This window comes from Prolixibacter bellariivorans ATCC BAA-1284, assembly GCF_000621705.1.
In the GTDB taxonomy this organism is placed as follows: domain Bacteria; phylum Bacteroidota; class Bacteroidia; order Bacteroidales; family Prolixibacteraceae; genus Prolixibacter; species Prolixibacter bellariivorans.
This window is the reverse complement of the sequence record NZ_JHXO01000005.1, coordinates 173014-288356: the sequence shown is the minus strand read 5'-3', so window position 1 is coordinate 288356 and position 115343 is coordinate 173014. Positions and strand designations below refer to the sequence as shown.

The following is a 115343-nucleotide window of genomic DNA, read 5'->3' as shown; positions in this document are numbered from 1 at the left end:
AACTTTCCGGTCAGCAAACCTCCGGCTAATGTTCCGTACGAAATAATTCCCAAACCATTTTCCTGGCAATACGATACAACGTTCTTCTCGATGCTTCGCTCGAGCATGGAATACTGAGGCTGCAAACTAACAAGCGGGGTAATTTTCCTTACCTCATCCATCTGCTCCGGAGTGAAATTGGAAACGCCCAGATATCGAAATTTGCCCGCTTTCTTGATTTTCTCAATCGCCTCCAGCGTTTCCTCAATCGGGGTGTTGGGATCGGGCCAGTGCAACTGATACAGGTCGATGTAGTCGGTATTCAGGCGACGGAGGGAATCATCAATCTCTTTCATCACCGATTCCGGCTTCAGGTTCTTGATGAAATCATCTTTGGTACGCACAATTCCGCACTTGGTCGCCACCACCACTTGATCGCGGTAGCCTTTAATAGCTTTTCCAACCACCTCCTCAGCATGGCCGGCTCCATATGCCGGAGCTGTATCAATCAGATTTATCCCGGCATCGATTCCGGCCCGAAGCGCATAAATCGATTCACTGTCATCTACATGGCCGAAAAAATCATTTCCCATCGCCCATGTTCCCAGCCCAACGGCAGTAACACTCAGGTCCGTGTTATGGATTCTTCGTATGAACATAATAACAATTTAATTTTAGTAGGTCCACTGCAAAATGCACACAAACAATGAATCAGCTTAATTTGCATGCGCTGCAACGTTTTATCTATTTTCAACTTAAGCTAAACACTCAACACATAACCGAAGTTAACGGTTCAGTCGAACAGGCAAAGAGGTCAGGCTTAAAGTCCCGACAAGAAGGACATCAGGTTGTTGGCAGCTTTCGTCAGACTCGAACAGACAACTAAAGATAAAAAGTCGTCCGTCTCATCCCCAAAAGAAATCCGGTTCAAATCCGGAAAAATGGTCTTGGGATGCATTATCTTTACGATGGCATAAAGTTAATTAACCTAAAGTCATTACAAAATCGTACCATCGGGTATTTTAAGTAGTAAAACCTGATGACATGACAGACCATCTTTACACCTGAACCAGAATGACTAAACACGATAACCCATGAAAAAACTGCTTCTTGCCCTATTCCTGCTGACCGGCACTTATGTTCCGGGGCATTCCCAGAACACATCAAGTGAAATCGTGCCTTGCCTGCCCGAATTAATGGAACGTTTTCCAAATGTCCGCGACATAGCCATATCACCCGATGGCTCCCAGATTTACTTTTCAGTTTCGTCCTTCCGGAAGGAATTTTACGCCATTGTCGTCATACAAAAAGATGGAGATGATTGGAGCGATCCCGAAGTTGCGCCGTTCTCGGGTCAGTATAACGATTTGGAGCCCGCCTTCTCACCTGATGGCTTGCGGCTCTTTTTTGCATCACAACGTCCGGTAAACGATACCATCAACCAGCCAAAAGACTGGGACATTTGGTACGTTGAGCGGAAAAGTCCGGATGCCAAATGGTCGGCACCAATCAATCCCGGAGCGCCACTCAACTCCGTTGGAAACGAGTTCTATCCTTCTGTAACCAACAATGGTGATGTATATTTCACGACCACGCCGAATAAAGACAGCAAAAAGGAAGACATTTTCGTTAGTCGGTACAGCAAAAAAGGATTTTCTCAACCGGTCGCTCTTCCATCCGAAATAAATACCGACGGATATGAATTCAACGCTTTCATTGCGCCCGATGAATCATACCTGATTTTTTCATCTTTCGGGCGAAAAGATGACAACGGAGGCGGCGATCTCTATATCGCTTTCCGCGGAAGCGACGGAAAATGGCAACCGGCGAAAAACATGGGGCCGGAGATTAACAGTGAACAGCTCGATTACTGCCCGTTTGTCGATGGCAATACACAAACCTTTTACTTTACCAGCGAAAGCAGCAATATCCGGAAATATTTCGACCGACCACAAACACTGGAAGCGCTTGAAGACGAGTTTTATCAATTCGAAAACGGTCTGAGCCGGATTTACCAAATGCCATTTTCAGCAGACGATTATCAAACAAAAACCGAGTAAAACGGTATAAATGGAAACCGCGGGACTTCTATTAAAATCCCGGCAGGAATGACGCTTAGAAATGAAAAACATCAAAGTTATTGCTTTCGACGGTGACGACACCCTTTGGGTAAATGAACCGTATTACCAGGAAACAGAAACACAATTCTGCAACTTACTAACGGCTTACCTTCCGGAAGAAGAGATTAAGAAAATCCTTTTCCAAACCGAAATGGCAAACCTCCCGCTTTACGGTTACGGAGCCAAAGGTTTTATGCTTTCGATGATGGAAACAGCGTTGAAAATATCGGAAAACCGTGTGGAACCATCTGTTTTGCAGCAAATCATTAGCTTAGGAAAAGCGTTGCTCGAAAAGCCCATTGACTTGCTCGACGGCGTTCAGTCGGTTCTTGCCGTTCTTCAAAACCGATACAAACTCGTATTGGCCACCAAAGGAGATTTGCTTGATCAGGAACGAAAACTGCTCAAATCCGGCTTAAACCCGTTTTTTCATCACATCGAGATTATGAGCAACAAAAAGGAAAGTGACTATGAAAAGCTGCTCCATCATCTCGATATTGCACCGGAAGAATTTCTCATGGTAGGCAATTCGCTGCCTTCCGATATCATTCCGGTAATAGAACTCGGTGGATTCGGCATCCACGTACCCTATCACACCACCTGGCAACACGAACAGGTCAATCAACATAACCTCGATAATTCACGCTACCGCGAAGTCAAAAAACTCAGTGAAATTCCCGAACTTTTGCTTCATGAAAAAAATTGATTTGAATAGCTGGAATCGGCGCGAACATTTCGCTTTCTTCAGCCAGTTTGACGAACCTTTCTTTAGTATCGTTGCTGAAGTTGATTGCACCGTAGCATACCGAAAAGCGAAGGAACAAGACATTCCTTTCTTTATTTGGTATCTCTATCAATCGCTTCTGGCAGCCAATCAGGTGGAACCTTTTCGCTATCGTATCATCGACAATGAAGTGGTTGTGCTTGACGAAATCCATGCATCCTCAACCGTCGCCCGCGAAGACCACACATTTGGTTTCACGTTCATGCCCTACCGGGAAGATATTAAGGCCTTTGTTGCAGAAGCCTTACCCGAAATCGAACGGGTTCAACAACTGGAAGGACTTTGCTTTGACGAAAAAACCAGTCGTACCGATGTCATTCATTACTCATCGATACCTTGGATCAACTTTACTGCATTAACGCATGCACGGCATAATGCCCGGAAGGATTCCGTTCCAAAAATTTCGTTCGGACAATACCAGGAAAAAGAAGGAAAACTCATGATGCCGGTTTCCGTCACAGTTCACCATGGATTGATGGACGGATACCATGTTGGGCTGTTTCTGACGAAGTTTCAGAAATTGCTTGAATCATAAACCAAACAGAATTCGTATCGAAAGATAGCACTGAACATATTTTTTATTTTTCGGTTTTAACCGGAAAGCATCATAGCTTGAGACTGAATGACAGAATGTAACCTAATAACGAATGACCATGCAAACCATTTTAGGAGCAGGCGGTGCCATTGGCATTGACCTCGCTAAAGAATTATTGGCATATACCGACAAAATCCGGTTGGTAAGCCGAAATCCTGTTAAGGTAAATGCCGGAGACGAACTCTTCCCGGCTGATTTGACGAACGCCGAAAGCATTGATGAGGCCGTGAAAGGCTCCGAAGTTGTTTACCTGGTGGTAGGATTTCCATACGACATCAAAGTGTGGCGTAAAGTATGGCCACAGGTAATGAACGACGTGATTGCCGCCTGTAAGAAACACAACGCCAAACTGGTTTTCTTCGACAATGTTTACATGTACGACCGCGATTCGTTGGGCTACATGACTGAAGAAACCTCTATTCGGCCAACCAGTAAAAAAGGCGAGATACGCCGCCAAATTGCACAGACGTTGCAGGAAGAAACGGCTTCCGGGGAACTCACCGCTCTCATTGCCCGCTCGGCCGATTTCCTTGGGTTAACCAACAGTGTTCCCGTAGAGATGGTCTATAAAAACCTGGCCAAAGGGAAAAAGGCTCAATGGCTTGCCAACGCCAACAAAGTGCATCAGTACACATTTGTTCCCGATGCAGCCAAAGCGACTGCGATGTTAGGAAACACTCCCGATGTATGGAACCAGGTCTGGCATTTGCCCACCGACCATTCCCGGTTAACCGGAAAAGACTGGATTACACTTTTTGCCAAAGCGATGAATGTGGAGCCAAAATTCACGGTCGTTCCCAACTGGATGTTGGGCATCATCGGCCTGTTCGTTCCCATCATGCGGGAGCTGAAAGAGATGAACTACCAAAACGATCGCGACTATGTTTTCGACAGTAGTAAGTTTGAAGAGCGCTTCGATTTTACGCCGACCCAACCCGAAGATGCCGTCAAATACGTGGTTGAAAAATTAAACGAGTCGGCAAGCTAAATTGTGTTACAGGTTATATTTATCTAAAACTATCGCGATGAATGGCGGTACCTACAGGGCACAACAACGCTTACTTGAAAAATTTCCTAAATTTGCTCAGCTAAAAATTAAAAACAAACACACATGATTTACCTGGCATCTGACCACGCGGGATACGAACTGAAAAATCAAATCGGTGAGTTCCTGAAAGAGATGAACCTTGATTTTGAAGATGTGGGTCCACACACCTATGACGCACAGGATGATTATCCTGATTTCATTATCCCCGCAGCCGAGAAAGTAGCTGAAAAGCCGTTGGAGAACAAAGCCATTGTACTGGGGGGGTCCGGTCAGGGCGAGGCTCTGGCTGCCAACAAAGTAAAAGGCGTGCGGGCAGCGCTTTATTACGGTGGACCGAAAGACATCATTACCCTGTCGCGCGTGCACAACAATGCCAACGTACTTTCGCTGGGTGCCCGCTTCCTGACCATGGACGAGATTAAAGAAGTCATCAAGCTCTGGCTGGCGACCGATTTTACCGAAGAAGAGCGTCATGCCCGTCGTTTGGAAAAAATACTTGCCTACGAGATGAAGAAATAAGTCGGTTCAAAAATATTTGGATATAGGCTAAAGAAGGCTTCCTGTTAACGGGAAGTTTTTTTTTTCAGCAGGAAGGCGCAAAGTCATCCGGGAATAGGACAAAAGCAGTGTGCGTTTCGCAAAAAAAGAATGTAACCAAAGCATCGTTCAAGCGGGGAGCGATACCGGGTCGTTCCGACCTCATAACGGTCAAGAAAGTAGCAGAGACAACGCACCGCACGAACACCGCAATGCAATTTACAATTTGTTGGCGGGGCGTTTTTTCTTTCTTGTTGAATTATTAATAGAGTCTACTAATTATTTAGACCTATTGATTTAACCAACTTGCCGAAAATGGTGTAACTACTATTCGTAGTGGTGGTTCTGCGAGGAGCTCAAGTATTTCGTCCCGAAGTTGGTCTGCAAGGTCGCTTTCCTCATATTTAACTTTAGCTTCTTCACTCTCAAAAAATTCAAATGTCCATAAAGTATCTGGTTCGTTTTCCACCAGACAGTGAACCCAATTACCTCCTTCATTTGCTATTCTCATTCCATCTGTGGCAAGTTTCCGTAACAATTTGCCCTTTCCTGGTTTTGCAACCATTTTCATCACATAACCTGGTTGTCTTTTAGTCGCTGTTTCCTTTTTTTGATTTTCTAATAACATAATCTTGTTATTTGCAATTAAACGCGGCAAAATTACTTTTGAGGAAAAGTCGATAATAGTATAAATCGGTCGTTCTTATGTTTGAATAATTCTTTCGGTACAACACCCGAAAATTTTTTTATCTGCTTGATGAAATGATTTTGGTCGGCAAAATCAAGTTCAGGAAAAAGTTTTCCTTTTGCAATATGTTCTAATGAAGCTCTAAATCGTAAGATATTACAATACTCCTTTAATGAAAGTCCGAATTGTTGATTGAAATAACGATTGATTTGTCTGCTACTCCAAAATACTTTTTCTGAAAGTTCATGCACAGTTAGTTCTCCTTTAGAAGCATAGATAAGCTGAGAAAGCTTTTGTTTTCTGCTGTCAATTTCTTTGGGTAATAGCTTTTTTATTTTGTGAGATACTTTGTTACAAAATAGTTCAAAATCATTCAAGTCATTCACATTTAAATTCCAAAAATCATTTGGCAAATCTTTTCCTTTGTCTAATAATTCTGCAACGGAAGAACTTAAGATAAATTCCGTGGCAAGTATTTTGAAACTAATCGCAAAAATTAAACTTCTCCGGGGAATAATAGCTTGGATCGGTTTCGTACCAATCCCTAAAAGGGAAATGCCAAAAGGTTCTGAAGTTGATTTTGATAAAAACAAATCAATTCGTCCGTCTGGTAGTGCAATGGCTTTTTTATCACAATCAGATAGATTCTCTAAATACCAAAAGCTTTCAACATAGTCAGCAATTGATTTGTCAGGTTTTTTTAGCTTATAATCCAAGCCATTGCTCATCATTTTCTCTATTTGTAGTTGAGCCATTCAAAATGACCGCCAAACGTTGGCAACAGTATTTATTTGTTTTTAATAAATACATCAATTGCTTGTGCTACAAACTCAGGATTTTCTTCTGGACCAAAATGGGCACTATCAGGAATAGACTTTCCTATTATATTATTTATTCCACTTTCCTTAAATCCTTGAATATAAGTAGCTATATCTCCATAATCCTCAGCGCCCTTAAGATATAATATGGGAGTGTTTACAGGATGGTTTTGAGCATTCTCTTTCTCATCAGAAAAAAATGTTCTGTACCAACCTAATCCTGTTTTAAGGCTATGTTTAGAATTATATGCATCGATATATGCGTTTTTATTTTCCTGGTTTATAGCTGTTTTATTGTAAGATATTGCGTTATAGAAATATTCAAACAATATCGAATGTTTTCCTTCAATAAGTGATTCTGGTAGTTCTGGAACAGAATAAAACGCAAAATGCCATATATAAGGATTCCTTTTAACATCTTCCCATGGATTAACTCCTGGTATTGCTGTGCAAATTATGACAGCTTTTGAAAGAAAATCTGAGAAATGTTTTACAAATGGATAAGTTATCATTCCTCCGACATCGTGTCCAACTAAAACTATATTTTTCAAATCAAGGGTAAGCAAAAGATTTTTAACAAAATCTGCAATTGATAATTTATCATATTTATCAATTGGTGCAGAAGAGCCAATCCCAGGAAGGTCTATCGCCAAAACATAGTAGTCATCCTTTAATAAGGTCATCACTTTTTCATATTCTTTCCAGTTCTCAGGATATCCATGTAAGAAAAGAATTGGTTGCTTTTCTTTATTCCCAGCTTCTATTACATGAGTTAGAATGTCATTCACATTTACTTCTCGGTGATTAAATAATTGTTGTTCCATCTTTCGTTTTTTTCTAAAACTAAACTTTCAAACTGACAACCCTATGTCATCAGTGATTTACAATATTGCTACCAACGGTCACTTGTAAGTTGTCGTTGCGGATTTCGAAGAGCGTTCCTGTCCGAAGGACACGGAACTGCAAAACAAGAATCCAGCGTACGACACCGCACGAACCCCGCAATGCAATTTACAATTTGTTGTGTATAGTACTTATTCTAATCTGTCATTTTTTCTAAACTCTCTAATCAGCTTTAATGCCATACTCTTTTCCAGAAAACGAAAAATTTTCGTTGCAAAATAGTAGTTCTTAAACGCTGTTGGAAATATGATGATTTCTTTATTCTTCAAAACATCTTTTAAGACTTTTTCTGCAGCCAAATCGGGTGATATTCCTTTATCGATAAATTCAATCGCACGCTTCTTTGCATTTTCGTTTGAATTAATATGCTCCATTTTGTCGGCGATGTTTGTCTTAATTGCTCCAGGGCAAACAGTGGTAACCTTTACATTAAAATCCATAGCTTCTAAAGCTAGTGCTTTAGAAAAGGTAACAGCACCGTGTTTTGAAACTGCGTAAGGAGTGCTTAGAGCAGTATATTCCAGCAGTCCAGAAATAGAAGTTATATTAATAATGTGTCCCTGTTTATAAGCACTCATAATTTTAAATACTTTCGAAGAGCAATTTATAATACCCAAAAGGTTCACATCAATTACTTTTTTCCAATGACGTATTTTTAAGTCTCTTATTTCTCCACCAATTGTAATGCCCGCATTATTAAAGAAGTAATCAATTTTTCCATAATTTGAATTGATGCTGTCAATAACTTCTGACACTTGCTGTTCATCCGTAACATCCATTTGAAAGGCTATAGAATCACTTTCCTTAATTTGGGATTTAATGAATGTTGTAGTATTTTTTGCTAAATTAAAATCTTTGTCTGTACAAATAACTGTAGCTCCGTATTTGGCTAAAGCAATACAGATTTCTCGACCCAGTCCATCTCCACCTCCCGTTACTATCGCATTTTTCCCTTTGTAATTTGAATTGTTCATAGTTTTAGATTTGTCTGTTTAGTATTATACACAACGTTTAGTATAAGAATTGTAGCCGACTGCGTGGCACTTTCCTGTCAAGTTACAAGAAAATTGAAGCGGGCTAAAACCCTTGAATTTACTACTGTCTCGGCTATTATTTTTATACATTGTTAGCGGTTGGTGTTTTATTATTCTCATTGAATTAGATAGAATCGTAAGGAGATGGATGTTTGCTTTTTTTCAAAATATTTAATATTCGTATTCTATTATAACGTTGAAGAAAAATAGGATATATATTAATATATAGGTTCATAGCTGGTAAAAAAGTCACGTCCATTACAGTCAACCTTAAATTACTATCAAATAAAAACCTAAATGCAATAAATAAAAAGGCCCCAATAATATGTCTCCACTCGTAATTTCTTGTTTTTCGTTCATAGCGATATAATTCTTCATACCTGTTGGAGTCTTCCAGGTTAATCTGTTTGATTTTTCTCTTACGCCTTACTATATCTCCTGTTGTTGGCAAATACTTTTTATAAATTTTAATTCCTATCAGATCATAGATCGTTTTGTCACGATAATATTCAAATTTCTTTGGTCTGAAATATTTAATAAAAATTGAATTCATATTTATATTTTTTTTCACCTACCGCTAACGGATTGGTATATGAAACGTTTGGCATTTCGAAGCACATTCCTGTCAAGTTACAAGTACGTTTGATACGAGCTGAAACGCTCAATATCCCACTGACTGCCAAATATTTTATATGCAATGTTGCCAATAGTTTTTATTTGTCAATTTTAAAAGTCAAACTTGGTGTTTTATATAGATTTGACTTTACAATCCTTTTTTTGAATCCCACAAGCTTTAGTTTCTCTTTCTCCTGTTTGAAATTATCATATTTCATCCTTGGGTCAAATACGATGTCATCAAATAAGTCATACGGGTCAATATCAAATTTATATAAGTCACCATTTGTTTTCCCATTTGAATTATAAATCAGTCTTACTTCGTTTTCATGTTTAAAAGGAGTCCTTTTAAATAGAAGAGTTTGTGCATGACCAGCTCCAGTGGAATCTAATAACCAAGAACTCATTGTATTTGAATCTGTCAATAAATTTTTTAATCCTTTTGTTGTATAATATTGTACTTTTCCTACAAAACAATGTAAATCTCGAAATTTGTCTTGTTGGTCATATAATGCTTTTAATAGTTTTCGAGGTGTTGTCGTTACTCTAACTCCGTCCTTATTTGGAGAATAAATCCGCCAAATCGCATCACTTTCTCGTGTGTAAGTCCAACATTGGGCATAAAAATTATTTCTAAAATCTATTGTAAAGTATCGCCCGTCTTTCAACTCCCCGGTTGAATTCATTATGAAGTTTTCAAATGGGTCATCCCATAATTTAGGGCGAACAAGAGTCAGTTTCTTTTCATCAAATATTTCGTGAAGTCTGTTGACAGAGAATACCCGATAAATTGGTCTATCTTTCATTTTCTCTGTCATATTTAGGAAGTTTCTTATCATTGGAAGTCTGTTTTTAAATTATTGGCAACTAGTTTATATGTCTACTAAAACTACCATATATTTCCCGTACGGGAGTGTTATGTGTACCTTTTGTATTTCATATTTCCGGTTCAGGTTGACAACGGCTACTCGTTCGATTCACGTGTTGTTGGTTCATTTGGTCTCTCAAGGTAAAAAAACTCCCCGGAATTCATTTTCAACTTCTTCAGTGAGTCCTGTTTTTGGAACTCCAAAATTTCCGTTCGCATACCAGATCGATACGTTCACCATAAAAAATCGACCGTTCATCAAAAAGATCGGGCCGTTCGTCAAAAAAATTGGGTAGGCTAAAATTTTCAAATTATATTCAATTCACGGTTTTAGGCAGACAGATTTATCAGCAAAAATTTAGTGGGGAATGAAACGAGAGATGGAGAAACCGTCACCGCGTTCATTGACCAAATCAGCTTGTTATACTCACACACTGCAGAACAATTCGCTGTGGCTGCCGATGGCATGTTAGCACATTAACTGAGGAATCTGGCTTCAGCCAGGCTATTCGTCTGCGTTAAACGGAGCATCTGGCTCCAGCTAGCCTGTCCGTCCGAATTTTTTGGTGTGTCTGGCGCGAGCCAGCCTGTTCATCAAAATTAATCGGAGTACCTGTCGCCGGCCAGCCTCTTCGTTTAAGATTTTCGGACTATCTGGCGCGGGCCAGGCTGTTCATTTGCGTCACGCGATGTAGCTGGCTCCAGCCAGGTTGTTTATCTGGATTAAACAAAGCGTCTGGCCTCAGCCAGGGAATTCATTTGAATCACACGGGGCGTCTGGGTAGCGCCATGCAGTTCAAAGCGGTCTGGCAGGGTACACCGGAAGCTGATAGCTGTTACCGCCATACCAAATGAAGACTAATTAACAAACCACTAATAAAATCAATACTTATGGAAAGACCAGCATTTTATCAACTCACCCAGGATGATGTTTATACATTTACCGATCGCTTTTTAGCCTTGCAGAAAAATGCCACTTCTGAAACATTGAATTTATCACTCATTATTAGTCCGCTGGATAGTATCTTTCAACGGTATGAATTAGTTCTCCGTAAGGAGCGAAAGAGTGAATATACCGCGAAGTTAGCTGCAGCCGACGAGGTGCGCGACCGCGCCTACCTGGCGTTGCGCCATTACCTGGTGGCCTGCTCGTATGCCAGTTTGGAGGGGTATACTGCTGCCGCCGATACCCTACTGAGCATTTTCAAACGGCTGGGCTGGTCGATGCACAGTTTAGGATACCAGAACGAATCGTCGCGGATGGGAAACCTGATTGCCGAACTGCAGACGGACGAAAACGCCGCTCTGCTGAACACGGTTCAGGCAACGGCCTGGCTGGAGCGTATGATGACGGCAGCCGATGCTTTTGAGGCAATGTTCCAGCAGAAACTGACCGCGGAGGCCGCCGATGATACCACTTCGGCGTACCGATTGCGGAAGGATCTGCAACAACAAATCGAAATGAACTTGTCGTGGATGGAAGTGCAGCAACAGTTCAACAAATCGGACGAACTGGCCACCCTCATTAAGCAAGTAAACGAGTTAACAGCAAATACCATGACCACCGCCCGGGCCAACAGCACCCGGAAGTCGTCGGCGGAAGAAGAATAATTGTTTTATTGGTTATCATTTTTGTTACTCATACTTGTAGTTACATTTTTGGTTCAGTCGCCGGGCAAATGTCCGGCGGCTTTTTTTATTCTACCCTGTCGGTGGTTGGATACCCCGACAGGAGTTTGGTTTGGAGCTGATGCGGGTCGCGAAGGATGAGGGTGTCCGAAAAGTTTCACTGCAAAATTTAAAACTTACAAATTGTAAGCGGCGTTCTGTTTTACCCCTCCAAACCTCCCCTAAAGGGGCGGCTTAAAGTCCCCTTTAGGGGATTTAGGGGTGAAATTCTGGTGGAGACTTTCAATTTGATAGTTTTGAAAATGTTTGATGTACTTTTTGTACGGCCTGAAAGGCCAGGTTACTTCAGCCCGGTGGCAACGCCCCGGGAAAACGTGATGCAATATAGAGGCGCGGTCGCGTGACAGTAATGATTGAAAAGAGGATATTGTTTCGACCGCCATGGTGCGGAGCATTTCAAAAGAGATAAATTTCATGTTAACCTGCCCTTACTGGGCGACGGTCATTTCGTGGGCTAATATCCCAAGGCGGTGCCATTGGGCTGAATTAAACGGTCCCTTCGCAATGAATATCATGATCTGCAAAAGTCGCGTGAAGGACAATATGATGGTAGAAACGGGGTACACCGGAACATCAGGAAACAATCGGGCAACCTGATTCGTTGAGAAAATAAAAAGCCGTATGAACTGGGAAGAGATAAACAATCAACTGGAGAAAGAATTTACTTTCACCAATTTTGTGGAAGCCATCGATTTTGTGAACCGCGTGAAAGAACCGGCCGAAGCAATGCAACACCATCCCGATATTTTGATTCACAGTTACAAGAAGGTCAAGATCATGCTCACCACACACAGCGAAGGACATGTTACCTTAAAAGACCACGAACTGGCTGGAAAGATAGATAAGCTGGCCTAAACTTGGAAACCGTTTAAATCTCTCTGAAGAAAAGTTGTGATGACTCAGTTTTCTCCATTTTTTGTTTTGCTCCGACCAAAACGGGAGCCAAAAATGAAGAAAACCGGAGCTTTTTCACTTCGGAATAACACCCTGAATCATTTTAAACAGTTTCTTAAGGCTTGATGACCTTTCGTAAAACGCCCGGCAAGCTAAACAGATCGTAATCGTTGTTGTAGATGATGTACTTGTTAACCCAGCGGGGCGAAAACTTATCCTTAAAGCTTTTCAAGCCCTTGTAGTGGGCAAACGAGCGAAGTTTTTCGTACGCAAAGCGGATAGACTTCTCGGGGAAATTACGCCCGGCATCGATGCCGGCCATTGGGGCAAATCCCATATTTACGGCCTTAAATCCCTCCTTTTTCAGGAAGAAGAACATTTCCACCATCAGGAACTCGATGGTGCCGTTGGGCGCGTCCTTGGTCTTCCGAATTAAATCGTAGGTGGCCTCACCTTCCGCATAATCGGGCATGATGTTGGCAAAAGCAATCACTTTTTCCTCCGGGCTTTCGATGGTCAGAATGGTCTGCTGTTTCAATTCATCAAAATCGAAAAAGCCCTGCGAGAAAACCATTTCGCCATAACCCCTGTCGTCAAGCCAATCGTTCGACACGGCATGAATTTTCTGCAATGTACCGTCCATCACCGGAGGACGATGCACTTTGAACGTATACCCGGCATCGCGCAGTTTGTTATTCGAGTTCCGAAGCGACTTTTTCTCCTTTCCATCGGTATTAAAGGTCTCCATCTCCAGGATGGCCTCCTGCCCAAAATTCAGCGATTTCAGTTCGAGCGATTCGTACACCGGCAAACTCTCTTCCGGCACCCGGTAATAAAGGCTCTTCATTCCGTTGCCTTTACAAAACCGTTCGAACGCCAGGATGATAACCGCCATATCCTCATCGTTGGCACAAACCGGATTTTCCAGCACCATGGCATAATTGCCGGCCACCCGATAGGACACAAATCCATCAGCCCCTTCCGGGAAGAACAAAAGTTTGTCGGCGTAGGTCTTGAAATAATCAAGCGGCGACCGGCCATATTTCTGTACCAGCTTTTTCGCTTTCTCCATCTCCGATTCATCAATTTCCACCTCTATCACGTAAGGACGGATGAGGGAATAGATTAGAAAGGCCATGGACAGAAAACCGGAAATATTGATGGAACGCAGAAAAGCTCTTGCATAAGCATCGGTCGGATGCAGAATATCGCTGCGATATAGAAAAAAGTTTTCGATGGTATATCTTACCGACTGCGAGAAACTGAAGTCGATATTAAACCGGGTTTTGTCGAGGAAATAGAAGCCCACTACTCCGTAAATAATCACTGCCAGCATGGTCAAAAGCGAAGCCGCCAACCCAATTCGGCCCAACCGGGCGCTGTTCTGGACATAGTACTGTTTGCGGGTAATCACCAGGGCAATCAACAAAAAGACAGAAAGCGTTGCCTCTTCGTAATCGATGGCTTTGAACAGGTTTCCCAGGATGGAAACCACGACCAGCCCCATAGCCATATACCAGGCCGTTTTCGAGCCCTTTAACAGGAAAGCGGAAACCACCAGCAGCATCAAACCCACGGCAAAAACCGCATCGTTGGAAATATGAATAGCCGACAACGGCAGAAAATCGCGCAGTAACAACACCCGGCTATGAATGGCCGGCGTCAAAGCTGAAACAATGTTGACAATTCCGACAGCAAACGTCAGAAATACCGGCAGCACACGCAATATCAGGTTATTCCTGACAAAGAGAAAACTGAACGCCCCGGCCAGCAACATCAGCCAGAACTCGAAAAAGCGGTACAGGAAAGTGGCCGCAACAGCATCGGTCAGTGAATAGCCATAGCGCACGAGGATGAAACTCAGCGAAAGCTCAATGGCCCCCAAGCCGCGTAAAAACGGCGAGGCAATGAGAAACAGCACCGATATGATGTAGCCCATCACCGCAGCTTCTATCGAAATGGGCAATCCCAGCGCCCACATCGCGATAAGCAGATGAGCAATACCGATAAATTCGATGACTACCGAGACGATAACTGTGGCCAGAAAGCCTTTCCGGTTAACGGCCACTGCCAGTATTTCGTTGATCTGAGCCTCGAATGACGGACTCAGTTTGACAATCCACTGATACAGTTTCCCTCTCCTGACAATGGAGCGGAAAGCCCAGACAAATAAAAGAATCAATAAGATGGAACCACCCAGGGCGTACACCTCGTCGGATGAGACGGTATGTTGAACGGCTGAAATGAGAATAGCCGGAACCGCCACGATTACCACCGACAGAATTCCCACGAAAGCATAAATGGAAGAGGCAAAGTGAATCTGCGATTTGGTTACCTGCTGCTCTTCGATGTCGCGGGTGAAGAAAGCCAGCGAGGAAATTCCGCCTGCCGGCAAAAAGACGCTCACGAAATTGCGTTTCAGGAATAAAATCATGGCGCTACGCAAGGTGATGCGTTGGTTTACACTTCGAAAGCTAAAGAAGTACATGAGTCCTTGTACCACTATATAGATGGCAGCCAGGACAACACCCGCCAGCACCTTTAGCCGGGAGGCGTTTTCCAATGTTTCACGAATCTGAACCAATTCCGACCGCTCATGCTTCACAAAGTAAATGGCCAGGCCAATAAACAGAAAAGCCAAAATGGCCTGAAAGACAATACGGCGGTTTTCGCGTATTAAAGTGATGGTCATTTGCGGTAATTCGCGCCGCCAGCGAGCACTCTTCAAATTTATCTGCATCAGTGATTGTGATTATACCACGGTAAACAAAGTTAACAAAATGAAGTTTCAACTTTGCGACTTTTTATGAACGGAAATATTTTGCAAATGGAAACGCTCTTTCTGTTAAATCTCCCATCGTATCTCTAAAAGAATACGTTTTGACCTGACGAAAACAAAAAATCGCTCCAGGCTCCCTCCGTTCAATTTAGCGATTCAACGATACAGCAGTAATTCTTTATTTCGATACGATTTGTTTGGGTTCATTGTTTTCGCAATCGGTAATTTCTTTCACCTGACAGGCGGCGCATCCTTCCGAACTGTCGTTGGGATCCATTGAGCAGGAATGAGCCTCAAATGTTGCTTTCGGATCGAAAAGCATTTTCACTCCCAACGCCAGCATCACGATGGCGACCAGTACAATTGATATGAGAAATATTTTTAGAAACATGGCTTCTGATTTTAGTGATTCAACTTTTCAGTGATTTACCTACCGGTGAAGCATAGTTACCAATGCCAACCGTTTTGTTCTTGATGGAGTATCAATTTCATCGTAGCCTCCTTTCACTTTATCCTCAAAGTTAAGGCCACCCAATGGTTTAGCTGTTACACAATCCGTGATATGATTTATATATTCTACAGATTATCCTCTATTTTATATTTTATTAACAAAGAACCTTGTCATCAGGGAAATGCCGGCTCATCATTTCTCTTCACAGAAATTGAGTTTTATGAATTATCTGCTAACTTTAATGGCAAATCATAGAAACAATAACCATGAATGATATAAAAGCCGTTGAAATATTTGCCGGAACCAGTTGGGAAGCCGGTCTGGTGAAAAGTCTGCTGGAAAATGCGGAGATCGAGGTATTTGTTCAGGATGAAATACAGGGAAACTTAGTGCCCTGGTACACGAGCCCCGGAGGGACAAGTTCGATCCGGTTGGTGGTTTCCAGCGAATATGAGGAAAAAGCCCGCGAAGTAGTGAACCAGTACATGACCGATATAGCCCGCCGCTAGTTGTAAATGGAAAAGTCGAACGATAACTTTTTTGTCCGGAGAAAACGGGCCTTTGGCCATGCCGGGCGGGGATTACGTCTCCTTGCAGCGAACGAAGTTCATTTCCGGATACATCTGTTTGCCTTCGTTTTGGTCATGTTAGCCGGTTGGTGGGTTGGCCTTTCTACCACCGAATGGCTCATCATCGTCATTGTGAGCGGACTGGTTTTTTCGGCCGAAGCATTTAACAGCGTAATGGAACGTCTTTGCGATTTCGTATCGCCGGAATATCATGCGCGGATAAAAGACATCAAAGATATGTCGGCGGCAGCGGTTACGTTGGCGGCCATTACGGCCTTTGTCGCCGGATTGATCATCTTCATTCCCAAAATTATTTTCCCACTGTTTTCGTAATTGAAAAATAGATGAAGATTGAACACATTGCCATCTGGACGCTCCATCTGGAGGAGATGAAAGCGTTCTATGAAAAATATTTCTCGGCAAAAGCCGGAAAACAATACCACAATTCGGCCAAACAGTTTACCTCGTATTTTCTTTCGTATGACGAAGGTCCGCGAATGGAACTAATGTACCGCCCGGGAATGAGTCAATCCTCCGGCAGTACCGACCTGACCGGAATTACGCATCTGGCTTTTTCGGTAGGCAACCGGGCAACCGTCGATCAACTCACCGAAAGACTGCGCCGCGATGGTTACGTGATTGCCGGCGAGCCGCGGGTAACCGGTGACGGATACTACGAAAGTGTCATTCTAGACCCCGATGGAAACCATATCGAAATTACCGAGTAGTCTGAAAACAGGATATTTATATCTTTATTTTTTGTGCTTTGATTGATTTGCAGTGACGAATCGTGTAATTTTACTTAGCAGGCACCAATCTATTTTCCAAACCAGGTTGTCTGACAATGCCGTACTGAACAATAAACACCGTTCCTGTGAAGACATCGATTTATAACAACCTGAATAATCCCGAAAAGTTGGAAGAACTTTATCAGACCGAGCCCAAACGGTTCGAGCAGGCCTTCCGGGAGCTTTACCCCTACATTGCAGAAAAGCCGGGTACTAAATTTTGGATGGTCCGTTTGGATTTCAAAAAGACGGAAACACCAGCTGAGCGCGAACAGAACCGAAAAAGCATTTGGCTATTAATTCTTTGCTCTGTTTTCGCCATTTTTCTGATAAAACTTCCCGACATCGCCGGACGGAAAACAGAAGACTACTATTCCGCCAACGCAGCGTTTATTGTTTTCGCCGCCATGACCATCTACATTTTTTTCGACCGAAAAATATGGAGCAAGAGTCGGTTTGGACAGGTTGCTGCTTTGTTGATTGTGCCGGTCATTTACATTAATCTTTTTCCGGGCAATTTCAGTACAGACATCAGAAATTTAACCTACATCCATTTTCCGGTACTTCTTTGGGGAATTTTTGGCTGGGTTTACATCAATTTCTACCGGAGGGATTATTCGCGTCGCGCTGATTTTATCCGGGCCAACGGAGATATCATTATTCTCACCGGATTAATTCTGATTGCAGGTGGCATCATGACCGGTTTAACCATGGGCCTCTTCAACGTCATCCACCTCGATATCGAAAAGTTTTACCTGCAAAATATTGTTCCGGCTGGCCTTGTTTCTGCTCCGCTTGTCAGTTTGTGGGTCATCCGGCACTATCCGAACATCACGAATCGACTGGCCCCAATCATTGCCCGGATTTTCACGCCGCTGGTTTTTCTGTCGCTGCTCGCCTATCTCATTGCGATTCCCTGGGCAGGAACAAATCTATTCAGCGACCGGGAATTTCTGCTGCTTTTTAATCTGATGCTGCTGGCTGTTGCGGCCATCATCGCTTTCTCGCTATCCGAAACGAAACAGCAACCAAGTCGTTTTAATCTGTTCATGTTGTTCGGGCTAACCATTATGGCCGGCCTTGCCAATCTGCTGGCACTAGCCGCCATTACATACCGCATTGGTGAATTTGGTATTACGCCCAACCGTTTTTCGGTTATCGCTATCAATTTGCTGCTTTTCGTTCATCTGATATTTATCGGGCGACGGTTGGGACAAGTAATATTTCAGGATAGGGAAACCCGGATTGTTGAGAAAGCCATTACAGCCTATATTCCGGTTTACCTGATATGGGCTGCCATTGTTATATTCTTCTTCCCGATTATTTTCTGTTCGTATTAAAATTCCAGCGTCAATTGAACCGGAGTTCCTTCTCCCGGAAGGGTCAGATTGGATAGCGTTAATCCCAGGAGGCGCACACCTTTCTGAGCTGCTTCGTAATACGGCAACAGATCAACGCCGGTACGGTAAAGTTGTTCCATTCCAATAACATTTCCACTAAATGTATGACTTCGGGTAATCTGTTCGAAATCGGCATATTTCACCTTGAGTGTTATCGTCTTTCCCATGGCCTGCTTTTTCTTCACCCGGTTCCAGACAATTTCGGCAATGATTTCCAATTCGTGCTTCAACTCCTGCGCATCATAAAGATCCTGAGAAAATGTACGCTCCCCACCAATCGATTTCCGCTCCCGGTTTGGATTTACCGGCCGGTTATCAATGCCACGGGCGATATCGTAGTAATAACTTCCGGCCTTACCAAAAGAACGAATGAGCTCAGTGCGTTCCAGTTTTTTCAGGTCACGCCCAAAATGAATACCCATTTCATGAAAACGGCTAGCCGTTACTTTACCTACGCCAAAAAATTTATCAATCTCCAGTTTCTCTACAAATGCTTCGGCCTCTTCCGGCGGAATGACAAAGATGCCATCCGGTTTACGGTAGTCAGACGCAATTTTCGCCAAAAACTTGTTACAGGAAACCCCCGCTGATGCGGTCAGGTTAACTTCGTCCTTTATCCGTTGCTTGATTTCGCGGGCAATTAGGGTTGCCGATGGTTTTCCCTTTTTATGAAAAGTAACATCCAGGAAAGCCTCGTCGAGCGAAAGCGGCTCGACCAGATCGGTATATTCGTGAAAAATGGACTGAATTTGTTCTGATACCTGGCGATATGCGTCAAATCGCGGTTTGATGAAGATAAGCCCGGGACATTTTCGGGAGGCGGTAACAGAGGGCATGGCCGACCGGACACCAAACTTACGCGCTTCGTAACTGGCAGCAGCCACTACACCACGCTGCCGGCTTCCACCCACAGCCACAGGTTTCCCCCGCAATTCGGGATTATCGCGTTGCTCTACTGATGCATAGAATGCGTCCATGTCGATATGGATAATTTTCCTGACCGGTTCCATAACAGGATTTCCTTCGTACAAATGTAACAGGGAAATCCGAAATGTAGCTTCCCCTGTTATCTCAGACTTTTAAAACCGGCATTTTTATTGGCATTGCAAACAGCAAGCACTACTTTTGTCAGCCTTTTAAATTCTGAAAACGATGCACCATTTAGCCAACAATATTAAATACCTCAGGGGAAGAAGAACCATGTCGCAACGCCAGCTGGCGGCAAAGGCAGAACTCAGCGTTTCCACCATCCGAGCCATTGAGAAAGGGACTTCCCTACCCCGCGTCAACAATCTGCGAAAGCTGGCTGAAGTCTTCAATTATTCGCTGGATGAGTTATTAGATACCGATTTGGAAAGTCAGGCGGGAAGCATTCCCGAAAATCTGAACGGCTCAAGAATAAGGGTTCTGCCCATTATGGTGAATGAAGAAAATCAACGTGAGAAGGTTTCGCTGGTTCCCGTCAAAGCAGTTGCCGGTTACGTTCGCGGTCATTCCGACACGACATTTATCGCCGGACTTTCACACTTTGCCATGCCGTTTCCCGAACTATCGGCTGAGCGTACCTACCGGGTTTTCCAGATTGAAGGAGAAAGTATGCTTCCGGTACTACCCGGATCATACATCATTTGTGAATATTTGCAGGATTGGACGCTCATTCGTCCGGGAGCACTTTATGTGGTAGCTACCCGTGACGACGGCATTGTATTCAAAAGACTTTATAAAGGGGATAAAGAGCATCTGCTCGAATTCCATTCCGATAATCCGGAATTCGAGCCTTACTCATTGGAGCTAAGTAATATTCTTGAAATCTGGCCAGCCCGCGGATATGTCAGCTTTCAATTTCCGGAGTTACCGGAAAACAAGTAAGCTATTTCTTTTGGGATGAATTGCCTGGTTTGCGTCCTTTGCCACCGGAACGATTTCCGCCACCTTTTCCGCCTTTGCGAAAGGGTTTTCCGTTCCCCCGGCCTCTGCCTCTGAACTCTTTCGGGTTATAAACCGGCGATTCGCCCAATTCGGGAGGCACTGGAATTTTGGTCACTTCCCGCTCAATCAGATCTTCAATCTTCTTGAAATCGTGCTGATCCTTCTCGGTAATGAAGGTGATGGCAACACCGGAACGTTGAGCCCGTGCCGTACGACCAATCCGGTGCACATAATCTTCCGCATCGTTAGGCACATCAAAGTTCAGCACTAAGTCAATGCCTTCGATATCAATACCGCGTGATAAAATATCGGTAGCGACCATTATCTGCGTCTTCCTGTTACGGAAGTTGCGCAGAACTTCCTCCCGCTCGCCCTGCTCCAAATCAGAACTGATACCATCGGCACGGAATTTCATCTTTTTCAGCTCCCGGACAATCTGTGTTACATTGGCCTTACGGGAAGTAAAAATGAGGATACTCTCGAAATCATCCTTATCCTTTAACAGATCACTTACCAACGGTAACTTCTGATTTTCGTAAGTCATGTACGCCACCTGCAGAATATTTTCAGCCGGCTTGGAAATAGCAATATTTACCTCATGAGGCTCTCTTAGTATGCTGTTGGCCAGTTTGCGGATTTTGGGCGGCATAGTAGCCGAAAAAAGCAGCGTTTGCCGTTCGACCGGCAATTCACGTACAATGCGCATAATGTCTTCAAAAAAGCCCATATCCAGCATCCGGTCGGCCTCATCTAAAATGAGGTGACGAACCGTGGAGAAATCGCCGTAACGCAAATTCATGTGCGCCAGCAATCGGCCCGGTGTAGCCACAATAATGTCAGCACCTTTCCGCAGTGCCACCCGCTGCCGCTCAAAAGCATTGGCCTCGCCGCCACCGTAGACGGCAATAGACGAAACAGGGCAGAAATAAGAAAAACCTTCGATCTGCTGATCGATTTGCAATACCAGCTCCCGTGTTGGGGCAATAATAAGTGTATCGATTCCTTTACTACCTCCGCGTGCAACGCGGTTGAGCACCGGAAGCAGATAGGCAGCTGTTTTTCCGGTACCCGTCTGGGCACAGGCTATCAGGTCTTCTTCCTGAAAAATAACCGGCATGGCTAACTCCTGCACGGGCGTGCATTCCTCAAATCCCATGGATTCGAGTCCATCCATTACTTCCGGTTCAAAATCAAATTCGGTGAATTTCAATGTTATTTGGTTTACTGTTTTTACTTCTATAAACTGAGTTTGGCATCTTCTCCCGGCCCTTCTTACCGGATGTTTTCATTTTCCTGCTAAGCTATAAACTATTCGACATAAAGCACTAATCCTTTCAAATATTCTCCTTCCGGATGATAAATATCGATGGGATGATCAGCCGGTTGTGTCAGTTGGTGCAGGATGCGGACCTTCCGCTGAGCAATGGCAGCACCTGAAAAAACAGCCTGCCGGAATTGATCTTTGCTAACTGCCTGTGAACAGGAAAAAGTGAATACTATTCCGCCGGGACGAATCTGTGAAAAAGCCCGCGCATTAAGTTTTTTGTATCCCTGCAAAGCTTGTCGCACCACACGCTGATGTTTGGCAAAAGCCGGTGGATCAAGGACAATCAAATCGTATTTGTCCTTTATTTCGCGCATAAAATCAAACGCATCAGCGGTAAAGGCCTCATGGCGTTGATCGCCCGGAAAGTTCAATTCCACATTCCGATTCGTCAGTTCAATCGCTTTCGCCGAAGCATCGACTGAATGAACCATGCGTGCTCCTCCATTCATGGCATAAAACGAGAAACCGCCGGAATAACAAAACATATTCAACACATCGCGGTCTTTCGCATAATCGGCCAGCAGTTTGCGATTTTCCCGCTGATCGACGAAGAATCCGGTCTTCTGTCCGGTTTCCCAGTCCACTTCAAACTTATTCCCATACTCCATCACTTCATGCGTGGTGGATTCGCCCCACAGATAACCATCTTCCGGTTCCACATCCGCTTTAAACGGAAGCGTTTTCGCGCTTTTATCGTAAATCGTCGAAACCCTCTCTCCCAGAACATTCCGGATGGCTTCCGCAATCAATGACCGATTGAGCCACATTCCCACCGAATGAGCCTGGTAAACAACGGTTCCATTGTAATAATCGACAATGAGTCCCGGCATACCATCACCTTCGCCGTGAATTAGCCTGAATACATTGGTATCTTGCCGTTCAGCCAGCCCAATATCTTGTCGCAGCTTCCAGGCCGACGCAATTTTCTCTGTCCAGAAAGCCAAATCGGGAACTTCTTCCTCAAAAGAGAAAACCCGCACCATGATGGAACCAATCTGGTAATGTCCAAATCCCAGAAAACGGCGTTCGTGATTGTAAACAGCCACCACATCGCCTTCCTCTACCGGACCTTTTATTTTTTGAATAGCACCCGAAAAAATCCAGGGATGAAACCTCAGCAGTGATTCATCCTTCCCTTTTTTCAGAATGACTTTTGAAAAACCTTGCATCTATTTGTTTGATTATTAATTAACGATACCGGGAATGAATAAGGTATCGTCCTGTCGGGATCAAATTGCCATCTGACCTTCCATTTCGAGCAGCCGAACATATATTTCGTACGAAACCCAGGCATCCGTAGCTGCATAAATTTGCTGCGGGGGAGTTAAAACCGGGGCTTCCCAGTTAGTCAGGCGTTGAGATTTGGAAATACGGAATCCCAGCACAATTCCGGCCAGTTTCTTCAGGCTGAAATTTTCGATTCCGAAATCCTTCACATATTCCTGCAATTCGACAAATCCTCCCGGACGGAAATGATTGACATTCTTCAAAATCTTAATGTCATCGCGAATTGCTGCGCCACTTTTCACAATTTTCGGATCAGCCAAAATACGAAGCAGACTTTCCGGCAAACCGATTTTATTGATTCGGAACAAAAATGCTCTATTGGCAGTAGAAAGCTGAAGAAGAGCAACCGGATTGGTTTGCCCTTTTTTGAAAGAAGGACGCGTTTCGGTATCGAAACCAAGAATTAACTGCCGTTCCAGATAGCGAACCGCTTCGTCTACCTGTTCCAGTGTCTCGACAAGCTGAATATCACCCTCGAAATGATTCAATGGCAATTCGTTCAGTTCATCTTTCGAAATACACTTATGTAAAACAGTTGTTTCCTCCTTCATAACAATAAAATCTTCCTATTCCCCTCTGAAATTCTTGAATTGTTGTTTCAAAATCCAGTCGGGACTATCAATTTGTTCCTCTTCTTTAGTCTGCACGGAATCTTTCGTCTTCGCATCTTCCGACAAATCCACATCGCCAAAAGTCAAATTGTGCAATGCCCGAAGACCGTTTACCAATCGTTGTCCCCAATAATCGGCAAAGTTACTCCGACACTCCAACAAAGCATCATTCATGACCTCGACAGTACCAATGCGATACGACAGAATGAAATCCTTCAAATCCTGGTAAATATCGGCCATATTCTCCGCCAGACTTCCTTCAACAGGATCTTCGCTGTATTGCATCGCCGGATCGAAAACTTCCAGGTAAGCATCGTGCTCCCCCAGTTTGGCTTGCAGTTTGCGATGCAGATAATTATAATCTTCCTCCGAAACAAACTTCTCCGGCTCATCCTCCAGCATATCTTCCACTTCCGGAAGCAGCGACGCTTTCAGATACAACAATGGAAAAATCTTCTGCATTTTGTGCACAAAATCCTTCCGGTTGAGTTCATCTATAATCTCCAGTGTAGCACAGTACTCGTTGGCTACAGTCACAAACTCGATAACGTTTACTGAATAGACAATATGTGAAGTATCTTCTTCCATTAACCGATGACAGATTATTTTTCTAAATCAGGCACAAAGGTAATATAAAAAAGCGAGAGAACTCAGGAGCGCGCGTTTAGCTTTTGTCAGGATTCTCTACTATGTAAACGCCCATCCGAACCATTTATTATATCGCCATTATCCAGCATCCAGCGGGTTACACCCAGCACCTGCTTTTCCTTCCCATCTAATTCTTGCACCAAATCCTGAATCGGCAATGGCTTCTCCAGTAACAAATCATTCACCTTCCGGGAAATCTGCTCAAACTCCGAACGGGTAACACCGGCCTGATGCTCCTGCCGGCAGACATCACACTCACCACAAGGTTGACCATCGGTCTGCCCAAAATAATCGAGCAGAACCACACTCCGGCATTGCTCCTCCCGGGCAGCATAGCGAATAACGGCATCTACCCTGTCGAGGAACCGTTGCTTACGAATGGCGTAATTCTCCGGACTGATTTTGATCCGTTTTTCGTCAATCCGCTCCTTGGTAAAAATAATCAGTGCACTCTTCCGTCTGGGAATGTAGCGGATCACATTCAATGCATTCAACCGGGTCAGGTATTCCTTCACCACATCAACGGTGGTTTTGGCCCGTTGTGCTAAAATCCGTTCATTTACTACCGTGAATTCGCTAAAAACGCCGGTATACGAACGAAGTATTAGCTTGATGAATGCATCGAAAGAGGCATTGGCTACCTGGAATTTATATAGCTCATCGCGGTTCACCCGGAAAAAAATGCGTGACGAATGTTCCAGTTCATCGGTGAATTCGAGGTAGCCTTCGCGTTGCAATATTTTCAGGCAATGAAAAACAGCCAGCGGCTGAAAATTGAAATTGCGCGAAAAATCGGCCAGGTTAAAATCGAGAACCCGTCCTTTGGCCGTTCCGACAGCCACGCTGAAATAGTTCCCTAACGCCTGGTAAACCCGGCGAATCATATCCATTTGTGGAAAACTATCTGTCACCTGTTTGTGCAGTCGTCGTTTATCGGTGGCATTGAACAGCAGAACAGCTGCGGCTTTTTTCCCGTCACGACCAGCCCGGCCAGCTTCCTGAAAGTAAGCCTCCAGTGAATCGGGCAAATCGACGTGAATCACAAAACGAACATCCGGCTTGTCGATTCCCATGCCAAACGCATTAGTCGCCACAATCACCCTCGATTTACCATTCATCCACTCATCCTGCTTCGTGGCCCGGATTTCCGGTGCCAGCCCGGCATGGTAAAAATCGGCAGAAACACGCTCCCGTCTTAGCAATTCGGTAATCTCCCGCGTTTTCTTTCGACTGCGGACATATATTACACCGCTGCCTTTCGCCTTTTTCACCGTTTCGACCAGGTAGCCCAGCTTATCTTCCTTCTGCCGGACCATGTACACCAGATTTTCACGGTAGAAGCTTTTTTGCAGGACATTCTTCTCGGCAAACTTCAGTTTGTCCTGAATATCGTCGACCACATCTGGAGTAGCTGTTGCTGTAAGCGCTAAAACCGGAACATCGGGGAAATGCTCACGCAAAGAAGCAATATTCAGGTACGAAGGACGGAAATCATATCCCCACTGCGAAATACAATGCGCTTCGTCAACCGTAATCAGGTTGAGTTTCATCCGGTGCAAGTAATCCTGAAAGGAACTGCTGGCCAGCCGTTCCGGAGAAACATACAGAAACTTATAATCTCCGTAAACTGCATTCTTCAGCGTAACGTCAATCTCCATGGAGGTCATTCCCGAATACACGGCCAAGGCTTTAATACGGCGCTTTTTCAGGTTTTCCACCTGGTCCTTCATGAGCGCAATCAATGGCGTTACCACCAGGCATATCCCCTCGTTGGCCATCGAGAAAACCTGGAACGTGATGGACTTTCCCCCGCCAGTGGGCATCAACCCCAGTGTATCCTTTCCGGATTCAACCGAACGGATGATCTCTTCCTGCAGTGGACGAAAATCGTCGTACCCCCAGTATTTCTTTAATATTTGATGAAAATCGCTCATATAATCAGTTGCACAAATTTAGGAAATACCCTCATCAAAAACAGTGCGATTCATTTTCTTTCGCATCACTGATAATTTCACGTCTAAACCACGGCAACAGATGAAGTACATTTCGCACATTTTTCTTATTTTAGCCCATCATTCACCTAAAAGCTTTACCCATGTCGTTTCTGTCCGATAAAGTTGTTCATGAAGGCCTGACCTTTGATGATGTACTCTTGGTACCCGCATACTCCGAAGTACTTCCCAGAGACGTGGATATTTCCTCCAAATTTACACGGAACATCCAGTTGAATACGCCAATTGTTTCCGCGGCTATGGATACGGTAACCGATGCGAAGTTAGCTATGGCCATCGCTCGCGAAGGAGGTATCGGGGTGATTCATAAAAACATGAGCATCGAAGCGCAGGCAAAGCAGGTGACCATTGTGAAGCGGGCAGAAAACGGGATGATCTACGATCCGATTACCATCTCGAAAGAGAAGAAAGTAGGTGATGCCCTTTCGATTATGGAAACGTTCAAGATTGGTGGTATTCCGGTTGTGGATGCAGCCGGCTTGCTAGTGGGGATTGTGACCAACCGTGATCTTCGCTTCGAAAGAGATTTACAGCGTCCGATTGCAGAAGTAATGACGGTGGAAAACCTGATTACGACGGATGTATCGACCAACCTGGAAAAGGCGGCCGATATCTTACAACAATACAAAATTGAAAAGTTGCCGGTCGTCGACAAGCACAATAAACTTATTGGATTGGTGACATATAAAGACATTACCAAAGCGAAAGACAAGCCCCGCGCCTGCAAAGACGAGAAAGGCCGCCTGCGGGTGGCTGCAGCCGTCGGTGTAACGCACGACACCATCGACCGGATTGATGCGCTGGTAGAAGCACAGGTCGATGCGATTGTCATTGACACGGCACACGGTCATTCGCGTGGCGTTTTAGAGATGCTCAAGAAGGCAAAAAATAAGTACCCTGAAAAGGAATTCGTTGTTGGAAACATTGGAACGGCCGAAGCCGCTTCCGAACTGGTTTTTGCCGGAGCAGATGCAGTTAAAGTCGGTATTGGTCCGGGTTCCATTTGCACAACCCGTATCGTAGCAGGAGTCGGAATTCCCCAGCTCTCCGCCATTTACAATGTAGCCAAAGCCATTAAAAACAGCGGCGTTCCGGTCATTGCTGACGGCGGTTTACGTTATTCCGGCGATATTGTGAAGGCGTTGGCGGCCGGGGCGCACAGTGTGATGGCAGGTTCCTTGTTTGCCGGTGTGGAAGAATCGCCCGGCGAAACCATCATTTACCAGGGGAGGAAATTCAAATCCTATCGTGGAATGGGCTCCATCGAGGCTATGCAACAAGGCTCGAAAGACCGCTACTTCCAGGATGTGGAAGACGATATCAAGAAGCTGGTTCCCGAAGGCATCGTAGCCCGGGTTCCTTATAAAGGCACGCTGGATGAAGTCCTCTTCCAGATGATTGGCGGCTTACGTGCCGGAATGGGTTATTGCGGTGCTCACAACATTCACAAACTGCACGAGGCAAAATTCACCCGAATCACCAACGCAGGCGTTACCGAAAGTCATCCACATGACGTTTCTATTACCCGTGAAGCCCCCAATTATTCACGGGAATAAACACTTAACTTCAATTTCAAAACCGGAGCAACCGACAGACTTATTTCATTTTTTAGCTAAATAGCCCTTAAGTTCATGTTCAAATCCATTTGCAGTGTACTGCTTCTTCTCCTGCTGACGTTAACCGGAATTTCGGCTAACGCGAAAGAGAAACAAGTCATCATGACCATTGGCGGAGATAAAATTTACAGCGACGAATTTCTCCGGATGTACCGGAAAAATAACCTGAGTCTGCCGGATTCGCTTCAAAAAACACCTCAACAGTATTTACAGCTTTTCATCGACTTTAAATTGAAAGTTCGCGCAGCGGAAGCGCTTGGAATGGATACGCTGAGTTCATTCAAAAGTGAACTTGCCCGTTACCGGGAAGAATCAGCGTCACCTTATCTCACCGATTCCACCATCGACGAGCAATTGATCCGTACGATGTACAACCGGATGATAACAGAGGTAAAAGCGTCTCATATCCTGATAAGGATTCCGCCCAATGCATCACCGGCCGATACTCTGAAAGCGTGGAAGCAAATCAACGCTTTACGACAACGCGCCGTTAATGGAGACGATTTTGCCAAATTAGCTCTTAACTACTCAGAAGATCCGTCAGCCAGAACAAACAAAGGAGAGTTGGGATATTTCAGCGGATTCATGATGGTTTATCCGTTCGAAAAGGCAGCTTATAATACACCAGTGGGACACATCTCGCCGATTGTTCGTACGCGTTTCGGTTATCATCTGATTAAAGTAGAAGACAAACGACCTTCGCCAGGCGAAATGCATGCCGCCCACATCATGTTTTTTGTGCGACCGGGAAGCAGCCCTGAAGTCGATGCACAAATTCACGCCAAAGCCGACAGCATTTATCAAATGTTGCAAAATGGAGCCGACTTCGCCCAACTGGCAAAAAAATACTCCGACGATAAAAAGAGCGGTGCCAACGGCGGTGCGCTACCGTGGTTTCGTGCCGGGCGTATGATTCCCGAAATTGCAGAAGCGGCTTTTGCACTGAAAAAAGACGGAGATTATTCAAAGCCCATTCGTTCACAATATGGATGGCACATCGTTAAAAGGCTTGCCATCAAACCGGTTCCCTCATTCGATGAGTTGCGTCCAAAAATTGTTGAGAATCTGAAAAAGTCGCCGGAAAGAAACCAGAAAGCCAAAGCAGCATTCATCAGGAAACTGAAATCGGAATATCCATTCAACGAAAATTCGGCAACCCCAGAATGGTTAGCATCACTGGAAGGTTTCAGCAAGGACTCTCTTCAGACGAAAGTCGAGTCAACAACTAACTTATTCAGCATTAACCTCAAACCGGTTAACGGCGATAAGTTCCTCAATTTCATCAAACAAAAAGACCACACACACCAGCCATTGACGCAGACTCAAATTGACAATTACTACAATCGTTTCAAGGACCAAAGTTTTCTGAATTACGAAGATTCGCAACTCGAAAAAAAATACCCGGAATTCCGGTTACTGGTGAAAGAGTATCATGATGGCCTGTTGTTATTCAACATTACCGACCAAAAAGTCTGGCAAAAAGCAGTAAAAGACACTACCGGATTAAAGGAATTTTATGCAAATCATCGTGAAAAATTCAGAACGGAAAGGTATTTTGATGGGACTGTTTATCTTTGTCCCTCGCAGAAAACGGCAACAGAGGTTGACAAAATGGTAGAAGCGGGGAAAGACAGTACAACCATCATCGAAAAATTTAAGGACCTGAAGGGATTTTCACAGCGAACGGGAAAATTTAAATTAGGAGACAACCCCATTGTCGATTTTTACATCTTCAATGATAAGGATGCTGCCACAAATGCACATTCCGAATTGGCAGTACTGCAGGGGAAACAGCAACCTGGAGGATTCAAACCGTTAAACGAAGTGCGGGGAACATGTCTGGCCGATTACCAGGATTTCCTGGAAAAACAATGGGTAAAGCAACTTCGGCAAAAATATCCGGTTAAGATAAAACATCAGGTGATGAACAAAATATTGAAGCACACGGCAGAAAAATGAGGAAGATATTTTTAGCACTAACAGGCATGATGATTCTTTTTACTGCCTGTCAAAAAGGAAATAAAGAAAACGGGAAAGATGCGATTGCCAAAGTTGGCGATAAATACCTTTACAGGAAAGATTTAGCCAGTGCAATTCCGAATGATTTGAACAGCACAGACAGCACCCGCCTGGCCAGCGATTACATCCAACGATGGATTCATCAGGAATTGATTTTGCAAAAAGCGGAAGAAAACCTGACTTCCGAACAAAAAAATGTTCAACATGAGTTGGAGGAGTACCGGGCATCGCTGTTAATTCATAAATACCAGGAAGAATGGGTACGACAACGACTCGACACCGTTGTGACAGAAAAAGATATTCGCGATTTTTATGACCACAATCCGGAGAAATTCAATCTCAATCAGGATCTGATTCAGGGAATATACATGGAGGTTCCCAAGGAGGTTGGCAGGGCTGGCGAAATAAAAAAGTGGATGCTGTCCAATAAGTCGAAAGATATGTCAGCGTTGGAAGTATTTAGTTTTCAATACGCTACCAAATACGACAATTTTTCCGATAAATGGATGGAATTCAGTCGCATTGAGTCGCGTTTACCTATGGAAATTATGAACGCGGATCGATATTTGCATCGAAACAATTTCATTGAAACGACTGATTCGACAAGCACCTATTACGTTGCTATTAAAGATTTTCGCTTAAAAGGGGAAAAAGCACCATTCAACTTTGTGAAGGATCGGATAGAAAACTTAATTTTGAACAGCCGAAAAATGGAGCTAATTAAGGAGCTCGAGAAAAAAATATACGAAAAAGGCGAAGAAGAAGATCTTTTTACCATTATGAAATGATAATCACTACGATATGCTGAAACATACATTAAAAATTTTACTGCCTGTTCTGTTTTTGTTCGCAGCTTCGGCTCAAACGTTTGGCCAGGACAAAGTCATTGACCAGATAGTTGCTGTGGTTGGAGGAAATGTTATTCTGAAATCTGACATCGAAACACAGTATCTTCAGATGCAGGCACAGGGTGCCACTTCAACCGGGGACATGAAATGCGAGATTCTGGAGAATTTACTCGAACAAAAACTGTTGCTGGCGGAAGCTGAACTCGACACGACTATTACAGTAACGGACAACCAGATCAACCAGGAGATGGACCGCCGTATGCAATATTTCATCGAACACATTGGATCGGAAAAAGAAGTGGAAGAATATTTCCACAAACCCATCATCCAAATCAAAGCCGACATGGAGGATGCCATCCGTGAACAGCTGATGACGCAGCAGATGCATTCTAAAATCACCGAAGATGTGACCGTTACACCATCAGAAGTTCGCCGTTTTTATAAAAATATGAAGCCGGATGAAATCCCGATGGTGAAAGAACAGTTGGAATACGCCGAAATTACGGTACTTCCCAAGATTAGTGAGAAAGAAGATCTTCGGGTTAAAACGCAGCTTCGTGATTTGAAAAAGAGAGTTGAAAACGGAGAAAATTTTGCCACACTGGCTGTTCTGTATTCCGAAGGTCCTTCAGCACGAAACGGTGGAGAATTGGGTTACCTGGGACGTGGTCAGCTCGATCCGGCATTCGCAGCCGTAGCTTTCAACCTGAAACCGGGAAAAGTATCGAAAGTAGTGAAGAGTGAAATGGGTTACCACATCATTCAGCTCATCGACCGGAAAGGTGAAAAAGTGAATGTTCGCCATATCATTATCAAACCCAAAGTGGAACCGGAAGAGCTGGAGCATGCCAAACAGCACATCGACAGTATTGCCGATTACATTCGTCGCGACAGTATTTCATGGGAAAAAGCTGCTTATCTCTACTCATTCGACAAAGATACCCGGAACAACAAAGGATTGGTAATTAATCCGCAAACCGGTTCTTCCAAGTTCGAAGCCAGCCAATTAGATCCGGCAGTAAGTAAGGTGATTACCAAGATGAAAATCGGTGAAATCTCCGATCCGTTCCTCATGCTCGACCCAAAACGTCAGCGTCAGGTATATACGATTGTCAAACTGCTTGATAAAACGGAACCGCACAAAGCTAACCTGGCAGAAGACTACCAGACGCTAAGTGATATGTGCCTACAAAAGAAAAAAGAAAAGGTATACGAGGACTGGATTGCTGACCGGGTGGCAAAAACATATGTCCGCATTGACGATTCGTATGTTAATTGTAACTTCAAGTTCAAGAACTGGGTTAAATAATCACCTGGAACATGATGTTTAAGAATGATACAGAAGCCGTCGACGCTTTACGTGTAAAGCACGGCGAGCTTCTTCGCGAAATACAAAAGGTTATCTATGGTCAGGACGAAATCATCAAACAAGTCCTGATTTCCATTTTCAGTAAAGGACATTGTCTGCTGATTGGAGTTCCGGGGTTAGCCAAAACACTCCTGGTGAACACCATTGCCCAGGTTCTCGGTCTCCACTACAAGCGCATTCAGTTTACTCCAGATCTGATGCCGTCCGATATTATTGGTACGGAAATTTTGGACAAAGACCGGGCATTCAAGTTTGTGAAAGGCCCGTTGTTCGCTAACATCATTCTTGCCGACGAAATCAACCGGACACCGCCCAAAACGCAGGCAGCGTTGCTCGAGGCCATGCAGGAAAAGGCGATAACTTCGGCTGGCACTAGCTATAAACTGGATGAGCCGTTTTTCGTATTGGCCACACAAAACCCGATTGAGCAGGAAGGAACCTATCCCCTGCCCGAAGCGCAGCTCGATCGTTTTATGTTTTCCATCTGGCTGGACTATCCTGCTCATGAAGATGAAATGACTATCGTGAGGAACACCACTTCCGACTATTATAACGAGGCAAAAAATATTATTTCAGCCGAAGAGATTTTGCATTTTCAGGAATTGATAAAACGTGTTCCGATTAACGACAACGTGCTGAGGTATGCCGTTACACTGGCAGCAAAAACCCGTCCGGGGACAGAGCACGCTCCGGATATAACCAACGAATACCTCAAGTGGGGAGCTGGTCCGAGAGCATCTCAGTTTCTGGTTCTGGGCGCGAAAACACATGCCGCGTTGCATGGCAAGTATTCGCCCGATATCGAAGATGTAAAAGCTGTAGCAACAGCCATCTTACGCCACCGGATTATCAAGAACTACAAGGCGGAAGCGGAAGGAATCGGAGTCGATGACATCATCGCCCAACTTATGAAATAGTCACTTCTACCATTAATTTGAAAAATCAATAATGAAGCTATTGGCAACATATCGAAATGCCTTTCTTTTTTTGATAACAGTTATTGCCCTGTTTTCACTGCAATCGTATACACCTCAACCACAGCCGCAGAAGAAAAAGAGAAGAATTGAACTGGATCATGCCGATAGTTTAATGTATAATGAGAAAATCGTTGCTGATGCGCAACGATTGATTGGTCATGTGAGGCTGCACCACCAGGGCATTGTCATGACCTGCGACAGCGCATACTCATACAACAGCAAAAATATGGTCGATGCCTTTGGCCATGTTCACATCATCCAGGGAGACACACTCCACCTTTACGGACAGTACCTGAATTACAATGGCGACACCCGGATGGCCAGGGTTCGCCGGGATGTTAAACTCATCAACAAAAATGTTACGCTGACCACCGATTCACTTGATTTTAACATGAATACCAATATCGGGTATTACAACCACGGAGGAAAAATTGTGGATACAGCCAACGTGCTGACCAGCTGGATTGGACGCTATTACGCTGATCGGGATCTTCTCTTCTTCAAAGACTCGGTGAAAGTAACCAACAAGGATTTTGTGATGCATGCCGATACACTCGAGTATTTGAGCAAAATAAAACGTGTTCGCATTGTTGGCCCTACTACCATCGTGGGAACCAAAGAAAAAGGTCAACTCTTCTCGAAAAGCGGATGGTACGATACCCAGACCAATATCTCCGAATTATATAAAGATTCACGCCTCGAACGCAATGACCAGATTCTGGAAGGCGACACATTGTACTACAACAAGAATACCGGCGATGGGAAAGCTTTTCACAAGGTAAAACTGACCGACCTAAAAAATCATACGGTTATTACCGGGAAACATGCGATATACAACGAAATCAGTGATAAAGCAATGGTCACCGATTCGGCGTTGTTTATGCAATATTCCCCAAAGGATACGTTATTCATGCATGCCGACACGTTGCGTTCCATTCCGGATACATCATTAACAAAAAAAGACCAGAAGATATTCCTCGCCTATTATGGTGTTCGCTTTTTCCGTTCCGACATACAGGGAAAGTGCGATTCGCTGGCTTATCAAATGAATGATTCGACCATCGAAATGTATCACGACCCGATATTGTGGTCACAGAACAATCAGATGACTGCTGACGTGGTAAAAATGACCACACACGAAAAATCACCGGACATCGTGAATATGGAGAATAATGCCTTCATTATTTCGGAAGAAGATTCAGCGAAGTTCAACCAAATCAGCGGAAAAGACATGCTCGGTTATATCCGTGACAATAACCTGTATAAAGTAGAAGTGAATGGCAACGGCCGTTCGATATATTTTGCCAAAGATAAAAACAGCTACATCGGGCTAAACCGGGTAGAGAGCAGCAATATCAACATTTACCTGACCGACGGCCACATTAACAACATTACCTTCATTACCCGCCCCGACGCCAAAATGCTTCCGTTGGATGACGTGAATACAAGTGAAACGATGTTGCAGGGATTTAACTGGAGACCGGAAGAGAGACCCAAAAACCGGTACGATGTTTTTCAAAAGGAGAAGAAGAAAGTGTTGCGCCCCAAAGAAAAAGCGCAGACACAAAACAAAATTGAATCTGCGCCCAAATAATTTCCTTAAGGACACGTCGCTAAATAAAAACCTATTTAATACTCATCTTCGTTGAAGAAGAAATCATCCTTACTTGGATAATCCGGCCAAATATCTTCGATGGATTCGTATATTTCGCCCTCATCCTCAATCTCCTGTAAATTCTCGATGACTTCTAAGGGTGCTCCTGATCGGATGCCATAATCGATCAACTCATCCTTGCTTGCAGGCCAGGGAGCATCCTCCAATTTTGACGCTAGTTCCAATGTCCAATACATAATATTATTTAATTATATTATACCTCGCTTTTTTTGCGATTATAAGCATTTTTTTTTAAAAGTTGATGCCTAATTTTCAATCTTTTTTACGCTTTCCAGGCGATTTCTTCCGCCCCTGTCTCATAGGATACCTTCCGGGATAAGACAAACAGGTAATCTGACAAACGGTTCAAATATTTAATTATTTCGTGTGGTATGTCGACATTTTGGGACAATTTATAAACATTTCGTTCGGCGCGGCGACAAACCGTACGTGCCAGATGGCAGTACGATACCGGGTTATTTCCTCCCGGAAGGATGAAATGTGTAAGCGCCGGAAGCCCAGACAGAATCTTGTCCATCTCATTCTCGAGTTGTTTCACATCTTCTTCGCAACACGGCAAATGATCTTTGCTGTCTACCCTGTCGGTATCGGTGGCTAACCGGGCACCAATAACAAATAATTTATTCTGAATCTGAATAAGTTCTTCTTTATCAGACTGCATGATATCCTGCGAACGAATCAAACCGATCCATGAGTTCAATTCGTCAACAGTACCATAGGCCTCCAGACGTGAATCTGACTTGGGGACGCGTGAGCCACCTATCAGGCCGGTTGTTCCGTCGTCTCCGGTGCGGGTATATACACTCATTTGAAAAAGATTTAACGTTAATAAATCGGATTACTGTTACGGTAATCAGCTTCAACTTCACCATCCTTGAGTTTGATAATGCGATGCGCGTGCAGAGCAATATCTTCCTCGTGAGTAACCAGAATAATGGTATTTCCCAGTTTATGAATCTCGGCAAAGAGTTTCATGATATCTTCCGAAATCTTTGAATCGAGATTACCAGTCGGTTCATCGGCCAATAAAATGGAAGGATGATTCACCAGAGCTCTGGCGACAGCGACCCGTTGCCGCTGACCGCCCGACAACTCATTCGGTTTGTGTTCTACCCGATCTTCAAGGCCCACCTGAATTAGTTGGTCCAAAGCTTGCTGCTCACGCTTTTTCCGGCCAATACCGGCATAAACAAGCGGCAACATCACATTCTCGAGAGCCGAATAACGGGGCAGTAAATTAAAGGTTTGAAAAACAAAACCGATTTCATCGTTGCGAATTTCCGCCAGCCGATCATCATCCAACGATCCCACATCAATGTTATTCAGGTGATAAGAACCTCCTGTCGGTGTATCAAGGCATCCGATGATGTTCATCAATGTGGACTTGCCAGAACCTGACGCCCCCATAATGGTCACATAATCTCCTTTGTCAATCGAAAGAGAAACCGAACGCAAGGCGTGCACAACTTGTGTGCCTACATAATAGTTCTTAATGACGTTGTTGAGTTGAATGACTTTTTCCATTTAACAGAATATTTCAACTTTATACAAAGTTAACGGAATTGCAACGGTTCATCCAATGCCTTGTTAATATCTTATCACAAAATTTTCTTTCTGCAAATCCGTCAGGCAGATAGCCAAACCTAAGGTAAAAAAATCAAGTGAAACACGCACTGATTCCTGTTCTGTCAATTCTTTCCAGATAGTTTCCATTTGCGAACTATGATGGATTCCGTTCACGACAATGGCCTTAGGCTTTTTCCCTTGATTTCGGATGATATCTTGAATCAATTCACGGCAACGTTCCGGAGCTTCGGGATAACTAATGAGCACGAAAGAATTGTCTAACTCGGCTGCTGAAAAATCCGGCAAATCCTGATAAACTGATACATTCGCAACCTTCGATTTCTCCAACAAATAGTTCGTCACCGGAAGAAGTTCGGGTTTTCCGTCGTAATGAAAAACAGGAATCCGGCTATCAGCTTTTGCCAGATACAACAAACTCATTCCGGAAACCGGCCCTGCACAAATGACGGTTTTCGGTTGAAATTCGTTGACCAGCCGAAACAACATTTTCCCGTATTTCGGCAGTAAATCATATCTCCGGACCAGCAGCTTCAGTTTTTCCGATATATCCTCATACTCCGAAGCACTTCCGGGAACCTGCACGTTGGAACGCATCAACGATGCCCACGCTTTGTCTATCGTTTCATAAGCATAGTAACTTCCCTGATTTTCAACCACGTTTGTCAGCAATCCAAAAAGATAAGGAGAATGTATACCATGACCATACCGGTGCCGGGCTGTTAACCAATAAGCAATATGACGTTTCAGCTGAAATAGGGACATAAACGGAAATTGAAAAGATGCATTTCTTTTTCGCAAAAGTCAGGTTTTTCCTCCATTCTGCACGCAGGAAGTAAGTATATTTTATTGTTATATTTGCTTCATGCCTGAATTTCTTGACCAAGATATCAAATTCCTGCCGGGAGTAGGCCCCAGGCGAGCCAGTTTGCTAAACAGTGAACTGAAAATTTTCACTTTCCGGGATCTGCTTTACTACTTCCCATTCAAATATGTCGACCGGACCCGGTTTTACAACATCAAGGAAATTGATTCGAAATTGCCCTACATCCAGGTAAAAGGACGAATTACCGGCACCGAAGTCGTTGGTGAAGGACGCAGTCAGCGTCTGGTCGCCTTTTTCACCGATGGCACCGGAATACTCGAACTGGTTTGGTTCAAAGGAATCAAATATGTCCGTTCAACGCTAAATACAACCAAGCAGTACGTTGTTTTCGGGAAACCAACCGAATTCAACGGCCAGTACAACATTGTCCACCCGGAATTGGAAGAAGCCGACAATCAACAAGGAAAGCAGGTACAGGGTTACATTCAGGCATTTTATAATACGACGGAGAAACTGAAGAAGGGTTTTCTAAACTCGAAAGCGATTCTAAAACTTCAGCAAAATCTTTTTCCGTTAGCCAAAGGAAAACTCAAAGAAACTTTGCCGGCCTGGCTGGTCGAAAAGTATCACCTCTTGTCGTTACCCGAGGCCATCGGAAACATTCATTTTCCGCAAAATCCCAATGCGTTACGCAAAGCGGAATACCGTCTTAAATTTGAAGAACTGTTTTACATTCAGTTGAAAATTCTTCACCTGAAAGCCGACCGCCAAACGAAATTCAGGGGGCACCCCTTCACCATTATCGGCGATTACTTCAATGAATTTTTTCACAACCATCTGCCGTTCGAGCTCACGGGAGCACAAAAGCGGGTGATTAAAGAAATAAGGAAAGATGTGGGTTCGGGCAAACAGATGAACCGTCTGCTCCAGGGAGATGTAGGAAGTGGAAAAACGATGGTTGGGCTGATGACCATGCTCATGGCGCTCGACAACGGTTTCCAGTCAAGCATGATGGCGCCGACGGAAATTCTGGCCAACCAGCACTACGACTCCATTAAGAAATTTCTGGGCAATATGTCGGTAAATGTCCGTTTGCTCACCGGCTCTACGAAGAAATCGGAACGAAAAGAAATCCATGAACAGCTGGAAAACGGCGAACTTCATATTCTGATTGGAACCCATGCCCTACTGGAAGAAAAAGTAAAGTTCAAAAATCTCGGGATGGTCATCGTCGACGAGCAACACCGGTTTGGCGTGGCTCAGCGTGCCCGTTTATGGCGAAAGAACTATGTCCCGCCTCATGTGCTGGTGATGACAGCAACTCCTATTCCGCGTACGCTGGCCATGACCGTTTACGGTGATTTGGATGTCTCCGTCATCGACGAACTGCCACCGGGACGAAAGCCCATTAAAACCATGCACTATTTCGAGAATAACCGCAAAAAAGTGTATGATTTTATGCGGAAGGAGATTGAGATTGGCCGCCAGATTTATATGGTTTACCCACTCATTTCCGAATCGGAAAAAATGGACTTCAAAAATCTTGAAGAAGGATACAAACACATCAAAACAGCTTTTCCCGAGCCCAAGTATCATGTGAGTATGGTGCATGGGAAAATGCGTCCGAAAGACAAAGATGCCGAGATGATGCGTTTCAAGAACGGAGAAACCAACATCATGGTAGCTACCACCGTGATTGAAGTTGGTGTAGATGTTCCCAATGCTTCTGTGATGATCATCGAAAGTACTGAACGTTTTGGCCTGTCACAACTGCACCAGTTACGCGGTCGTGTGGGACGCGGTGCCGAGCAGTCGTTTTGTATCCTGATGTCGAAATACAAGTTAGGCGCCGAAAGCAGGAAACGCATTGAAACCATGGTGGCAACAAACGACGGTTTCGAAATTGCCGAAGCGGATATGAAACTTCGTGGGCCTGGTGATATCGAAGGCACACAACAATCGGGTATGGCCTTCGACATGAAGATTGCCAACCTGGCTAAAGACGGTCAGATTTTACAATACGCCCGTGATATTGCAACTGATATTCTGACCGAGGACCCGGCGTTGGCGAAGCCTGAAAACAATTTGCTTCGTAAACAATTGATTGCTTTACGAAAAAACCATTTAAATTGGAGCTCGATAAGTTGACGACAACTTGGAACTTGAACTTAACCTGATTTTGCTTTTTTACTAATGAATAATACATCCGGAAATAACGACCAACGAAGCATCTTTTACCGGTACTTTTTCACCTATGCGCTGCTTTTCGGTGGTTTCGCGGCCCTGTTTTTCCTTCCGTATCTGCGCATTCGTATCGACGAATTCACCAGCAATATTGAATTGCAGGAAAAGAATAAGATTGCCGTTCAATACCGGAGTTTGCTTGACGATATCGCTTTCGTGGTTACCGATATCATGTTCCTTTCGCACGAAGAGCACATGAGTGAGTATGTCAACAAGCCAAATATTCAGGATAAAACGGCACTTTCGCATGAGTTCAGTAACCTGATGATACAAAAGTCTTTCTACGACCAGATTCGGTATATCGACAGAAACGGGATGGAACGTCTGCGGATGAAAATGAATAAAGACGGAAAACCTTATCTGGTGAAGGAAGATGCCTTACAGAGTAAAGCCGATCAGGAATTTTTTATCCATACCATTCATCTCAAACCATACGAAGTTTATCTTTCTCCACTCGATATGAATGAAGAAAACGGCAAAATTGAACTTCCGCTGAAGCCCATCATCCGTATTGCAACGCCCATTCCTGACAAAGACGGTTCGGTGAAAGGCATATTGGTTCTCAATCTGAATGCCGGCTATGCCTTGCGAAAATACCTGGAAGGAGACGGAAGCCGTCAGGGAAATTCACTGCTCGTAAATCGTTCGGGCTATTACCTCCTCCATCCCGACCCAACAAGGACCTGGTCGTTTATTAATGACGGAAGTTCACGCAAGACCTTCCGGGAAGATTTTCCGGAGGCTCATAAAAAAATATGGGCCGAAAAAAACGGTCAGTTCCAGAACGAAGAAGGCCTTTTTACCTTCCAAACCCTGCATCCACTAACACGAATAAAAGAAGTTTACCGTGCCTTGAATCTCCCGCTCGACAGTCTTCCCATCTTTGGGGAATCGCAGGATTATCTCTTCAAAGTAATTTCACATGTACCCGAATCGAGAATACAAGAGGGCATACGCAGAATATACGGAAGATTGGGGGCGCTGTTTTCGGCAGTCGTTATCCTGTTGCTTTTCCTGGCACGTTCCGTCGCCAAAACCCTCACTTACCGCCGGCTGGATGAGATTAAACTAAAGCTCTCTGAAGAGGAATTGCGCAAAGCCAATGTTACCAAGGATAAATTCATTAGTCTGCTGGCACATGACCTGAAAAATCCGCTTTCATCCATCATGGGATTTGCGGAAGTTTTGCAAAGCAAGGATGAAGCCTTCTCGGAAGAGCAACGACGAAGTTTTGCCAAAGTCATTCGTTATTCATCACGCAGCATGGTCGAATTAATTGACGATGTGCTTGACTGGTGGAATGCGCAAAGCGGAACACTCACGGTTCAGGCCGAAGACTTCGATGTAAAAGAGCTGGTTGAAGCGGTATTAATCTTACCATCCGGTCAGGCAGAAAAAAAGGATATCAAACTGGTTACTCGTATCGACGAAGGATTACACGCTTATGCCGACCCGAAAATGATTGCTACGGTCATCCGGAATCTCGTTTCCAATGCTATCAAATTCTCATTCCGCGAAAACGAAGTAATTATTAGCGCTGAACCAATCAATAATCATATTCTCATTAGTATTCAGGATTTTGGCGTAGGTATCTCACAAAGCAATCAGAAGAAATTATTTCAGGTAGGACATAAATTCTATACCAAAGGAACCGAAAATGAATCGGGAACAGGTATTGGTCTGATCCTGTCTAAAGAATTCCTGGAAAAAAACAATAGCGCGATCGAAGTAATAAGCGCCGAAAACAAAGGAACCACCTTCCGATTTCGGCTTCCCGCATCGGAAATTGAGAACACATAACTTTCTTGTTTTTTTGAAAAATACGCTCTCTCCTGATTATCAATAATATTATCATGCCTGTCATTTCGAATTATCTATATATCGAATTGTATATATTTTATTTAAAACAATGCTAAATTACCAATAGGTGTTTAAAGATATATCCTCAATAATCTGATAGATAAAAAAGCTCGTTACATTTGCGGGAAAATTTTCTACCGTTTAGGAAAAATGGAAAACAAGGGAAATATCTTCCATCGGGGAGTTGTAAAGTTTGTGGATGACCATCGGATTGTGGTTGGAATCGTTTCCCAGTCAGCCTGCGTATCATGTCAGGTCGGTGGCTCGTGCAACATGTCCGATATGAAGGAGAAGGAAGTGGAGATTGAAAATTGGAATGGTACCTATTCCAGGGGAGAATTTGTCGAAGTAATTGCCAGTGAATCACAGGGATTCCGGGCACTTTTTGTTGCATACATCCTGCCCCTTATCATACTTTTATTCACACTCATTATTTTGCTTCAGACTACTGGCGACGAATCGCTGGCGGCGCTGGCTGCATTGGGTATTTTGGTGCCTTATTACGGTATTCTATATCTCCTGAAAGAAAAAATCAAACAAACACTGAATTTTAGTATTCGAAAACTGAACTAAACCTCAGATAAAATGAGCATTACACTGATCTATACTGTTGTTGTTCTCAGCGCCATCGGGATCGTCGCTGCGATCATCCTGTACTACGTATCACAAAAATTTATGGTTCACGAAGATCCGCGTATCGACCAGATCGAGGAAGCGCTTCCCAGCGCCAATTGTGGTGGTTGTGGATATGCCGGTTGTCGTGCTTTCGCCGAAGCCTGTGTGGCAGAAAACGAACTGAGCAACCTTTTCTGTCCGGTTGGCGGCAATGACTGCATGAATGACATCGCCGGTATTCTCGGATTGGAAGCAGTGCAGAAAGCACCCAAAGTTGCTGTTCTTCGTTGTAACGGAACTTGCGACCTTCGTCCAAAAACTAACGCGTTCGACGGAGCTAAGTCCTGTACAGCCGCTTCCGCGCTTTACAGCGGCGAAACTGGTTGTGCCTTTGGTTGCCTCGGTTATGGTGATTGCGTTGATGTCTGCGATTTCGATGCCCTGCACATGAATCCTGAAACCGGTCTTCCGGAAGTAGATGATGAAAAATGTGTGGCTTGTGGTGCCTGCGTCGATGCTTGTCCGAAAGACTTGTTCGAGCTTCGCAAGAAAATGCCGAAAGACCGTAAGATTTATGTGGCTTGCCGTAATGAGGATAAAGGAGCTGCAGCAAAGAAATCATGCGAAGTAGCCTGTATCGGTTGTAGCAAATGTGTCAAAGAGTGTCCGTTCGATGCCATTACCATGGAAAACAACCTGGCCTTCATCGATTCGGATAAGTGTAAACTTTGCCGCAAGTGTGTAGCCGTTTGTCCGACGGGAGCTATCATCGAAGAGAATTTCCCGCCAAGGAAAATCAAAACCGAAAAGGTAGCCGAGCCGACATCAGCCGGACCCGATACAACAGATAAAGCCTGATAAAACTAAACGAATAATTAACGATAAACTGGAGGTCAACGTGTTAAAGACATTCAAAATGGGAGGTGTTCACCCGGTCGAAAATAAATTGTCAGCCGGTAAAGCCATCGAAAAGCTTCCCCTCCCGAAAACCGTCAGTATTCCCGTTGCTCAACATATCGGTGCTCCCGCCACCGTAGTGGTTAAACGCGGCGACGAAGTGAAAGTCGGTACGATAATCGCGCAAAGTTCGGGATTTGTATCCACCAATATCCATTCATCCGTTTCCGGAAAAGTGAAGAAGATTGATGATGTGATGGATTCTTCGGGATACAAGAAAAAAGCAGTCATCATCGATGTAGCAGGTGATGAATGGGAACAAGGTATCGATACATCCAATAACCTGATTAAAGAAACTCATCTGGACGCTAAGGAAATCAATGCCAAAATTTTGGCAGCCGGAATCGTTGGTTTAGGTGGAGCGACTTTCCCCACGCACGTGAAACTGAGTCCGCCTCCGGGAATGACCGCCGAGGTACTGCTCATCAACGGTGTGGAATGTGAACCTTACCTCACCTCCGACCATCGTCTGATGCTGGAAAAAGGCGCCGAAATTATCGTCGGCACCAAGTTGCTGATGAAATCGCTGGGCGTGAATAAAGCGGTGATTGGCATCGAAAACAACAAACCCGATGCAATTACCCGCATGAAGGATCTCACTGCCAACGAACCGGAGATCAGTGTTCAACCGCTGAAAGTAAAATATCCGCAGGGTGGAGAAAAACAACTCATCAAAGCCGTTACCGGCAAAGAAGTTCCCTCGGGAGCATTGCCTATTGCCGTTGGTGCGGTGGTCAATAACGTAGGTACAGCCTTCGCCGTTTACGAAGCGGTGATGAAAAATAAACCCCTTGTTGAGCGAGTGGTTACCGTAACCGGAAAATCGGTCAAAGAACCGTCGAACCTGATGGTGCGTGTCGGAACACCGGTTACCGAACTGGTAGAGGCCGCTGGTGGCATGCCCGAAGATACCGGTAAAGTGATTAGCGGTGGCCCCATGATGGGACGCGCCGTTACCACGCTGGAGGTTCCGGTTACCAAAGGTACATCCGGAATTTTGCTCATTCGTGATAAAGAATCGAAACGGAATGAGATGGAACCGTGTATCCGGTGCGGCAAATGTGTGAGCGTTTGCCCGATGGGACTCGAGCCATTTCTGTTGATGACCATGTCGGAAAAGAAACTGTGGGAACGCAGTGAGGACCGCCATGTGATGGATTGCATCGAGTGTGGTTCCTGTTCGTTCACTTGTCCGTCAAATCGTCCTTTACTGGATTATATCCGGTTGGGAAAAGGAACAGTGGGCAAACTCATCCGGGCAAGGAAATCGCAAAACTAAACGAATATTAATCAGACAAATCAAACAGCAAAAATACCGATGAATAAACTGCTAACCGTATCACCTTCCCCGCACGTAAAGGGTGACGAGTCTATACGGAAAATCATGTACGGAGTGGTACTGGCCATGTTACCGGCCTTTGCCATGTCGGCCATGTTTTTCGGCTGGGAAAGCGTAAAGGTGACACTCATTGCCGTAGCGGCGAGTGTATTCTTCGAATATGTAATTCAAAAGTATCTCATGAAGGTCAAGCCCACGGTTGACGATGGTTCTGCTATCGTTACGGGAATTCTGCTGGCCTTCAACGTACCGGTGGGATTGCCGGTGTGGCTCATTGTTCTGGGAGCATTGGTAGCTATTGGCGTTGGAAAGATGTCGTTTGGCGGCCTGGGCCAAAACCCGTTCAACCCCGCATTGGTAGGACGTGTTTTCCTGCTCATCTCCTTCCCGGTTCAGATGACCACGTGGGCTCCGAACAAGCTGGTTGCCGACGGATTTTCGGGAGCGACTCCGCTCGGACTTTTGAAAGAGGGCCTGAAAAGCGGAAAAACCATCAGCGAGATTACATCTCAACTTCCCAATCATTTCGACCTGTTCTGGGGGAACATGAGTGGTTCGCTGGGTGAAATTTCAGCGGTAGCACTTCTTTTAGGTGGCCTTTACATGCTGTGGAAGAAAATCATCAGCTGGCATACGCCTGTTGCCGTTTTGGGAACCATCTTTATTTTCGAAGGTATTTTATGGTTGGCTAATCCGGAACGTTTCATGGACCCGATGTTCCACCTGTTTACCGGTGGTGCCATGCTCGGAGCCATTTTCATGGCAACTGATATGGTCAGCTCACCGATGACGCGTGTTGGACAATTGATTTTCGGAGTCGGTATCGGAATTATCACCGTACTCATCCGAAATTTTGGGGCGTATCCGGAAGGTATTTCCTTCGCGATACTCATCATGAACGCCTTCACTCCGTTGATTAACGCCTATGTCAAACCTACTAGATTCGGGAGGGTTGCATGATGGCTAAAAGAGAATCGAACTTCATTAATATGCTGGTAACGCTGTTTGCCGTTACCTTCATCGCATCAGCATCACTGGGTCTGGTGAACGAATTCACCCGCGATGCCATTAAGAATGCGAATGCCAAGGCACAGGAAAAAGCCATTGCCTCGGTGCTTCCCAACTTCGACAAGCTGGGCAAAAGTTTGAAAATACTCCCAAAGGACGGGCCCGACAGCCTTGAATTATTCCCGGCGTACGATGCACGGGGTAACGAAGTTGGAACGGCCGTTAAAACGTATACCAACAAAGGTTTCTCTGGTCACTTCACCGTCATGGTAGGCTTCAAACCCGACGGCACTATTTCCGGATACGAAGTACTGCAACACCAGGAGACACCGGGTTTGGGTTCCAAAATGGGCCAATGGTTCCGGAACAAGGACAAACCGAAACAAGATATCATCGGGAAGAATCCCGGTAAGGTTAATTTCCACGTATCGAAAGACGGTGGAGATATCGATGCCATTACGGCGGCCACCATTTCATCACGCGCTTTTCTGGATGCTGTACGCAGAGCTTACAACACCTGGAAAAACGAATCGGATGCAACGATTGGTTCAACCACGAAAAAAGACGATCAAACGAAAGGAGGTAACTCATGAGCCAGATGAAAAACTTCACCAAAGGATTCCTGAAAGAGAATCCGGTATTTGTACTCCTGCTGGGAATGTGTCCCACACTGGGAGTCACCTCATCTGCCATCAACGGGATGGGCATGGGATTAGCCACAACCTTTGTGCTGGTGATGGCCAACTTTGTGGTATCGCTGGTGAAAAGTGGTATTCCCGATAAGGTCCGTATCCCGAGCTTCATCGTTATCATCGCCACCTTCGTGACCATTGTCCAGCTAACCATGCAGGCTTACCTGCCTTCGCTTTACGAAAGCCTGGGATTGTTTATCCCGCTTATCGTGGTCAACTGTATCGTACTGGGACGTGCCGAAGCGTTTGCTTCCAAAAACACCGTATGGTCGTCCATCGTCGATGGATTGGGCATGGGACTGGGTTTCACCTTCGCGCTGACTTTGCTGGGTGCCGTTCGCGAATTCCTCGGAAGCGGTAAGGTTTTCGGATTAACCATCTATCCGGAACACTACGGCAGCCTGATTTTCGTACTCGCTCCCGGAGCCTTCATCGCGCTGGGCTACCTGATTGCCATCATCAATAAACTCAAAAAAGCCTGATAAGTTATGCAATACATTATCATTATCATATCGGCCATTTTTGTCAACAACATCGTACTGGCGCAATTCCTCGGAATCTGTCCGTTCCTTGGTGTTTCAAAAAAGACCTCAACTGCCGTAGGGATGGCCGGAGCCGTTGCCTTTGTAATGACACTGGCCACCATCGTTACCTACCTGATTCAGCACAATATTCTGAATCCGCTACACGTAGAGTACCTGCAAACCATATCATTTATTCTGGTGATTGCTGCACTGGTTCAGCTGGTCGAAATCATCCTGAAAAAGGTAAGTCCCGCGCTTTATCAGGCATTGGGCGTTTTCCTTCCGCTGATTACTACCAACTGCGCCATTTTGGGTGTAGCCATTCTGACCATTCAGAAAGACTTTAACCTGATGGAAGGTGTAGTATATGCCATCTCTACCGCTATCGGTTTTGGACTGGCGCTGGTGATTTTCGCCGGATTGCGCGAGCACCTCGACCTGATGAATGTACCGAAAGGTTTAAAAGGAACGCCTATCGCCTTGATTACAGCCGGTATTCTGGCCATGGCCTTCATGGGATTCTCCGGAATCGTTTAAGCCGAAAATTCATACAAATTCGATATACAAAAGCTGCCTCGATACTGTCGGGGCAGCTTTTTTTCGTTTGCTCCCGTTTTCCCAATAGGTGAAGATTTCCTCCGCTTTTGTAATTCTTTTCTCTCCTTTGGCCAATATTTCCTCATCGCTGGTAGAGTCTTTCTCTACATTGGGAGAGTTTTTCTCTCTTCTGGTTAACACTATCACCACTCTTTCAGATATTCCCGCGTCTCTTTCAATGTTTTTCGCCAGTTTAGCACTCATTTTCTCCTCTCTTTCGACCTTTTTCCCACCTCTTTCAGTGTCTTCCTCCATTCTTTCGATGTTTTCCTCCGCGGGGAAAATGGTTCCTAAACAGCGACAACATTGTACGCATTTCCTGGAAAAACGTTATTACACAAAAAAGGCCACCTCAACCGAGGCAGCCTTTTATATCTTATCAGGAAAAATCCTTATTTCAGGTATTTATCAAGCCAGTTGAAGAAGACCCGTTGCCACAGAATACCATCCTGTGCCTGCAGCACCCAATGACTTTCTTCCGGGAAATAAAGGAACTCAGCCGGAATTCCGCGCAAACGTGCGGCATTAAAGGCAGCTTCGCCTTGTGTATAAGGAATCCGGTAGTCATGTCCGCCATGAATGACCAAAATCGGGGCATCCCAATTCTGAACGTACTTATGCGGAGAGAACTTGGCATATGACTTCATCGCTACCGGGTTTTTGAAGTCCCAGTACGAACCGCCCAAATCCCAGTTCACAAACCACATCTCTTCGGTGGTGGTGTACATCGCTTCGAAGTTGAAGATACCGTCGTGTGCAATAAAGGCTTTGAAGTAGCCGTTATTGTGTCCGGCCAGGTAGTAAACCGAATAACCACCAAAGCTCGCGCCCACTGCTCCCAGTCGGTTGTTATCAACATAAGGCTCTTTGGCTACGTCTTTGATGGCCGACATGTAATCGTCCATCGCCAAACCGCCGTAATCGCCGGAGATTTCTTCGTTCCACTTGGTCCCGAAACCGGGTAGTCCACGGCGGTTCGGAGCCACGATGATGTAGTCGTTAGCCGCCATCATCTGGAAATTCCAGCGGTACGACCAAAACTGACTAACCGTACTCTGCGGTCCACCTTCGCAATACAGCAATGTTGGATATTTCTTATTCGGATCGAAATGCGGAGGATAAATCACCCACACCAGTTCCTTTTTGTTATCGACGGTTTTCACCCAACGTTTTTCCACTTTCCCAAACGTGAGCTGGTCGAGATATTTCTTATTGATAGCGGTAATCTGTGTCTCTTTGCCATCTGCCGGATTCACACTGTACAGGTCGGCCGGATGCGACATTGAAACACGCTGCCCGATAAGCTTGTCGCCGGCCGGCATCACACTCTGGTAATTGTGAACGCCATCGGTAATACGGGTAATGCTGTCAGCAGCTACATCGAGCGCATACATTTCGTCGGTAGCATGAAAATCCGAGATAAAATAAATCTTCTTGCTATCGGCTGACCAAACCAGTCCGTTGGCATTCTGATCGAAATTCTTCGAATAATCCATCTTGTCACCGGTTGCCAAATCGGCAATGAAGAGGCGGTTTTTATCCGATTCGTAACCATCGTGTTCCATACTCTCCCACGCCAGTTTTTTGCCGTCGGGCGAGAAAACCGGGTTAATATCGTAGCCCATCATCCCTTTGGTGTAGTTGATGGTTTCGCCATTAGCGATATCATACAGATAGATATCGGAATTCGTGGAAAGCGCATAGGCACGGCCCACTTTCTTCTTGCAGGTGTAGGCAATCTTTTTTCCGTCGGGCGAGAAATTAATCTGCTCGATGCCGCCGAACGGTTTCATTGGCGTATCGAAGCGCTCGCCTTTCATGATGTCGGTTCCGGCTACCACGTTGTTCTCGTTGTAATCGGTTACAAACACATGCTGGTAAGTGTAATCGTGCCACTGATCCCAGTGCACATACATCAGGTCGGTTTCGAGGCGGGCATTGGCCTTCGGAAGATCCGGGAACAGATCGTGCACACTCTTGTCGAGTTTCACATTCTGAACGTAGAGAATGCGATCCTGGGTAGGCGCATACTTGAATCCGATGATGCCACCATCGATATGAGAAACCTGGTGCTGACCGGAACCGTCGGGATTCATTTCCCATAACTGCACGCTACCGGATTTGGAAGAAAGGTAACCAATCTTCTTGCCGTCGGGGCGCCATTGCGGATTAAACTCTTTTTCCGGTGTGTCGGTCAGTTGTACCGGAGTTCCCCCATCGGTGGAAACCGAATACAAGTCGCGGTACGATTTATTTTCCGGAATATTGAAATAGGTTACAGCATACACCACCGATTTTCCGTCAGGCGAAACTTCGGCTTCGCTCATTCGTCCAAAGGACCAGAGCACTTCCGGTGTCATGATGTCGGAGGTCAATTTGGGAACCTCAGGCACAAAATTCTTTTTCTCCACTTTCGGCGCTTTAGTGGCAGTGGTGCAGGCCATCAGGCCAACCATCAACAGCGGAAGTGTAAAAAGAGCTAGTTTTTTCATTGTACAACAATTTTCTGATTTGACACAAATTTAATCCGAATAATCATTCGGTCAAGAAAGGACAAAACAAAACCCGCTATGTTACACAGCGGGTTTCGACTTTCTGCCTATGAATTATCCCTGCTCAGGTCCCGTAATGATAGGTCATAACCGGTTCTTGAATAGTCTGTCCGTCATAGTTGGTGTACCGAACAATAAAATTAATCGAATTATTGCCAGCTGCCTTCAGGGTTCCCAGCTTGAAGCTGACGATGCCCGAAGTCCGGTAAGCCTGCTCATCCCCGCGTGCATTGTGTTTCAAGTCGAGCATATACGGTTGTGCCACTCCATCCCCGGTTTCATCGTTCACCAGGTTAATGTAGTGCGTTGAACCGGCCGTGTAGAAGGAAATCTCAACATTCAGGATACTATCCTGCGACATCCAGATGTCTTTCACATCGATGGGATCATAGCCCATGCTGTCAGCATCCACTTGTGAAGCAACGGAAATATCCTTATAAAGAATATTCCGTAAATCGTTCAATTTTCCGTAATAAATGAGCGAACCATCACTATTGGTTTTATCGTCCAGTGGATTAAAATTCATCCATACCCGTTGATTGTTATAGATGTTCGCAAAGGGAACCGACGTAGCTACCGGAACAAACGAATCGCCATTGTCCATTTTAATGACATACGAGCTCGCATCCGGACTCTCTTTCTGGACAACGCCGAGGCTAACAATAAAATCACCGACGGAATATTTTCCATCATCATCGGTATCGCAGGATGTTGTTACAACAGCCAGAAACGATACGCCTAACAGCAATAAAAACACCTTTCTCATAATCAGACCTTTCTCTCTTTATTAACTCAATTGGTATAAACATGACGACAAAAATCGTGTCAAAGGTTGCGTTCCGGAGTGTTAATTCAGAAAATCATCGAAGTGATAGCGTAAATCATTGCCGGGAATAATTCTTTTTCTCCTTTCATCCCTTTAATTAACCTTTGCAAGTACAAAATCATCGAAGTTCTTGTCTGAAGTTGTCTTTCCAGGAAGTAAAATAATGGATCAATCCGATGATTTTGAGGTGTGACACGATAAATTTACCCTTCCACACATTAAATAACGTAATCGAAGCCCCAAAAGAGTTAAAGAATAGACTAAAAAAACTAATCGATTAGTTTCCGGACTGAAAATTTTAGCCAGGGGACCCAATTTTTTGACTAAACAACCTAATAGATTACGTTAACCAGTTCCCTGAAATAAAAATGCTTCGCATTAACCCCCTAAATCCTCTAAAAGGGACTTTAAGCCGCCCCTTTAGGGGAAGTTTGGAGGGGTAAAACGGAGAAAACTTACAATGAAGAATCAATTTCTATTCAGCGTGCTCCAGCAAGAAGGTTTTGAATGCATCGAACGAAGCGTTAAGCGAATCAATCATGTGTTCGTTGCGTAGGAAATTCTCCAGGCGTTCGGGCATCGGTACATTCCCTTTCCCAATCACACCCTCTACCGTTTCAGTAAATTTGGCCGGGTGGGCTGTTTCCAGGAAAATTCCGGCCTCACCGGGATGAAGATTATCTTCCAGCGCCTGGTAGCCGATGGCTCCATGCGGATCGAGCAGGTAGCCCGTCTGTTTGTATACACGGCCCAACGTTTCGCGAATCTCTTCGTCGGTATATCGAGTTCCGGAGATATCTTTCCGAATGGCTTTCACATCATTCTGATACAAATCGAGAATGCGGGCAAAGTTGCTCGGATCGCCTACGTCCATGGCATTGGCAATGGTAGCCACCGACGGCCGTGGCTTGAAGTCTCCTGTTTTCAGGTACTCAAACACCACATCGTTGCGGTTGTTGGCTGCAATAAAACGATGCACCGGAAGGCCCATTCGTTTGGCAAATAAGCCGGCGGTCAGGTTTCCGAAATTGCCACTGGGCACCGAGAAGACTAGTTTTTTATCCTTTTCGGGAAGATGGGCCCAGGCATTGAAATAGTAAAACGCCTGCGGCAGAAAACGCGCCACATTGATGGAATTAGCCGAAGTTAGCGTCAGTTGTTTCTTCAGGTCTTCATCCATAAAGGCTGATTTCACCAATCGCTGGCAATCGTCGAACGTACCGTCAATTTCCAGCGCGGTAATGTTATGTCCCAGCGTGGTGAACTGTTTCTCCTGAATTTCGCTCACTTTCCCTTTCGGGTACAGTACGTAAACGTGAATTCCGGGTACGTTGAAAAAACCATTGGCTACAGCACTTCCTGTATCGCCCGAAGTGGCCACCAGCACATTTACCTTTCCCTTTTGCTGCGACAGAAAATAGCCAAGCAGACGAGCCATGAACCGGGCGCCAACATCTTTGAACGCGAGTGTCGGGCCATGGAAAAGTTCGAGCGAATAAATGGAATCGCGCACATGCACCAGCGGCGCATCGAACGAGAGCGTATCGAACACAATCTCCCGCAAATCGGCTTCCGGAATGTCCTCGCCAAAGAAATGCTTCGCTACTTCGAATGCAATTTCACGGAAAGTGAATGATTCCATCTCTTTGAAAAACCATTCCGGCAACGGAACAATGCGTTCGGGCATATACAATCCGCGGTCGGGTGCCAGACCTTCGGTTACGGCCGTGCGTAAATCAACGTTAGGTGCTTCGTTATTGGTACTGTAATATTTCATGACTCTATTCGATTCCGAGAAATTTTTTCATAAACTGGTTACCTTCCACCGTGCCATATGCGCCTTTGGCCGCAGCTTGTTCGGTGTAAGCGGTCACCTCGTCAGGTGTTTCACCCGGGCGGTAAATCACGAAAGGAATGGCATCCCGCGTGTGCGTCCGTATTTTCCAGGGCGTGGGATGATCGGGCAACAATGACAGCGCTACCGATTCGTCCATTTTCTCCGTTTCTTCCAAAAGGAAACGAACCACACGATTATCGAGATATTCAATCGTTTTTACCTTCAAATCGTAATCACCTTCGTGGCCCGCTTCGTCACTCGCTTCAATGTGAAGATAGACAAAATCGTGATCGCGCAATGCATCGATGGTGGCTTGCGCCTTGCCTTCGTAATTGGTATCGTACAAACCGGTGGCGCCTTCCACTTTGATCACATCCATGCCGGCATACACGCCAATGCCCTGAATGAGATCGACTGCGGAAATTACGGCTGCAGGCCCAAGACCATACATCTCCTGCAAAGTCTGCATTTTCGGTTTGTTACCGGGTGACCATGGCCACACGGAAGTTGCCGGATCTTTTCCGGCCTCTCTCCTCTTCCGGTTAACCGGATGATCGGCCAGTATTTTCTGTGAATCCAAAATCAGCTGACGGATAAGTGCGGCTGTTTCTTCGCCTTCCGGCGATGAAGCTTCGGGCAGCAAACCGGCAAAAGGCTTCTCCGGCACATCGTGCGGAGGCACACATTTCACCATTTTGTTTCCGCCTTTAATAACCAGCAAATGACGATATGAAACACCCGGATAAAACCGAACCTTGTCGGTTCCCAGTTTTTCATTCAGATAAGCAATCAGTTCGGCACCTTCTTCGGTACCGATATGTCCGGCTGAATGGTTTTTCAGGATGTCACCTTCGACACACACCAGGTTACAGCGCATGGCTAAATCATCAGGCTGAAGTTCGACACCAATGCTGGCCGCTTCGAGCACACCACGGCCTTCGAAAACCGCTTCCACATCGTAACCCAGCACCGCCATATTGGCCACTTCACTTCCCGGGTGCAACGATTCGGGGATGGTTTTGAACAACCCACTCTTCCCCATCGCCGCCAGCTTGTCCAAATGCGGTGTATTGGCGGCCATCAGCGGAGTGAGGTTTCCTTTTGATGGCTCGGGCAAATCAGCCATTCCGTCTCCAAGGATTACTATATATTTCATGGCATTAAGTTACATTCATAAATTATCAATCAGGAAAGATTACCTCATCCTGTTACATTAAATCAACTTACAATTTGTAAGTAACCAATTTCAAATCCGCATCAGATATTCGAAACCTTAATCAAATCGGCAAATACGCCGGCTGCTGTTACGGCGGCACCTGCTCCGTATCCTTTGATTAGCATCGGAAACTCGTTGTACCGTTCGCTGGTAAGCAATACAATATTATTACTGCCTTCGAGGTCGAAGAATGGATGACGGGCATCTACTATGCGCAAAGCCACTTCAGCCTGACCATTCTCGAGCTTTCCGACAAAACGCCAGCGTTGATTATTTGCTGCCAGTTCTTTCCGGCGCTGTTCAAACTCTTCATCCATCTCGTTGATGTTTTTCCAGAATTCGTCCAGCATTCCATCAAAGTATTTCTGCGGAATAAATGGTTCCATTTTCACATCTTCCTTCTCTATTTCGTACCCCGATTCACGGGCAAGGATAACCAGCTTACGTACCACATCGATACCGCTTAAATCGACGCGCGGATCAGGTTCTGCATATCCTTCTTCCTTTGCCATTCGGATGGCCTGACTCAACGGAATTTCTTCGCTTAGCGTATTGAAAATGAAGTTCAGTGTTCCGGAAAGAACCGCTTCGATGCGTTGGATACGATCACCCGAACGTTGCAGATCGTTAATGGTGGAAATCAATGGTAATCCTGCACCCACATTCGTTTCGAACAAAAACTTCACACCTTTTTTACTGGCCGTATCTTTCAGTTTTTTGTACCGGCTAAAAGACGATGAAGCTGCTACCTTATTTGCGGCCACCACTGAAATGAAGTTATCGAGAATATGGTGGTAATGTTCTGCTATTTCGGCATTAGCCGTACAATCGACAAACACCGAGTTGAACATGTTCATTCCAATCATTTCCTGGCAGAATGCCGTCATATTGGACTTCTCTTCCGAGGATTTCAAAAGGCTCTCCACCTCACTGATTTGAATCCCGGCCCGGTCGAAATACATCTTCCGGGAGTTAGCCACGCCGGCCAGCTTTATCTTCAAACGATGATCGCGCATCAAACGTGGTTGCTGCTGTTCTATCTGTTTCAACAGGTCGCGTCCCACCGTCCCTATTCCGACCAGAAAGATGTTTAATTCGATATATGGCGACAGAAAGAATGATTCATGAACCACATTCAATGTTTTCCGTAAATCGGAATGCTTCACGACCCACGAAATATTTTGCTCGGAAGCCCCCTGTGCAATGGCGACCACGTTAATCCCGTTTTTCCCGATGGTATGGAACAATTTTCCGGCAATACCGGCAGAATGTTTCATGTGCTCACCGACAATTGCCACGATAGAAAGATTTTCCTCCACCGTAATCTTATTGATACGCCCGGAAGCTATTTCCGCGGTAAACTCTTCTTCAATTCCTTCACGCGCCACCTCGGCACATCCCGAATCAACCGCAAAACTAATGGAGTTCTCCGACGAAGCCTGTGAAATGAGAATCACATTGATTTCTTTCCGCGCCAGGACACCGAAAATCCGGGACGATATTCCGGTTACGCCAATCATTCCGAGGCCCTGAACGGTAATCAGCGTAATCCCCGACATGGATGAAATCCCTTTGATGGGCCGATCTTTCCAATCAGTCTCCTCCAACCCAATGAGTGTTCCCTCGGCTTCGGGGGCCATCGTATTCTTTATCTGAACCGGAATGCCTTTTTTATAAACGGGTAAGATTGTAGGCGGATAAATCACCTTCGCACCAAAGTGCGACAACTCCATTGCCTCCGAATAAGTCAGCGAGGGAATAGGATAGGCTTTGCTGATGACACGTGGATCAGCGGTCATAAATCCATCTACGTCAGTCCAAATTTCCAGCTTTTCAGCGTCCATCGCTGCAGCGAATAATGCCGCTGTATAATCGGAACCTCCGCGTCCAAGCGTGGTCATCACGCCATTTGACGAAGACGAAATGAAACCGGGAGCCACAGCTACCCCTTTCAGGTTACCACATCGTTCAGCTATTAATTGGTAGGTTTTGTCCAAGTCCACATACGCCCGGCCAAAATTCTCATCCGTTTTGATGACTGCCGCACTGTCAATCAGTTCTGCCTTCAAAAATTCGCTAATCAGCAACGACGACATCCGCTCTCCAAAGCCCACAATTTTATCGAGGGTTTTCGGAGTGAGTTCATAAATCAATGAAACACCCTGAAAAATTTTTTCCAGCTCTTCGAAATAAGGATGCAATTTGGACAACACCCGGTTCAATTGCTCACCGGCAAAAAGTTGTCCGGCCATCTCTTCATGCCGTGTTCGAATGGCTGATAAACCTGTTGTAAATTCTCCGCCCTCAGCTGTTGTTCGGGCTGTCAGCAGCAATGTATCCGTAATGCCGCTCAGTGCCGATACCACCACGATGACAGGGGTATTTTGTCCTTTTACTATTTCGTCAATCCTTCTTACATTTTCATGCGATCCGACTGACGTTCCTCCGAATTTCAAAATCTTCATGGGCAAAATATTATGAATTATCAGCTATTCACTTGCACAAAGGTTAAAAAAAATCTGAACCGGGATTTCCCCGGTCCAGAATCACATGTATTTCTTAAGAAAAATTTATTGCTCGACCGACGAAGTAATGGCTTCCAGAATTTTTGTTTCCAATTCCTCTGCCAACTCCGGGTTATCTTTCAATAGGTTTTTCACACTTTCGCGCCCCTGTCCGAGTTTTGTTTCACCATAACTGAACCAGGAACCACTCTTCTTAATAATATTCAAATCAACCCCCAGGTCAATAATTTCACCTGTTTTCGAAATTCCTTCACCATACATGATGTCGAATTCCGCTTTGCGGAAAGGTGGAGCGACTTTATTTTTCACAACCTTCACGCGCGTATGGTTTCCCTGTACCTCTTCGCCATCTTTAATCTGACCGATACGGCGGATATCGAGACGAACGGAAGCATAAAATTTCAGAGCATTACCACCGGTGGTTGTTTCCGGGTTACCGAACATCACACCGATTTTTTCACGCAACTGGTTAATAAAGATACAGCAGGTTTTGGTGCGGCTAATGTTACCTGTCAGTTTACGCAACGCCTGCGACATCAGGCGGGCCTGCAAGCCAACACGTGCATCACCCATTTCACCTTCAATTTCCGCTTTCGGAGTCAAAGCAGCTACTGAGTCAATCACAACCAGGTCAACTGCTCCGGAGCGAATCAGGTTATCAGCAATTTCCAGTGCCTGTTCACCGTTATCGGGCTGCGAAATCAGCAACTCATCGATATCGACACCTAGCTTACGGGCATAAAACGGGTCGAATGCGTGTTCCGCATCAATGATGGCAGCAATACCACCCTGTTTTTGTGATTCAGCAATGGCATGAATGGCCAGCGTGGTTTTACCCGACGATTCCGGTCCGTATATTTCGATGACACGACCTTTGGGGAATCCACCAACTCCCAAAGCCACGTCGAGTGAGATTGAGCCTGAAGGAATGGCCGGAACATCTTCGTGCGCACGGTCGCCCATACGCATGATAGAGCCTTTTCCGTAGCTCTTCTCAATTTTGTCCATTGTCAGCTGAAGTGCTTTCAGCTTTTCTTTGTTTACATTCTGCTGTTCTTCTTTAGCCATATAATTAAGCGTAATTTAGTTTCAGAGGTTGAGTTCTCCGGCTATTTGTTTTGTATGTTCCTTCGTTTTTACTTTCCGGAAGATTTTCTCAATAATTCCTTCTTCATTAATAACAAATGTGGTACGCAACACTCCCATGTAAGTCTTGCCGTACAAATTTTTTTCACCCCAGGCACCATATGCCTGAAGGAGATCTTTTTCCGGGTCAGAAATTAAATTGAATTTCAATCCGAACTTATCGATAAATTTCCGGTGCGATTCTTCGGAGTCGGGACTGACTCCAACTACTTCATATCCTTTTGAAATCCAGTAATCGTAGTTATCATTCAGGTCACAGGCTTCGGCAGTGCATCCCGGTGTATTATCTTTCGGGTAAAAATACAGAATTAACTTCTTCCCTTTGAAATCATCGAGCGAAATAGTTTTACCTTCTTGGTTTTTACCTTTAAAATCAGGAGCTTTACCTCCTTCGTTTAGTTCTTTCATAACCATAAATTTGGGCTGCTTATTACAAATATACTTTAAAATAGGATCACCACATAAAACAGATTATTAAAAGTGGAGTTCAAATTGATGACAGGTATAGCGGAAAATAACCCAAAATTTGTATTTTTAACTCACGGACATCAATCAAAATGAGCTTTTCACTCCCAAAGAGAAAAAACATGAAACCAAAGCACCGGATTTTAAACATTTTCCTCGCACTAATTCTACTCTTTCTGTTGCCATTTAATGTATCGGCACAAAGGGAAAGAGATATGGAGGCTAAGGCCGCGAATTATTTTCACGATCAGAATTATCAGGATGCACTACCACTCTACAAAGAGCTTATTAAAATGTATCCCGAAGATGAAGAACTCAATTACTGCTATGGAGTTTCCATGGTAGAAACGGAGCACTACGGCCCCGATGCCTGGAAAGCGTTGTTGACTGCCTCACTTGGGCGGGTTCCTGCGGATGTTTACTTCTACCTGGGAAAATGTTTCCACGCCGAATCGGATTGGGATTTGGCCACGAAATACTATCAGCGTTTTGCCGATTACGGCCGGAATAAAGATTTAAAACGATTGGGATTACGGGAGTACATGGATTTATGTTCCCGGAAAATCAATCCATTTAAAGCAGCCACCGCAGATAAAAAAACACCGAAAGATACGGTTAAGCCGGCTCAGGCTCAGGAAAAGCCATCGTATGAATCATTTATCGCATTAACTGCGGAACAGAAAAAACATCATCCGGAGTTATTTTCGACAGACGAAGCTCAGTCAGTAGCAACTGAGAATATTGACAGTTCCAACGTTCCGGTATCGGAAGTAACAGCGGAACAGAAAGAAAGATATCCTCATTTATTTGCTACCGAGAAGATCAATTCCGGACAGGAATCTGCAGAAGATAACATCCCTGTTCCAGTTCAAACGAAGACATTTTCTCCGCCAGCGGGCCTCGATAATGCCTGGTTCAACTTCCAGGTAAACAGCCGCATTAAATACCACGAGCTGAAAGACTTCCGCACACCGGACGGAAAATCCATTTTTGCAAAAGGTTGGATTGCCAGCATACGTCAGGACTCACTGGCAGCAGCAACACATCATCTGCGGAAAGAATATGAAGGGCAAGATCCGAAGAATAATGCCGAACTGTCACAAAAAATTCTTCAGGCAGAACAGCTTTCTTACAAATTAATGAGAGAAAGAGAGGATTTTTTCCGAAGGGCTCGCCAGGAAGAACAGCAATACTGGGACAATCAACCCGACAATGAGATTGAACAATTCTCCGCAACTCTATTAAAAAAACAAGAGCAGCACGTTAAAAAGCGGGAAGAAGCATTAGCCGCCGAACAACCGGCACCTCCTGCCCCGAAAGTAAATAAGCCAGTGGTAAAAAAACCGGTCGTAACACCAGCTTCCGATGAAATTGAGTATCGCGTTCAAATCGGTTCATTTAGCAAAGGCTTACCGTCTTACGTACAACGCTTGTACGATAAACTTTCCAAGTTCAGGAAAATCGATCATTATACCGACGATAAGGGAGTCGTTGTCTATACCGTTGGAAAACTGAGTGATTATCATGCGGCAGTCAATCTAAAAAAACAACTTCGGCAGGAAGGTGCCAGTGACGCATTTGTGGTTGCATACAAGAACGGGGAAAGGATTAAGGTGAGTGATGCATTGAAAATTCAGAAGGGTAAATAAATGTTTTTGCTAACCAATGTTCTTTCTTTCCGTGAAATTTGGAAATTGTTACTAATTTTAGTGGAGAGTTACCTGCAAAAGATTCAGTATGCAAAACAACGATTTTACATGGGAACACAGAAAAAAAAGCAACACAGTTTAACAGAAGAGGTCGACAAGGAAAAAAGATATTCGTTGTTTCTTCATAACGATGATTTCCATTCATTCGATTTTGTTATCGATGCGCTAATGGATATTTGTCATCACAGTACGCAACAAGCCACACAATGTACTTACCTTATTCATTTCAAGGGGAAGTGCGACATTAAGCAAGGCTCTATGGAATTTCTGCGGCCAATGCGTCAGGCCCTTGCAGGCAGAAGCCTTAAAGCGACAATTAAATAAGGTATAAATTAATTTATTCACCCACTTTCATACACAAATGACAATCCTGACCATACTGCTTCTCATTTTCCTGGGAATCATATTATTACTTCTTGAATTTGCCGTAATCCCCGGAATCACCATTGCCGGAATCGGAGGTATAGTACTCTTTGGTTACAGCATCTACCTGGCGTTTGGAGCCTATGGTACAGCCGCAGGAATCGGAACACTGCTTTTCATTATTATTGTTGTTCCCATCCTGATGTTTAAGCTCCTTAAAGGAAAAATAGGAGATAAAATGTCATTGAAATCCACCATAATCGGAAAAACGAACCTGATTGAGGATACCCGGTTTCATGCAGGAGACAAGGGAGTAACAGTTACCCGGCTTGGCCCTGTCGGGAAGGTTGAATTTGACGGGCAGGTGATGGAAGGGAAATCAACCGGCCCCATGATGGACGCCGGTACCGAAGTTGAAATTGTAAAAGTTTTAAAGAATCAAATAATCGTTAAACCTATAAAAAAAGAAGAGTTATGATTCCAGGTACTGTGGGAATAATTGTCGGGATAGTCGTCCTGCTGATTATCTTCCTTTATTTTATACCTATTGGACTTTGGTTTTCAGCCATTGTATCAGGGGTACGAATTTCGTTGATGCAACTATTTCTGATGCGCTTCCGTAAAGTTCCTCCGGGTGTGATAACCCGGGCGATGATTGAAGCACATAAAGCAGGATTGGGAGGAATCAAACGTGATTTGCTTGAAGCGCACTACCTTGCCGGTGGGCATGTTGAGAGTGTGGTGCACGCACTGGTTTCCGCTGAAAAAGCCAACATCGAACTTTCCTTTAATATGGCTACAGCCATCGACCTTGCAGGTCGCGATGTTTTCCAGGCAGTACAAATGTCGGTGAATCCCAAAGTTATCGATACACCACCGGTAACAGCCGTATCAAAAGATGGTATTCAGCTGATTTGTAAAGCCCGCGTAACCGTCAGGGCCAATATCAAGCAGCTGGTAGGTGGAGCTGGCGAAGAGACTGTTCTGGCCCGTGTTGGTGAAGGTATTGTATCATCAATTGGTTCGTCATTCTCGCATAAAGAAGTGTTGGAAAATCCGGATTCTATCTCACGCGTAGTGTTGGAAAAAGGGTTGGATGCCGGTACTGCTTTCGAGATTCTGTCTATCGATATTGCCGATATCGACATTGGTAAAAACATTGGTGCGGTATTGCAAATGGACCAGGCCGAAGCGGATAAAAATATCGCTCAGGCAAAAGCCGAAGAACGCCGCGCGATGGCTGTCGCTCTCGAGCAGGAAATGAAAGCCAAAGCTCAGGAAGCACGTGCCAAAGTAATTGAAGCCGAAGCGCAGGTACCGCTTGCCATTTCAGAGGCTTTTAAAAATGGTAACCTTGGCATTATGGACTATATGAAGTACAAAAACATTAATGCCGACACAGCCATGCGTGATTCGATTGCAAAAGATGAAAGCAGTTCATCATCATCCATCGGCAATCAATCGGAATAGAAAAAAATCACTCATTATATCAAAAGGAAAAGGAACGAATAATCGTTCCTTTTTTTGCTTACGTTCCTTCCTAAAAAATTGCCCACTGCAATCGTTTGCGAAATATTTTTAACATTGTCTTAATGAAATCAAGTGTTTTAAAACATACATTTGTCATGTGATTTTTATTCATAGGTTTGGATTTAGTTAGTTTTTATTGGTTTAGTTAGTTTTAGTTAGGTTGGAAAAGGATAGATGCCCGTCTATCCTTTTTTTCATTGACAAAAACCTGAAAGACAACCAGGTTAACAAAAGATTGAGTCGTAAGGAAAGATGTAAAATGGTCGAAACAAAAAATATAAGGACAATGAAAAACAGCCATTCCAAAAAGATCACCTTTTTAAAATTCTTTTAAAAGTAGCTTAACACACAAACATGTTTTTCAGCATATATTTGTAATAGATTTTTATTCATAGGTTTGGATTTAGTTAGTTTTATTGGTTTAGTTAGGTTGGAAAGGATAGATGCCCGTCTATCCTTTTTTTATGCCTTAAATTCTGGAATTTTCCAATGTGTTTTGAATCGTAAACAGAAATTGAATTTCAGGCAGAATCAACTCCGATATTGGTATGACTTATTATCGATTTAATCTTCTTTTAAAAATGACTTAACACAGAAACATGTTTTTCAGCATATATTTGTAATAGATTTTTTATTCATAGGTTTGGATTTAGTTAGTTTTATTGGTTTAGTTAGGTTGGAAAGGATAGATGCCCGTCTATCCTTTTTTTATGCCTTAAAATTGCTGCCTTCAAAATCCGCAATTCAGCTCGCAGGTGACCATCACCGCACCCCCGCTGCCGATACTAGTTACAAACAAAAATGAAGCTTATGGCGATGAAAAATATTTTGACCTCGTCTTCATTTTTTAAAGCACGCTTAACATACAAATTATGTTTTTCAACATATATTTGCAGCGATTTTCAAACACAAGTTTGGAATTCGTTTTATGGATTAGTTAGTTTAGTTAGGTTGGAAAAGGATAGATGGCATCTATCCTTTTTTTTACGCCATTAAATTATCTCCACTCAATCCTGGCACGGAAATCCGAAGAGACTGAAATTTGTGCTTTTCAATCGCAATTCAGTTCTTTTTAAAATATTTTTAAAAGTAGCTTAACACAAACACATGTTTTTCAGCATATATTTGTAACAGATTTTTTATTCATAGGTTTGGATTTAGTTAGTTTTATTGGTTTAGTTAGGTTGGAAAGGATAGATGCCCGTCTATCCTTTTTTTATGCCTTCACTTCAGATGAAAATTCAGCATGCTAATAAATTTCATTTTGCTGAATCGTGGCGGAACCGAACGATTCGACGAATCATCCCACGAAAAATAAAGAAGTGAAATGGCTGGCTCAAATACCAGTATAAACGTCCAAACACTCCCTTCGGACGAAAAGTAGCCACCTGATACAACCAGGTATGCTCATTCCCACGGACCAATTTAAATTCGAGCCAAGCCTCGCCCGGCAGTTTCATTTCAGCGAAAAGCAATAGTCTTCTCTCTTCTTTATCAGCATACAAAACCCGCCAGAAATCCAATGCATCGCCGGTTCTTATTTCATTAGGAAGTCGCCGGCCTCTCCTTAAACCAACTCCTCCTACCAATTTATCGAGAAATCCGCGCAGACGCCAAAGCCAATTCGCATAGTACCAGCCCCGGTCTCCACCGATTGACCAAATATTTTCCATGACAGCATTTTCAGACACATCCACTTTCTTGCGCTTTACTACTTTAAAACATCCAAAATGCGGTACCTCGATGTGCCGGGACAGGCTACCTTCCAGTCGCCCGCTTGCAAAGGCATCCTTCCAGCTCGAAATGACCATATTTTGCTCAATCCGGTCGTATGCCAATTTCACTGCGTCCCGGAAGGAAACAGGTTGGTGTTTTAATATTTCGGCAAGACGATTGTCCTTGCACACCACTTCAACTTTCATGCTGTCGACCAAATTAACAGCCAGGTTGTATGATATGGCCGTAACAAAATAGAGCCAGTAAGACGACAAACGGGGCGTCATAACCGGAACCGTTACAATGTATCGCTTCAACCCTCTCACCCCGGCAAATTCAAGCATCATTTCCCGGTAGGTAAGTATCTCCGGACCACCAATATCAAAGCGTTGATCGAAAAATCGCTCATCCAACAGAACCTGCGTCAGGTAATAAATAACATCCCGGATGGCAATGGGCTGTGACTTGGTGAGTACCCAGCGGGGTGTTAGCATAAAAGGGAGCTTTTCTACCAAATCACGCATAATCTCAAACGAGGCACTCCCGGAACCGACAATAATCCCGGCCTGCAAAATGGTTGTATGATACTCACCACCGGCTAAGATATCGCCAACTTTCTGCCTCGAACGTAAATGTTTCGAAAGTTTTTGGTCGTTACTGATGCCGCCCAGATAAATTACCTGCTTAACACCAACTTCCTCCACAAACTTCCGAAAGTTCATGGCCGTTTGAGCTTCCAATACATCAAACGAATCGATAGACGAAGACATGGAATGTATCAGATAGTATGCAACATCAATTCCGGCAGGAAATTGATCAACCGACTGAATATTCAAAAAATCAATCTCCAGAACCGAGAGCTGCCTGGATGGTAAACCAATCGTGGAGAAGCGTTGTTTGTCACGCACGCAGCAAATCACTTCGTGTCCTTGCTCCAATAAAACCGGAAGAAGCCGTTTTCCAATATATCCCGTTGCACCGGTAAGTAATATCTTCACATCAATAATAATTTACACGATTACTCGCTATACGAAACCACGGCTTTCAGATTACAGTCAGAATCCCGTTAGTAGGTAAAGTCATCGCTCTGTACAATAAACGTAAAATCTATGATGAAGGATTAACTATTACAAGAAATCCTCAGAATTCCTGCCACAATTACCCTTCAACAGCGTATTCCGTGCGCTATTGTTATGCACGAATTAAGTCGATGCTACAATCATATGACAGATAGTACTCCGCTAACAATAACCTTTCGTTTTGTTCACCATACCATCATTTCAGCTTAACAAGCAAGTCACTGAACATGACTTAATTGCCATATGCCAATTTTGATTAAAACGTATGACTAAACGAAGAAGAATTGACCTGGTGGTTCTATCCGACATCCACCTTGGAACAACAGGCAGCCACGCCGTCGAATTGCTAAAATACCTGAAAAGCATTCGTCCGAAAACCTTAATCCTGAATGGTGACATCATCGACATCTGGCAATTCAGGAAACGCTATTTCCCAAAATCACACCTGAAAGTAATTAAGCATCTGCTGGGAATGGCCTCCAAGCACACCACCGTTTATTATATTACCGGCAACCACGACGAAATGTTCCGCCGTTTCAGCGGACTAAAAATCGGGAAACTGAAGATTGTGAATCAGCTTGAACTTGATTTGGACGGCAACCGCAGCTGGTTTTTCCATGGCGATGTATTCGATGTGGTGATGCAATATTCCAAATGGCTGGCGAAACTCGGAGCAATTGGCTACGATAGTCTGATTTGGCTGAATACTAAAATCAACTGGCTGAACCGTCAACTGGGTTTCGAACCGGTTTCTTTCTCCAAAAAGATAAAAAACTCAGTGAAGGGCGCTGTTAAGTACATCAACTCTTTCGAAGATACCGCTGCAGCACTAGGTGCCCGGAAAGGTTATAAAAATATTGTTTGCGGACACATTCACCACCCGGAAATCAAGGAACTGGAATTCCCGCAAGGAAACATTACATACCTGAATTCGGGCGATTGGATTGAAAACCTCACCAGTTTGGAGTATAACAATGGTGAATGGAAAATATTCAGCTTTCGCGACGATTTTGTGGAAGAAGATGGTTTTACACCGAACGAACGCGAACAGCTGGTGGACTTCGACCCCAAGGAGCTTTTCCAAATTCTGTTAAACGAATTTCAAACGGAAGCGTGAAAGTACTCTATGCCATACAAGGAACCGGAAACGGCCATCTGAGCCGGGCCAGAGACATTATTCCAATTTTGGAAGAATATGCGCAACTGGACATTCTGGTAAGCGGAACGCAGGCGGAAGTTGCGCTGGGATATCCGGTGAAATTTCGGAAGAAAGGCCTGGGTTTTGTTTTCGGTAAAAACGGAGGGATTGACCTGCTGGGCACTTATCGCGATGCCAACATTTCCAATCTATTGAAAGAGATTGAGACTCTTCCGGTAGAAAGCTACGATTTGGTCATCAATGATTTCGAACCGGTTTCGGCATGGGCCTGCCGTCGGAAAAACGTACCGTGCATTTCACTCAGTCATCAGGCTTCGCTGTTAAGCAAAAAAGTGCCGCGCCCATCGAAAAAAGATCCGGTAGCGACTTTCCTGTTAGAAAACTATGCTCCTACCGATTTTCAGATCAGTTTTCATTTCGCCCCCTACGACGAGCATATTTTCACGCCGGTCATACGGAAACAGGTCCGGAATACCGAACCTGATGACAAAGGACACTACACAGTGTACCTCCCGGCATTTGACGATAAAAAGTTGATAAAGAAACTATCATTTTTTCAGGACACACGCTGGGAGATTTTTTCCAAACACGCACAATCAACTTACCGGAAGGGAAATATCACAGTTCGTCCCATTTCGAATGAGGCATTTCTTAGAAGTATGTCCGAATCGACTGGTGTACTTTGCGGAGCTGGTTTTGAAACCCCTGCCGAAGCCTTGTATTTGGGCAAGAAGTTGATGGTTGTCCCGATGAAAGGCCAGTACGAACAGCAATGTAATGCAGCTGCTCTGAAGCAGATGGGTGTACCTGTTATCAAAAATCTAAAAGAAAAGAATCTGCCGAAGATTGGTGACTGGTTAACGAATGGCGAGCCCATTCCGGTATTCTATCCCGATCAAACACGGAGTATTGTTAAAAAGATATTTGAAGAACACATCGAATGGCTTATAAAGTTTTATAATAGAGAAGTATCTACAACGAAATATCAACACACCAATGTACCCGAATATGAATTAGCTGACTAACCGACTGAGTCGCAATAATACACACACAGTCCCTCCCTATTTATCAAATAACAGTAATCCATTTCCCGTACAAAAGCTGCCCGGAATCTCCCTCCGGGCTCTTTTCACTATATGTATCCTGGCTTTCCTGACAAAGGAATTGTGAAGTAAAAAACAGAGCCTTTTTCGGGATTCGATTCAACACCTATCTCTCCCCCCATCAGATGTACCAGACTTTCAGCAATACTGAGTCCTAAACCGGTTCCACCAATGGCTTGTTTCTGAACACTCACGGTCCGGTAAAAGCGTTCGAATATTTTTTTCTGCTCTTCCTTCCGAATTCCCATTCCTGTATCCCGAACAAAAAAGCGCACCTGATTGGAAGCAATTGAATAGCCGATTTCGATGATTCCTTCATGGGTATATTTTATTGCATTGGAAAGGAAACTGGACATAACCTGGCGAATTTTCTCCCGATCAGCCTTCAGCTTGTCGTGTTCGGCTCCTGCCGGAAGACTCTTAGTCAGGGCAATCGGCTTGTTACGCACTTCCCGCCGAAACGAGAGATGCAAATCCTCCATCAACTCCAATGGACTGAAATCCATTTCTTTAAGCGGAATCGACTCAGTATCTAAGCGGGAAACTGCCATCACATCGTCGATAATATTCAACAGATGGTCAGCATTTGAATTGATGATACGAATAAACTGCTCACGCTCATCCGATGCGATGTGTTCTTCCAGCAAATTGGTAAAACCAACGATAGCATTCATTGGCGTTCTGATCTCATGACTGATATTTGCCAAAAAAGCAGACTTCAGCTTATCACCTTCTTCCGCCTGCTCCTTCGCTTTCACCAGGGCTTTTTCCATTTGCTTATATTCGGTAACATCCATTATCACCCCCTTAAGCCTGATGAGCACACCGTTTTCAAAAATCGGAACAATGCGGTTATTTAACCATCGTTGCTGTCCATCGGGAAGAACAATACGTATCTCATCCTCAAGCATCTGTTTCTCGACCGAGAGTCGATCGAATAATTTCTGAATCAGATATTGATCGTCGGGTATCAAACGCTCCAGAAAGTCATTATAAGATCGCATTCCCTTTGCCGGTTGCAGACCGAATATCTTGTTGCAATTATCTGAAGAATGCATGGTTTCATTGACCAAATCATACTCCCAGTCCCCCATCCGGGCAATTTCCTGCGCTTCCCTCAGCGATGCCTCACTTTTCTTCAGTTCATTTTCAGCCCGCTTCTTGTCAGTCACATCTTCCATGATAACAATGTACTGCGTGATTTCACCGACATTATTAACAATGGGTGATACAGTAACATTTTCCCAGTAATACTTACCGTCCTTTTTTCTATTCAGAAATTCGCCTTTCCACTCTTTCCCTTGTCGCAGGGCTGCCAGCATCGTATTAAAATCTTCTTCAGGAAGGTGCCCAGGGTTCATAATTCTCGGGCTACGGCCTTTCACATCTTCCAATGAATAGCCGGTCAAGGAAGAAAAACGCGGATTAACATACTGTATCAATCCATCGGCTCCGGTAATGATAAAAGATGCCGGACTCTGCTCTACCGCGACACTTAGGGTCAACAGCATTTCCTCAGCCTTTTTTCGTGGAGTAACATCATGCACAATGGCATGAACCATCGGTATACCACGAAGAACTATTGGGCCGCTGAATACTTCTACACTACAGGTAGAATAATCGGCTTTCCGGTGCTTAAATTCGTAGTGATTATGTGTTGAATAATCGACGTTCTGCAGCTTATCTCTAATTTCATTTGACGGAAGCGTGTTAATATCCGCGATATTCATGGATGTGAGCTCTTCGTACGTCCAACCATAAAAATCCACAGCCGCCTGATTTGCATCGATAATGTTTCCGGTGTTTTTATCAATCAGGAACATGGTTGCATGGTTATTACTGAACAGTGTCCGGTAACGCTCCTCACTATCATGCAAAGCTTTCAGGGCTTTATTTCGTTCGGTAACATCGGTTGTCAATACCAGTCGGGCAGGACGATCGTTAAAGGTTAAACGATGGGAACTGACTGCGACACTGATGATCTCACCATTTTTCTTTTTATGCCGCCACTCTCCTGCCCAATCAAAGTCATCTTCATGTCTTCCCAAATCTATCATCAATTGCGCAACATCTTCCTCCGGGCGAATATCTTTAATGGTCATCGACAGAAACTCAGCTCTTGAGTATCCGTAATGTTTTACTGCAGCATTATTTACTTCGATAAATTGATACGTTTCCAGATCATAAATCCACATGGGATGCGGATTGTTGTGAAACAGGTATTTGTACTTCTGCTTACTTTCCACTAAGGCCTCTTCGGCTCTCTTATCCTCAGTGATATCCTGAATGACGCCAAACATCTTTACCGGTTGGCCGGCATCATTAAACTCCAACACACCTATTCCGTGCAACCAACGAACCTCCTGATCATTTTTTCGACGAACAGGATAAACTCTGTCAAAAGGTTTGCCTTCTCCTATAACCTCATTCAGGAAATAATTTTCGATGCTTTTACGGTATTCCGGAAGAATAAATCCCAGCCACGACTCCACGGTCTTCATTTCCGTTGATTCAATACCAAACAATCGATCCAACGTTTCAGAACTGGTCCACGTTCCTGAAGCCATATCAAGAACATAATGTCCCATTCGTCCAACGCGCTGCGCCTCTTTCAGCAATGATTCGCTCTCTTTCAGCGCTTTTTCAGCTTGTTTTTGCTCAGAAATATCTTCTACACTTGCCCATATATATTTCACCCCCTTCTCTACCAGAATCTGCCCTTTCAACCGAACCGGTATCAAATGCCCGTCCTTATGGATATATTCCTTTTCACATAGGCCAAAATGTCCCTGGTTTAGTAAACTATTCAGCTGCTCCTCTTCCTGCTCACGGTACACCGATGGTATTAAATCCCGATAAGCCAATCTCAGCGCTTCTTCCCTTGTATATCCGATAATACCGAGCATGGCGGGATTCATATCAACCAATTTTCCGTCCAGCGTCGTCAATACCAATCCAATCGACGCCAGGTTAAACAGAGTCCGATTATACTCCCGGCTCGCTTTCAATTCATTTTCAGTCTCCTTTTTCCCGGTAATATCCATGACGATGCCTTCCAGTGCAATCAATTCACCATCGCCATTGTATATGCCACTTCCCTGCTCCCACACCCATTTTATTTTCCCGTCTGCAGAACGAATCTGATATTCTCCCTGAAAAACATCTCCATTCTCTAAAACTTTCTGCCATTGTTCCCACAATGATTCCCGATGTTCTTCGAGAACTAACTCTCCATACGATATTGCCTTGCTTCCAATCATCTCGTCCGGTTGATATCCTGTCAGGCTGAGGCATCCCTGACTGACAAATTCCATTGTCCAGTCGCGATCGTTTTTGCAGCGATAGATTAGGCCGGGAACATTTCCCAGGATTGATGAGTACAATCGAAGATTATCTTGTAAGGAGATATCTGGCAGCGGAGAAGATTCTTCCAAAATCTGATTTGCAGTTATCTCCCCGGATATTTTCCCGACACCTTGCTCAACCAATAAAGCCAACACCGGAGCCATCCGGGCCAGTTGCTGAAAGGAGTCATCATCAATATCTGCATCTTCCGGAATACCCCAGAACAGGATCAGTCCAGTTAACCTGCCTCCAACCAAAAGCGGAAGACTGAAAACGGGAATTGTATTTTCGGACAACAACTCTTCAACCAAAACCACGTCGTCTGAGCAAATTATGTGGGGTTGACGAAGGTTGCTCCATCGATGTATGATAGGGGATAAATCGGAGAAATCCTTACCTGCCGCAATTACTGAGAGGTTGGAAAAAACAATATCAAAATCCTTCCCGTTGACACGAGACAAAACCGAGATGGCCCGGGCTTTCGCTAAATCCTGAAGCAAAGACAACAAAGACATCGAGAAGGAACCGTCTCTCGAAATAATTGCCAGAAAATTGTCAAAGGCTTTTTCAGCAATATCGTTATCACTTTGCGTCAGGCTGGCTTCCGGGGTTAAATTCTTCATCATGAAACAAGCGTCCAGGTTAGCAGGTTAAAGATTGGTAAGTTAATTAAAATCTTTATGTTGTCGAAAAAAAAACATTTTTTCGACACTAAATATCAGAACAGATAATCGGATAAAATAGCCAGGGAAGGTATACCATATAACTACTTCTCTGCAGCCAACCGCTGGTATACTCCATTTGTCCAGCCAAACCCATCCTGATTAGGATATTCGCCACCACCGCCGGGAACTTCGGGATTCACCACATTGTACTTTTCTTCCATTCGGTGATACTTCCGGTATACTTCCTCATTCACTTTCATCCAACGCTGTTTGATTTCGTTCGCCAGCGCATCGTAACCATAATTGCGAAGTCCCTGAATCGAAATCCACTGCAGTGGTGCCCACCCATTAGGCGAGTCCCATTGTTGTCCGGTAGCATAAGGAGTCGTGACTACCCCTCCGGTCTTCAGGAGTTCGTCCTCTACCACTTTCATCACTTCGGAAGCTTGTTTCGCGGAAGCCATATGAAAGAATAGCGGATAAACAGCAGCGAGCGAAACAATACTTGTCTGTTTTCCCGTGGTATAATCGTAGTCGAAATAATAGCCTTTCTCACTATTCCAGCAATAGCGGTTCAATGCTTCCAGCCTTTTTTGCGCTTTTTGCTCAAACCGGGCTGACGAAACCGAATCGCCCTTTACCTTGTATGCATGAGCAATGGTTTTTTCCATATTGAACATCAATGCATTCAGGTCGACCGGAACAATATCCGTCGTGTGCATGGTATATAAAGGAAAACTTCCGTCCGGTGATTCCTTCAGCCAACGGCTGGAAAAATCCCATCCCGACTCGGCAGCCGAACGGAGATCACGATACATCTTCAACGTATCCAACGACGGATTGAGAGCCAGTGCCTGTCTAACCGTATGAACATCTTCGCTGTAAGCCTCCGAACGCGGAAAATCCCCTTTGTCATAATAACGGTTCAATAAAGTACCGTCTTCCATTCGAACAACATGCCCGCACGCTGTTTTATCAGCACTGACTTTATCTGCGCCATGCATCCAAAAATGATATTCCTCAACCATTTGGGGTAAATAGTGTACATAAACGGAATCATCTTTCTTCAGTCGGGCAAGTAAACTGACCATTAACGCAAAGAAAGGTGGTTGTGAACGTGTCAGGTAATAGGTCCGGTTTCCGTTGGGAATAAATCCAATGGTATCGATAATATAGGCAAAGTTATCAATCATCGAATTGATTACATCTATCTCTCCGTCGGTAGCCAATCCCAACATCGTAAAATAGCTATCCCAGTAATAAACTTCACGGAAACGTCCTCCGGGGATTACATACTTATTAGGCAAAGGTATAAGTGTTCCTGAATGAGCAACATCGGGTTGCCGCAACAAAACCGACCACAAGTGCCGGATATGTTTTTGGATAGCTAACGTATCCGGATTACTCATAGGATGATAGGCTGGAATAATAAAGTGCTTCTCTACAAACTGCTTCAACACCTTAGTATCATCCTTTCCTGCAATACCTTCGTATGCTTCACGAATTTTGGCCGGAGATTCCTTGGGAACGCAATCGACAAACGTCTTGCTATCGGGGAAGATATCTGTCTTTTGTACATCGTAGAACAACTGGCCGTAAAGGGCCTCGGGAGTGCCAACATCTACGGGTTCGGTGGCTTGTTTCTGACAACTGGTTGAAAACGCAACCAATAAGGTTAGAAACAGCCAGAAAAACGGACGGTGGATTGCCTGCCGGAAAGCAAAATAATTCTTCATATGTTCAATATTTACTCCTAAATTGCCTAATACCTAGACCATTTCGTCAGGAAAGGATACCAATTAAATGGTAAAAAGACATTTTAATGGTTAGGTTTACTTATTTTCCTTAATCCAAAGTTTCCAGCAAAACTTTGTTTGCTCCTACAAAATACATTCTACCGAAAACTTACCGAACCAAAAATAAGATTTCTTAACCAAAAAAAACAGTTAAAACGGGAAATACGGAAGGTTTATTGCAGTTCACCAAAAGAAACGGTCTCATCAATCCGGATAAATCACTCTAGTATTGCTTGTTATGAAATATAATATCTAAATAAAAAATAATATGTTTTACAGCTAGTCAGCCAACACCTTTTCCACAAAGAGAACATTTACCAGTATCTATTGTTTTTGACACAGTTGCTCGCAGCTTAACAACTTAAAATTACATATGCCCGGTCCCTCAAAAGATGCCAAATTCCCACTGGAAGGCTACAATCGTCTTTGCTTCCTGAAGAACATCGTTACCCGCCCCAACATTATTGTGGGCGACTACACCTATTACGATGATTTTGAAGATGTACACAACTTCGAGAAGAATGTGAAATACCATTTCGATTTTATCGGCGATAAACTGATTATCGGGAAGTTTTGCATGATTGCTTCGGGAGTGACCTTCATTATGAACGGAGCCAACCACCCGATGGATGGGATTACCGCCTACCCGTTTTACATTTTCGGAAACGGATGGGAGAAAGCAACGCCACAACCAGGAGAATTACCATACAAAGGCGATACAGTTATCGACAATGATGTTTGGATTGGTTCCAACGCCACTATCATGCCGGGAGTACATATTGGCGACGGCGCCATCATTGCCACCAATTCAACCGTCACCAAAGACGTGGCCCCCTATTCCATTGTCGGCGGAAATCCGGCCGAAGTCCTGCGAAAGCGATTTTCGGAAAAGAAAATTAAGGAATTACTGGAAATGCAGTGGTGGAACTGGGAGCTGGACAAAATCACTGACAACCTTGCCTTCTTAACCCAAAAAACAGACGAGGATTAACCTGATTTTTCCGAACAACATGGTGCGGATTTGTTAATTTTGGGGTTCGAAAAGAATTATGCATACACCCGGAAACAATTATCTCTCGAGACCTCTCAACGGACTAAAAAATACTTTTCGTTCGCTGCAATACCGGAATTACCGGCTCTTTTTTGGCGGACAAAGCATTTCGCTCACCGGCACCTGGATTCAACGGATTGCCATGCCCTGGCTGGTTTACCACTTAACCGGCTCGGTCGTGTTGTTGGGAGTTGTCGGTTTTGCGGGCCAGATTCCCACCTTTCTGTTGGCGTCTTACGCAGGTGTCATCACCGACCGCCGGAACCGATACCATATTCTCATTGCGACTCAAGTGCTGGCTATGCTCCAGGCACTCACCCTGGCGCTGCTCTACTTTCTCGGCATCATCGAGGTATGGCACATACTGGCATTGAGCGTTATGCTCGGCCTCATTAACGCGTTCGATGTGCCGGCCCGGCAATCGTTTGTCATCGAAATGGTCGAGAAGAAAAAGGATTTGGGCAACGCCATCGCCCTAAACTCCTCCATGGTGAACGGTGCCCGCCTGATCGGTCCTTCCGTTGCCGGAGTATTGATTGCCACTACCGGCGAAGGCGTCTGCTTCCTTATCAACGGGCTGAGTTACCTCGTCGTCATCGCATCGCTGATAGGCATGAAAGTAACCCCGCGCGTTATCGCGAAGAAATCAACCCGCGTTATGCAAGAATTGAAGGAGGGTTTTCATTACACCTTCGGCTTTGCTCCCATCAAATCCATCATTCTGTTGCTGGCGCTCGTCAGCCTGATGGGCATGCCCTACAATGTGCTGATGCCGGTTTTCGCCAAGGAAGTGCTTCACGGCGATTCGCATACCTTCGGATTTCTGATGGGAGCTACCGGACTGGGCGCCATTACCGGAGCCATGTACCTGGCTTCACGCAAAAGCGTGGACGGATTGGAACGTCTCATTCCTGCAGCGGCTGCTGTGTTTGGGCTGGGACTCATTGCCTTTTCACAGTCGCGCCTATTCTGGCTGTCGATGATACTCATGGTTTTGACTGGCCTCGGGATGATGCTCACGATGGCTTCCAGCAATACCATCATTCAAACCGTTGTTGATGACAGCAAACGAGGCCGCGTAATGAGCTTTTATGCCATGGCTTTTATGGGAACCGCTCCATTCGGCAGTCTGTTTGCCGGAGCCGTAGCCAAAGTAGTGGGCGCCCCACTGACCTTAGCCATTGGCGGTGCTGCGGTTGTGGCAGGAGCCCTTCTGTTTGCCCGCCAGCTTCCCAAAATCCAGGAAACCATTCTTCCGGTATACCGGGAAATGGGCATTCGCCCGAACAAAAGCTCTACACAACCATAATTACGGTAAATATCTTTCACTATTCTTCAGACTTCTGCAACCAAACATAAATTTTTATAAATTGGGAAACAAAATTAGATTTTCATCCTCTATATTATGCAAGACATGCCCAATCACAAATCCCAACCGTTGGTCTTAAAGGCTATCGCTATTATTTTTATTAGCTTCTTATTTTTCGGTTGCAATTCAAATCTTCTTCATAAAACCCCAATCGATAATTTCAAGGGAACATGGAAACTTCAGGGAAGAACTATGTTCGACGGAATTAAAATTAAAATCACTGAGGATAAGAATGGTAATTTTGTGGGCAAAGTAGTGGAACTGAATGACAACAAATATGTCGACCTGTTTGTCAGTGTAGGAGATACATGGGTAACCGGCATCGGTCGTTCATCTAATTTTGAGTTTGTTCTTACCGAAAAGAAAATTGCCAGTCAATTGTTTTCACTTTATGGATTAGATACGACTCAGGATTACAAGGCTGAGTTTATTGATAATAATACCTTTGGCCTTGGAACAGGCAGCGCTGCTCCGAGCCAGTCACCCATCAGATATAGCAGAATAGCACCTTGAAAGATTAAAACACGATAAGAACAATAAAACCTCTACATTCTTCTCCAATCATAATATCCATACCGTTAAAAATTTAAATTGACTCTAAATAGTTATTATGCTAACTTTAAGAGACAATTACCAGGATAGAATCCTATTTTACTAACTTTAATTTTTAACCGAATGAGTATCAATTACAAGGTGATACCACGGAAAAATCCGCGCGATGTTGCCGCCAATCCCAAGTATTATGCGTCGATCAACAGCAAAGGACGCAGAAATCATCGCTTTATAGCTAAAGAAATTGCCGACCGCTCTTCCCTCAACGAAATGGATGTATTATCGGTTATCGAAGGTTTCCTGCAAATTGTTCCCACCACCCTAACCGACGGCTATACAGTCGACCTGGGTGACTTCGGCACCATGGGACTTTCGGCAAAAAGCCAGCCCGCCGACACCGAAGAAGAATTCAATGCCAGCTTAATAGATGGCTCCAAGGTAATCTTCCGCCCCGGTAAACTGTTCAAAAAAGAACTGGGAGGAGCCGAATACGTTAAGATACACGATGGAACAGAATAAAGTCTGCTATTTCAGATAGCTGAATATTAGTTTTATCTAAAAGCTCAGAACCATACAACAAAAAGGTCCTGAGCTTTTTTTATTTTGTCTTTATCTTTTAAGAAAAAGTCTAGACCTTTTTTATTTTTCTCAAGACATTATTATAAAATCTCTTGATGTTTTTACCAAAATGTCTTGATGTTTCCCCTTAAATGTCAAGACGTTTAAAAATAAAGTCTTGATGTTTTTAAATTTCATAAGGACATTCTAAAATAATACCTTGAGATTTTTCCAAAACATCAAGACGTGTTGGAAGCAACGCTAACATGTTGCAAACAAAATTTTGTACCTTTCGGCCCGGAATTTTCGGAACATTCAGCTCATGAGCAAGAAAGAGAAAAAAGATATCAGCAGCAGATTGGCCGGTAAAGGCGTGTTTCCACACGAGATGGCGTTTACCCTGCTCATTCCCTTGCGGAATATGTTTCTCTCGCCCAGGCAGCTCATCAAACGACTCGAACTGAATGAATCGTCCAAAGTACTGGAAGTCGGTCCCGGACCGGGCTATTTTAGTGTGAAAGTGGCGAAAGCCATTCCTCAGGGCCAACTGGTACTGGCGGACATTCAGCAGGAGATGCTCGATTACGCTAAAAAGCGCGTCGACAAACGCGGCCTCACCAACGTATCGTATTCGTTGTGCGACGGTCATACGTTCCCCTTTCCCGATAACCATTTCGACCGCATATTCCTGGTAACCGTTATCGGAGAAGTGCAAAACAAGGAAGCTTACCAGAAAGAATTCCTCCGGATACTGAAAAAGGGAGGCATCCTCTCCATTTCAGAATTAGCTGGCGACCCGGACAAAATGAGCACCGCCGAAATCAAGGAGCTTTGTGAAAATGCCGGATTCAAGTTGGACAAAATTCACGGTAACGAACGGAATTACACTGCCAACTTCCGGAAAGCCTGACATTACTTTCCGCTCCCGCCTTTATCACGTCCCCACATGCTATCAAACACATGCGGGTAATGATGAAATCACATAACTATTTAAAAGGTTAAATATATTTTTACATGGATAACTAAAATCATAACCTTTAAATCAAACCAATCATGAGAATTACGGGAATCATCCTGCTAACCTTTTTGTCTTTTCAATGGGCGGTGGCCCAAAACCTGAAACCCTACATCCTCGGGGTGGAGTCGACTGAAAGCGTAGCTGACCTCAAAGGAAAAGTTGCTTCGAACCTGGAAGAAAACGGCATTCAAATCGTGGGACAATACGAACCTGCCGCCGATGCCAACCGATGGTTGATAGTGGTTACCTCGCCCGAATTGCAAAAAGCGGTGGAAACCGTTGGCGGCCTCACCGGCTTTGCCTCCACCCTGCGCGTAGCCATTACAAAAGAGGACGGAAAAACGCTGGTTACTTACACCAATCCCGTGTATTGGGGAAACGCCTATTTTCGCGATGATTACGACAAAGTAGCTTCCGATTACGCAGCCCTGACGGCTCACCTGGAAAATGCCATGAAAGCCACCGGCACCTTCGTGGGAAAACCGTTTGGCTCAGAAAAGGGCCTGGCGATAAAAAACCTGCGCAAATACCATTACATGATGGGCATGCCTCGTTTCGACGATACCGTGGAACTGGGTGAATTTGACAACTATCAGACGGCTTTGAATAAAGTCAATTCGTCGGTTAACAAGGGCGTACCGAATGTAAAAGAGGTATACAAAGTGACGATTCCCGGCAAGGATTTGACCCTGTATGGCTTTGCCCTTTCGGGAGAAGACGGCGAAAGCGATTTCCTTCCGACGATCGACATTAGCCAACCGAAGCATACCGCCTTTCTGCCTTACGAAGTGCTCGTGGACGGCAACAAAGTACTGATGCTACACGGCCGGTACCGCATTGCCATCGCGTTCCCTGACCTGACCATGGGAACCTTTACCAAAATCATGTCGACACCCGGCAACATTAAAGATATGCTGGAGCAATTGACGAAATAACGGGTAAGAACCAATTGCCTAACTATCAACTATACCCTCTATCTAGGGACAAAGGCCAGTGAATATTAAATTCGCTGGTCTTTTTTTATTACTCTTTAACCCCCTCTCCGAAACTCTGCGTACCAACTGTTCGTTATGAGGAAAGATTACTCCTGATAAAACGAAGTTATATGATACGTACGGAAACCATCACTTACACTGATTCAGAACAAACTTTTGAAGGCAAAATTAGTTGGGACGATTCCCTTAACGGGAAAAAACCGGGCATTCTTATTGCTCACGCCTTTGGTGGCCAGTCAGATTTTGAAACCGGTAAATCGGTCGAGTTGGCAAAACTCGGTTATGTAGGAATGGCCATCGACATTTACGGGAAAGGGCGCCGGGCTTCCAATCTGGAAGAAGCTGCGAAGCTAATGTCCGAATTCAACAACGACCGCGCCTTGTTGCTGAAACGCATGGAACTATCACTGGATACTCTTCGAAAACATCCGGAAGTTGACGCATCGAAAACAGGAGCCATCGGCTTTTGCTTTGGTGGAAAATGCGTGCTCGACTTGGCCCGCTCAGGCGCCGATGTGCGAGGCGTTGTTAGTTTTCACGGGATGTTCGATAAACCCGGTCTTCCGGAAGAGAAGTCAATAAAAGCTTCTATTCTGGTTATGCATGGCTGGGACGATCCGATGGCTAAACCCGAAATGTTTGTGGAGTTCGCCCATGAAATGACCGAAAGAAAAGCCGACTGGCAGATGCACGCCTTTGGTCATACCGGACATGCGTTCACCAATCCGAAAGCCAACGCCCCCGAAAGAGGAGTCTTTTATCAGCCCGCATCGAGCAATCGTGCATGGAAAGGCATGAGCGACTTTTTTGAGGAAGTTTTTGCCTGAAAAAGAAAACAGGACAGTACGTAAAATGTACTGCCCTGAATTCAACGATTCAACTACACATCTGAGGTTTGAAGTCTTTTGTGCTTACATACCCTTCTTGGTAACCGATAAATCTTTTCGACGATGCACAATAAATCCATGAACATCTGAATAACTATTCATGAATTCCTCACTCACCTTTTTTGCCTTTTCCTCTCCCAAAACACGTTTGGTAAAATCTCTCCACTTTTCTTTGGGGCCTTCCATTTCTGCCCAGTTTTTATAGGGAAAAACCAGTTCAGCAATTAGCTCCGAAGCTCCTCCGTTAACAGTCCAGATTACTCCATAGTAATCCTTCCGGTTCTCCTTCTTTATGGCTTTACCGTATTCACTGATGGCCTTATAGAAATCCGCTCCATGCCCTGGCTTTAGTTTGTACATATATACCTGAACAAGATTCACATCATTATTATTGGGATACCAGTTCACAAGCGTTGTGTCGTTGGCTGATATCGTGCTCGTAATTTTGGCTATGTACGGGCTCACATTCTTTCCAAACTCAGCTGAGCCTTTTGCATTAAAATCCTGATAACTGTCAAAATCAGCCCAGCTATGTCCGCCCGAACGGATGATGAAATCTCCCATGTTTTTACCATTTACCACCTCATAAACATTCCAGCTCCAGGGATCACCATTTTCCATCCTCCATTGAGCATGTTGCTTCAAGGCAGTTTGAAATGCCCCACTCTCACCATTCTTTACTTTTATGAAATATACCTTAGCCAAATTCTTCGACTGAGCAAACAAGTCATTTCCAGTAAGGCCGAACATAAAAACGACCATCAAACCAATTAGCAGTGTTCTCTTTTTCATAGTACTTTTTTTAAGTTAATTTATTCAAATTGAATTTTTTATATTCCGGAATAATGTTGGTTAGACCTCTAAGCCCAGCGGGCACCCAGTTTATCCAATCCGGCTTGTCCCAGTTCATCAGGTCCCATTACCACATGAAACTCTACATTGGCTTCAAATGCCAGGAACCAGGGTTCTGACAACGATGGAATCATAGATGGTTTTTCCAGGTTAACCAGAATAACAGCGGCCCGCAGGCCTTCCAATTCAGTGAAATAAACAGCTTCGGGTTTCGTCGCTTCCAAAATGCTTTTCATTTTCTTTTCCACACTTCCGTCGCCAACTGACGCATTAAAATTCTTGTGCGGCATCCGGACAATCATTAACATACGCATGATCCAAACTCCTTCCTTTTAGTGATTATCATACCAGATGTAGCTTTTTACTAATTGCGGTATCGTATGCAATCGCATCAACATCTGTTGGAATAAATGTCTTTGTTGTCAACATCTCCTTACCGTTTCATATTTCCCGGTAGGAAGATTTTTCACAATGTTTTGCCACAACAAGGACGAGATGAAGTGGATGCATCTTGGGGAGAGTTCGACGATTTTTTAGTTTGTCACGCTATAAAAAAGAAACAAGTACGGTCGTTGGTACATTGAGCAGGCGAAGCTCATAAAAACTACCTCTTTGCTTCGGTTTATTATCTTTCACGACCGCATCACTAAATTTACAACACATTACACAGGGCATCAACAGGATATACAAAAAGCATAGTACGAGATATACCGTCAGAACATAGCTTTTTGAGAGATAATAGCTTAGATTTGTAGTAATATGCATTAAATGATTATCCCAAAATGGAACAAACCATTCTTTTTAATGAAATCAGGGATGTCATCCAGGCCAACCGTTTTAGCAACAGTACTGAGAAAAGTTATGTAGGTTGGATTTACCGGTTTATTATCTTTAATAACAAGCGACACCCGAAGGAAATGGGCGATAGCGAGGTAACTGAATACCTCAACTACCTGACAGAAAAACGCCATGTGTCGCCTTCGACCCGCAACCAGGCAATGAATGCACTTGTTTTTCTATACGACAAAGTATTGAACACTCCACTTTCCAGCCTGAACTTTAAACATGCAAAAATCAGGAAACGGCTACCGGTGGTGCTAAGTCGTGAAGAAGTGCAGGAAATTCTTGACAATCTCCAGGGTGAATATCAACTCATGACATCCTTAATTTATGGTAGTGGCCTCAAACTAAACGAATGCCTGAGTTTACGTATTCGTGACATTCATATTGAAAAAGAAGAGATTACCATCCGGAATGACAACGATGAAACCGAACGAAAGACGTTGTTACCCAACCGGATCGTTCCACGATTGTCCAGACAAATTCAAAAAATAAGTATTCAATTCGAAGAAAATAGGTTGATACCTGATTTCACGGGTGCTACCCTTCCGGACCATATCGAAGAAGCCCATCCGGAATATGCCATGGAATGGGATTGGCAATATCTTTTCCCATCCGGGAAACCAACTGCTGAAAACGGAACTGATAAACTACGCCAACATCACCTAAACGAAAGCTATCTGCAGAAAGCAGTTAAAGAAGCCGTTCGTCACACCCGAATTACCAAGCATGTTTCGTGTTATACCTTCCGTCACAGTTTTGCCACGCATCTGCTGGAAGACGGCTATTGCATCGAAACAGTTCAAAAACTACTTGGACACAAGGACATTCGGAATACAATGATATACCGGCAGGTATTGAATAAAAATAAGTTCACTGTCCGAAGTCCGCTGGATTTGTGAGTCACTCTCATCTGAATAAAAAATCTTTTCATCTCACCTCAGATTTCAAATCTACTGTAAGTCTGTCAGTTCAAAATCTAACCTGACATAAATCATTCTTCCACAAAGCTTCTCATGTCTAAAAGCATTCATTTTTAGGCAATTATTCATCCGCAAACAACTAATATTGTCCTTATTTATTTGGATGAAAAAGTCGATTGCTAAAAAACTCATTGTTTACTTTCTGCTGCTCAGTTTAATCTCTACAGCAATCGTTGGTTTATACTCCTACGACAAAGCCCGAAAGGCGCTAATCGACCGTACCTTTGAACAATTGATCTCGCTTCGTACCGAAAAACAGAACCGGCTCAAAGGTTTCTTCAATCAACGTATCAACGATATCTCGTCCATTGCCGGTTTATTCTCTACCGAGAATCAAAGTTCCTCAATCACAAAGGACAAAAATTTTCTTAAATATCTGAATGGCTACTTGCAGGCAAGCAAGAGTTACACTCACCTGATGCTGATGAACTCCGATTCGAGTCTGATTACATTAGATTATTCCAAAGACTCTCAACATCCCATTGAATCGCAATCGACTCCCAACCAGGCATTGATTCATTTCTTTAAGATTCATAAAAACCAAACCACACCATTTATCACCGAGCTTCACCCCGGGTTAAACCATCATTTTTCATCCGTACTGGTTTGTACGCCTTACCAGATAAACCACCAACCTGGCATTCTCTTACTCGAAGTCAGTGCTGCCTCAATTAACAACATCATGTTCGAGAACAATCCGTACAATGGATTGGGAAAAACGGGTGAAACATACCTAGTTGGGAAAGATTATCTGATGCGGAGCAATTCCCGTTTTAAGAAAGATGCTCCTTATAATATATCGGTTAAAACGGTGGGTGTAGAGGAAGCCTTCCGAAACAAAACCGGTACGAAAAAAATCCGGGATTACCGCAATATTCCTGTTTTTAGCTCTTTTTCAAAAGTCAATATTGAAGGATTAGACTGGGTCATTCTGGCAGAAATAGATGTGCAGGAAGCGATGATTCCGATTACCAACATTCGCAACAACATCATTTACCTAAGTGTACTGATCGCCCTCTTTCTGGTAAGTATTGTTGCGGTGTTGGCCAATATGATAGCTGCTCCCATTAAAAAGCTCAAGCTGGAAACCGAAAAGGTTTCGCAGGGAATTTTCGGCGAAACCATTCAGGAGGCGCGTGAAGATGAAATTGGGGCGTTGATTACATCTTTCAACCAAATGACTATGCAACTAAAGGAGCAGACAGAGAGGCTCGAAACAGAAAGGATGTTGCGTTTGTCATCGATGATTGACGGGCAGGAAATGGAACGGCAAAGGCTTTCCCGCGAATTACACGACAGTTTGGGGCAGATGATGCTGGCCATCAAGATGAAACTGGAAAGAGCCTTGCACACCAACTTCATGAAGTCGCGTGACATTATTCAGGAAACCCAGACGCTGTTCTCATCCACCATTCAGGAAGTGAGAAACATCTCTAATGACCTTATGCCGGCCGTTTTAAATGAATTCGGATTAATCACAGCACTCCGAAATCTGGTATCGGAAATCGATAAAAACACACCGGCAGAAGTAACCTTCCGTAGAGAAAATACCAAAGAGAAATACAACCAAAGAGCCGACACCTATCTCTACCGGATTGCTCAGGAAGCCCTCAACAACGCCATTAAATATGCCGGAGCAACCCACATTGAAGTTCATTTTCAGGAAACCGAGTACGAACTCGTGCTCGAAATATCAGATGACGGGAAGGGATTGGACGAAAATATTCATTGGGGAAACGGAATACCCAACATGAAAGAGCGAGCCAGTCTCATTGGGGGCAAATTAACGATGGGTAAAAACGAAGAAGGAAAAGGTTGCCGTATTATAGTTACAGTTCCAAGTAGTTTATTATGAAAAAGATTCAGGTCATTTTAGCAGACGATCATCAGATGTTTCGTGACGGCATTAAGTCGTTGCTCAGCGAAGAACCCGATATCCAGATTATCGGGGAAGCATCCACCGGAGAGGAACTCATCAAGTTGCTTCATCATACCATTCCCAACGTCATCATCACCGACATTACGATGCCTGACCTTTCAGGAATTGAGGCGACCCGTGTGTTAACGGCCAAGTATCCATATGTTCGGGTGCTGATGTTGTCGATGCATACCAATGAGGAATTCGTTATGAACGCCATCAAAGCCGGTGCTTCGGGATACCTGCCCAAAGATGTAGGCTGTGATGAACTGTTGAAAGCTATTCGCACATTGAATGCCGGTGACGAATATTTCACCAACGATGTTTCCCAAACCATTGCCAAGGGTTATCTGAAACAAACAAAATCAGACGCAAAGAAGACTGAACAGCATCACCAGCTAACTCCCAGGGAGCTGGAAATCATCAAATGCGTTTCCGAAGGAATGATGAACAAGGAAATAGCTGAAGAGTTGTGCATTAGCATCCGAACCGTCGATACACACAAAAGCAACATTCTGTCCAAACTGGAAATGAAATCAACAGTCGAGCTGGTGAAATACGCCATCAAAAATGAAATTATTCAACTGTAAGACAGAAATCTGCTTTTCCCTCTATTGACGTCCGGAGTAAATAATCTGCGTGTTTTAAAACAGTTTGTGAATAGTTCATCCTCTTTGCAGGATTAACTTTCTATTTGATATTCCAACTTTTGAATTCAGTGAAAATCATTACCTCAATTTTCGACACCTACGGAAATTACGTAGAAATATTCCCGTTTCCCGTACAGATAATTTCCGTATAACTCCGTATTTATTGACCGGACATTCCCTGATAGTTTTAATCAACGCTTTTGCAATTAAAACCTAACGGGAATGAATCAAAAGAAACTCTTCGCTTCTATTCTGCTTATTATTATCCTTTTCTTCGGAAATCAGCTCTGGGCCAAGGATGCCACTCAAAAGGCAACCAAAGTTTCTTTCGAGATGGGTGCCGATGTTATGAGTCGTTACATTTGGCGCGGCTCGCAGTTTGGCGGAAATTCACCCAGTTTGCAACCTTCGGTGTCCGTTGGTTACGGAAACCTGACATTGGGTGCATGGGGAGCTTATTCTTTAAGCGGTTCCAATACCGGTCAGGAATTCGATTTATCGCTCAATTATACCTTTCTGAACGATGCATTAACTGCGGGTATCTGCGATTATTATTTCCCTGAGGAGTCAGCCGATTACCAATACTTCAACTGGAATAAAGATATAACGGGCCATGTACTCGAAGCCTCGCTGGCATTTAACGGAACTGATAAGGTGCCGTTGACACTTCTCGTTGCTGTCAACTTCTACGGAGCGGATGCCACTAAAGTAAATGACGATCCGTCAAGTCCCGGTTTCAACTCCAGGGATGGTATCAAGTATTCCAATTACTTCGAGTTGGGCTACTCATTCAATGTGAATGATATCTCATGTAATGCGTTTGTGGGCGGCACACTCAACCAGGTTAATAAAGCCGATAACCTCACGGGCTATTTAGGCGAATTAGGTTATTACGGAACCGGTCCAGGAATTGTCAATCTGGGTATTACGGCCACCGAAAGTCTTCCGGTTACAGAAAAATTCTTTTTGCCACTTTCTGCCTCAATAATAACTAATCCGCAGACGCAAAAAGTATTCTTCGTATTTGGATTTTCTCTTTAAAACAAACCAATAAACACTTTAAAACGTAATTCATATGGCTACGTTCGACACTGGCACAACAGCCTTTATGATTCTCAGCACCAGCTTGGTGATGCTCATGACACCAGGACTCGCCTTCTTCTATGGTGGGTTAGCCGGGAAAAGAAATATTCTGGGCATTATGATGCAAACCTTTGTATCATTAGGAATTACCACCATCATGTGGATTTCGGTGGGATATTCACTTTGTTTTAGTGGTGGAGAAGGCGGCATCATCGGTGACTTGTCACATGCTTTCCTTAAGGGTATTCCATTTACTGAAAGCTTCGGTGGGGCCGGGGAGCAATACCCTGTCTATATTTTCATTGCTTACCAGATGATGTTCGCGATTATTACCCCGGCCCTTATCACCGGAGCTTTTGTCAACCGGGTTACCTTTAAGGCTTATCTGGTTTTCCTCGTACTCTGGCAACTATTCGTTTACTACCCATTCGTACACATGATTTGGGGTGGAGGAATTCTGGCTCAATGGGGTGTTCTCGATTTCGCCGGTGGAGTTGTGGTTCATGCAACAGCTGGATTTGCCGCGTTGGCTTCGGTATTCTATGTCGGGAAACGCCGCGATAAAGCTTCTAAGCCTAACAGCATTCCGCTCGTTGCTATCGGCACCGGTTTGCTTTGGTTTGGCTGGTACGGTTTTAATGCAGGAAGCGAACTGAAAGTGAATGCCGTTACCACATTGGCATTTCTCAATACCGACGTAGCCGCTTCGTTTGCTACCATTACCTGGTTAATTATCGAATGGGTACGCGAAGGAAAACCGAAGTTCGTCGGCTTGCTCACCGGAGCAGTTGCCGGTATGGCAACCATTACACCGGCAGCTGGTTTCGTTCCGCTTTGGGCTGCCATCGTTATTGGCATTGCTGCCGGATCACTATGTTATGTTGCAGTTCAGCTGAAAAACAAGTGGGGCTGGGACGACGCATTGGACGTTTGGGGAGTTCATGGAATGGGTGGTGTTATCGGAACCATCAGCCTTGGAATTTTCGCATCCGCTGCGGTAAACGGACAATCCGGATTGATTGAAGGAAACGGTGGTTTCTTTATGAAAGAAGTGGTAGCTGTTTTGATTGGAGCTGTATATGCATTTGTCTTTACCTATTTAATGCTTGCCGTTATCAATCTGTTCACCAAGGTAAAAGTGAGTGAGGAAATGGAAGACCTGGGACTCGATGAATCACTGCACGGAGAAAGAGCTTATGACGAAGGTGCATTGTAATTAACATATAGTCAGACTTAGATTAAAAGGGGGTTGTCTCTGAGTAGAGGCAGCCTCTTTTTGTAGTCTGCAAAAACCACCTTGAAATAAGATCAATATATAAAAAATCTGTTAGTAAAAGGTCAAAAAAAAGAGAGAGGTTACCTGCTCAATCAAAAAGAACAGTAACCTCTCTCATCTTAACGACTAAAACTACCAAAGAAAAAACAAACCTGCTAACGTCCTGTCACTTCCAGGTAATGAACTTTCGCAACCAGATATTGCGTGAGGGCATCTACATACCGGTCGTGTGACTGCTGAACCTGAGCCTGGGCCTCCATCATATCTGAAACCCGTATCATTCCGGCTTTGTAATTATCATTGTTCTCCTTCAGATTTTCCTCCGCCTGCTGAACGGATATCTTTGCCAACTGCACCTGTTGATAAACTTCGTCGAGCTGGTCGCGGACCTGTTGCATTTGCAGCAGCAACTTCTGCGTGTTATCATTTACTGTGTTCACATTCTGCTCCTCCTTCAGCCGGCGCTCTTTTAACTTGTACGAGGCTTCCCACCACCCGGAAATCGGAATTTTAACAGTTCCGAAAACCATACCTGTGGTGGAGCTATTGTTGTCGATATCCAGGTACTGACCACCAACTCCCACTCCCACCTGAGGCATATACTCGCCGCGTTGCAGTTTTGTTTTGTACTTCTCGGCTTCCGAACTTTTTTGCAGCAATTGGTATTGCGGCCGTTGCGTCAATGCTTCTGCATGATTGATATAATACGCTTCCGGAGCCTTCGCCTGAGGGATGGTATCAGCAAAATGAATTCCTGTTTGATAGTCCATGCCGATGTACTGGCAGAAAGCCATCTTGGCCAGTTCAATCCCATTTTCCAGCTTCAGGTGGTTCATCTTTAATTCATTCTGTTTCAATTCCACCTTTAGCAAATCGTTTCGGGTAATTAAACCAGCCTGATATGAATCAGTCACCTCTTTGTGCAACGTATCCACCATCTGCATGTAACGTTCCAGCGTTTTCATCTTTTCGTTCAATGCCTCAATCTGCCAATATTGCTTTTCAGTATTGAGAGCGACTTCCTTTTCGGTAGAATTCAGCTGAAGTTGGTTGACCTCAATGCCCAGGTTGGCTAGTTTGTTTCCGGTAGTCACCCGTCCTCCTGCAAAAACCGGTTGCGTGGCAGTGACCAATCCCACTGCACCTTTCTCCAGCAGGGAAATATTCATCCCCGGAAAGTAAGCATACTGTGTGGCCGAACTCAGATTCGCCGGATTTCCATCGTACACCGGAAGATCTCCTCCCGGGATGCTCATATCAAAAATCGACTTATTGTATTTGAAAGCCATAGTCGTCGCTTCAACTTGCGGAAAATATTTGGTAAAGGCTGCCTTTTTCTCCTGTTCGGCCGATTGAACATCCAGCATTTTATTTTTGACCTGAGCATTATTCTGTAAAGCCAGTGTTTTGCATTGCTCCAGGGAGTACTCACGGTCCTGCGCCTGAACCACCGGGCTCATCACCAGTAAAGCCAGCAACGTTAATATAACCGGTTTCATCTTTCCTCTGTTTGAAAGTTCATCGACAGTTACCTTTTCCCTTATTTTATCGGTGCCCCGGAAGATCAACCAGTAGGCTACCGGAAGAATCAATACCAGCAAAACCATTGAGGTTAGCGTACCGAAACAGATAACGGTTCCCATGGGTGCCCATAACGAACTATTACTAATAATCATGGGGATAACGCCCATTGATGCTGCGGCGGAAGTGAGGAAGATGGGGCGCATTCTCCGTTTGCCGGCTTCAAAAGCCGCTTCGAGAACCGTTTTCTTATGCTTATGCCTCAATTCTTCGGCATAATCAAGCATGATGATACCATTTCGCACCAGAATTCCAATCAGGCTGATAACTCCCAGAATAGAGGTAACACCAAAATCTTTTCCCATGATTAACATGCCAAGAGCAGCACCAACAATACTCAATGTAGCCGAACTCAAAACGAGCAGGGCCAGGCTAGGCTTCTTGAAATGGAAAACCAGAATCATAAAAATGATAAAAACACTGATGAGCAAAGCTCCAATCACTTGAGGTAGCATCTCGGAATCAGCCTCATGTGCTCCGCCATATGAGATGCTATTTCCTTCCGGTAACTTCTGATTATCCGCTATTTCTTTCACCGCCTCGAAAACCTTATTGGTATTAGCTCCCATAACAACATCTCCTTGAATGGTGATTGTCCGAACGCCGTTTCTACGGACTATTTGTCCCTGTGTCCAATCCGGTTTCACATTGGCGATCTGCCGTAACGGAACCGAAATGCCCGGTATAATTGAATGGATATACTCATCTTCAATATCTCCATATGAAGCAGCTTTATAATGGCGTTCGCTTTTCAATTTAACCGGAATCTTATAATCACCTTCCCACAGCGTGGTTAATGGCAACCCATCAAAATCAATAGCCAGATTCGTCGAAACAAGTGTTTTGGTAATCCCTAAACGATTGGCCTCCGTATCATTGATACTCACCTCCGTTCCGGGCAGCATTCCTTTAAAATTAGTATGTACCCAGATTATTCCCGGAACTGTTCTCATTTTGGTGATAAGCGAATCAGCTATCGATTTCAAATCACTCAGATTACTCCCGGAAACTCTCACTTCAATAGGATTTGCGGCCTCCTGATAGCTCAGCTGTTTGAAACGAATATGGGCATTGGGAAAATAATCGGCATACTTTTGAGAATATTCATTCAACATTTCCTCTGTCTCGCGATTTGAATGTGTATTGACAATGAACTGGGCATAATTCTTAGCCGGCATCTGAGGGGCATAGGTGGTGTGAAATCGCGGTGAGCTAGTTCCAATAAATGCCGTAATCGATTTTACCCGGGCATCCTTATTCAAAATCTGCTCCAAACTATCAGCCACCTGCGCAGTCTGCTCCAGAGAACTCCCTTGTGGCAGATAAATCTCAACCGGAAACTGGTCACGTTCGGCAATAGGCATTAGTTGTCGTGGCAAAACAGCGAACAAGATGCCTCCCACCAAAATCGCAACAACTCCTGATCCAATGGTTACTTTGGGATGTCTAAAAGCCCTGCCCAACCATTTTTCATAGGTTTGTTGTATAATATCAAGAAAGCTATGCCCACCTTCTTTTTTCTTCCGCTTCGATTTTTCGAATCCGTTTTTAATAAAAACATACTGAAGGAATGGGATCAAAAACATGGCAACGAGCAGGGAAATACCCAATGTAAGGGTAACAGTCCATGGGAAAAAATGGACGAAATCATTGATCATTCCTTTGGTCGTGGCCAGAAATGGAAAGAAGGTGATACTGATGGCGAGTGTTGCCGAAAAAATTGCTTTAAAAAAGCCTTTTGCACTACTAACAGATGCATGCCAACGCGACATACCCAGATCGAGTTTTTCCATATAACTATCCACAATAACAATGGAGTTATCGACTATCATCCCCAGTACTACGATCAGAGCTGCCAAACTCACCGTGTTCAGCTCAATGCCGGTCAGGTACATGATTCCAAGCGAAATAAAAACGGTAATCGGAATGGAAGTCGATGCGACGGCAGCTACCCGGAATGGCAACAGAACCATCGTAACCAAAATGACCGCTATGATGGCATAAAGCATTTCGAGCAGGAAGGTGGAAATGGAATCGCTAACCACCTTCGGTTGATTGGCCACACGCTCAATATTGACGCCATCGGGTAGTTCAGACTGAAACTGATTCAGTACCTCTTCCACATCCTTTCCGTACTGAACAATATTATTTCCAGACTGCATCTCCATCGAAATCAGCAAACATTTATGCCCATTGTTGGTGATGTAGCTATCAGGCTTGGGATACTCCCTCACAATGCGGGCAACATCTTTCAGGCGAATGATATTCCCGGCAGGATCTGCATAAAGAATCTGCTCTCCAATCTCCTTTTCGTTGTTATAGGTTGGCGCTATATGAATAGGGGCACTATAATCAGTATTATCCACCGTTCCGCTGATCGTAGTAAAACCTTGCGTGAATAAGTTCGTCAACAGTGTTGTTGGAGTTATTCCATAATTGGTCAGTTTTTCCTTGTTCAGGTAAATACTGATTTGCTCATTCTGCAACCCGTAATTCCGCAATTTGGATACGGATTGAAGCCTGCGCAATCGGTTTTCCAACTCGTCCATATAGTTTTGCAACTCATGATAGGACTTATGGTCCGATTCAATCGTTACCAACAAGGCAGAAGTATCGCCGAAGTCACTATTCGTGTACAAAGCCAGCACACCTGCCGGTAACTGGGCTTTGAAATTGCTTAACCCGTCATTCAGCTTTGCCCAGAACTTATCTTTATCCTTAACGTCGTCGTTCAGCTTGACGTAAACAATCATCAAGCCATCCTTGGATATGGAATAGGTATCCTTCTTTTTAATTTCCTGGAAACTATACAAATACTTCTCAACTTTCGAAGTCAGTTGCTCTTCAACTTCCGCCGAGCTGGCTCCCGGATATACGCCAATCACCAATCCCTGCCGGATGGTAAACGACGGAAACTCCTGGCGAGGCATCACAAAAAGTGCATAGACTCCTAACACCAATAACATGGTGGTAATCAAAAATACAATCTGTCTGTGCCGCATGGCAGACTCAACAATACCCAACGTTTTCCTCATCACTTAATCATTTGAATGATTGAGTTATCTTCCAGTTTCTGGGACCCTTCGGTGATCAACAAATCACCATTGGAAAGACCTTTATTGATAGTCACTCCATTGGTTACTAAAGCACCTGTTTCGATGTATTCTTTTCTGGCTTTCTTCGACTTTGCATCAGCAATAAAAACAAACCGCTTACCATTCCCATCAGTTTGAACGGCCGAAAGCGGAATAACAATCCGGCTGCCAAGAACCGGATTACTAATGTTCACAGAACAAATCATACCCGGTTTCAATACCTTATCAGGATTATCGAGTTCCACTTTCACCGCATAGGTATGCGAAAGTGGATTAGAGATGACACCAATTTCCGTTACCTGCCCTTTAAACTGCTGCTCTCCAAGTGCCGACACCTTTACAACGGCATCCATTCTTTTGGAAATGCCGGCAATCTCATTTTCAGGAACCGGAACCTTGACCTTTACCGTACTGATTTTAACAAGCTGTAATGCAGGATTTCCAGGAATAATGTTCATGCCTGGCTCAATCATTTTCCGACCGATAACTCCACTGGTTGGTGCATAAAGTAAGCAGTCGGTCACTTTCCCTTTTGCAAGGAGCGCTGCCGCATGCGCCTGGGCCAAACCGGTTTTAACCTCTACAAATTTCACTTCAGGAAGACTCCCTTTCCGGTAAACCGGTTCCAACCGGTCATAAGCATCCTGAGCCTGTTGTTCTTTGGCCAATGCCATTTGATACGCATTCTCGTAGCTTTCATTATCCAGTGCTGCAAGTAACTGACCTTTTACTACAGATTGTCCCTCTTCAACTTTCACCTGATCAGCTGTTCCTGGAATCAGGAAACTAAGCGGAATGGAAACGGATTCTTCGACGGTTCCGATATAGGATTCCTCCTGGCTACCTGCATCCGCTTCAATCTTTTGAATCGCGACCTTGATGCCTTCCTTACCTTTTTCTCCTACGGTATTCTTTACGTTGGAGTTGCATCCTGCCAATACAGTCGTTATCAGGAGCAGGCTTATCCTTACATGTTTCATTTTCGCTATCATAATTTAATTAAACCTCAATACTATTTTGGTTTTTTAGTCGGTTTCTGGTCAAAAAAAATCATGCCCTCATCATTAAAGAATAATTTGACAAATTATTGCTTGATATCCGCAGATACATCGCAAAAACGATACTACTCATTTGGTATTTTGGTCGATTTCATAATAAAAAAATTAGCTGAAAAGCTTAGGGACAAAAAGCAGAGCTGCTTTGGTTAATTTCTCTTCATCAAATGTCCCATCCCGCTCAACTGAATATTGTACCACGCCATAAAATGCTGCCAGAAACAGTTCAGCAATCCAGGGAATATCCTCCCGTTCAACACCACGGTATTCTCCTGAATCATAACCATCTTCCAAAATTCGCATAATGTACGATTTTTCAAAATCAAGCATCTGAAAGAAATGCTTTTTCGCTCTGGCTTCAAACATACTATCCTGTTTTACAATATGATAAAGATTAGTCTTTTGAATAATTCCTAAATTGAACTCAATCACATAAGCTTGGAGTTTGTCCAGCATTTTCTTGTGCTCTTCCACCTTATCTTTCACATGCTGTCTGAGATTAATCACTTCCATATGAATGACTGCATCAAAAACCTCCTCTTTACTTTTAAAATAGTGATATAGTGTACTCTTGGCTTTACCACAGGCAAGAGCAATCTCATCCATGGTTGTCTTTTTCAGTCCAAACTGCTGAAACAACTTTTGCGCTTGTTCCAGAATTTCAGCTTTTACGATTTCATCTTTTGACACTGACATATTTTTCGACCGAATTCGTTTTTCAGTAGTTAAATGAACAAATAATAAAAATGCCATCCAAACATTTTTCCAAAAAATTTACGAAGGATATATTTCTTCACATTCTGGTAATCTAACTCTCCATTTACAATTTGCTTAAACATATTTTGGTGTGACTTGTATACCACCGACAACAAATCACCTATTAAATAACTCACACACAGCAATTTGACCACGCACTATGTAAATATGTTGTTACTATCCAGGAAAAAATTGAGTCAACCACAGAAGAACCCTTCCAAAAATCCGTACTAAGACAGATGATCCAGTTATTACAGTCGTTCACTACCATGTACCGCCCACACGAAGCAAGAGAAGATACGGTGCTTTTCCCCGCACTGCGGAAGATCATTTCCAAAAATGAATTCTATGCGCTAGGCGAAGATTTTGAAAAAAAACATGAACTGTTTGGCCAGAACGGCTTTGAAAATGTGGTGGAAAATGTGGCAGCACAGGAAAAACAGTTGGGCATTTATGATTTGAACCAGTTCACACCGCGAACACCTACAGAATAGCAACGTATGCCTTTCCATCCTTACGGAGGGCATAATGTTTTTTTAGCTCAAATTCCAGCATTGGCGGTTCTGCTTTCAGGTAATTCAAAATCTGTTCAGCCCGGGGAATTTTTTTTGCTGGCTTTTTAGTTTTGTCTTTCGCAAATTCGAGGACAGGACCGCACCCCGCCTCTTCAAACATTACTCTTAATGTTTGATTTTCATAAATATCCGAATCGGCAAATGAACTCAACTTGCATAAATTCAGATAGGTAATGTCTTCTTTGGACAAACCGGTATTCGAACACAATTTTTGTTCTTCCGGTGTACCGCACTGCGTAACCAGAAGAAAAGTCCGAATAATTATCTTCCTTTTCATCAAGTCGGCAACCAGATAACCGATTTTATATCCCAGCACACGATACTCAATTAAATAGGAATGGTGGCGATACGGAATAACCGTTGGCTCTGCGAGAGAATCATACATACACCAGCGAAGCTCTCCCGGAGCTAACAAATCCACCCGCTCACCCAATCGGCGAAGTGCATGACTTTGTATATAAACATTTAATAGTTCGGGATATTCCGATTTTTCGAGATGTAGTACTTCAGCTTTAAGTTGCAGCGGCACAAAATGTTCGAGAGCAAAGCCTACCTGGTAAGCCGGGCGCCGTGAACCGTTGGTTTTAATATGAATGATTGGATTTATCACTTTACTAACGATAAATGCAGCAAACACTCCCTGGTGGGCACCTTGCCCTCCTCCCCACTCGAACTGAACCGGGTAATGATCGATATCAATTCCATCATAAATCATTCCCAGAACTGTTTCTAGTTGTTTGATCATCAGCTCCAGTTCGTCACCAAACAGATTTTCTACAATTGGGCGCATTTCCTCATAAAACTCATCACCTTTCGGAAAATTCTGATTTGGTTCCCGCAGGATAAAAGAATAAACAGTCAAACCTGTAGTCAAATACTCATACGCATTGATTTGATTACCAGCAACCGGAATATCCACTTGATAATCATTCAGGTAATAATACAAAGCCTCTGTCATCATTTTCACATGCTTTGCAGATAGAGAACAACCGTCTTCCGGTTTTACTTTTGGTGCGCGCATTCTCAACTTCCAGAGATATTGCAATTCACGTTCGGAAATCTGTCCGAATAAATGTTCCTTTTCAATAAGGGTAAAAAAAAGCCTGATTTTCCGGTAAAACTTTTTGCGCTGTTCGGCTTGCTCTTGTTTTCGTTGCTGTGCCGATGGTCGTTTTTTTCTTCGCTTCGACATGGGACGTGAGTTAGGTTAAATACAATTCCACCTCTCCATATCGCATATCGGAATTTCAGTATTGGTCAGTTAGACGACAGGAGAAGGTTAGGTTTCTCCTGAATTTAATAATTAAAGTGCTAAACTGTTCAAATTATATTGCAAAACATATAGAAATCAAAACATAAAAACTCATACTCCGAGCTGATTGAGCAAAAATAGCTGACTACTGATATGATATAAAGTATCGTAAATAGCCAGCTATTAATTCCCAAACCTATGAAAAAAGCTACTAACTCTTAGTATGATAACGAAATGCTCAAAGTAATAACAATCGGAATTCGAACGAGCGTTAAAATATTATTGTCCAATAATTGCATTATAAGCATCGGCATCCAGAACCTGTGGCTCGTAAGTAATTCCCAATGAAGCCAGGTTACGGACAAAAGCACGTAGATGATTTGTCGACCCTTTCAGCAGACTGGCATAAACCAACTCTACATTGGCATTCTCAACTTTCGTCAGCCAGTTATTCAGATCGACAATATCCGACTCCTCGATAAATGCACCGACTTTCAGAGCGTCTTCCAAACTCTGTTTTCCATCTTCAATCAAATTGGCATATAGTTGGGCTAATGTTTCATTAACAAAAACACCACGCTCATCGGAAGCCGGATTTACAATGTTGTAACCATCAATTAGAAACAGGACAGCATCCATGTGCCGCTGTTCACTATTTGAGATATTGGCAAATACTTTAAGTCCATAAAGATCGTTCATCTCCAGATACACATCCCGGGCGAGTTTTTCTTCTTCAATCATAAACTGCAAACTGGCGACTTCCTCATCTGTCAGGTCACCGGCCAAATTACCATCATCGTCAATTATTAAAGAGAGTGCTTTTACTTCAGAAGTCTGAACTTCATCGGCAGATACGGAGGGGTTTTCGCTACAGGAGGTTACGATAATTAATGCTGCTATTGCAAGGAATGCAATAAAGAAACTTGTCTTTTTCATCACAACTGATTTTAGTTAGACTACAAATAATTCAAAAAATGCAGCATTTGTAAAGTCTCAGTATATTTGTCGGCAAACAACTATTTAACAGTGAGTTATTCTCAACAAATACCACATTTTTTCACTGTACCGCATGAGACGAACTTTACCCTACATCGATTCGAAAATAATCTACACTAAATCAGTTTCTTCCTTTAAATTTTACATTTCAGGCAATATTACCCTTCCGGAAAATAAAAAAGCTGACAACAGATACGTCCATATCCGTCGTCAGCTGACTTGCAAACCTTTGAAATCCTATACGTTTAAATTCTTCTAATATACCAGTGTTTGAATGGCGCGTGCCGGAATTTCAAGTTGGGTTTCGGCTTCTCCTACAATCAGGTTGTAGGTAACCGGACTGTCAGAACCATTCATCACGACGGTAGCCATCTTTCCGTCTTTGTTCAGGAATGAAGTACTGAGCAAGGTACTCCGACTGGAAGCTGTACTGATTCGCTTCGCCCCCGGATGAATGAATTTGGAGAAATGGCCGATGTAATAATAGGCCGGTGTAAAAATCAGTTCACCGGTGCGGGTATCGGCATGAACCGGAGCAAAGCAGAAGTTGCCCACATGGTTCGGACCACCATTCTGATCGAGGAGAATGTTCCAGTCGGTCCAGCCTACCGTTCCGTTATTGAAATCGTGAATCATATTGCTACCATAGCGTTCGGCATTCGACCAGCGTTGGTACCCTTCGGGAGTAAATGCTTCGTTACACCCTTCGGTGAAGAGCAAATTTTTATCCGGATAGGATTCTTTCACCACTTGCTCATTGTCCCATTTGGGTTTTGCACCTGTCCAGGTTTCGTACCAGTGCATCCCCATTCCCCAGGCATATTTGGCTGCATCCGGATCACCGAAAATGGTATTGGCACGGTCGACCATCAAATCGCGGTTGTGGTCCCAAACAATGATTTTTTTATCGCCCAAACCTGCCTTTTCCATAGTAGGGCCGAGGAAATTTTTTAGAAAATCCCGCTCTTCATCCGCAGTATACACGCATGATTCCCATGTCTGCACAGCCATCGGCTCATTTTGAATGGTGATTCCCCAAATCGGAATTCCTTGTTTCTGGTATGCCTGAATAAATTTCACGTAGTAATTCGCCCACGCCTGATCATATTCCGGAAGTAATTTACCGCCATGCAGCAAACTCTTGTTACTTTTCATGAAAGCCGGCGGACTCCACGGACTGGCAAACAAAACCATATGACCGCCAGCCTCGGCAATCGCTCTTTTAATCATCGGAATACGATACTTCATATCGTGAGCAACCGAGAATGTTTTCAGGTCTTTATCCCCATCTTCCACATAAGTGTAACTTTCGCTACTGAAGTCGCAACTACCAATGTTCGTCCGCATCAACGAATAATCGATGCCACTCTTTCCGTAATAAGCGGCTAAGAACTCTTTTTGCTTATCAGCAGGAAGCTTAGCAAATACTTCTGCTGATGCATCGGTAATGGCACCACCAATTCCCAGGAATGACTGGAAAGATTTCTTCGGATTAACGAAGATGGAAATCTCCGTTTCTTTGGGCTGAACGGCTTTCTGAAACGCTAACTCACCGGTATGAGCCAGACGTAAGTTGGTATCTTTCGCCGTGGTAAATACCTCAATCTTCTTTCCGCTGGTTGAAAAACCGGGAGCGGCAGTCTCTTTCTTTTCCTGCACCGGCTGAGCACATGACCAGGCCAGAAAGGCGCTAACTAATAATAGGGAATACTTCATCGGATTATATTTATATTGGGACTACCAAATATACGTACCTACGGCACCTCCCGCAAGTGTGCTGCTAACTGTTTCGTCGCCGAGTTTCATATTGAATGCCTGTGTAACCAAAGCATCGTTCAGAACAATCAGCACGGTTGAACCGTCGGGTGTTTTAAAAGCCACATTTGGCAAATTGTTAGGTTGATTGCTTGAGATGCGCTTAGAGCCTGGACGAACAAACTTGGAAGCATGAGCGATGATATAATACGCCGGATTCCGTTTAACATTATCGCCGTCGATGGTTAATGCTCCCAGACATTGGGAACAACCTCCATCGGTGTGTGGCTGAAGACTCGAATCTGCTGCCAGGTTCCATTCCAGAACGGTTTTGCACCAGTTCCGGCTGGCGCCAATAATCAATTCGCGGGTGTGCCATTTCAAATCGTTCGGGAAGTCGCCCGGAGCACCAATCCATTGTTCGGTGAAGTACAGACTCTTATCAGGATAGCTGTTATGCAAAGCCGCCAGGCTGTTGATAGAGCCGGCGTAAAGGTGAAAAGCCGCTCCATCGACATATTGCAAGGCATCAGCATCTTTATATATCTCAGCCGGATAATCGGTGCGGTCGCAGTTATGATCGTATACAATAATTTTCGTGTTGATATCGGCCGCTTTAAATGCAGGCCCGAGACTGGTTTTGATAAACGCCGCCTGCTCCGAGGCCGGCATGTACATGCTCGGATTGTTTCCGTCGTGCAGCGGCTCATTCTGAATGGTAATCGCATCAATGGTAATGCCTTCCTGGGCCATTCCCTGGATATACTTTACAAAATATTTCGCATACGCATCGTAATATTCAGGTTTCAGGCTTCCGCCGACGGAATTGTTATCGGTCTTCATCCACAGTGGTGCCGACCAGGGGGAACCCAGGATTTTGATATTCGGATCAATCGTCAGAATTTCCTTCAGAACCGGAATCAGGTATTGCCGGTCGGGAGCCAACGAAAAGTGGTCCATGTTGACATCGGTTTCCCCGGAAGGTAAATCATCGTATGAAAATACGGAAGCATCCAAATCGGAAGCTCCGATGCTGACACGAAGGTAGCTGATACCGATGTTGTTGTCGTTGTCATCGAACAACTCCATCAGCAAGGCGTGTCGCTTCGCTGCTGACATGTTATGGAGGTGCATGGCGCTTCCACCAGTCAGGGCGAAGCCAAAACCATCCATTGTCTGAAATGTTGTTGCGGGATCTATTTCAATCAGCGGCAAATTACTATTCGTCGCCTCGGATACACTGTTTTCCTGCGGTGTAAAAAGCACCGATTTATCGGGTTTAGTCAGATAAAAAGCCACATCTACCGGCACCGAAGGTGGAGGTGGTGGTGTTGGAGTTGCTTCTTTTTTGTCATTGCATCTCCATCCCATCATACTCAACGTCAGCAGAGCAGTCAGTCCAACAGTTAATTTTCTTTTTCCAACCATCATTCAATTCGTTAAGTAACCAGGTGGCCGAAACCACCTGGTGTTATTTCAGTTTAGTTTTTGACAAACTCGTAAGTTCCTGTCTGATAATCATCACTTACAACAATCGTTGCCGTATAGTTACCATCGGCTGTGAGGTTGTCAAAGTTGTCTCCACCATTATTGGTCATCGTGCCACTCAGGGCCGAAGGATCATCAGCACCAAACTGTATATCCCACGGTGAGTTAAACTTCATCAGGTAACTAGCTTTCAAATCTGCTGTTACTGTAAAGGTATACGGATGAACATAAGTCATCACAATCTCATCGCGCGTATCCCAATTCGACCAGTGGAACAACTTCAGGTTGTAATAATACCAGCTCGCTTTCGCTGAAGAGAAATCAATATTCAGCATGTAAGCCTGGTCTTGCTCAACCGTCATACCATCAGCGCCTTCTGACAAATCAGAAGTTCCGGCTACCCTATCGGCAGTGGGATTATCAGAAGCTCCCACATTCCCACTCAATGCGTAACTGGTTCCCGAACCATCGGATGCACTGTTGAGCGTGTACGTTACGCTGCTTTGCAATGCCAGATAAGTTCCCGACGTAAAGGTATCACCATCTTTGGTCAATTCCTTCATAATTGTTCCATCAGCCAGCAAATAAAGATGATCGGGTGTGGTTACCGGACCCACAGCATTCGGATCGCGTTCAATGGTGTAGGTGTACGGATCGGCTGACAAGTCGAGGGTGAAGATGCACTGACCGGACAATGTTGACTGATCATCTTCGAAGGCGATACCCAATTCATTTCCTTCTGATTCCATGATGAGCGAATTGTCGGTACCGACAATGTGTTTCAACAGATAGCCCCAGTCGCCGTTAGCGCGGAATACGAATCCACCTTTATCAACCAAGTTGATACTGCCTTTCCAGACACCGCCTCCCTGGTACTGCAGGGGTTCGTCGCCTCCCCAGCCGCCGTCGATGATACCACCAACAATGCTCCATTTATCAATTTTCTGTAGTGCATAAGTATTATTATCCAGATCAACTGAAATACGATAAACAGCTGAATCAGGAGCAACAATTGACGTACCCGACTTTACCAGGTTTCCGTCGGAACCACCATACTGGTGAGCCGGTAAACTGGTAGCGCTAAAAAACTTAAAGGCTTTTCCCTTATCCAAATGTGTATAAGCTTCGTACCGGTTCAGACCGTTTCCGTTGGCATCCTTCAGGCGACGCATGGGAATCGCCTTCGACAAATCAGTCCCCGTCTCTGTAGCTTCTCCTGAAACATACAGAGAGGTCGGAATAATTTCGTGCTTAAAGCGAGTCACGGACAGATCACCTGATGAGTAACTACTTTTCGTCAAACAACTAGCCACCACGGCCCAGGTCACTTTCGACTCGGCATCCGCCGGATAACCGGCCAGCGACATTGCTTCGTTCAACTGACTAAAGGTAATGGAAGCTGAAAGAGCCGTACCGCTATTCCCCGATTTAACGGTAAGAATAGGTGTATCGAAACTCGTTGAACCAGCCGTATCAATCACGACCGAATAGTAAACCCCAAAGCCGGCCGTGGAAGAAGCTCCCGTCCAGGTAAAGACGATGGTAGAATCGGGTTTGGTTTCATCCAGAACAATGGATGAATTCGCCGCTGGAGAAACAATGGCAGGATCACTTAACTTCCAGTTTCCTTCCGGCGCAAGATTATCTTTTTCGGTGCACGACCATCCGGCAAACAACAGCACGATGATGGTGAGCAATAAACTATATCTTGTTTTCATTTTTTTCATTGGTTGTTTGAAAGAGACATGGTCCGGGCGTCACCATAAATGCCCTTAAATCGCTGCTCTCTATTCCGGAGAATACAACCGGCAACCACCTTTCCATGTCCTTTCATGTCACATAAATATCTATATCACCCTATTTACAAAGGATTCTGAACCAGTTGCGGGTTCCGGTCCAGTTCCTGCTGCGGAATCGGGAGCAGTGTTTTGGCTTCCGTTACATTGTACTGGGTTGGTTGACCGGTTCTCAGGTCAATTTCCTGCAAGTTGTTCATGGTCGAAACCACCAGGTTGTGACGTTTCAGGTCATCCCAACGTTGTCCTTCCTGGGCCAGCTCCAGACGGCGTTCGTTCAGAATCGCCGTACGCAAGGCATCTTTCGTAGCCGTTTGCGCGGCAGTCAGTGGTGCCAGGTTTACGCGGGCGCGGATTTTATTTACCTCAGCAGCTGCATCGGTCAAGTCACCGGTTTCGTTCAAAGCTTCTGCTTTCAGCAAGACAATGTCGCCGTACCGAAGAATATAAAGTCGGTCGGTACTGGCCCATCCCATGGCGTTCTTCATTTTGTAGGCAAACGGAATACTACTGCCTTTGGCATTGCCCCAATATTCATCAACCCAGTCGGTTACTTTTTCGAAAATAACACTGGCATTTTTCCGCACCACATCGCCTTCCGCATCGTAAGCATCAATCAGGTTATGCGATGGTACAACAAATTTTCGCCAGGTGTCACCACTCAGCGACGGAGGCAACATCATCTGCGGGGCCCAGTTTCCTTCACTTCCGCCGGTATATTGTACTTCCAGAATCGATTCGGCATTGTTGTAATGATTACCGTCAAACAGATCGGCATAGCTATCCAGCAAACGGTAATTGGCGGTGCTGGCTTCCACTTTGGCAATGTATTCCAACGCTTTGGCATAGTTATGCGCAGGCTCCTGAGCACAGGCTTTCGCGGCAAGCGCATAAGCGGCACCGGCAGTGGCACGGGCCTTGTTCACCGTTGCATCGCGACCATATGTATCCGGTAACAGTTTGGCTGCTTCGTCCAGATCTTTCAGAATCTGAGCATACACTTCTGCTTCGGTAGCACGAGGCAGTTGTATTTTACCCGGATCCGTCGTTGTTGTCGATTCGAGAACCAGGGGTACCCCGCCCCAGTTTTTTGCCAGGTTGTAGTAGTGCAGCGCTCTCAGAAACAGAGCTTCTCCTTTAATCTGCTGTCTGCGTTCATCAGTCAATTTCGGATCGGTAACGTCCTGAATCCGGTCAAGTACGGTGTTGGCCTTCAAAATCCCGTTATAGAGAGACGACCACCATCCCAGTACACGACTATTCGTGGGAGTAATATTGAATAGATCAATCGCAAAAATCTCCGGGTTGTCTCCTCCGGCATAGTCATTATCCGTGCGAACATCTTCCAGGAGAATCTGATCCCACACATAATAGTCAGACGACTGAAAAGTCTCATACGCACCGGTCAGTGCGGCCTCGATTTGATTAGCGGTAGAATACGCAATGCTGCTCGTCTCTTCCGAGATAGGAGTCAAATCGAGATAGTTGTCACAGGCAGCCGCCGAAAAAAGGAGAGCTGCGCTGAGGATATATTTTTTGAATGAATACAAATTCATATCTCAATCTTTTTTAGAAAGTTATATTTAAACCAAAGATGATGTTCCGGGTCTGCGGATAGGTACCGTAATCGATGCCTTTTGCCGTATTTTGCGTACCGAAGGCATTCACTTCCGGGTCAAATCCGGAATAGTTGGTGAGTGTCCAGAGGTTCTCTCCGGTTGCATACACTTTCACATTCTGCATTTTCACCTTTTCAGTCAAAGTTTTCGGAAGCTGGTAGCTCAGTGTCACCGTTTTCAAACGGAGATAGGAACCATCTTCGATAAAACGGCTGGAGATACGTGAATTATCATAGCTACCCCAGCTGGCTTTGGGAATATCGGTCTGGTCACCGGGTTGTCTCCAGCGGCGCAATACGGCAGTCGACTGGTTCTGCGGTCCGGTCATTCCTTCAGTCTCCATACGGGAAGCATTCAGCATATCGTTGCCTTGTGAGCCTTGCAGGAAGATGGATAAAGACAGCGATTTATATGAAATGTCATTGGTCATACCATAAATAAACTTCGGGTTGGCATCACCAATCACCACACGGTCGTCAGCTGAAGGAGTGAACGTGCTAGTTCCGTCTTTAGCGATGTAATATGCACTACCAGTTTGTGGATCAACACCTCCCCAAACATAACCAAACAGCGTTCCCAGTGGCAAGCCTTCTTTCACCAGACTGGCATCACCACGGTTGGTAATGGTACCGGCAAAAATCTCCTGACCAACCAGGTCAACTACTTTATTCCGGTTAAACGAGATGTTGAAATTCGTTGACCAATTGATGGCTTTCTTCACATTCACCGTAGTCAGATTGAATTCCAAACCTTTGTTCTGCAGTTTTCCTACGTTCTGAATGGCCGAATCGAAACCGGTACTGCGGGGCAGCGGTGCATTCAGCAACAGGTCGCTGGTATTCCGGATGTATACATCAGCTGAAAACTGGATACGTCCGCGGAAAGCCATAAAGTCAAGACCAACGTTGGTTTGTTCCGATTGCTCCCATTTCAGGTTGCGGTTTTCTACCGAAGAAGGATACGTTCCTGGCATTGTCGAACCGCCAATCGGATAGTTGGCTCCACTACCCACACGCCCGAACCAGGCGTAGTTGGTGATCTGATCGTTACCGACGACACCCCAACCGGCACGCAACTTCAGGTCGTCGAGGAAACTCAGGTCCTGCATGAACGGTTCCTGCGAGATACGCCATCCGATGGATGATGACGGGAAATATCCCCAACGGTTATCCGGACCGAAAACGCTCGAAGCATCGGCACGGAAGTTAACGGTCAGCAGGTATTTGTCTTTGAAGCTGTAGTTAACACGTCCGAGGAAAGAGGTATTCCGTTTTTTAGCCTTATCGGAAGAAGCCGCAATCATTTCCGAACCACCATTAGTGGTCTGCACACCGTTACCGGAGAAATTGCGGGTTTCAATATGGGCGTTTTCCCAGTAAAATTCCTGTATAACACTACCGGCTAACGCTTCGATTTTGTGTGAACCCAACGTTTTATTGAAGGTCAAGGTGTTATCCCAGATGTAGTAGCTGGTTTTATTGGTATTGTTAATTCCCTGTCCGTTCAAAGCACGACCGTAGCTGGTCAGGAACGGATCGAGGAAATAATCGTAAATGTCATTCCGATCATCGATACCCAGATTCGCTTTAAAGCTGAAACCTTTGAGGAAATCGATTTTAGCATACACATTACCCAGCACACGCTGACTTTTGTATTTGCGGTTTGAACCATCGGTACTGGCAATCGGGTTTTCCCAGTTCTGGAACGGATTGCTGGTAAACGTCCCATCCGGATTATAAATGCCAATAACGGGAGGAGTTGTCAATGCACCGAGCAGAACTCCACCTTTGTCGACACCCTGGTTGTCATTCACGTCCACATCCGAATAAACCGAGTAAGCCATGCGTGTTCCCACGGTCAGCCACTTATTTACTTCCTGGTCGAGGTTGATTTTGAAGTTATACCGATTCATCTGTGCACTACGCACAGCGCCAACCTGTTCTACCCAACCACCTGACATGTAGTAGGAAGTCTTGTTGCTTTTCCCGGAAACAGATAACTGATAATTCTGCGAGCGTCCGTTCTGGAAAATCTCTTTCTGCCAGTCGGTATTGTGATTGTAGAGCGACCAATCGGTGTTTTTTCCCATTTCGGTCATCAGGTCGCGATACTGCTCACCATTCAGCACTGGCAAAGTTCTCCAAACCTGTGAGAAACCATTGTACACATCCAGTTTCACGGTCGGGCGATCGGAAGTTCCCTTATACGTCGTAATCAATACAACACCGTTTGCTCCCTGGGCACCATAAATAGCCGCCGAAGAAGCATCTTTCAGAATGGAAATACTCTGAATATCGGCCGGGTTGATAGAACGGGTATCCGTTGTGGGCACACCGTCAACCACGTAGAGCGGCTCGCTACCGGCGGTAATGGAGTTCGTTCCGCGAATGCGAATACTAAATCCCTGCGACGGTTTGCCCGAACTGGAAAGTACCTGTACCCCGGCTGCTTTACCCTCGATAAGCGCTCCCATTTGCGTATTGGGACGCGAGTTCATCTGGTCGGCATCGACCATGGCAACCGAACCGGTTACATCTTTTTTCTGCTGGGTACCATAACCAACCACAACCACTTCATCGAGGCCCGTTACACTTTCCTGTAAAGTGACATCGATGGTTGAGCGGCCACCAATGTTCACATCCTGTGTCTTCATCCCGATAAAGCTGAAGGTCAGCACGCCATCGGCAGGAATATCTCCCGATAGGCTATACTTACCGTCGAAATCGGTAATGGTACCGGTTGCAGTTCCTTTCACCATAACGGTTACCGAAGGAATTGGCTCCCCGGATTTGTCCGTCACAGTTCCTGTAATCGTTCGCTGCTGAGCATACGAACTTACCGACAGGAGCAATCCTGCCAGAAGGCATAAAACCGATTTATGCCAGAGACGAAATTTCAAGAACGTCATTGTTTTTTCTTTTTTCATAGGATTATTTGTTTACCTTCCATTGCAACATCAAGCTGTCTATCTGCATATTAGACCACAGTAGTTATTTACCGAAGAACTGTTTTCAAACAGCAGCCGGACATATCGATGCCAATCTCATAGTAATCACCGGACTCAGTATCAGACCGGAATAACTGCACTCATATTTTTTGTGAATTTGTCACCTTTTGCAGGCGTCGGAGTCAAGGTATACTCCAAAACAAAAGGGCAAAACAGGATGGTTTCACACACAGAAGTGTTAAACGTCTTCTTCATAGCGATTGAAATTTTAGTTAGCAATTGTGCCAAATTGGTCGCCGGACAGAATTCAGGAAAGTCCGACCGATTTTTCAGGTTTTATAGCGATGGTAAATAGAATGAGATTGGGAAAGAATTACGAATGGCGGTAGAGAAAATATAGATAACAGTGGAACACCAAAAACACTTAAAGTCTCATTTTCTGATGTTTGTATTTTTCGATAGATTTAAAAAAAGTGGACGGTTTAAACCGGATATGAGTACACTTTTATCACTCCGAAGATAAAAATGGCTAAAATTTTAGTTTATGATTCGCGTGAGAATTCTCCAATTTTCATCACGTAATCTTCAAAGCCGTCGCGGGGAACGACGGCCCTGTTTTTCACTTTCACCCGGTAATTGTAAATGGTATTTACCGAATAGCGCAAAAGTTTGGCAATGTTGGCACTGTCGGTTATTCCCAGTCGGATAAGGGCAAAAATGCGCAATTCGGTATTCAACAACTCCCCTTTTCTGAGAACAATTTGCTCATCTTCATTTAGCAGAGCATTGAAATCCTCCACAAAATCGGGATAGATCTGCAGGAAGGTATGATCGAAGTTATCGTAAAACTCCCTGATTTCATCATCGATTAGCCTTTTGGACTTGGTTTTCTCGAACAACTCAGCCACTTCCCGATCGGCAATCTGCTTATTCACGTTCCGGCGGAAACCATCCAGCTTATCAATGTAATCGGAGCAAATGCTGAAGAAGTTTCCTATGTATTGCTCCTTCACGTGATTCGACTCTGACAACTGGCTATTAAGTTCGTTCAATTGCGTATTGGCTTCGGAAAGATGACCGTTCAAATCCCGGAGTTTCAGATTGACGGTCTGCAAATCCTTCCGGGCCCGGGCCAGTTTCTTCACCTGACTGTAAATAAACAATATGGAGAGCAACAACACGATCGACAACAGACTAATAATAATAAGCAGGATGCGTAAATGTGCCTTCTGCTTGTCGCTTTTCTTCTGATAAGCTGCTGTCACAACGGGCAGGATGTTCGATATCTGCATGTACCGAAGTCGCGAATTAAAATAAGCCGCATCTTCAAACGAGAACTTGATGTATTCGTAGGCCCGGTCAATCTTGTTTTGATGGTAGAGAATCGTCGACAGAGCTGCCATCGAAGCGTTATCTTTCACAGCCGCCCGGATGTCGGACATCGCCGATAGAATCAGGTATTTTTCGCGTTGTTCCGTATTGTTTTGCAGCTGATAGGACAAGGAGCGGTCGAACGTAATCATCGAATACTCCCGGGTACCCATTTGGGTCATTGCCAACCGCTTGCTGTTCACCCAACGGCACGAATCATATTCGCCGGCATCGCGGTACTGTTTTTCCCTGATAGCCAGGTAAGCTTCCGAATTGGGGTCGAGCAGTTTCATAACCGAATCGCGATAGGCTTTATACAGTTTGTAGTATTTCCCTGCATTTTCCCTAACCTGATTGTAAACGTTTAGATCAGAATAAACGTGCATGAAATCGCGATAGTAATCAGGAAGCAATTTTTCGGGGAGATGGTTACGGTCAACTTCGTGCAAAATATCCAGCGCCTCTTTGTACCTCCCCGATGAAGCAAGAATTCCCGAAAGGTTAATACGCGTTTCATTCAGCATCGTCTTGTTGCTCAGGTCGCGTGCCAGCTGAAAATTGAGGTCGATATAATGAAGGGCCGAATCGAAATTGAAAGGAATGTATTCGTCGAGTATACGGTTATTGATATAATACCGTTGAGACGAACGCAATCCCGGTTCATTGAGTAAGCTTTTGATGTTCTTTATCTTTTTCAGTTTCACCTGCTCGTATTGCTTTCGCTGCTTCATGGTTACATCCAATTGATGCAACAACGAATCAATCTCACCGGCCATGGTCATCTGCCAGCTTCCTGCGGAAAGAATAAGCAACAAGAGTAGCTTCCTCATTCTGCAAAATTAAAAAAACAACAACATGTCATCACCATCCTGATTTTGACAAAATAATCCGAAGCCTTTAATCACCCTGTATCAAACAGTAAGTAAGCATCTTAGCCAACATCAAAATACACGCATTGGTCTTTGAAAGCCATTAAGCATAACATCATCAAATCATTCGTCACAAATTTTCCCAACATATTTTTTTACTTTCGTTGGTTATTTAGAACGACTCTGTCTAATACACCCAGTTAGATTAGAGCCAATATACACGCATTTATTCATTCAAATTTTTAAAACAGACAGAATGAAACGACATTTTTCTTTTCTGCTTATTGCGCTGGCGGTTGTGATAACCTCCTGCAGCAATGGCAACAGCGGCAAATCTGCCGAAAAAAAAACCACCGATTTGAGCAACAACCCCTTTATGAAACCCAGCACCCTGCCTTTTGGCGCTCCGGACTTCACCAAAATCAAAGACAGCGATTTTCAGCCTGCCATGGAAGCCGGAATGAAAGAACAATTATCCGAAGTCATTAAGATCGCCAACAATCCGGAAGGCCCTACCTTCCAAAATACGCTGGTAGCCTTGGAGAAAAGTGGTCAGACACTGAAACGCGTATACGGCGTATTCAACTTACTGGCTGGTGCCAACACCAATCCTACCCTCCAAAAGATAGGAGAAGAAGAGGCGCCGAAGCTGGCCGCACACGAGGATGCCATTTACCTCAACAAAGAGTTGTTCTACCGCGTGAAACGGTTATACAACCTGCGTAACAGTATGAACCTCGACCCGGAATCGAAACGACTGGTTGAATATTACTACCAGCAATTCGAACTGGCTGGAGCGAATCTTTCGGAAGCCGATAAGACAAAACTCAAAAAATTAAACGAAGAAGAAGCCACGCTCAGCGCTCAATTCACCAACCGCCTGATGGCTGCAGCCAAAGACGGAGCCATGGTCGTGGATAATAAGGCAAAGCTGGCCGGACTTTCGGACAATGCAATACAGGCCGCAGCACAGGATGCCAAAGCCAATAATATGGACGGCAAATACCTGATTCCGCTGCAGAATACCACACAGCAGCCGGCATTGCAATCGCTCACCAACCGCGCCGTTCGTCACGAACTCTTTGAACACTCGTGGACCCGCGCCGAAAAAGGCGACAAGAACGATACCCGAGCCATCATTTCCCGCTTAGCGGAAATTCGTGCAGAGCAGGCAAAATTGTTAGGCTTCAAGAATTATGCTGCCTGGAAGCTTCAGGATCAGATGGCTAAAACGCCCGAAGCTGTTGAGAACTTCCTGAACAAACTTGTTCCGGCCGCTACCGCGAAAGCCAAAGGCGAAGCCGCCGAAATTCAGAAAGTCATCGATAAGGAAAAAGGCGGTTTCAAGCTGCAACCATGGGACTGGAACTTCTACGCCGAAAAAGTGCGCAAAGCCAAATATGACCTCGACGAAAGTCAGATTAAACCTTATTTCGAGCTGAACAACGTACTGGAAAACGGAGTATTCTACGCCGCACACGAACTGTACGGACTGACCTTCAAAGAGCGTCACGACATTCCGGTTTACCAGAAGGATGTGCGTGTATTCGACGTGATAGACAAGGACAGCACCACCATCGGTTTGTTCTACTGCGATTACTTCAAACGCGATAACAAATCAGGCGGCGCCTGGATGGATAACATCATCGGCCAGTCGAAATTACTGAACACCAAACCGGTGATTTACAACGTATGTAACTTCACCAAACCCGCTCCCGGACAACCGGCTCTGCTTAGCTTCGACGATGTAACCACCATGTTCCACGAATTTGGTCACGCACTGCACGGCTTCTTTGCCAACGAGGAGTATCCAAGTCTTTCGGGAACAAATGTTGCCCGCGACTTTGTGGAATTCCCATCGCAGTTCAACGAGCACTGGGCAATGTATCCGAAAGTATTCAAGCACTACGCCGTTAATTACAAAACCGGCAAACCGATGCCGAAAGAATTGGTTGACAAAATCAAGAAATCGGCAACGTTCAACCAGGGTTATGCTTTGACTGAATTGCTGGCTGCTGCCGAACTGGATATGCAATGGCACACCATTCCGGCCGGCGATTCCATCAAGAATGTAGACCAGTTTGAGGCCAATGCCCTGCAGAAAACACATCTGAATCTGGAACAGGTTCCGCCGCGTTACCGCTCATCGTATTTCCTCCATATCTGGGGAAATGGTTATGCAGCCGGTTACTACGCTTACCTGTGGACCGAAATGCTGGACGACGATGCCTATGCATGGTTTGAAGAGAACGGCGGTTTAACCCGCGCCAATGGTCAGCGGTTCCGCGACATGATCCTGTCGCGTGGTAACACCGAAGATTACAACAAAATGTACAAAGACTTCCGCGGACGCGCTCCGGAGATTACTCCGATGTTAAAAAAACGTGGTTTGCTGAAGTAACCCTTTCTGAATCGGTTCAGAAAGCATAAATAACTACCCCTGATTCCAGAGAATGGAGTCAGGGGTAGTTTTTATAAGAAGAAATCCGGACAATGTCCGGATTTTAGAAGGTAGAAGACCCTTGAAATGATTTCTTTATTGGCTTTGAAAAGAAGCCCTGTACCATCCATATTATATTTCTTTTAATGATGCATACGCGGGGTTTCCTTATCAGTTTCTGCTGTATTCAACAGCTACTTCCTCTGCCGCCTTCTTTTCATGCAGCGCTTCGGCAAACCAAAGAAAGTCCGATACAAATTGATTGACCTGTTCAACAATCAAATCATTCTGTGGCTCGTAATGATCATCGAATGCTTCATGGATTCCGGCAATCAGTAATTTACCCGGAAGAGGGAAAGCTCCCAGGCTCAGGATAACGTGCTGCAGTTGGGTCGAAGCGTTTATTCCTCCCATTTTACCTGTCGAAGCAGACACCACTCCGATGGGTTTTCGTTTGAACTCTGCCCAATAGTAATCCAGTGCATTCTTCAGCGCTCCCGAAAAACTTCCCTGGTACTCGGGGGTTACAAAAATAAGGGCATCGGCTTCTTCCAGCCGCAGGCGGATATTTTCAACGACCTTTCCGGCCACCGGATTATCATCGTGACTGCCAAAAACAGGAAGCGGCGTTTTCAGCAAATCAATTACATCGGCTTCAACGTCATGTTCCTTCAGTAATTTACCCAAATAGTAAGCTGCTTTGTGGGACTGACGTCCTGGTCGGACGGCTCCCAGTAGTATGGCTATTTTCATCTTTGTATCTGTTTTATTTCACTTTACATTTATCGATGCTTCGCCCACCATACAAATAATGAACGACAGTACAAAGATTACACAAACCGGGCTCTCCGGGGCCAGACTAAAGGACAGAAGTGAACCTGTACCATCGGACAGGTCGGCAATGGCTGACATTGTGTTTGATATTAATAATCAAAGCAATCCGCGTTGAATGGCCGTCTCTACAGCTTCGGTGCGGGTTTGGGCAAAAAGTTTGGACAGGATGGATGAGATATGGTATTTAACCGTGCGTTCGGAAATAAACAGCTGGTCGGCAATTTGCTTGTTGGTCATTCCTTTTTTCACCAGAACCAATACCTCCAGTTCCCGATTGGTTAACGGCGACGTGGGATAATGGAAAGCATTGTCAGCAACCTTTTCAGTGGTTTCTTCGCCTACCTCCTCACGAATAAGAAGCAGTTGCCGGTGCAATTCCCCGGCTTTCTCCAACGCCAATTGCACATTCTTATCTGCACTTTTTGTCTGCTGAAGTGATTGTACCAGCTCCTCCATTCCGGGTTCAATCACCCGGTTGAGCACTTCCATTACTGCCGACGGCTGATTCTGCTGTTCTTCCTGCCGGCGCGTCCGCTGTACCGCGATACTAATTAGCTCGGCAATGGTATTCAAAACCGACAGTTTCTTTTCGTCCAGCTCCTGGGTTTGCTTACTCACCAGGTTAATCAAGCCCACCTTTTGTCCTTCGATGGTAATGGGAATAGTGGCATGGAACTTCAGGCCTCGTGTCCCGGCCGTGATGTCCTTCAAACGGGTACAGGTAATCTCGCTGATATTCCGAGCTTCTGAAATGCCATCCGCCAGGTAACAGTCGATACAGTAACAATTTCCGGAAAGTCGCTCCGGATATCGGCTGAGTGCCGGGGGCAAATTATAGGAAGCTGCGAGGTAAACCGAGTGTGTTCCCTCCTGTACCAGCCAAATCCAGCCTGTTTCCAGGTGCAACAATTCCACGGTCTTTTCCAGGGCTATTCGCAAAGCGGAATGCAACGAGAATTCCTTGTTCAGGTTCCTGGCAATTTCGTACAGATGGGCAAAATACTCGTTGTCTTCCATGCTCTGATTTTTCCGGGTAATATGACATCAACAAACATACGCAGTTCTGGTTTCCGGAACAAAGAAGTCAGGTTTTGAAATCTGTCTTGTTCTGAAATAGGTTAACCGCATTTATTCCGCTCACTACGAGTAAAGAGTGAAAATTCGGATGGGGTAAATAGAACATCTTTCCAAAGACAAAAAACTGCCCAAAAAAACGTCTACGGTTCTCATCAAATCTTTATACGTTTCTCCTTACCACCTTTATACGTTTCTCCCTATCATCTTAATACGGTTCTCGTCGAAGTTTTATACGGTTCTCATTTCCGCTTTCTATTGAGAAAGGTAAAAGCGGACTGCAATAAGCAATGAGTGGCAAAGCGCAAAGGAAATGTTTAGAATAAGACAGGGAAGGAAAAATTCCCGGAACTGGCGGGTCCCGGGAACGTATAAACAGATCAACGGGGAGTGAACGAAGCCTTCGCAACGGCCTCTCTCATCTCCTTACCGGGACGAAATCGAATGTTTACCGCTTTTATTTTATCTGCAGTACAATCGGATATCCGGTTTTGAGAGATTTTTTTTACCTTGAAGTGCCTTAACAGCCAACAAATGAAAACGGACCGAAGTATATCGAGATTTAGAGCAAGTACAACCTCAGAAATTCTCACTCTCCTAAGCCAATCGGCTCTTGCAAAATTAAAAAGTCCGACAGACTTAATCTTGACAGGTAAAACATAGGTTTACAAGACATTGCAAGCCGAAACATATAGGCGATATATAACGCACATGCAATATACACATACGTTAGGGGTAATTTTGTTTTGATATGTGATCTCATCTATATAAACCTGTCAGCTCGATTTATTTTAGCGTTATGTGCACTTTATTCGGGTGAATATTAGGGATAGAAATCTTACAATGGCCAGATTAAGACCCCCTGCCTTTGGAATCCGACGAAACCTTCCGAGTAAATCGATAATCTAAACCTATGAGAGGATTTACCCCCGATAATTCACGCTCATGTACTTTGTCTTTTTTAATTGGTAAAATCACGTTTCCTTTACTTCATCAATGGGTGGATCAAAAAACATATCAGACAACAAGAGCATTAGTCTCTATTGGAAATGTCAGCTTTTAGGATGGGGAACAGTCTCCTTATATTGGGCATACACGGTATATACCAGGGACCATTATGGAGTATTCTTCACCTTCCTCAATTATGTGCTTGATATTGTCGTTGGGGTCTTGCTCACGCACCTCTATAGATATTTTGCTAAAAAATTGAACTGGAATGCACTTAATCTTGGCAGTTTAGCCATCAGGGTTATTCCTTCGGTCATTCTGTTGTCAGTGGCTTACATGGAGCTTGTTGATCTCAAATGGCACCTTTACTGGGTTTTTGTGGAAAACAAAGATTACACCCTATGGTATTCTTTGAGTTACTGGAACCCTGTTTTTATAACAGGTCTACGTTTAATGGCCATCTGGATCTTAGCCTATCACTTATATCATTATCATCAAAATAAACTGGAAACGGCCAAACAAAATGCTGAGCTTTTGGTCATCGCGAAACAGGCTCAACTCGATAATCTATCGAAACAACTCAATCCTCATTTTTTATTTAATTCCCTCAACTCCATAAAATCGTTGATCATTGAGAATACTACGATGGCCAGAAGAGCTGTGGATTTACTGTCCGACATTTTGCGCACCTCTCTTTATGAAAAAGACGTTCCGTTTATCACGATAAAAGAAGAGCTCGAACTGGTGAAAGATTACGTAGACCTTGAAAAGATTAGGTTCGAAGAGCGTTTAAATATGTCAATAGAAATGGATAGCGAACTGGAAAACTACCTTATTCTGCCATTAAGTATTCAACTGCTGGTAGAGAACGGTATAAAGCACGGCATTGACAAACGAATTAACGGAGGTACTATTCAACTAACCATAAAGAAAACAACAGAAACCATTGAAATCATCGTCCAGAATCCCGGCAAAATTGCCGGCAACAATGCGGAAGCAGGCATCGGAATTAAAAACCTAACGAAAAGATTGCAACTGCATTACGATGGAGGCGCCAGTTTCGAATTGCAGAATATAGATAACGATCTGGTGAGGGCTACTTTAATCATACCAATTCGAAAAAAATGAATACCTATAAAACCATCATCATAGATGATGAACGACTGGCCAGGGAAGAGGTGAAAAGAGCCCTGGCGAATTACCCAGAATTCATTGTCGCCGGGGAAGCATCCAATGTTAATGATGCCGCCAATCTGATAGAAAAGGAACATCCGGATCTGATATTCCTGGACATTCATATGCCTGAAAAATCAGGATTCGATTTGCTGGAAGAGCTTGCGGTGGTACCCAAAGTAGTATTCACAACGGCATATGATCAATACGCTGTCAAGGCTTTTGAAGTAAATGCGTTGGATTATTTGGTGAAGCCATTGAGAGACGAGCGATTTGCTGTCACTATTGAAAAGATTCAGGCAGAGTTCTCAAAAATTGAGGCAAGAAAAAATCCTTTACCGATGCACTATAAGATATTTATAAAGGATGGTGAGCATTGTTATTTCGTTCCCTTAAAAGACATTCGGCTTATCCAGTCGATGGATAACTATGCGCGCTTCTTTTTTGGGAATAATAAGGCCATGATTAAACGATCGCTAAACCTGATTGAAGAAAAGCTGGACCCGAATGTATTCTTTCGCATTAATCGCAGCCAGATTGTGAATACGGAATATATAGAAAGAATAACTCCCGGCTTCAAGCACAAATTGAATATTGAATTGACCACCGGAGAAACACTGGAGGTTTCCAGTCGTCAATCTGCCCGATTCAAAAACTGGAATAGTTTATAAGAGATGAAAAATTTACTGATCTTATTGATTTTAGTAAGCCTTAGCATAACGCTTAAAGGCCAGTCGATAAAATTTGAAAAAGCAGCATTATCCGACACCGCATCTTTGACAAAGGCAATGCAAAATCTGGCAAAAGATTACTTGCAGCAAAGCCAAATCAAAGGCCAGAACATCGAACCAAACGACCTTTACTTGATTGAAATTCTGGCCGGCAAGTATGAGCGCGCTATCAAAACAATTCAATCTACCAGAGACGGTGTTTCCGGTCAAAACGGTCACCCCGACAAGCTTCCTTATGAGCTGTTTGCCAAGGCAAAAATTAAGCAGTCAGAGAAGCAAACCGGTTTTGAAACCGCCTACCGAAAGGTATTGTCTGATTATTTGGAAAACTGTAGTGATCAGCTGCTCTCTTCGGTCAATATCGTTTTGACAACGAATGATCAGGTGGCTCACTTTACGAACCAGTTTAAGGAGAACTACACCAAAGCTTCAGGGCCAGCAATCACTCAGGAGGAAGCTTTAACGCTGTTAAAGTCATATTTCCTTTACCAGGTGTTTCATCGTACAGAGCCGATTGTATTCGGGGAAATAAAAAGAGAACAAAACAGAAGATATCATATCGAACGAAAGTTGATCATTTCCCCCATAGACAGCGCTGAGATTTCGGTTACTGTTGTTCGCAAAAGAGGAACCGGCCCCCTTCCTGCCATCCTGACTTTTACCATTTATGCGGATTCATCCAATATTAATCAAGCCATATTACCGGCATCCAAAGGTTATGTAGGAGTTTTAGCTACTTCCAGAGGCAAGGGCCTGAGTAATGACTCTATTGAGCCTTACAAGCATGAACACAATGATGTT

96 protein-coding genes (2 of these 96 only partly in view) are annotated in these 115343 nt (G+C 44.4%); 50 read left to right on the top strand and 46 right to left on the bottom strand.

Features of this window, described 5'->3' with window-relative positions; genetic code table 11:
- A protein-coding gene (locus T426_RS0104390) for an aldo/keto reductase (RefSeq protein ID WP_027585333.1) crosses the window boundary here: on the bottom strand, positions 1–638 show its 5' portion. Its footprint begins 304 nt before the window's first position; only the first 638 of its 942 coding nucleotides appear in the window; the start codon lies at positions 636–638; the stop codon falls past the left edge of the window.
- A 435-nt stretch (positions 639–1073) separates the two neighbouring features.
- Here T426_RS0104390 and T426_RS0104380 point away from each other — a divergent pair, with 435 nt between their 5' ends.
- The 5 genes from T426_RS0104380 to T426_RS0104355 all read left to right on the top strand — a co-directional run bounded on the left by T426_RS0104380 (position 1074) and on the right by T426_RS0104355 (position 5045).
- On the top strand, positions 1074–2039 hold the full coding sequence (locus T426_RS0104380) for a TolB family protein (protein WP_025864273.1): 966 nt from the start codon (positions 1074–1076) through the stop codon (positions 2037–2039).
- Between the two features lie 61 nt (positions 2040–2100).
- Positions 2101–2805, top strand: coding sequence for an HAD family hydrolase (locus T426_RS0104375; RefSeq protein ID WP_025864272.1), 705 nt, complete (start codon positions 2101–2103; stop codon positions 2803–2805).
- Positions 2792–3418, top strand: coding sequence for a chloramphenicol acetyltransferase (locus T426_RS0104370; protein WP_025864271.1), 627 nt, complete (start codon positions 2792–2794; stop codon positions 3416–3418). The genes T426_RS0104375 and T426_RS0104370 overlap by 14 nt, the downstream gene beginning before the upstream one ends.
- A 118-nt stretch (positions 3419–3536) precedes the next feature.
- Positions 3537–4466 carry an NAD-dependent epimerase/dehydratase family protein gene (locus T426_RS0104365; protein WP_025864270.1) on the top strand — a complete coding sequence of 310 codons (930 nt, stop codon included), beginning with the start codon at positions 3537–3539 and terminating at the stop codon, positions 4464–4466.
- Positions 4467–4589: 123 nt separating this feature from the next.
- Complete coding sequence (locus tag T426_RS0104355; protein WP_025864269.1) at positions 4590–5045, top strand: RpiB/LacA/LacB family sugar-phosphate isomerase; 456 nt, start codon at positions 4590–4592, stop codon at positions 5043–5045.
- A gap of 307 nt (positions 5046–5352) precedes the next feature.
- Here the strand turns inward: T426_RS0104355 and T426_RS25985 are convergent, their stop codons facing one another.
- The 6 genes from T426_RS25985 to T426_RS0104320 all read right to left on the bottom strand — a co-directional run bounded on the left by T426_RS25985 (position 5353) and on the right by T426_RS0104320 (position 9939).
- The gene (locus T426_RS25985; RefSeq protein ID WP_025864268.1) at positions 5353–5691 is read right to left on the bottom strand and encodes a putative quinol monooxygenase; all 339 of its coding nucleotides are present in this window, start codon (positions 5689–5691) and stop codon (positions 5353–5355) included.
- 32 nt (positions 5692–5723) lie between these two features.
- Positions 5724–6506, bottom strand: coding sequence for a helix-turn-helix domain-containing protein (locus T426_RS0104340; protein WP_211253553.1), 783 nt, complete (start codon positions 6504–6506; stop codon positions 5724–5726).
- A 32-nt stretch (positions 6507–6538) separates the two neighbouring features.
- Positions 6539–7393, bottom strand: a complete 855-nt coding sequence (locus T426_RS22705; RefSeq protein WP_025864266.1) for an alpha/beta fold hydrolase — start codon at positions 7391–7393, stop codon at positions 6539–6541.
- A 210-nt stretch (positions 7394–7603) separates the two neighbouring features.
- Positions 7604–8446: an SDR family oxidoreductase gene (locus T426_RS0104330; RefSeq protein ID WP_025864265.1), complete on the bottom strand. Its 843-nt coding sequence runs from the start codon at positions 8444–8446 to the stop codon at positions 7604–7606.
- A 184-nt stretch (positions 8447–8630) separates the two neighbouring features.
- Positions 8631–9059 (bottom strand): glycosyl-4,4'-diaponeurosporenoate acyltransferase CrtO family protein, encoded by a 429-nt coding sequence (locus T426_RS0104325; RefSeq protein WP_027585331.1) that lies wholly within the window; start codon positions 9057–9059, stop codon positions 8631–8633.
- 160 nt (positions 9060–9219) lie between these two features.
- Positions 9220–9939: a DUF2971 domain-containing protein gene (locus T426_RS0104320; RefSeq protein WP_051568934.1), complete on the bottom strand. Its 720-nt coding sequence runs from the start codon at positions 9937–9939 to the stop codon at positions 9220–9222.
- Between the two features lie 941 nt (positions 9940–10880).
- On the opposite strand from T426_RS0104320, the gene T426_RS0104310 reads away from it, so the two are divergent.
- Positions 10881–11600 carry a DUF6261 family protein gene (locus T426_RS0104310; protein ID WP_025864262.1) on the top strand — a complete coding sequence of 240 codons (720 nt, stop codon included), beginning with the start codon at positions 10881–10883 and terminating at the stop codon, positions 11598–11600.
- 699 nt (positions 11601–12299) lie between these two features.
- Complete coding sequence (locus tag T426_RS0104305; protein WP_025864261.1) at positions 12300–12533, top strand: 4a-hydroxytetrahydrobiopterin dehydratase; 234 nt, start codon at positions 12300–12302, stop codon at positions 12531–12533.
- A 154-nt stretch (positions 12534–12687) separates the two neighbouring features.
- Here T426_RS0104305 and T426_RS0104295 read toward each other — a convergent pair whose 3' ends face one another.
- Positions 12688–15312 (bottom strand): phosphatidylglycerol lysyltransferase domain-containing protein, encoded by a 2625-nt coding sequence (locus T426_RS0104295; protein ID WP_025864260.1) that lies wholly within the window; start codon positions 15310–15312, stop codon positions 12688–12690.
- 217 nt (positions 15313–15529) lie between these two features.
- Positions 15530–15742, bottom strand: a complete 213-nt coding sequence (locus T426_RS0104290) for a hypothetical protein (RefSeq protein WP_027585327.1) — start codon at positions 15740–15742, stop codon at positions 15530–15532.
- A gap of 326 nt (positions 15743–16068) precedes the next feature.
- Between T426_RS0104290 and T426_RS0104285 the strand changes: the two genes are divergently transcribed.
- From T426_RS0104285 to T426_RS0104270, 4 genes are all read left to right on the top strand, one after another.
- Positions 16069–16311 carry a DUF2007-related protein gene (locus tag T426_RS0104285; RefSeq protein WP_025864259.1) on the top strand — a complete coding sequence of 81 codons (243 nt, stop codon included), beginning with the start codon at positions 16069–16071 and terminating at the stop codon, positions 16309–16311.
- Between the two features lie 6 nt (positions 16312–16317).
- Positions 16318–16704: a diacylglycerol kinase family protein gene (locus T426_RS0104280; protein WP_025864258.1), complete on the top strand. Its 387-nt coding sequence runs from the start codon at positions 16318–16320 to the stop codon at positions 16702–16704.
- Between the two features lie 11 nt (positions 16705–16715).
- The gene (locus T426_RS0104275) at positions 16716–17099 is read left to right on the top strand and encodes a VOC family protein (RefSeq protein ID WP_025864257.1); all 384 of its coding nucleotides are present in this window, start codon (positions 16716–16718) and stop codon (positions 17097–17099) included.
- A gap of 146 nt (positions 17100–17245) precedes the next feature.
- Positions 17246–18499, top strand: a complete 1254-nt coding sequence (locus T426_RS0104270) for a hypothetical protein (RefSeq protein ID WP_025864256.1) — start codon at positions 17246–17248, stop codon at positions 18497–18499.
- On the opposite strand, the gene dinB is transcribed toward T426_RS0104270, so the two are convergent.
- On the bottom strand, positions 18496–19569 hold the full coding sequence (gene dinB / locus T426_RS0104265) for a DNA polymerase IV (RefSeq protein WP_027585326.1): 1074 nt from the start codon (positions 19567–19569) through the stop codon (positions 18496–18498). The two genes, T426_RS0104270 and dinB, sit on opposite strands and share 4 nt — an antisense overlap.
- A gap of 142 nt (positions 19570–19711) precedes the next feature.
- Here dinB and T426_RS22700 point away from each other — a divergent pair, with 142 nt between their 5' ends.
- A complete protein-coding gene (locus tag T426_RS22700) occupies positions 19712–20428 on the top strand; it encodes an XRE family transcriptional regulator (RefSeq protein WP_025864255.1) in 717 nt (238 codons plus the stop codon).
- 1 nt (position 20429) lies between these two features.
- On the opposite strand, the gene T426_RS0104255 is transcribed toward T426_RS22700, so the two are convergent.
- The 5 genes from T426_RS0104255 to T426_RS0104235 form a co-directional block, all read right to left on the bottom strand.
- Positions 20430–21698 (bottom strand): DEAD/DEAH box helicase, encoded by a 1269-nt coding sequence (locus T426_RS0104255; RefSeq protein WP_025864254.1) that lies wholly within the window; start codon positions 21696–21698, stop codon positions 20430–20432.
- A gap of 98 nt (positions 21699–21796) precedes the next feature.
- Positions 21797–22984 carry a class I SAM-dependent rRNA methyltransferase gene (locus T426_RS0104250; RefSeq protein ID WP_025864253.1) on the bottom strand — a complete coding sequence of 396 codons (1188 nt, stop codon included), beginning with the start codon at positions 22982–22984 and terminating at the stop codon, positions 21797–21799.
- Positions 22985–23044: 60 nt separating this feature from the next.
- On the bottom strand, positions 23045–23653 hold the full coding sequence (locus T426_RS0104245; RefSeq protein ID WP_025864252.1) for a 3'-5' exonuclease: 609 nt from the start codon (positions 23651–23653) through the stop codon (positions 23045–23047).
- 15 nt (positions 23654–23668) lie between these two features.
- Positions 23669–24301 carry a DUF5063 domain-containing protein gene (locus tag T426_RS22695; protein ID WP_025864251.1) on the bottom strand — a complete coding sequence of 211 codons (633 nt, stop codon included), beginning with the start codon at positions 24299–24301 and terminating at the stop codon, positions 23669–23671.
- An 86-nt stretch (positions 24302–24387) separates the two neighbouring features.
- Complete coding sequence (locus T426_RS0104235) at positions 24388–26295, bottom strand: RecQ family ATP-dependent DNA helicase (RefSeq protein ID WP_027585325.1); 1908 nt, start codon at positions 26293–26295, stop codon at positions 24388–24390.
- 161 nt (positions 26296–26456) lie between these two features.
- Here T426_RS0104235 and guaB point away from each other — a divergent pair, with 161 nt between their 5' ends.
- From guaB to T426_RS22690, 6 genes are all read left to right on the top strand, one after another.
- Positions 26457–27929 (top strand): IMP dehydrogenase, encoded by a 1473-nt coding sequence (gene guaB, locus T426_RS0104230; RefSeq protein ID WP_025864250.1) that lies wholly within the window; start codon positions 26457–26459, stop codon positions 27927–27929.
- 75 nt (positions 27930–28004) lie between these two features.
- The gene (locus T426_RS0104225) at positions 28005–29948 is read left to right on the top strand and encodes a peptidylprolyl isomerase (protein WP_025864249.1); all 1944 of its coding nucleotides are present in this window, start codon (positions 28005–28007) and stop codon (positions 29946–29948) included.
- The gene (locus tag T426_RS0104220) at positions 29945–30796 is read left to right on the top strand and encodes a hypothetical protein (protein ID WP_153637590.1); all 852 of its coding nucleotides are present in this window, start codon (positions 29945–29947) and stop codon (positions 30794–30796) included. Before T426_RS0104225 ends, T426_RS0104220 begins: the two co-directional genes overlap by 4 nt.
- A gap of 13 nt (positions 30797–30809) precedes the next feature.
- Positions 30810–32165 (top strand): peptidylprolyl isomerase, encoded by a 1356-nt coding sequence (locus T426_RS0104215; protein WP_025864247.1) that lies wholly within the window; start codon positions 30810–30812, stop codon positions 32163–32165.
- An 11-nt stretch (positions 32166–32176) separates the two neighbouring features.
- Positions 32177–33142, top strand: a complete 966-nt coding sequence (locus T426_RS0104210) for an AAA family ATPase (protein ID WP_025864246.1) — start codon at positions 32177–32179, stop codon at positions 33140–33142.
- 31 nt (positions 33143–33173) lie between these two features.
- Positions 33174–34796 (top strand): OstA-like protein, encoded by a 1623-nt coding sequence (locus T426_RS22690; protein WP_025864245.1) that lies wholly within the window; start codon positions 33174–33176, stop codon positions 34794–34796.
- Positions 34797–34831: 35 nt separating this feature from the next.
- Here T426_RS22690 and T426_RS0104200 read toward each other — a convergent pair whose 3' ends face one another.
- From T426_RS0104200 to T426_RS0104185, 4 genes are all read right to left on the bottom strand, one after another.
- Positions 34832–35053 (bottom strand): DUF2795 domain-containing protein, encoded by a 222-nt coding sequence (locus tag T426_RS0104200; protein WP_027585323.1) that lies wholly within the window; start codon positions 35051–35053, stop codon positions 34832–34834.
- Between the two features lie 86 nt (positions 35054–35139).
- Positions 35140–35685: a cob(I)yrinic acid a,c-diamide adenosyltransferase gene (locus T426_RS0104195; protein WP_027585322.1), complete on the bottom strand. Its 546-nt coding sequence runs from the start codon at positions 35683–35685 to the stop codon at positions 35140–35142.
- 17 nt (positions 35686–35702) lie between these two features.
- Positions 35703–36401 (bottom strand): ABC transporter ATP-binding protein, encoded by a 699-nt coding sequence (locus T426_RS0104190; RefSeq protein ID WP_025864244.1) that lies wholly within the window; start codon positions 36399–36401, stop codon positions 35703–35705.
- Positions 36402–36464: 63 nt separating this feature from the next.
- Positions 36465–37226, bottom strand: coding sequence for a hypothetical protein (locus T426_RS0104185; protein WP_025864243.1), 762 nt, complete (start codon positions 37224–37226; stop codon positions 36465–36467).
- Positions 37227–37326: 100 nt separating this feature from the next.
- On the opposite strand from T426_RS0104185, the gene recG reads away from it, so the two are divergent.
- From recG to rsxA, 9 genes are all read left to right on the top strand, one after another.
- Complete coding sequence (gene recG, locus T426_RS0104180; protein ID WP_025864242.1) at positions 37327–39435, top strand: ATP-dependent DNA helicase RecG; 2109 nt, start codon at positions 37327–37329, stop codon at positions 39433–39435.
- A 45-nt stretch (positions 39436–39480) separates the two neighbouring features.
- Positions 39481–41331: a sensor histidine kinase gene (locus tag T426_RS24930; RefSeq protein WP_025864241.1), complete on the top strand. Its 1851-nt coding sequence runs from the start codon at positions 39481–39483 to the stop codon at positions 41329–41331.
- Positions 41332–41541: 210 nt separating this feature from the next.
- Positions 41542–41964, top strand: a complete 423-nt coding sequence (locus tag T426_RS0104170; RefSeq protein WP_025864240.1) for a SoxR reducing system RseC family protein — start codon at positions 41542–41544, stop codon at positions 41962–41964.
- Between the two features lie 12 nt (positions 41965–41976).
- Positions 41977–42864 (top strand): Fe-S cluster domain-containing protein, encoded by an 888-nt coding sequence (locus T426_RS0104165; RefSeq protein WP_025864239.1) that lies wholly within the window; start codon positions 41977–41979, stop codon positions 42862–42864.
- Between the two features lie 40 nt (positions 42865–42904).
- Positions 42905–44242, top strand: coding sequence for an electron transport complex subunit RsxC (gene rsxC / locus T426_RS0104160; protein WP_027585321.1), 1338 nt, complete (start codon positions 42905–42907; stop codon positions 44240–44242).
- A 39-nt stretch (positions 44243–44281) separates the two neighbouring features.
- On the top strand, positions 44282–45262 hold the full coding sequence (locus T426_RS0104155; RefSeq protein WP_025864238.1) for an RnfABCDGE type electron transport complex subunit D: 981 nt from the start codon (positions 44282–44284) through the stop codon (positions 45260–45262).
- The gene (locus tag T426_RS0104150) at positions 45259–45903 is read left to right on the top strand and encodes an RnfABCDGE type electron transport complex subunit G (protein WP_051538768.1); all 645 of its coding nucleotides are present in this window, start codon (positions 45259–45261) and stop codon (positions 45901–45903) included. Before T426_RS0104155 ends, T426_RS0104150 begins: the two co-directional genes overlap by 4 nt.
- Positions 45900–46484 carry an electron transport complex subunit RsxE gene (gene rsxE / locus T426_RS25980; RefSeq protein WP_027585320.1) on the top strand — a complete coding sequence of 195 codons (585 nt, stop codon included), beginning with the start codon at positions 45900–45902 and terminating at the stop codon, positions 46482–46484. Before T426_RS0104150 ends, rsxE begins: the two co-directional genes overlap by 4 nt.
- Positions 46485–46490: 6 nt before the next feature.
- Positions 46491–47063, top strand: coding sequence for an electron transport complex subunit RsxA (rsxA, locus tag T426_RS25975; protein WP_025864236.1), 573 nt, complete (start codon positions 46491–46493; stop codon positions 47061–47063).
- Between the two features lie 9 nt (positions 47064–47072).
- Here rsxA and T426_RS0104135 read toward each other — a convergent pair whose 3' ends face one another.
- The 8 genes from T426_RS0104135 to bcp all read right to left on the bottom strand — a co-directional run bounded on the left by T426_RS0104135 (position 47073) and on the right by bcp (position 57633).
- On the bottom strand, positions 47073–47378 hold the full coding sequence (locus T426_RS0104135; protein WP_025864235.1) for a hypothetical protein: 306 nt from the start codon (positions 47376–47378) through the stop codon (positions 47073–47075).
- Positions 47379–47515: 137 nt separating this feature from the next.
- Positions 47516–49615, bottom strand: a complete 2100-nt coding sequence (dpp5, locus tag T426_RS0104130; RefSeq protein WP_027585319.1) for a dipeptidyl-peptidase Dpp5 — start codon at positions 49613–49615, stop codon at positions 47516–47518.
- A 124-nt stretch (positions 49616–49739) separates the two neighbouring features.
- On the bottom strand, positions 49740–50441 hold the full coding sequence (locus tag T426_RS0104125) for a NigD1/NigD2 family lipoprotein (protein WP_025864234.1): 702 nt from the start codon (positions 50439–50441) through the stop codon (positions 49740–49742).
- A 535-nt stretch (positions 50442–50976) separates the two neighbouring features.
- Positions 50977–52278: a threonine synthase gene (gene thrC / locus T426_RS0104120; protein ID WP_025864233.1), complete on the bottom strand. Its 1302-nt coding sequence runs from the start codon at positions 52276–52278 to the stop codon at positions 50977–50979.
- A 4-nt stretch (positions 52279–52282) separates the two neighbouring features.
- Entirely contained in the window at positions 52283–53494 is a 1212-nt protein-coding gene (locus T426_RS0104115; protein WP_025864232.1) for a cofactor-independent phosphoglycerate mutase, read from the bottom strand.
- A gap of 101 nt (positions 53495–53595) precedes the next feature.
- Entirely contained in the window at positions 53596–56019 is a 2424-nt protein-coding gene (gene thrA, locus T426_RS0104110; RefSeq protein WP_025864231.1) for a bifunctional aspartate kinase/homoserine dehydrogenase I, read from the bottom strand.
- 105 nt (positions 56020–56124) lie between these two features.
- On the bottom strand, positions 56125–57147 hold the full coding sequence (gene recA / locus T426_RS0104105; protein ID WP_025864230.1) for a recombinase RecA: 1023 nt from the start codon (positions 57145–57147) through the stop codon (positions 56125–56127).
- A gap of 21 nt (positions 57148–57168) precedes the next feature.
- The gene (gene bcp, locus T426_RS0104100; protein ID WP_025864229.1) at positions 57169–57633 is read right to left on the bottom strand and encodes a thioredoxin-dependent thiol peroxidase; all 465 of its coding nucleotides are present in this window, start codon (positions 57631–57633) and stop codon (positions 57169–57171) included.
- A gap of 179 nt (positions 57634–57812) precedes the next feature.
- On the opposite strand from bcp, the gene T426_RS24925 reads away from it, so the two are divergent.
- The 4 genes from T426_RS24925 to floA all read left to right on the top strand — a co-directional run bounded on the left by T426_RS24925 (position 57813) and on the right by floA (position 61232).
- Entirely contained in the window at positions 57813–59339 is a 1527-nt protein-coding gene (locus T426_RS24925) for an SPOR domain-containing protein (RefSeq protein ID WP_051538766.1), read from the top strand.
- Positions 59340–59447: 108 nt separating this feature from the next.
- Positions 59448–59723: an ATP-dependent Clp protease adaptor ClpS gene (locus T426_RS0104090; RefSeq protein WP_025864227.1), complete on the top strand. Its 276-nt coding sequence runs from the start codon at positions 59448–59450 to the stop codon at positions 59721–59723.
- 7 nt (positions 59724–59730) lie between these two features.
- Positions 59731–60240 carry an NfeD family protein gene (locus T426_RS0104085; RefSeq protein ID WP_443094172.1) on the top strand — a complete coding sequence of 170 codons (510 nt, stop codon included), beginning with the start codon at positions 59731–59733 and terminating at the stop codon, positions 60238–60240.
- Positions 60237–61232, top strand: a complete 996-nt coding sequence (gene floA, locus T426_RS0104080) for a flotillin-like protein FloA (protein WP_025864225.1) — start codon at positions 60237–60239, stop codon at positions 61230–61232. Before T426_RS0104085 ends, floA begins: the two co-directional genes overlap by 4 nt.
- Positions 61233–62551: 1319 nt before the next feature.
- Here floA and T426_RS0104075 read toward each other — a convergent pair.
- Complete coding sequence (locus T426_RS0104075) at positions 62552–64006, bottom strand: SDR family oxidoreductase (RefSeq protein WP_025864224.1); 1455 nt, start codon at positions 64004–64006, stop codon at positions 62552–62554.
- Between the two features lie 346 nt (positions 64007–64352).
- Here T426_RS0104075 and T426_RS0104070 point away from each other — a divergent pair, with 346 nt between their 5' ends.
- Positions 64353–65204, top strand: a complete 852-nt coding sequence (locus T426_RS0104070; RefSeq protein ID WP_025864223.1) for a UDP-2,3-diacylglucosamine diphosphatase — start codon at positions 64353–64355, stop codon at positions 65202–65204.
- Positions 65201–66271 (top strand): glycosyltransferase family protein, encoded by a 1071-nt coding sequence (locus T426_RS22675; protein ID WP_025864222.1) that lies wholly within the window; start codon positions 65201–65203, stop codon positions 66269–66271. The genes T426_RS0104070 and T426_RS22675 overlap by 4 nt, the downstream gene beginning before the upstream one ends.
- A gap of 107 nt (positions 66272–66378) precedes the next feature.
- On the opposite strand, the gene T426_RS0104060 is transcribed toward T426_RS22675, so the two are convergent.
- Together T426_RS0104060 and treF are read right to left on the bottom strand one after the other, a co-directional pair.
- Positions 66379–70320, bottom strand: coding sequence for a PAS domain S-box protein (locus tag T426_RS0104060; RefSeq protein WP_025864221.1), 3942 nt, complete (start codon positions 70318–70320; stop codon positions 66379–66381).
- A 140-nt stretch (positions 70321–70460) separates the two neighbouring features.
- Complete coding sequence (treF, locus tag T426_RS0104055) at positions 70461–72095, bottom strand: alpha,alpha-trehalase TreF (RefSeq protein WP_025864220.1); 1635 nt, start codon at positions 72093–72095, stop codon at positions 70461–70463.
- Between the two features lie 433 nt (positions 72096–72528).
- Between treF and T426_RS0104050 the strand changes: the two genes are divergently transcribed.
- The 7 genes from T426_RS0104050 (at position 72529) to T426_RS0104020 (ending at position 78525) form a co-directional block, all read left to right on the top strand.
- On the top strand, positions 72529–73146 hold the full coding sequence (locus tag T426_RS0104050) for a Vat family streptogramin A O-acetyltransferase (protein WP_025864219.1): 618 nt from the start codon (positions 72529–72531) through the stop codon (positions 73144–73146).
- A 58-nt stretch (positions 73147–73204) separates the two neighbouring features.
- Positions 73205–74515, top strand: coding sequence for an MFS transporter (locus T426_RS0104045; RefSeq protein WP_051568933.1), 1311 nt, complete (start codon positions 73205–73207; stop codon positions 74513–74515).
- A 252-nt stretch (positions 74516–74767) separates the two neighbouring features.
- Positions 74768–75088 carry a hypothetical protein gene (locus T426_RS0104040; RefSeq protein WP_148303726.1) on the top strand — a complete coding sequence of 107 codons (321 nt, stop codon included), beginning with the start codon at positions 74768–74770 and terminating at the stop codon, positions 75086–75088.
- 162 nt (positions 75089–75250) lie between these two features.
- On the top strand, positions 75251–75646 hold the full coding sequence (locus T426_RS0104035; RefSeq protein WP_051538763.1) for an HU family DNA-binding protein: 396 nt from the start codon (positions 75251–75253) through the stop codon (positions 75644–75646).
- Between the two features lie 361 nt (positions 75647–76007).
- Positions 76008–76595 (top strand): class I SAM-dependent methyltransferase, encoded by a 588-nt coding sequence (locus tag T426_RS0104030; protein ID WP_025864216.1) that lies wholly within the window; start codon positions 76008–76010, stop codon positions 76593–76595.
- A gap of 143 nt (positions 76596–76738) precedes the next feature.
- Positions 76739–77638, top strand: coding sequence for a hypothetical protein (locus T426_RS0104025; RefSeq protein WP_025864215.1), 900 nt, complete (start codon positions 76739–76741; stop codon positions 77636–77638).
- Positions 77639–77808: 170 nt separating this feature from the next.
- A complete protein-coding gene (locus T426_RS0104020; RefSeq protein WP_027585315.1) occupies positions 77809–78525 on the top strand; it encodes a dienelactone hydrolase family protein in 717 nt (238 codons plus the stop codon).
- Positions 78526–78609: 84 nt separating this feature from the next.
- On the opposite strand, the gene T426_RS0104015 is transcribed toward T426_RS0104020, so the two are convergent.
- Entirely contained in the window at positions 78610–79377 is a 768-nt protein-coding gene (locus T426_RS0104015) for a hypothetical protein (protein WP_025864213.1), read from the bottom strand.
- Between the two features lie 68 nt (positions 79378–79445).
- Positions 79446–79727 (bottom strand): hypothetical protein, encoded by a 282-nt coding sequence (locus T426_RS0104010; protein ID WP_234406641.1) that lies wholly within the window; start codon positions 79725–79727, stop codon positions 79446–79448.
- 492 nt (positions 79728–80219) lie between these two features.
- On the opposite strand from T426_RS0104010, the gene T426_RS0104005 reads away from it, so the two are divergent.
- From T426_RS0104005 to T426_RS0103985, 5 genes are all read left to right on the top strand, one after another.
- On the top strand, positions 80220–81179 hold the full coding sequence (locus tag T426_RS0104005) for an integron integrase (RefSeq protein ID WP_025864211.1): 960 nt from the start codon (positions 80220–80222) through the stop codon (positions 81177–81179).
- Positions 81180–81363: 184 nt separating this feature from the next.
- Positions 81364–83115, top strand: coding sequence for a histidine kinase (locus T426_RS0104000; protein WP_025864210.1), 1752 nt, complete (start codon positions 81364–81366; stop codon positions 83113–83115).
- The gene (locus T426_RS0103995; protein WP_025864209.1) at positions 83112–83768 is read left to right on the top strand and encodes a response regulator; all 657 of its coding nucleotides are present in this window, start codon (positions 83112–83114) and stop codon (positions 83766–83768) included. Before T426_RS0104000 ends, T426_RS0103995 begins: the two co-directional genes overlap by 4 nt.
- A 282-nt stretch (positions 83769–84050) precedes the next feature.
- Positions 84051–84869 (top strand): hypothetical protein, encoded by an 819-nt coding sequence (locus T426_RS0103990; protein WP_025864208.1) that lies wholly within the window; start codon positions 84051–84053, stop codon positions 84867–84869.
- 34 nt (positions 84870–84903) lie between these two features.
- Complete coding sequence (locus T426_RS0103985) at positions 84904–86127, top strand: ammonium transporter (RefSeq protein WP_025864207.1); 1224 nt, start codon at positions 84904–84906, stop codon at positions 86125–86127.
- Positions 86128–86342: 215 nt separating this feature from the next.
- On the opposite strand, the gene T426_RS22670 is transcribed toward T426_RS0103985, so the two are convergent.
- The 3 genes from T426_RS22670 to T426_RS24920 all read right to left on the bottom strand — a co-directional run bounded on the left by T426_RS22670 (position 86343) and on the right by T426_RS24920 (position 92608).
- The gene (locus T426_RS22670) at positions 86343–90803 is read right to left on the bottom strand and encodes an efflux RND transporter permease subunit (RefSeq protein ID WP_025864206.1); all 4461 of its coding nucleotides are present in this window, start codon (positions 90801–90803) and stop codon (positions 86343–86345) included.
- On the bottom strand, positions 90803–91843 hold the full coding sequence (locus T426_RS0103975; protein WP_159103312.1) for an efflux RND transporter periplasmic adaptor subunit: 1041 nt from the start codon (positions 91841–91843) through the stop codon (positions 90803–90805). The genes T426_RS22670 and T426_RS0103975 overlap by 1 nt, the downstream gene beginning before the upstream one ends.
- A 183-nt stretch (positions 91844–92026) precedes the next feature.
- Positions 92027–92608: a TetR/AcrR family transcriptional regulator gene (locus T426_RS24920; protein WP_169737670.1), complete on the bottom strand. Its 582-nt coding sequence runs from the start codon at positions 92606–92608 to the stop codon at positions 92027–92029.
- Between the two features lie 194 nt (positions 92609–92802).
- Here T426_RS24920 and T426_RS0103960 point away from each other — a divergent pair, with 194 nt between their 5' ends.
- Positions 92803–93168, top strand: coding sequence for a hemerythrin domain-containing protein (locus T426_RS0103960; protein WP_308788848.1), 366 nt, complete (start codon positions 92803–92805; stop codon positions 93166–93168).
- Here the strand turns inward: T426_RS0103960 and T426_RS0103955 are convergent.
- The 8 genes from T426_RS0103955 to T426_RS0103920 form a co-directional block, all read right to left on the bottom strand.
- Positions 93158–94441: a hypothetical protein gene (locus tag T426_RS0103955; protein ID WP_027585312.1), complete on the bottom strand. Its 1284-nt coding sequence runs from the start codon at positions 94439–94441 to the stop codon at positions 93158–93160. The genes T426_RS0103960 and T426_RS0103955 overlap by 11 nt on opposite strands.
- 339 nt (positions 94442–94780) lie before the next feature.
- Positions 94781–95437 carry a DUF2202 domain-containing protein gene (locus T426_RS22660; protein ID WP_025864202.1) on the bottom strand — a complete coding sequence of 219 codons (657 nt, stop codon included), beginning with the start codon at positions 95435–95437 and terminating at the stop codon, positions 94781–94783.
- Between the two features lie 315 nt (positions 95438–95752).
- Positions 95753–97213 (bottom strand): glycoside hydrolase family 30 protein, encoded by a 1461-nt coding sequence (locus T426_RS0103945; RefSeq protein WP_025864201.1) that lies wholly within the window; start codon positions 97211–97213, stop codon positions 95753–95755.
- 21 nt (positions 97214–97234) lie between these two features.
- Positions 97235–98680 carry a glycoside hydrolase family 30 protein gene (locus T426_RS0103940; protein ID WP_148303725.1) on the bottom strand — a complete coding sequence of 482 codons (1446 nt, stop codon included), beginning with the start codon at positions 98678–98680 and terminating at the stop codon, positions 97235–97237.
- Between the two features lie 53 nt (positions 98681–98733).
- Complete coding sequence (locus T426_RS0103935; RefSeq protein WP_036984433.1) at positions 98734–100458, bottom strand: SusE domain-containing protein; 1725 nt, start codon at positions 100456–100458, stop codon at positions 98734–98736.
- Positions 100459–100601: 143 nt separating this feature from the next.
- The gene (locus tag T426_RS0103930) at positions 100602–102092 is read right to left on the bottom strand and encodes a RagB/SusD family nutrient uptake outer membrane protein (RefSeq protein ID WP_027585311.1); all 1491 of its coding nucleotides are present in this window, start codon (positions 102090–102092) and stop codon (positions 100602–100604) included.
- Positions 102093–102105: 13 nt separating this feature from the next.
- Positions 102106–105081 (bottom strand): SusC/RagA family TonB-linked outer membrane protein, encoded by a 2976-nt coding sequence (locus tag T426_RS0103925; RefSeq protein WP_082229521.1) that lies wholly within the window; start codon positions 105079–105081, stop codon positions 102106–102108.
- A 563-nt stretch (positions 105082–105644) separates the two neighbouring features.
- Positions 105645–107303 (bottom strand): DUF6377 domain-containing protein, encoded by a 1659-nt coding sequence (locus T426_RS0103920; RefSeq protein WP_025864198.1) that lies wholly within the window; start codon positions 107301–107303, stop codon positions 105645–105647.
- Positions 107304–107598: 295 nt separating this feature from the next.
- Between T426_RS0103920 and dcp the strand changes: the two genes are divergently transcribed.
- Positions 107599–109743, top strand: a complete 2145-nt coding sequence (gene dcp, locus T426_RS0103915) for a peptidyl-dipeptidase Dcp (RefSeq protein WP_027585309.1) — start codon at positions 107599–107601, stop codon at positions 109741–109743.
- Positions 109744–109953: 210 nt separating this feature from the next.
- On the opposite strand, the gene T426_RS0103910 is transcribed toward dcp, so the two are convergent.
- Genes T426_RS0103910 through T426_RS24915 form a run of 3 tightly spaced genes read right to left on the bottom strand, consistent with a single transcriptional unit; the run spans position 109954 to position 111633 of the window.
- Positions 109954–110535, bottom strand: coding sequence for an NADPH-dependent FMN reductase (locus T426_RS0103910; protein ID WP_025864197.1), 582 nt, complete (start codon positions 110533–110535; stop codon positions 109954–109956).
- A gap of 18 nt (positions 110536–110553) precedes the next feature.
- The gene (locus T426_RS25695) at positions 110554–110694 is read right to left on the bottom strand and encodes a hypothetical protein (protein ID WP_153637589.1); all 141 of its coding nucleotides are present in this window, start codon (positions 110692–110694) and stop codon (positions 110554–110556) included.
- Between the two features lie 18 nt (positions 110695–110712).
- Complete coding sequence (locus T426_RS24915; protein ID WP_025864196.1) at positions 110713–111633, bottom strand: LuxR C-terminal-related transcriptional regulator; 921 nt, start codon at positions 111631–111633, stop codon at positions 110713–110715.
- A gap of 1053 nt (positions 111634–112686) precedes the next feature.
- On the opposite strand from T426_RS24915, the gene T426_RS0103895 reads away from it, so the two are divergent.
- The 3 genes in view from T426_RS0103895 to T426_RS0103885 are tightly spaced (at most 3 nt apart) and all read left to right on the top strand, a layout consistent with a single transcriptional unit that may run on beyond the window.
- Positions 112687–113766, top strand: coding sequence for a sensor histidine kinase (locus T426_RS0103895; RefSeq protein ID WP_025864195.1), 1080 nt, complete (start codon positions 112687–112689; stop codon positions 113764–113766).
- Positions 113763–114482, top strand: coding sequence for a LytR/AlgR family response regulator transcription factor (locus tag T426_RS0103890; RefSeq protein ID WP_025864194.1), 720 nt, complete (start codon positions 113763–113765; stop codon positions 114480–114482). Before T426_RS0103895 ends, T426_RS0103890 begins: the two co-directional genes overlap by 4 nt.
- Positions 114483–114485: 3 nt before the next feature.
- A protein-coding gene (locus tag T426_RS0103885) for a CocE/NonD family hydrolase (protein WP_025864193.1) crosses the window boundary here: on the top strand, positions 114486–115343 show its 5' portion. It continues 1389 nt past the right edge of the window; only the first 858 of its 2247 coding nucleotides appear in the window; its start codon is at positions 114486–114488; its stop codon lies off the right edge, out of view.

Coding starts and splice junctions, on each gene's coding strand:
- T426_RS0104380 (WP_025864273.1), top strand. CDS start 1,074: ATGAAAAAACTGCTTCTTGCCCTATTCCTGCTGACCGGCACTTATGTT.
- T426_RS0104375 (WP_025864272.1), top strand. CDS start 2,101: ATGAAAAACATCAAAGTTATTGCTTTCGACGGTGACGACACCCTTTGG.
- T426_RS0104370 (WP_025864271.1), top strand. CDS start 2,792: ATGAAAAAAATTGATTTGAATAGCTGGAATCGGCGCGAACATTTCGCT.
- T426_RS0104365 (WP_025864270.1), top strand. CDS start 3,537: ATGCAAACCATTTTAGGAGCAGGCGGTGCCATTGGCATTGACCTCGCT.
- T426_RS0104355 (WP_025864269.1), top strand. CDS start 4,590: ATGATTTACCTGGCATCTGACCACGCGGGATACGAACTGAAAAATCAA.
- T426_RS25985 (WP_025864268.1), bottom strand. CDS start 5,691: ATGTTATTAGAAAATCAAAAAAAGGAAACAGCGACTAAAAGACAACCA.
- T426_RS0104340 (WP_211253553.1), bottom strand. CDS start 6,506: ATGGCTCAACTACAAATAGAGAAAATGATGAGCAATGGCTTGGATTAT.
- T426_RS22705 (WP_025864266.1), bottom strand. CDS start 7,393: ATGGAACAACAATTATTTAATCACCGAGAAGTAAATGTGAATGACATT.
- T426_RS0104330 (WP_025864265.1), bottom strand. CDS start 8,446: ATGAACAATTCAAATTACAAAGGGAAAAATGCGATAGTAACGGGAGGT.
- T426_RS0104325 (WP_027585331.1), bottom strand. CDS start 9,059: ATGAATTCAATTTTTATTAAATATTTCAGACCAAAGAAATTTGAATAT.
- T426_RS0104320 (WP_051568934.1), bottom strand. CDS start 9,939: ATGACAGAGAAAATGAAAGATAGACCAATTTATCGGGTATTCTCTGTC.
- T426_RS0104310 (WP_025864262.1), top strand. CDS start 10,881: ATGGAAAGACCAGCATTTTATCAACTCACCCAGGATGATGTTTATACA.
- T426_RS0104305 (WP_025864261.1), top strand. CDS start 12,300: ATGAACTGGGAAGAGATAAACAATCAACTGGAGAAAGAATTTACTTTC.
- T426_RS0104295 (WP_025864260.1), bottom strand. CDS start 15,312: ATGCAGATAAATTTGAAGAGTGCTCGCTGGCGGCGCGAATTACCGCAA.
- T426_RS0104290 (WP_027585327.1), bottom strand. CDS start 15,742: ATGTTTCTAAAAATATTTCTCATATCAATTGTACTGGTCGCCATCGTG.
- T426_RS0104285 (WP_025864259.1), top strand. CDS start 16,069: ATGAATGATATAAAAGCCGTTGAAATATTTGCCGGAACCAGTTGGGAA.
- T426_RS0104280 (WP_025864258.1), top strand. CDS start 16,318: ATGGAAAAGTCGAACGATAACTTTTTTGTCCGGAGAAAACGGGCCTTT.
- T426_RS0104275 (WP_025864257.1), top strand. CDS start 16,716: ATGAAGATTGAACACATTGCCATCTGGACGCTCCATCTGGAGGAGATG.
- dinB (WP_027585326.1), bottom strand. CDS start 19,569: ATGGAACCGGTCAGGAAAATTATCCATATCGACATGGACGCATTCTAT.
- T426_RS22700 (WP_025864255.1), top strand. CDS start 19,712: ATGCACCATTTAGCCAACAATATTAAATACCTCAGGGGAAGAAGAACC.
- T426_RS0104250 (WP_025864253.1), bottom strand. CDS start 22,984: ATGCAAGGTTTTTCAAAAGTCATTCTGAAAAAAGGGAAGGATGAATCA.
- T426_RS0104245 (WP_025864252.1), bottom strand. CDS start 23,653: ATGAAGGAGGAAACAACTGTTTTACATAAGTGTATTTCGAAAGATGAA.
- T426_RS22695 (WP_025864251.1), bottom strand. CDS start 24,301: ATGGAAGAAGATACTTCACATATTGTCTATTCAGTAAACGTTATCGAG.
- T426_RS0104235 (WP_027585325.1), bottom strand. CDS start 26,295: ATGAGCGATTTTCATCAAATATTAAAGAAATACTGGGGGTACGACGAT.
- guaB (WP_025864250.1), top strand. CDS start 26,457: ATGTCGTTTCTGTCCGATAAAGTTGTTCATGAAGGCCTGACCTTTGAT.
- T426_RS0104225 (WP_025864249.1), top strand. CDS start 28,005: ATGTTCAAATCCATTTGCAGTGTACTGCTTCTTCTCCTGCTGACGTTA.
- T426_RS0104220 (WP_153637590.1), top strand. CDS start 29,945: ATGAGGAAGATATTTTTAGCACTAACAGGCATGATGATTCTTTTTACT.
- T426_RS0104215 (WP_025864247.1), top strand. CDS start 30,810: ATGCTGAAACATACATTAAAAATTTTACTGCCTGTTCTGTTTTTGTTC.
- T426_RS0104210 (WP_025864246.1), top strand. CDS start 32,177: ATGATGTTTAAGAATGATACAGAAGCCGTCGACGCTTTACGTGTAAAG.
- T426_RS22690 (WP_025864245.1), top strand. CDS start 33,174: ATGAAGCTATTGGCAACATATCGAAATGCCTTTCTTTTTTTGATAACA.
- T426_RS0104200 (WP_027585323.1), bottom strand. CDS start 35,053: ATGTATTGGACATTGGAACTAGCGTCAAAATTGGAGGATGCTCCCTGG.
- T426_RS0104195 (WP_027585322.1), bottom strand. CDS start 35,685: ATGAGTGTATATACCCGCACCGGAGACGACGGAACAACCGGCCTGATA.
- T426_RS0104190 (WP_025864244.1), bottom strand. CDS start 36,401: ATGGAAAAAGTCATTCAACTCAACAACGTCATTAAGAACTATTATGTA.
- T426_RS0104185 (WP_025864243.1), bottom strand. CDS start 37,226: ATGTCCCTATTTCAGCTGAAACGTCATATTGCTTATTGGTTAACAGCC.
- recG (WP_025864242.1), top strand. CDS start 37,327: ATGCCTGAATTTCTTGACCAAGATATCAAATTCCTGCCGGGAGTAGGC.
- T426_RS24930 (WP_025864241.1), top strand. CDS start 39,481: ATGAATAATACATCCGGAAATAACGACCAACGAAGCATCTTTTACCGG.
- T426_RS0104170 (WP_025864240.1), top strand. CDS start 41,542: ATGGAAAACAAGGGAAATATCTTCCATCGGGGAGTTGTAAAGTTTGTG.
- T426_RS0104165 (WP_025864239.1), top strand. CDS start 41,977: ATGAGCATTACACTGATCTATACTGTTGTTGTTCTCAGCGCCATCGGG.
- T426_RS0104155 (WP_025864238.1), top strand. CDS start 44,282: ATGAATAAACTGCTAACCGTATCACCTTCCCCGCACGTAAAGGGTGAC.
- T426_RS0104150 (WP_051538768.1), top strand. CDS start 45,259: ATGATGGCTAAAAGAGAATCGAACTTCATTAATATGCTGGTAACGCTG.
- rsxE (WP_027585320.1), top strand. CDS start 45,900: ATGAGCCAGATGAAAAACTTCACCAAAGGATTCCTGAAAGAGAATCCG.
- rsxA (WP_025864236.1), top strand. CDS start 46,491: ATGCAATACATTATCATTATCATATCGGCCATTTTTGTCAACAACATC.
- T426_RS0104135 (WP_025864235.1), bottom strand. CDS start 47,378: ATGGAGGAAGACACTGAAAGAGGTGGGAAAAAGGTCGAAAGAGAGGAG.
- dpp5 (WP_027585319.1), bottom strand. CDS start 49,615: ATGAAAAAACTAGCTCTTTTTACACTTCCGCTGTTGATGGTTGGCCTG.
- T426_RS0104125 (WP_025864234.1), bottom strand. CDS start 50,441: ATGAGAAAGGTGTTTTTATTGCTGTTAGGCGTATCGTTTCTGGCTGTT.
- thrC (WP_025864233.1), bottom strand. CDS start 52,278: ATGAAATATTACAGTACCAATAACGAAGCACCTAACGTTGATTTACGC.
- T426_RS0104115 (WP_025864232.1), bottom strand. CDS start 53,494: ATGAAATATATAGTAATCCTTGGAGACGGAATGGCTGATTTGCCCGAG.
- thrA (WP_025864231.1), bottom strand. CDS start 56,019: ATGAAGATTTTGAAATTCGGAGGAACGTCAGTCGGATCGCATGAAAAT.
- recA (WP_025864230.1), bottom strand. CDS start 57,147: ATGGCTAAAGAAGAACAGCAGAATGTAAACAAAGAAAAGCTGAAAGCA.
- bcp (WP_025864229.1), bottom strand. CDS start 57,633: ATGAAAGAACTAAACGAAGGAGGTAAAGCTCCTGATTTTAAAGGTAAA.
- T426_RS24925 (WP_051538766.1), top strand. CDS start 57,813: ATGAAACCAAAGCACCGGATTTTAAACATTTTCCTCGCACTAATTCTA.
- T426_RS0104090 (WP_025864227.1), top strand. CDS start 59,448: ATGGGAACACAGAAAAAAAAGCAACACAGTTTAACAGAAGAGGTCGAC.
- floA (WP_025864225.1), top strand. CDS start 60,237: ATGATTCCAGGTACTGTGGGAATAATTGTCGGGATAGTCGTCCTGCTG.
- T426_RS0104070 (WP_025864223.1), top strand. CDS start 64,353: ATGACTAAACGAAGAAGAATTGACCTGGTGGTTCTATCCGACATCCAC.
- T426_RS0104060 (WP_025864221.1), bottom strand. CDS start 70,320: ATGATGAAGAATTTAACCCCGGAAGCCAGCCTGACGCAAAGTGATAAC.
- treF (WP_025864220.1), bottom strand. CDS start 72,095: ATGAAGAATTATTTTGCTTTCCGGCAGGCAATCCACCGTCCGTTTTTC.
- T426_RS0104050 (WP_025864219.1), top strand. CDS start 72,529: ATGCCCGGTCCCTCAAAAGATGCCAAATTCCCACTGGAAGGCTACAAT.
- T426_RS0104045 (WP_051568933.1), top strand. CDS start 73,205: ATGCATACACCCGGAAACAATTATCTCTCGAGACCTCTCAACGGACTA.
- T426_RS0104040 (WP_148303726.1), top strand. CDS start 74,768: ATGTTCGACGGAATTAAAATTAAAATCACTGAGGATAAGAATGGTAAT.
- T426_RS0104035 (WP_051538763.1), top strand. CDS start 75,251: ATGAGTATCAATTACAAGGTGATACCACGGAAAAATCCGCGCGATGTT.
- T426_RS0104030 (WP_025864216.1), top strand. CDS start 76,008: ATGAGCAAGAAAGAGAAAAAAGATATCAGCAGCAGATTGGCCGGTAAA.
- T426_RS0104025 (WP_025864215.1), top strand. CDS start 76,739: ATGAGAATTACGGGAATCATCCTGCTAACCTTTTTGTCTTTTCAATGG.
- T426_RS0104020 (WP_027585315.1), top strand. CDS start 77,809: ATGATACGTACGGAAACCATCACTTACACTGATTCAGAACAAACTTTT.
- T426_RS0104015 (WP_025864213.1), bottom strand. CDS start 79,377: ATGAAAAAGAGAACACTGCTAATTGGTTTGATGGTCGTTTTTATGTTC.
- T426_RS0104010 (WP_234406641.1), bottom strand. CDS start 79,727: ATGCCGCACAAGAATTTTAATGCGTCAGTTGGCGACGGAAGTGTGGAA.
- T426_RS0104005 (WP_025864211.1), top strand. CDS start 80,220: ATGGAACAAACCATTCTTTTTAATGAAATCAGGGATGTCATCCAGGCC.
- T426_RS0104000 (WP_025864210.1), top strand. CDS start 81,364: ATGAAAAAGTCGATTGCTAAAAAACTCATTGTTTACTTTCTGCTGCTC.
- T426_RS0103995 (WP_025864209.1), top strand. CDS start 83,112: ATGAAAAAGATTCAGGTCATTTTAGCAGACGATCATCAGATGTTTCGT.
- T426_RS0103990 (WP_025864208.1), top strand. CDS start 84,051: ATGAATCAAAAGAAACTCTTCGCTTCTATTCTGCTTATTATTATCCTT.
- T426_RS0103985 (WP_025864207.1), top strand. CDS start 84,904: ATGGCTACGTTCGACACTGGCACAACAGCCTTTATGATTCTCAGCACC.
- T426_RS22670 (WP_025864206.1), bottom strand. CDS start 90,803: ATGAGGAAAACGTTGGGTATTGTTGAGTCTGCCATGCGGCACAGACAG.
- T426_RS0103975 (WP_159103312.1), bottom strand. CDS start 91,843: ATGAAACATGTAAGGATAAGCCTGCTCCTGATAACGACTGTATTGGCA.
- T426_RS0103955 (WP_027585312.1), bottom strand. CDS start 94,441: ATGTCGAAGCGAAGAAAAAAACGACCATCGGCACAGCAACGAAAACAA.
- T426_RS22660 (WP_025864202.1), bottom strand. CDS start 95,437: ATGAAAAAGACAAGTTTCTTTATTGCATTCCTTGCAATAGCAGCATTA.
- T426_RS0103945 (WP_025864201.1), bottom strand. CDS start 97,213: ATGAAGTATTCCCTATTATTAGTTAGCGCCTTTCTGGCCTGGTCATGT.
- T426_RS0103940 (WP_148303725.1), bottom strand. CDS start 98,680: ATGGTTGGAAAAAGAAAATTAACTGTTGGACTGACTGCTCTGCTGACG.
- T426_RS0103935 (WP_036984433.1), bottom strand. CDS start 100,458: ATGAAAACAAGATATAGTTTATTGCTCACCATCATCGTGCTGTTGTTT.
- T426_RS0103930 (WP_027585311.1), bottom strand. CDS start 102,092: ATGAATTTGTATTCATTCAAAAAATATATCCTCAGCGCAGCTCTCCTT.
- T426_RS0103925 (WP_082229521.1), bottom strand. CDS start 105,081: ATGAAAAAAGAAAAAACAATGACGTTCTTGAAATTTCGTCTCTGGCAT.
- T426_RS0103920 (WP_025864198.1), bottom strand. CDS start 107,303: ATGAGGAAGCTACTCTTGTTGCTTATTCTTTCCGCAGGAAGCTGGCAG.
- dcp (WP_027585309.1), top strand. CDS start 107,599: ATGAAACGACATTTTTCTTTTCTGCTTATTGCGCTGGCGGTTGTGATA.
- T426_RS0103910 (WP_025864197.1), bottom strand. CDS start 110,535: ATGAAAATAGCCATACTACTGGGAGCCGTCCGACCAGGACGTCAGTCC.
- T426_RS25695 (WP_153637589.1), bottom strand. CDS start 110,694: ATGTCAGCCATTGCCGACCTGTCCGATGGTACAGGTTCACTTCTGTCC.
- T426_RS24915 (WP_025864196.1), bottom strand. CDS start 111,633: ATGGAAGACAACGAGTATTTTGCCCATCTGTACGAAATTGCCAGGAAC.
- T426_RS0103895 (WP_025864195.1), top strand. CDS start 112,687: ATGGGTGGATCAAAAAACATATCAGACAACAAGAGCATTAGTCTCTAT.
- T426_RS0103890 (WP_025864194.1), top strand. CDS start 113,763: ATGAATACCTATAAAACCATCATCATAGATGATGAACGACTGGCCAGG.